Here is a 115,343-nt window from a genome sequence, read left to right on the forward strand (position 1 = left end):
GCTGACTATGTTTTTTCCGGAAAAAGGATAAAACGTGGACTTTACAGGCACTACGATGGGACAATAACAAATGCAGATATAAATGGAGCTGCAAATATCTTAAGAAAAGTATTCCCAAAGGTAACCCAATGGGATAGGGGCATAGTGGACATGCCCTGTTCTTTGGGATGCGTTAAGCATCCCAAAGGTTCATGCCGCTCTGCGGCATAACAGAAACTTCTTCCGACGCAGAGTCGGTGGAGGTAGTTCATTCCCAATGAAAACAACATGATCAGGCTCTTTGAAATGCTTGATGATAAGTATGGCACGCCTGAGGAATACTTTGAAGCCATAGGCGTCAGTGCTGATATACAGAATAGAATAAAAGAAAAGCTTTGTATTTGATATGCTTAATTGGGGAGCAGTCTATGCATCGAAAAATACATCATGCTATGGAATAGGTTGTTATGGAAAAAGTTTTAAATGAATTTGTTGAACAGACTAAAGAGATTTTAGGGGATAATCTTGTAGGTATATACCTGCATGGCTCCTACGTTATGGGATGCTTTAATCTCCAAAAGAGTGACCTCGATCTTATCATTGTTGTTAATGAAAAATGGATGATGCTTCAAAGCGTGAAGTCATGGATATGGTAGTTTCTCTAAATGAAAAAGGACCTGCCAAAGGTATAGAAATGAGCGTAGTGACTAAAGCTGTATGTAAGCCATTTGTATATCCTACGCCCTTTGAACTTCATTTTTCTGTAATGCATCTTGGATGGTACAGAGACAATCCGGAAGATTATATTCAGAAAATGAATGGTACAGACGTAGACCTGGCCGCGCATTTCACCATCATTGGAAAAAGAGGAAAATGCTTATGCGGACAGCCCATTGCAGAAGTATTTGGAGAAGTTCCCCAAAAGGATTATGTGGATGCCATATGGGATGACATCGCTGAAGCCCCTGAGGATATTGGGACCAATACCATGTACATCACATTGAATCTGGCAAGGGTACTGGCGTATAAGAAAGAGCAGCTTGTTTTGTCCAAAAAGGAAGGCGGAGAATGGGCAATAAAGAACCTTCCTCAGGAATATAAGCAGCTGATAAGTGATGCTCTGCGTGAATACTTGGATGGCATGGATGTTACTTATGATTTGAGTCTTGCAAAAGAGTACGCTAAATACATGATTGGTCAGATTTCAAATTGAAGGTTGATCGATCACATCAGATTGTATTTGTTTATGGTGATACACTTTTTATCATTAAATACAAATTCCACAATCCAGGGCATGACTAATCTTATCTTTTCAAAATCCTCATGTCCAAATGAATTGTCGTAATAGTTGATGATCGTACTGAGGGCAGTTCCGTGGCTGCCCACCACGATATTCTTACCTTTATATTTCTCAAGCACGGTATCTAAAGCAGCAATATTTCTATCCTGTACTTCCCTAAGGCATTCCCCGTCTGAGAGTTTATAATCAAAATCACTCCATTGCCTTTTGGTAAATTCTGCAAAATCCTCAATCCAACAGCTATCAACCCTTCTTTCCCTGAAAGCATCTATCGTCTCGATGGAAAGGCCTTTTTTCTCTGCAAAATCAGCAACTGTATCTACTGCACGTTTAAAGGGGCTGGACAGTACAACATCTATATTTTTATCGGACAAAAATGTAGTAACAAGCTTCCTGTCTTCCATTCCTTTTGGTGTTAATTCTCTATTGTAGTCATCGTGATTATCATAGTTTGGCTCAGCGTGTCGTACAAAATATACTCTTGTCATTTTAAAATCTCCTTGCTTTTACCATGAATATCAGCTCTGTGAGGTCTTCTCTCTGACATTCCATGTATCCATCGATTATGAAACCGCTTTTTATAAGGCCGCCAAGATATTCTTCCATGGTGTGACCATACTCGATCCAATCGGAATCATCAAAATCCTTAGAGCACCAGGGCATCTTATGGACAGCCTTGTAGTATCCGCCATTTTCATCATCAATCCAGTCGCATACATAGTTAATTGGATTTGGAGCCATAATAATTAACTCGCCGCCTTCCTTTGTGACCCTGCTAACCTCATCAAAGACAACCTTAAGGTCCGGGATATACATTAGGGAGGGCGGATTTATCACAAGATCAAAAGTATCATCAGAGAAACAGGAAAGATCACACATATTTCCTTTAACTATCTCGATTGACAAGTTTTCTGCGTTTGCTATCTCTCGGTCTTTGTCCAGCATCTTATCGGAAATGTCGATGACCGTTACATTGGCCCCGGCACATGCAAGGAGCGGAGCCTGCAAACCGCCTGCACCTGCAAGGCAAAGAACATTCTTGCCTTTAATGTTCGCCAGCCACTCCTTAGGAACTTCTTTTTCCCAGAAATGAAGCACCAGATCACCACTCCTTGCAGCGTCCAATTCTTCTCTGGTTGCACTTGCTGTCCAGTCTGCGTTGTTTGTTACCAGATTATCTATGTTCTTCTCAATTTGTTCAAATATTGTTTCCATTTTCTATTTTATTCTCCATCAATAGGGGTAATAAAAAGGCTTTTGCATATCACTTAACCATATATTTTTCTTCATTAACTATCTCAAAAGGTTCTCTCTTGAAATTGAAGCACCTTACACAATTATCCGCAGCCAACATGTTTTCAAGTCTCTTTTTGGTCAATGGAAATGTCACCATATTCAATGCTTCGGACTTATTGACCCATTTAACATGCAAGCTTTCGTCACTTGTAGCCAGTTTTCCTCCGATGTATTTGCAGGAAAAGTCTATGTTTACCACATCTTTCTGGACGTTTTTACAAATTCCAATAAATCCTGTGATCTCAGCATCTATACCGGTTTCTTCTCTGATTTCCCTGATAAGTGCAGCTTGAAGTGTTTCACCGGGTTCAACCATTCCTCCTGGATATTCCCATCCTCTCTTGGGACTTTCCAATAAAAGGATTTCATCCTTATCATTTACAACAAGACCTGCAACTGAAACAAAATGCGTGTATTCCACTTTTCGTCACTCCCAACATTTTTAGGTTTTCAAACTCATGTAAGTCCCCTTTTTTTCAGCATGTTTACATTATACTTGATGGAAACTGCAGAAAAAAGGCGCAATCTACAAGAAAAACAAAAAACGTAAAACAGTAAATCATGATGATATAATATAGACAACTTTGCTGAAAGGAGAATCTGATGAAAAAAATATTAGGACGAATTCTTCTTGTTGTTCCTGCCATAGCACTGCAGGTATTTTGGTATGTACTTCTTTTTGGCGGACTGGATACCGTTGTAGGTGGGCATCTTGGCAATGTCATACAGATCCTGTTTACTGTTTTGGCAGTCATATTTGTGCTGGTTCTGATTTCGAGGCGGGATGAGAGTTCATATAAGATACTCTGGATTGTGGTCATACTGGGCTTCCCCATTCTTGGAGCCATATTATATGCCTTCCTTGGAAACAAGAGCACAGGGAGAAGCCTTAAGAGAAAAATGGAGAAGGCTCCAAATAAAGTGACGGTACAGGAATTTGTTGATGAAAAAGATTTATCGGATGAGCTGAAGAAAGAAGACCGGAGGCTTGGGCAGTCCGTTAAGAGAATCTATGAGACAACAGGTTTTCCGCTTTTGAAAAATGATACATCCAAGTATTATCCCTTCGGCGAGGATATGTTTGCTGATATGTGCGAGGATCTTAAAAAGGCAGAAAAATATATCTTTATTGAGTATTTCATCATACAGCGCGGAGTTTTCTGGGATACACTTACTGACATTCTTGCTGACAGAGCGGCAGCAGGAGTTGATGTCAGAGTCATGTATGACGACCTTGGAAGTATTGCGACCTATTCTTTAGTAGACATACGTGATTTACAGCAAAAGGGAATCAAGTGCATACCCTTCAATCCGCTTTTCTTTGTAACAACACAGCTAAATAACCGTGATCACAGAAAAATCATGGTAATTGATGGCAGGGTCGCATACAGCGGCGGCGTCAATCTGGCAGATGAGTATGTTAACGAGAAGGAATTGTTTGGAAAATGGAAGGATATCGGTTTTAGGATTACCGGTGCCGGGGTAAAGAGCTATACCTTCATGTTTGTGGAATTCTGGAATTCATTCTCAAAAGACCTGATAAATAAAGAGGAAATCGGATCTTTTGACGCTTCAGATTCTGTGAAAGACGATAATGGATTCATTCTTCCTTATTATGATTCGCCTATGAGAGAAGAGCATACAAGTAACGTCTTTTATACAGAGGTATTATCCCTGGCTACGGAATATGTTTGGTTCTACACGCCTTATCTGATGCTGGGCGATGCGCTTTTTGATGCATTCATTAGAGCTGCTGAAAGAGGCATCGACGTCAGGATCATTATGCCTGGCATTCCTGACAAGAAGGCGGTTTATCGCTTGTCCAGAAGTTATTACAGAGACCTGTTAAAGGCTGGGGTTAAGATATACGAATACACACCGGGCTTCGTCCATGCAAAGGCTATGATAGCTGATGGCAAGGTTGCAACCATCGGTACGGTAAATCTTGATTATCGCAGCCTGTTCCTGCATTTTGAGTGTAATTCATTGTTCTACAAAGCAGATATAATTGAATCGCTGAAAAAAGACTATGAGACAAGTCTTGAAAGCTGTACCCAGAGAACTCTTGAGAACATAAATAATGGAATTTTTTACAGATTTATCGATTGTTGTCTGCGTGTGCTTGCTCCATTGCTATGATTATTGCATAATTCTATTGGAGAATTTTGGAGAAAAGTTTTGAAGGAGGGCGTAACTATGAACATTGTAAGGAAGTACAATAGTATTAGCCTAATCATCAGGATCATTATTGGATTGGTGATCGGTGCTATTTTGAATGTAAAGAGACGGATTTTTGCAAAACCCGTCTCTTTTCTTTATGCATCATCTGAATAAATCTTCACCCGTTACAATGGATTGGATATTTCCATAATATGAATTTTCTTCCACATCATAAGTCGTTACCAATGTAGAATGAATGGCAAACTTTGTTTTTGTTGCCTGCTGTAAATCTGCAATTTTCCTTCGCATAGCTTTATCAAACGCCAGGTCAGGCACATAATCTGACTCAGAATACTTCATCTCACATACGTTGATGACTTGATCTTTTCTAATGATTAAAAGATCTATCTGAGACCCCAACAATCCTTTATCAGGATCTGCCTCACATTTCCATGAATTTACATTGGTCTGAACTCCTGAAATTCCTAATGCTTTTTTTATTTGGGAAACATGTTCAAGACAGACTCTTTCAAATGCGATTCCCGTCCATGCATTTATTTGCCCGGAGTTAGTTGCGTTCTTCCAAAAAATATCATCGTATGCATTATCTCTTAAAAATCTATTATAAAAAAGTGTATAACCATCAATAAGCTGATATAACGCATTTTTACTTTCTGCACCAAATGGCACATATTTTCTTATGAAACCACAATTTTCAAGTTCCTTTAGTTTTTTAGTAAGATCTCCGGAACTTGGAATCTTAGTCTTTTTACAAATTTCTTCCCTTGTAATTCCTTTATTGACGCTGCAAAGGGCCTCAATTATTTTAATATATTGATCTGGTTTATTAAAAAGGGCCTTGTAAAGGTTGTCATATTCGTCCTGTAATGAAGCTCCTTCTTTGAAAAAGAGCTCATCTATATTTTGCGAAAGGCTCTTTCCTTTACTAAGCAGGCTCCAATAATAAGGTACGCCACCAAGAATCATGTAACATTGAATAATCTGATGTCGGTTAAAAGATATCTTTTTCGTTTTTAAATACTCTTCGCATTCTGCCAAAGTAAATGGTTTTAGCTTTATTTGTCCAGTTAGTCTATTGTGTAAACCACCTTTTGAATTAACAATGTTGTCCATCATCCAATACGTTGCAGAAGCGCATACCACCAGAATAACATCCTTTTCTGGGCGGGCAGTTACCCATCCATTCCAGAAGTGCTCAAGTGCAGAGATTAATTCACTCCCTTTAGTATCCATCCAAGATAACTCGTCAATAAATATTACCTTCTTAGTATCTTTAGATTGCTTGATAAGTTCTTTTAGGCAATCAAATGCATCATACCATGAGTTTAATGTCCTATCAGTGGAAAATCCCGCATCTTTCAACGATTTTGAAAAAGCTTCCAACTGAGTCTTTTTCCTCGTATTTTTCTTTATTGAATTATTACTGAGACCAGTATGTTGAAAAGTAAACTTATAATCAAAACTCTCTCTTATAAGAAACGTCTTTCCAATCCTTCGTCTACCGAAAACTGCAACAAATTGCGCCTCATCTGCGGTTAACAGTTGTCGCAATTGTCTTTTCTCTTCGATTCGTCCTATCATTCAGCTTAAACCTCATTTTTTCCAAAACCTAAGATTATTAAGTGCATTTGGAAATAAATCATACATAAATTGTAAAAAAGCGTGTCTCGCCTGTCAAGTTTATTTTTTCCAAATGTCATAATAATAATACGATTTGGAAATTTTACTTTCTTCCGACTATATATTCTTGATACTATACAAGGCAGTTTCCCGAGTACGACTGCCTTTTGTATTTGTAATTACCTCCACTAGATTTGAAAGCTTTTTCATACAGATGACGAGCGATATAAGGATGTCACATATAATGTGTTATCCAGTAAATTTGCGGTTATTCCTAAAGACATTGATTTAGATAATCCTTCAGAGGAACTTATAAAAGGGTGTTTTGCAGCACCAATAGAGATAGATGAACCTAGTAAACTTGTAGAGTATCAGAAGCATAAATTTGATGATGAGTATCCAGATACCATCTGGTTACTTGTAACAGTAACAATGCGTTGCAATTATAAATGTGAGTATTGTTTTCAGGGTAAGCATGATAACGGAATCAATATGAGTGGTGACGTTGTACAACAGACCATCGCTTATATAAAAAACGAGGTAGACCGTAATCCGAATCTAAAGAAACTCTGTATCACTTATTTTGGTGGCGAACCGTTAATGAATATGCAAGCTGTAAGGCAGATAAGTAGCTTTGCGTTAGAGTATACCAAAGAAAAGGGTTTAGAATATGGTGCAGCAATAGATACTAATGCTTTTTTTATGACTAGAGAGATAAGTGAAGAAATTAAAACACTGGGTATAAATCAAGCACAGATAGCGGTAGATGGCTTTGAAAATTTTTATAGTAGTACAAGAAAAGTACCTAAAACAGCTTTTCAAAGGGTAATACAAAACATTGAACATAGTGCTATTAATGTGATTATTCGTATAAATGTAACTAAGAAGAATGTAGAGGAAGTAAAAGAGTTACTTAAATATCTTTATAATTTGCCTATTGTAAAAGAAAAGAGAGCCGTTGTATCGATTAAACGGGTTATGGTTTACTCAAATGACCCATGTGCAGGAGATGGTGGCTGCCGATTGACATATTTGGAACAAGGTAGAACATGTAAGTTGATAGAGGGTCATTTTAAGCAATACCTAACAGGCTATTTAAAGTATGTAGGATTGTCCCAATCTATAGCTGATACAAGCAATACTGGGCACCACTAATTATGAATGCTATGATGGTCTCATCACAGATATATCAATTGTTCAAATTAGATATAGAAAAATAAAATATTACAGAATGGTTGAGTTGATTATGACGCGGTTCACCTGCGTCAGGTCAACTCTTTTTTTGCAAGGAGGTAAATCATATATCCCGCATCGCGGATAAGTGAACCATTTCAATGCAAGCGATAGACGGGTCGCACGAGCCCGGGGGTCGCTGCACATCCGGGGGATGTGCGCTCAGCGACGACCGAAGTGGAACGTAGAAGCGGAGCGGAGACACGAATCCCGCACCGCGGATAAGTGAACCATTTCAATGCAAGCGATAGACGGGTTGCTGCTCGTCCGGGGGACGAGCGTTTAGCAACGACCGGAGCGAAGCGGAGACACGAATCCCGCACCGCGGGTGAGGGTCTCAGCTTCGCTCGAATAAAAAAGAACCGGTTCAATCGAACCGGTTCTCTTTTTATTCAAGCGATAGACGGGGCTCGAACCCGCGGTCTCCACCTTGGCAAGGTGGCGCTTTACCAACTAAGCTACTATCGCAAACGATTTATATAATTAACAACGCAAAACATATATTACACGAAGCATATATATATTGTCAACAGGAAATTTGATATTATTAGGGAGTGATTGTTTTTTGTAAAAAGGACTTACAGTATGGCCCAGAGACTTTCTGACTATCTGAAAAATGAATATGGAGAAAAGATATACAGGCTCTCCCTGTCCTCAGGTTGCACCTGTCCAAACAGAGATGGCAGCATTATCCTTCCTGACGGCACGCCTCTTACAGGAGGCTGTACCTTTTGCTCTGAAGGCGGATCAGGGGAGTTTGCAGCAGAGGTTGCATCTGTTGATGTTCAGATTGAGGAAGCCAAAAAGCGTATCAGAAGTAAGACAGATGCCAAAAGATTTATCGCATATTTTCAGTCCTATACCAACACATACGGGGACCTTAAAAGGCTAAAGGCTTTATATAAAGAGACCATAGAAAGAGATGACGTGGTGATCCTTGCAATAGGTACAAGGCCTGACTGCATCGGCGAAGATGTCCTTTCCATGCTTAAGGAGCTTAGAGAAATTAAGCCGGTATGGATAGAGCTTGGACTTCAGACGATTCATGAAGACAGCGCAAGACATTTTCACAGGGGCTATGATTTATCAGTATTTGAAGAAGCCTACAGGACTTTGAAGGCCATCGGAATAGAGGTCATTGTTCATGTGATTTTCGGCCTCCCAGGGGAATCAAAGGAGGATATGCTTGAAACTGTCCGCTATCTCTCTAACCTTTCTCCTGAGCTTGACGGGATAAAGCTTCAGAATCTCCAGATTCTTAAAGGAACTCAGATGTATGAGGAATATAAAAAAGAGCCCTTCCATATTTTATCTTTGGAAGAGCACGTGGAGCTTTTAGCAGAGAGCATAAATATGCTCCCCGAGAAAACCGTTATCCACAGAATGACAGGAGATGGGCCAAGAGCACTCCTTGTTGAACCGCTGTGGAGCCTTGATAAGAAAAATGTATTAAATACAATAAACAGGACTGTGAAATTCTAAACTCTAAAACATCAGTGAGATATAGCCCAGAAAGCCACCGCGCTGGCTGCTGCAACGTTTAATGAATCCACATCATGGGACATGGGAATCTTTACGCAAAAGTCGCAGGCATCAATTGTCTCCTGCATCAGACCATCACCCTCAGCGCCAAGGTAAATTGCCAGTTTCTCACTGGATCTGATCTTCGGATCATCGATAGAATAGGAATTATCCCTGAGTGCCATGGCAACTGTGGAAAAGCCAAGGGATTTAAGAAGTCCCACGGTATCGCCCTCAGGTAAAAAGGTCCAGGGCATAAGGAAAATATTGCCCATGCTTACCCGGATTGCACGTCTGTATAGCGGATCTGTGCACCCATGCGAAAAAAGTACTGCATCGATATTGAGTGCAGCGGCGCTTCGTATGATCGCTCCTGCATTTGTGGGATTTGTCACATTTTCAAGAACAGCAATTTTCTTTGCGTCATTGCAGATGCTCTCTACTGAAGGGAGCTCTTTTCTTTTCATGGCACAAAGGACACCTCTTGTCAGGTGGAAGCCTGTGATACCTGTCAGTACCTCATCAGATGCGGTGTAAACAGGAACTTCAAAGGAAAGAGCAGATATCTTATCCAAAAGTAAAGCTGCTTCACCATTATCCTGACGGAGCTGCTTATCTTCTATAAGAAGCGATATAGGCTCATAGCCCGCAGCCAGAGCTCTCTCAATAACCTTTGGGCTCTCTGCTATGAAAATACCGGGCTCAGGTTCATTTATGTGATACAGCTGAACTTCAGATTGTTCTTTATAAACATAAAGTTCAGGTGCTTCATAATTGTCTATGGTGATGAGTGTTTTCATAAAATATCTCCATGTAGGAATAGTACACGAAAAGTATAACATGAGTATGATACAATAGGTTTATAGGATTTTCTAAGGGGGTATTTTTATGGGTAATACATTCTATTTTGCTTTTGAGCCCGCTCTAATGACATGGCTTCAGGGGGTTCTGGGAGAGACAGGAGCAAAAATAGTATCGCAGTTTTCAGCACTTGGCGAAGAATATGCCCTTATACTTATACTTGGCTTTTTGTATTGGTGCTATGACAAAAAGTTTGGAATTTATATTGGAACAAACGTAGCGGTGGGCATTACCCTTAATCCGCTGATTAAAAATATCTTTTTAAGAATAAGACCTTATATGGCGCATCCTGAGATTAAGTGTTTCAGGCCCGTGGAGCCGGATGCAGATCTGTATGATGTGGTGGCCCAGGGGTACTCTTTTCCAAGTGGTCATTCCATGAATTCAGCTATTGCCTACGGTACTCTCGGAAGATATACAAAGAAGAGAGTTTTTGAAGTCCTCGCCTTTGTGCTGCCGCTGCTTGTTGGTATTTCAAGAGTCTCTGTTGGTGTGCACTATCCCACAGACGTGCTTACAGGCTGGTTATGCGGCGCGTTGGTTGTTTTCGCTGTTCCTTTTATAATGGACAAATTCGGCGAAGAGAACAGATGGAAGGTCAACCTGGTTTTCTTTCTTATAGCCAGTATTGGAATATTCTATTGTAAAACAGAGGATTATTTCTCCGGGCTTGGAATCATGGGCGGCTTCTTCCTTGGAATAGAGATTGAAAAAAGATTTGTGGATTTCAAAAGTACCACAAAGCCTGTTCATTGCATTGCCAGATTGCTTGGCGGTGGGGCACTTTATTTTGTACTTAACAAGCTTTTGAAAATGCCATTTTCCACAGAATTTTTGACATCAGGAACGACAGCGGCGTACCTCGTCAGATCAGCTCGTTATTTCATTGTGCTTACATTTTTGATTGGTATTTATCCGTATGTTTTTCGTTTTGGGGCAGGCAAAAATGAATAATACTTTTTCGAAAGTACTCGATGTTTTATTAAAAATAATGTTCGTGACAGGCTTCCTGATATTTTTTTGTGCGAATGTCTTTCATTATACAGCCAGGATGGATGGCGATGTCGCAGGAGAAGCGATACTTGCAAAAGAAATATCGGACAATAATTTGAGAACGCCGGATAGCTGGTTTATCAGCACGGAGGAGAGGGTAATATATCCGGCTAACCTTGGGGCGATAATATATCATTTTTCGGGGAATCTTAACGTTTCTATGGGGCTTGCATGTTCAGTGTGCGGGCTTCTCCTCATCATTTCAATGATTGCGTTATACAGGAAGGTTGGAATGAGTAGTATTGCTGCGTGGTGTGCTGCTGTTATTCCTTTTGTCCTAACGCTCAATGTCCATGACACATTAGAAATGTATATTTTATATGCCGGCTATTATTTTCCGGTTCTTTTCGCATTTTACATTTATGGAATCTTTCATGCTGATTTTATTGAGGGAAGAATCCCTGTGTTTAATCTGATTATTTCCGTGGTACTGTCCATTGTGCTGGGAATGCAGGGAATGCGCGGACTTCTGATGGTCTTTTTGCCATATACCTGTGTAGAGATTCTTAGAACGCTTATTATCCTGATCAAAAAGAAAAAGTGCCAGTTAAAGGAATTATTCCCGCTTTTTTGGTGCTGTTTCCTGGTAGTAATATCATACGTTTCAGGTAAATTCTTATCAGAGGGAGTATCCAGTACTTCAAGAAATTTAAGAAACGGCCCTGCCAAACTTGTGAATGAGGTTATTCCCTCTATATTTGATCTTTTTGATACAAATGGAAACCTGGTGTATCTGTTGGTTGTTGTGGCAGTTTGTCTGATAGCTGTTTGCTTTTCTGTTTATGTATTTATAAAAAAGATGCCACAGAAGTCTGCATTTTTCTGGGCAAGTCATTGGATGTCATTGTTTGCAATGGTTGCAGCCATGGCTTTTACAACCTTTGATGTTTCATCAAGGTATTCTGTATTCCTGTTTTTTGCGATAGGAATGTCAGTTGGAATTACGCTTGATAATATGGAATCCCAAATGGTACTGCGAAATATTTTTCTTGCGATAATAATTTCGTGTACTGTGTTTTCATCATCAAGCGTGTATATGAACCTGATAAAGAACGACAATTCTAAAGACTCTGTGTACGTTAAAATCGTGGACTGGATGGTAGAAAATAATGTTCATAGAGGATATTCCACTATGGATTATGCAGGGATTATAACCCTGGCAGGTAATGGGAAGACCGAAGTTTGTCAGATAGATATGACGAACCTTTGCGCTATAAAATGGCTAAGCAGTGCAGACTGGTATCCGCCAAATTCTGATGCCGGAGAGAGAGTTGCTATTATCACAACGGACAATACGGATGAGAGTTTCCTTAAATACATTGATGAGAATAATCTTTCTGGCATTATTGAAACCAGTACGGATATGCAGAAATTCCATTGCTATATTCTTCAGGAGAATCCTGTGAGGTTAGATTAATATGCTTGTATACACAAAGCTTTTTGGGGCCTTCTTTATATGTTTATGTATATTATTATGTCTGGTCTCATATTTGATAAAAAATGATATTTTGAGGAATACCTTTTCAAGACTTATTCTTCTGTCCGGCAGCGTTGCTTTCTTTTTGTATTCCGGAAAAAGCTTTATCTGGTTCTATCTGTACCTGATAATTATCACCTATATTGGCGGACTGTGTATATCCAAAACAAAGAGATCCTTCTGGATATTTACCCTGCTTTTATTTGCGCCGCTTTTGGCATATAAGCTTTTAAGCTGGAGTAGCAGCAATATTATTCAGCCGCTTGGCATTTCATTTATCACATTGCAGAGCTATACATATTTTTACGCTCTTTATAAAAATGAGATGGAGTGTGAGAAGGGCATAGTTCAGGTGGCTCTTTTTGTGTCATTTTTTCCATGCCTTTCCAGCGGGCCAATAATGGATGCTGGAGTTCTTTTGCCACAGTTTAAAAAAATCAGATCCTTTGATTATGAAAGAGTTACAGATGGTATAAGACTATACGGCTGGGGACTTCTGAAAAAGCTGGTGCTGGCGGATAATTTAGCGTTATATATAAGCGGCGTAAAAGAAAATGCTCAAAGTGCTGAGCATGCAGGAACAGCACTGCTTATCACGGCGCTGTTATATTCATTTCAGCTGTATTTTGATTTTTCAGGATATTCAGACATTGTAGTTGGATGCGGCAAAGTGATGGGCTTTGATCTGACCCGTAATTTTAACCATCCATATCTGTCAAAAACAGTGGCTGAATTTTGGAACAGGTGGCATATTTCACTTAGTGGATGGCTAAAGAAATACATATACATTCCTCTTGGCGGCAGTCGTGTAAATGTGGTAAGAATCTACGTTAATACCATGATCGTGTTTTTGGTGAGCGGCTTTTGGCATGGAAACGGTGTGACATTTCTGGTATGGGGAATACTGCACGGCCTGTTTGTCTGCATTGACAGGGCACTAAAGAAAAAAGGCTATAAAGGAAACGTCTTTATCACATACATGGCAGTATCCTTTGCCTGGATATTCTTTGCGGCTCCAAGCGTAAGCTCCGCAGTTAACACGATTATCTCCTTTGCAGGAATTCCAAATGAGATAAAGCTACTTGCTCTTGGCGAAATTGGCAGTCTTAGCAGTTTGCTTTTGATTCCGGAAAACTGCAATGTTTTACTGATACTTTCAGGCCTTTTTATTTTTGGAGTAATCAGCCACATCACATATAAAAAGGATGGAAATGAGATAGTAAAGAGTCTTAATCCTATCATCAGATGGTGTTGCTACTATGCACTGATCATGGCGATTTTGCTGTTCTCGTGCACGGAACAGGTTAATTTTATTTATAATCAGTTCTGAATATGTATAGAGCTTGAAATATGACAGAGAAAATAGTTTCCAAAGGAGGAGAGTTGGGATGAAAAAGCTTTTTCTAAAGCTTTGCTTATGTCTCATTCCGGTCTTTTTGTATCTGGGTCTTTCATACTATATAGATGTATTTAATGTATTTCATTACCGGAATATCAGAATTACAGAGGCTGCGAAGAATGATAATTACATAAAGACCAGGTATGTGATAGAGAATCCCACAAGGTTTAATGCCTTTATTTTGGGATCATCAAGAGTCGGGAATCTTCCACCTGACGGACTTTTGCAGGAATTGGATGACGTTTCCTTAAGCTGGTATAACATGACCTACCCTATGGGATGCCCGAGGGATAATTTAGAGACAGTTAAGACATTTTTGGCCTCCGGCGTGGATGTAAAAATGGTTATTGTGGGAATAGATGAAATATCCATGTACAATACCTATTCATCCAATTCAGGCGAAATGATTGAGAAACAATATCAGGAGTATGCGAAAAATCCTGCAAGATTCTTCTATGACTATTTATTAGTAAGACCGCAGATGTCCGTGTTTAAGGATGTCCTGACTCAGGATGATGAGGACAGGGACAATGTCAGATTGTTTTATGAATATGGCGTAGAAAAAAGGAATCTTTCAATTGAAGAACCCACAGAAGAAAGGAAGATGGAATCATCTCTTGGATGCGGTGCATTTAATGGGGATGAGGAGTTTGAAGGTATTTGTGCTTTAAGAGACTTGGCAAGCCTTTGCGAACAAAACGGTATTGAACTTAGAGTTTTTACCTCTCCAATTTTGCAGACGACTTATACAGAGGCAGTATCAAAAGGATACTTTGATTTTCTAAGAGCTGTTTCACGGGAAATAGAATTTTACAATTTTTCCGGGCTAAATAAATACACTACAGACATGAAGTATTATTTTGATGCTTCTCACTATAAGCCCTATATCGGAATGATTATTGAGGATAGTATTTTTAGTGACGAGAAAAAGGAGTACCATGAATTTGGCGGCTATATTACAAATGAAAATATAGATTCGCTGCTTATGTATTTGGAAGATCAGATGAAATGACAGATATAAAGCAAAGAGGATAATAGTGTTATGAATAATAAGCGAAATTATCGGAGCGACATTGTAACATCATATTTATTGACATTTATTCTTGTTGTTATTGCGTATCAGGGCTTTTATCGATTTGGATTTGAGTCTGACACCATGACTCATTATCTGAATCCTCTTATAAATATAGAATCAAAGCTCGCATATACAAGATATATTTCATACCTGGTGGAAATCGGCCTTTATAAATTGGGTTTTATTCTGCCGGAGCATTACAGATTATCATACATTTTCTTTTTGTTTTTCACAGCTACAACTGCCTTTATATATCAGCAGGCTATTATAGGCAGGATCAGAGAACAGAGAGTGGAGATGGATCTTGCTTGGGAATATCTTGGAAGATTTATTCTTTCGCTGCCCCTTATCAGTACTTTATACTCGGAATATTTCATGTTTCCTGAGTGCTTTGCCTTTAGCATAGGCGTTTTGTTTTCTGCAATAGCTGTCTATATGTATTCCAGAAAAAAATATTTTGGTGCCGTAGTTTTCCTTCTGATGGCTGTGTTTACTTATCAGGTAACGGTGATGCTAAGCGCTATTTACGCCCTTTTATTTGTTGTCATCGATGAGGGCTACGCCCTTACTGCCAGAATGTTCAAACGAGGTCTTTTTACATCGCTTTGCTGCATAATGGCAGGAATTATTAATCTTATAACATCAAGAGTGGTATACCGTTTACGTATAATTACAGACCTGCCCAAGACTCTTAGGCATGAATCATTATATGAAAGACTTGCTCATATTCTGTATATACTAAAAGCATTCTTCTTTAGCGGAAACGGACTTTTGCCGGTGCGGTTTGCTAATCTTCTGGTAATAATCATAGCAATAGCGCTGATGGTCATTTGCAACATTTATGAAAAGCCGGAGATATTGACTTTCTTATTTGCAGGATTCATTATGTTTTGCCTGGCTATTGTAATTCCGCTTATTCAGGCAGATACGCCAAGAGTTATCTTTGTGCTGTACGCAGCTCTTGGATGCTTTGTTTTCCTATCATTTGCTCAGCTTGATGGAAAAGCTGTCGCGGTAATGCAGGGAGTAATATTGTGTACTGTACTGTTACAGATTTTTTCCAATCAGCAGATAGCAGTTAATCATTACATCTCAAATGCTGAGGATATCGCATGTGCAAGAGCTGTACTTAGCGCAATAGATGAGTATGAAAAGACCACAGGTACAACTATACAGGAAATAGCAGCCTGCGAGGACAGTGTATCCCTCAACTATTTCGATGATGTTTATTACACGGTGGGTCAGATAAATGAGAGAGTAATGCACAATGTCCCCTACAGTCTTCTAGAGTATGTAAATAAGCTGGATACCGGAACCACAGACCTTAGATTCAGGAAAAGCAAAATGGACGGGATTGATGTCAGGGAGGCTTATTTTGCAGGAAAAGAGTGGGACAGCTTCAATGTGTACGAGCAGCTGATTATGGATGGAAATACGGCTTATTGGTGCATATATTGATATCTTCTGATGTTTTTTAGGAGAAAGCCTGCAATAGTGAACGAAAAATAATATCTTGACTTTTTTTAATGTCATGAATAAAATTATGGATAACTGAATAGAAAAGCTGTGACGAAGACAGTACATTGTTTTGAAAGCTTCAGAGAGCCTGCGGGTGGTGCGAGCAGGTGCGAGTATGAATTTTGGAAAATCACTTCTGAGCTGCGTAACCGAACTATCTAAATCAGTAAGTTACGACGGAATCTCCCCGTTATGGAGAATCATATAAAACCGTAAATTCGGGGAGTATGCGTAAACAGGTGGTATAGCGAGTTTGACCCTCGTCCTTTTTACAGGACGGGGGTTTTTTAGTTTTGAAAGGAGTTTCAGATGTATAAGAAGGTTGACACTGATATGAATTTTGTCGCCCGCGAGAAGAAGATTGAGCAGTTCTGGAAAGATCAGGACATCTTCCAGAAGAGCGTAGATACACGCAGCCAGGGCGAGATGTATATGTTCTATGATGGACCGCCGACTGCAAACGGTAAGCCCCACATCGGACACGTACTTACACGTGCGATCAAGGATATGATTCCGAGATACCGCACAATGAAGGGTTACACTGTTCCCCGTAAGGCAGGCTGGGATACTCACGGTCTTCCTGTAGAGCTTGAGGTTGAGAAGCTCCTTGGTCTTGACGGAAAAGAGCAGATTGAAGAATACGGTATGGAGCCTTTCATCAAGAAGTGTAAGGAATCCGTATGGAAATATAAGGGAATGTGGGAGGATTTCTCCGGCACAGTTGGTTTCTGGGCTGATATGGATCACCCCTACATCACCTATGATGATAACTTTATCGAGTCTGAGTGGTGGGCTCTTAACGAGATCTGGAAAAAGGGTCTTCTTTACAAGGGCTTCAAGGTAGTTCCTTACTGCCCTCGCTGTGGCACACCTCTTTCTTCACACGAGGTTGCTCAGGGCTATAAGACTCTTAAAGAGCGCACAGCTGTTGTTCGTTTCAAGGTTAAGGATGAGGATGCATACTTCCTTGCATGGACCACAACACCCTGGACACTTCCTTCAAATATCGGCCTCTGCGTGAACCCTGATGAGAAGTACATCAAGGTTAAGGCAGCAGATGGCTACACATATTATCTTGCAGAAGCTCTTGCAGATACAGTACTCGGCAGTTTAGCGAAGGAAGAGGGCGAGAAGGCTTACGAAGTTCTTGAGACTTATGTAGGTACAGACCTTGAATATAAAGAATATGAGCCTCTTTATCAGTGCGCTGCTGATGAGACAGAGAGACAGCACAAGAAGGCATTCTTCATCTATTGCGATAACTACGTAACAATGTCAGATGGTACAGGTATCGTACATATCGCTCCTGCATTCGGTGAAGATGACGCCCGTGTTGGTAGAAAATATGATGCTCCTCTTGTACAGATGGTTGACGGCGAAGGAAAGCTTAAGCCCGAGACACCTTTTGCAGGCTACAGATGTAAGCCCACTCAGAAGGAAATGGATGAGGGCGCTATCAGTGCAGATCCCGAGGTACTTAAGGACCTTGATAAGAGAAGCCTTCTTTTCTCAGCACCTAAGATGGAGCATGATTATCCTCACTGCTGGAGATGCGGTACACCTCTTTTGTACTATGCACGTTCTTCATGGTTCATCAAGGTTACAGCAGTTAAGGATGACCTTATCAGAAATAACCAGGAGATCAACTGGATTCCTGAGTCAATCGGTAAGGGACGTTTTGGTGACTGGCTTGAGAACATTCAGGACTGGGGTATCTCCCGTGACAGATATTGGGGAACACCTCTTAATATCTGGGAGTGCGATGACTGTGGACATCAGCTTTCAGTAGGATCAAGAAAAGAGCTTGCTGAGCTTTCAGGAGATCCTTCTGCTGAGACAACAGAGCTTCACAGACCTTATATCGATAAGTTTGAGATCACATGTCCTAAGTGTGGCAAGAAGATGCACAGAGTTAAGGAAGTTATCGACTGCTGGTTCGATTCAGGAGCAATGCCTTTCGCACAGCTTCACTATCCTTTTGAGAACAAGGAGCTCTTCGAGAAGCAGTTCCCTGCTCAGTTCATCTCTGAGGCTGTAGACCAGACAAGAGGATGGTTCTACTCACTTCACGCTGAGGCTACTCTTCTTTTCAACAAGCCTGCATTCAAGAATGTTATCGTTCTTGGTCTTGTACAGGATGAGAACGGACAGAAGATGAGTAAGTCCAAGGGTAATGCGGTTGATCCTTTCGAAGCACTTGAGAAGTACGGTGCAGATGCTATCAGATGGTATTTCTATACCAACTCTGCTCCCTGGCTTCCTTCAAGATTTGCAGGTAAGACAGTTCAGGAAGGACAGAGAAAGTTCCTTGGAACACTTTGGAACACCTACGCATTCTTTGTACTTTATGCAAATATCGACGGCTTTGATGCTTCAAAATACAGTCTTGAGAAGGATAAGCTTACAGTTATGGATAAGTGGATCCTCTCCAAGATGAACACCATGATCGGTGAAGTTGATAAGAACCTTGAGAATTACAGAATACCTGAAGCTGGTAAGGCTCTTGATGCATTTGTAGATGACCTTTCCAACTGGTATGTAAGAAGATGCCGTGAGCGTTTCTGGGCTAAGGGAATGGAGCAGGATAAGATCTCTGCATACATGACTCTTTACACAGCTCTTGTAAACGTATGTAAGGCAGCAGCTCCAATGGTTCCCTTCATGACAGAGGAGATCTATCAGAACCTTGTAAGAACAGGTGATAGCACAGCTCCTGAATCAATCCATCTCTGCGATTTCCCTGCAGTAGATGAGAGCTTCATCGACAAGGATCTTGAGGAGAACATGGATGAGGTTCTTCAGATCGTAGTTCTTGGACGTGCTTGCCGTAATGCAGCTGCTATCAAGAACCGTCAGCCTATCGGACAGATGTATGTTAAGGCTGAGAAGTCTGTATCAGAGTTCTATCAGGAGATCATCGAGGATGAGCTGAATGTTAAGAAGGTAGTCTTTGCTGATGATGTAAGAGACTTCACAACCTATACCTTCAAGCCTCAGCTTAAGACAGTAGGACCTAAGTATGGTAAGGTTCTTGGCGGAATCAAAGAGCACCTTAGCTCACTTGATGGAAACAACGCTATGGATGAGCTTAAGGCTAACGGAGCACTTAAGTTCGAGGTAAACGGCACAGCTGTTGAGCTTACTGAGGAAGACCTTCTTATCGACATGGCTCAGAAGGAAGGCTTTGAGAGCACAGAGGATCATGGAATCACTGTTGTTCTTGATACAAACCTTTCAGAGGAGCTTCTCAACGAAGGCTTCATGTATGAGGTTATCAGTAAGGTTCAGACCATGCGTAAGGATTCCGGCTTCGAGGTTATGGATCACATCAAGCTGTCTGTAAATGGCAATGAGAAGATTGCTTCAATTGTTAAGGACAATGCTGATTCAATCTCAACCAAGGTTCTTGCTACAGAGATCGTATATGACAGCAATGTGGCAAATTCCAAGGAATGGGATATCAACGGCGAGACAGTAACAATCGGTGTTGAAAGAGTATAAATCATAATGCTTGACGAAGTTTTCAGTGTCTATTAGAGTAGTTTTGACACAGAAAACGAGAACAGAGCTTTATTCATAAGCGCCTTTCTCTTTTTGAGGAAGGCGCTTATTTTATATTGTGCTATGAAGTAAAATATAGATAGGCATAGGATGAAAATCCAAATCGGCTCTGTTGAACGGGAGTTATATATGAATGAATCCAAGGTAATGTCAGGATACTCGATTATTTCATTATTATTTTTGATAATAGTCGCATCCTTTCATGATATTAAATATGTGGCCGCAGCCTTTGCGGTATTAATATATGCAGTCTGCTATATAAGAAATTCTATGAAGGCTTATGATAAGAGGCTTTTAATTCCGGGAGTCGTCATAGTTGCACTTGCGGGAATACATTTTGTGAGTCTTTGGTCTAATCTTGTATTTCTTCAGAAAATTTCAGCAAAAATCCATATCACAGCCGGAGTATTAACTTCCATTGTGGCAGTAATATGCGGAGTTCTCGCCATAAATGGGGTAGTGCTTTTGCTTCATATGATACGGGACAGCTTTAAGGGCGGATTGGAAAAAATAAAAGAATCCGCCAAAGAGCTAAAGAAAAGGGACAACCGCAGGATCATTTTGATGTGCATGGTTTTCGCTATCAGTATGATCACGGTGATAGCTATCAAGAAGAATTATCACGTTGATGAGATGCTAAGCTATGGCCTTTCCAATCATACAGAGGGATTTATGATGACCCTTGATGAGGGCGTAAAATATGTTCCTTCAGATACTCAGTTTATAAAATATCTCGGAGTAAGCACTGACCATAGATTTGATTATGAGAATGTATTTATAAATCAGGAAAATGATGTTCATCCGCCTCTTTATTACAGCATTCTTCATACGATAAGCTCGCTGTTTCCGGAGAGCTTTAGCAGATGGTATGCAGGCATTATAAATATTGTTTTTGGACTGCTATCCCTTATTATGCTGGATAGTCTTTTGAGAAAATTTCTCGATGACAAAAGGGTTATGGCGGTAATACTATGTGCCTTTGTAATTTCAGCAGGAATCCTTAATGCCATTGCGTACTTCAGAATGTATATTGTGGCGATGTTTATATGTCTTCTTCTTTTAAACGAGATCGTGGATGGAGACAGAAGTAAGAGTAACGATTACCATTTTTATGGGAAACTTTCTCTTACACTGCTTTGCGGAGCGCTTACCCATTATTATGTAACAATATATGCAGCGCTTCTTTTCACCACCTTTGGAATAATATTGCTGATAAAAAGAAGATTCACAGATGTTCTTGGAATTATTTTATCCGCTTCCGCAGCGGCATTATCTGCAATAGCCATTTTCCCCGCAATGCTTACCCACATGTTTGGTGGCTATAGAGGAAAAGAAGCCTTGGAGAGTATCGCATCCTCCGGAGAAGGAATGCTTTCAAATTTTAAGCGGCTTCTTACAGTAATAAACGGAGACTTCCTTGGTAGTCTTGGCGTTGTAGTTCTTGTTTTGGGACTTTTGGCAGGAGTTATTTTTATCATCAGAAGCAGAGAGGGAAAAGAGCAGAGTTTAGAGACTACAAGCGGAGCAGCTCTTTCAGGATATGTTTTGCTGATTGTTCCAACAGTACTCTACTTTTTTGCCATACTTAAAATAGCCCAGGAAAGTAAGCCAAGCCCCAGATATTTCTATCCAATATACGGTATAAGCTTTGCTGTTTTATTTTTACTGATATATAAGACTGCAGGTGTTTTGGGTGGCAAGTTGAAATTGCAGATTTTTGCAGCCTCTGCCATAATTATTTCTATAAGCGGAATAGTGACTTCGAACTGGTCATGTTTATATTTTAATACAACGGAGCTTATAGAGTTTTCAAAAGATAATAGTGATCTTGACTGCCTTGTGGTCTATGACACTAAATGGAAAATCCCTCCGGCCTACGAGGAGATTAAGAATTTTAAAAGTGTTACATTTGTCAGAAACGATCACTTGGATACAGTTAAGGATATAGAGATCAGCACAGAAGACAGGCTTGCGCTGATAGTAGTTGGTAAGCCTGATGATAGTTATATTCAGACGGTGATTGATGCGCTTAAGGTGATAAACAGTCAGACCTTGATTGGAACAGCAAGTAATGAAGTAAAACATTCGCTGTATTACCTTGAGAATTAGAAACTGCAATATTTGGGAGGATGTGGATGAGAAAAATACTTATTACAAATGATGATGGAATAGATTCTGAGGGTATCATAAGGCTTGCTAAGGCTGCTCTTGAGTTTGGCGAAGTATGGGTGATTGCCCCTGATTCCCAGAGGAGCGCCGCTTCCCACAGTATTACCTTAAGGCACGGCATTGATATCTATCCCCATGATTTCCCTGTTGAAGGTGTAAAAGCATTTTCCTGCAGCGGAACTCCCGGAGACTGCGTCAGAGCAGGAAGCCTTAGTGTAATGGATGAAAGACCTGATGTAGTCCTTTCAGGTATAAATTTTGGTTACAATGTGGCATCTGATATCCAGTATTCTGCCACCGCAGGAGCTGCATTTGAGGCTGCTTTCCAGGGCTATCATGCAATTGCATTATCAGAAGGCTTTAATGGGTCTCACGAGGTCACAGATCACTATTTAAGGGACATGCTTATGGATGCCCTTGAGGTGGATCTCGACTATGGAGAAATCCTGAATATCAACTTCCCTGATTGTCCAATATCTGAATGTAAGGGCGTAGCTAAGGGGGTTAAGGTATCTCGCAGAGCTTTTTATATAGACAGATACAAGGTCATAGAGGAACTTGAAAATGGCGGCAAAAGATATATGGTAGATGGAATCTATCACGCTCATCCGGAGGAAGGAACAGACTACGGCGCAGTCCTTGATAACATGATCGCCTTTGGAAAAGTAAATAATATCGGAACATAAATAAATTAAAAAGCCATACCTCAGTTCAGATTTGGAACTAAGAGGTATGGCTTTAATTATTCTATATAGCTGTATTTAGCCTTTGGTAATTAAAGGAGATTCTCATCCTTAACGATCTTTACAACGCGGCTTGTACCGAGTCTGTCAGCACCAAGCTCCATGAATTTCTCAGCATCAGCGATGCTTCCGATTCCGCCTGCAGCCTTCATCTTTACGTCAGGACCGATGTGCTTTGCGAAAAGCTCGATATCAGCAAAGGTAGCACCTGCTGTTGAGAAGCCTGTGGAAGTCTTGATGTAGTCAGCCTTAGCTTCTGTAACAAGCTCGCACATCTTGATCTTCTCTTCATCTGTAAGAAGGCAGGTCTCGATGATAACCTTAAGAATGTTGTTTCCGCAAGCAGCCTTGATCTCTTTGATTTCATTGAGAACATAGTCATAGTTCTTAGCTCTGAGCTCACCGATATTGATTACCATATCGATCTCATCAGCACCGTTAGCAAGGGCATCCTTTGTCTCGAATACCTTTGTAGCTGTAGTCATGTTTCCGTTAGGGAAACCGATAACTGTGCAAAGCTGTACCTTATCGCCAACGTACTCCTTAGCACGAGCGATGTAGCAGGGAGGAATGCAGATAGATGCTGTGTTGTATTTAATAGCATCATCAGCGATCTCTTTGATCTGATCCCATGTAGCTTCCTGCTTTAAAAGTGTGTGGTCGCAGTGATTCAAAATTGTCTTAATATCCATTTTTTATTCCTTTCAATAATTGATTATATATGTGTACCGTTAATGGAAAATGTTGTTTTTATATAGCCCACTTTTTAAGGAGCTTATCCTTTACATCATCGGAAGTAAATGCCATATCTACGGAATCCTCATAGATTCTGCGGACAATATCTTCATTTAATCCAAATGCTTTATCAAGCTTTTCATACTCTTCAGTACATGTAATATTGCTAACTGTTCTGTTATCTGTATTTAATGATACAGGAATGCCGCACTCCATGAACTTAAGAATAGGGCAGTCCTCGATATGAGGATAAGCCTTTGTCTGTATATTGCTTGTAGGGCAGATCTCAGTTCCGACTTTGTTACTTCCGCAGAACTTCATGAGGTCAGGATCCTTAATCATTGCTATTCCGTGACCGATACGTTTTGCACCGAGGTCGATGGCGCCTGTGATATTTGATACAATACCTGTTTCGCCGCCATGTATTGTGTAAGGAAGTTCAATTTCCTTGGCATATTTGAAGAGGTCAGCGTACATGGAGATAGGATAGGCAGCTTCATCACCTGCTATATCGCAGGCTACAACACCGCTTCCAAGCATCTCTCTTCCGATCTTAACGACGCTCCTGTTAACCTCTTCATCAAGGCCTCTCATGGTGCAGAGGATGATGCCTGTCTCTATATCAAAGTCATTTCTTGCACGGCTAAGACCCTTTTCTACAGACTCGATAATGTCTCTAAAGGACATGCCCTTTGAAGTAGAAAAAGCTGGAGCAAAGCGCACCTCCAGGTACTTTACGTTTTCTGTGGCAGCATTTTTTGCAAGAGCATAGGATGACTCTTCTATACCCTCAGCATCCTGAAGACAGTGATTTGGAAGATCGAATCTCTTAAGGTATTCTGCAAGACTCTCACAGGAATCAGGAACCTGCATAAGATCTGCAAGTTCGTCCATCTCATAGCTTTCACCCCGCTCTGCAAGGAGCTTCTGCGATGTTAAAAGATCAAGAGAACCATCCAGATGACAATGTAATTCAATTTTTGGTACTGATTTAAAGTCCATTTTTACCTCTCTGTATTTCAGTATTAATAGTTTTCAAGAAAACTCATATTCCTGGGACCAAAGCCAAGAGGAAGAAGTTCAGAAAGCTTGTGAACCTCAGTCTCTTCAGGGTTATCTGTACCAAGAACCACATCGAAGGTCGTAGCATCAACAAATTCGTTTATTACCTGTCTGCAAACTCCGCAGGGAGCACAGATAGGAAGATGCTCTGCATTGTCAGGACCTCCCACGATGGCAATAGCTTTGAATTTTCTTTCGCCTTCACTAACAGCCTTGAATATAGCTGTTCTTTCAGCGCAGTTGCTGGGGGTGTAGGCTGCATTCTCTACATTGCAGCCGGTGTATACTTTATCATCTTCTGTCAAAAGAGCAGCCCCTACAGCGTGATGCGAGTAGGGGGTGTAGGCAAATTTTCTTGCCTCCAGCGCCTTTTCGACTAATTCATTATATGTCATATAATCATTTCCTTATTTCTTTAGAATAATTACCGTGCCAGAAGCCGGGAAAGCTTGTGGCACGGATAAAAATGTTCTATATAGATTAGCGTGATTTGATGTAAGGCTTACCGTTTGCTGCGGGAGCATTAGCTTTTCCTACAAAGAGGATAAGAGCGATGATGGTTACCACATAAGGGATCATTGAGATCAGGTTGGGTGAAACAACATTTCCCTGGCTGGCAAGAGCCTTGATTCCGTTACATACACCAAATATAAGGCATCCCTTGAGGGCACCTTCAGGTGAGAACTTACCGAAGATAACAGCAGCGATAGCAATAAAGCCCTGTCCTACGATAACTGTAGGTCTAAACTGTGATACTGTAGCCAGTGTTACGAAAGCTCCGCCAAGACCTGCAAGGAATCCTGAAAGGATAACACAGATATATCTTACAAGATATACGTTGATACCAAGGGATTCGCAGGCTTCCGGATGTTCTCCGCAGGCACGAAGGTGTGCGCCGAATCTTGTTTTGTAGAATACGAACCAGCAGATTCCTGCAACTACAAATACGAGATATGCCATTGAATAAACGTTAAGTACGTTACTTCCAAAGCTTCCTGCTGCAAACATGTTGTTGAACATCTTAGGCAGCTTAGATGCTGAATCGATAGCCGGTGTATCAGATGAGTTGTACAGGATCTTGCAGGCAAATACAGCAAGACCGGGGCCAATGAAGTTAATGGCTGTACCTGCGATAGTCTGATCTGCGTGATAGGAGATACATACTATTGCATGGATGAGTCCAAACAGTGCGCCGGCAAGTCCGCCTACAAGGAAAGCGATGATACCATTATGAGTAGTAAGAGCAGTGATAGCACCAACAACAGCACCTACTGTCATCATTCCTTCAATACCGATGTTTACAACGCCGCATCGCTCTGAGAAGCATGATCCAAGAGCTGCAAAAAGAAGCGGAGGTGTAGCTATAAGTGTTGCATTTATTAATAATCCGAGATTCTGAATAAGTATATTCATTATTTTGCCTCCTTCTTCTTAGAAAGATTTAAGAGCAATGCCTTAAATACATGAGCAATAGCTATGAAAATAACTACACAACCCATTATGATGTTGATGATTTCTGAAGGAGCATTTATAAGTGTAAGCTTTGATCCGCCGTACTTCATGGCGCCATAGAAGATACCTGAGAAGATAACTCCGATGGGGTTTGAACCGCCGATAAGAGCAACTGTGATACCTTCAAATCCGTAGCCTTCCTGGCTGGCAAACTGTGCAAGACGTCCACCCATACCCATGGTCTGAACAGCACCGCCAAGACCTGCAAGCGCACCGGAGATACCAAGTGCTGTAAGGATTGATTTATCGGAATCAATACCTGCGTACTGAGCTGCGAACTTGTTGAAACCAACGGCTTTAAGCTTGTAACCAAGAGTTGTCTTTTCAATGATTATCCATACGACAACAGCGAGAACGATAGCAATGATGATACCTGCATTTGCTGCGGAGCATCCTGTAAGAGCGATTATGCTCTTAGGGAAAAGAAGTCTTGCAGATTCATGCAGATCCTTTGTTGCTTCACCGCCGCCTACCTTGTGAAGAATTTCTGTGTTAACTGCGTAGTTTGAAAGGTAATAAGCGATCCAGTTAAACATGATGAAGGAAAGGACTTCGTGGATACCCTTTTTAACCTTCATGATTCCGCAGATAAGTGACCAGATACAACCTGCAGCAGCTGCAGCTATAAGGCAAAGCGGAATGTGGATTACAGCAGGAAGATCAAGGAGTATTCCTATTACTGTTGCTGCAAGAGATCCAACAACGAACTGACCCTCAGCACCGATGTTAAATACACCTGTACGGAATGAGAAAGCTACTGACAATCCTGTGAGGATGATAGGGCTTGCATAGGTCAGTGTCCAGAACCAGTACTTAGGCTTACTTACAACGCTTGAGAGAAGCTTTGAATATGCTTCAATAGGGCTTATGTTAGCGATTGCAAGGAAAATGGCACCGATTATAAAACCGATTATGATGGCAATGATAGTGTAAAGTACATTGCTGTGTAATATACCTTTTTTCTTATTCATGCTTTTTTCCTCCTGCCATCAAGAATCCAAGTTCCTTCTCATCTGCTTCCTTACCATCGACGCTACCGGTGATCTTACCATCAAAGATAACTTCGATTCTGTCAGAAAGACTCATAATCTCATCAAGCTCGAATGAAACAAGCAGGATAGCTCGTCCCTTATTTCTCTGCTCAACGATGTATTTGTGTACAAACTCTATAGCGCCGACATCAAGTCCTCTTGTAGGATTTACTGCTATCAGCAGCTCTTTGTCGTTTGTAACCTCTCTGGCAATGATAACCTTCTGCTGGTTACCGCCGGAGAGTGTACCTGCGGGCTTCTCTTCAGAACCGCGAGGTCTGATATCAAACTTATCCATAAGTCTGGTAGCCTGTTCGCGAATTGCTTTTCTGTTCAGGATACCTCTGCTTGAATAAGGCTCTTCTTCAAAATGCTGAAGGATCATGTTGTCCTCGATGGAGAAATCAAGAACAAGACCGTGCTTTTGTCTGTCAGCCGGGATACTGGAAATACCCATCTCGAATACTTCCTTGGGTGACTTGTTGTAAGCATCCTTTCCAAGCATTGTGATCTGTCCGGATTCAGCCTTTTTAAGGCCTGTGAGGATCTCAACAAGCTCTGTCTGACCATTACCGTCGACACCTGCAAGACCAACTATTTCGCCTTCTTTTACGTTGATTGAAAGGCCCTTAAGAATCTCAACGCCTCTGTAATCCTTGGCATGTAGGTCTTTAACTTCAAGAGCAACAGCTCCGGGCTCCTGTTCCTTTTTCTCAACGCGGAAATTAACTTCACGGCCTACCATCATGGCTGCAAGGTCATTCTCACTTACATCACCGACTTTAACGGTATCAATGTATTTACCCTGTCTGATAATAGTACAGTTATCAGAGCAGGCCTTTATCTCTTTGAGCTTGTGAGTGATCAGGATAACACTCTTACCATCAGCGGTAAGGTTCTGAATGATCTCCATAAGCTCATCAATTTCCTGAGGAGTAAGAGATGCTGTGGGCTCGTCAAGAATAAGTGTATCTGCACCTCTGTAAAGAACCTTAAGAATTTCTACTCTCTGCTGCATACCAACAGAAATATCTTCAATCTTGGCATTAGGATCGACCTTCATGCCGTAGCGCTCAGATATCTCTACAACCTTCTGGTTTGCAAGCTTCTTATCGATGACGATACCTTTTTGGGGCTCAACGCCAAGAATGATATTTTCAGTAACGGTGAAGGGCTGAACCAGCATGAAGTGCTGATGCACCATACCGATACCAAGATCGATGGCATGACGGGGGCTGGAAATTTCTGTTTCCTTTCCGTTAACATAAATTGAACCGCTTGTGGGCTTATAGAGTCCGTAAAGGACATTCATAAGCGTACTTTTTCCGGCTCCGTTTTCTCCCAGAATAGCGTGAACTTCCCCCTTGTGTACCTTCAGATTGATGTGATCGTTAGCTGTAAAATCACCGAACTTCTTGACAATATCCTTCATTTCGATGACTACAGTATTTGGGTCCATATGGCTTGCCTTTTCCAATCCTAGTACCTCCTTCTTAAATGATTATTATGTCTTCATAACCCATGCCGGACAGCATGTTTTTATATTTTGACAGCTCGTCCTGCGTAGGAACTCGCATGTCTGAATATTCTTTTCTTACTCCCATAGGTCTGTAAGCAATTATCTTTATCCTGAATTTGTGGAGCTTATAGAGGGGATAAAGAAATTCCCCTGTTTTTCTGACACTCTCTTCACAGTTGTATAAATCAGGCGCAATAACACATCTTACCTCGAAAAGCTTGCCGGTTTCCCCAAGGAACCGGGCATTTTCAAGAACCATATCGTTAGGGAAGCCGGTAACATACAGATGCTCATCAGATGAAAATGCCTTGATATCGAGCATTACGCCATCTGCAACCTCCATAAGTTCAGGATACTCTGAAAAGGGTATGGTCCCATTGCTGTCAATAAGAGTTCCGAGGCCTTCCTTTTTGGCAAGAGTAAATAATTCCCTGATAAATTCGGGCTGAAGCATACACTCACCGCCTGAAACAGTTATACCTCTGATAAAAGGAAGCTGTTTTTTCACAACTTCAAATACCGCATCCGGAGTCATACTGACAGCCTTTGGGGTGCTATCGTGGGGACATGTTTTGATGCAGGTATCACAGGATACGCATTTCAATGCATCAAATATGACCTTCCCCGAATCCATGGAAAGTGCACCTGCAGGACATTTTGATACGCATGCTCCGCAAGATATACATACCTTTCTGGTTTCAGGGTTGTGACAATATTTACAGTTGATATTGCAACCCTGGAGAAATACGGCAGTGCGGTTACCCGGGCCGTCAACACTGCTGAAAGGTATTATTTTTGTAACAAGAGCTTCCATTATTATCTGACCTTTCGCTCTAAAATGTGGCCATTTTTAGAAGCGCCAAGTCCAAGAGCGGTTGTGTCCTGAATAACGGCATGCCCATTGTCGAGCTTGATCATCTCAGAGCGCTTAACAAGATAGCCTGTTACTCTGATTACATCGCTGTCGCTTGAATAGAATGACATATAGCGAAGATCCTTGGCAAAAGCACCCTTGATGATATCCATTACGTACTCAGGGTTGCGATGTACTGTAAGATCTATCGGGAATATGTCACCTGTTCCTGAAGGGAAGTACTTGTGGAACTTAGAGAGAACGTTAAGCTGATCAATAAGTTCTTCAGGCTCTTCACCTATCGGAATACGTGTACCCGGTGTGATATTCACATCCTCGGCAAGTCCTACCTGTGCATGTAGAAGGAAATGTCCGTCTGTGGCTTCACAATAAGGGTTAGTGTGATTGTTGTTAAAATCATTTATGATCTCCATGATCTCTACGCCAAGCTGATTTGCTGCGTCATCATGGCCATATCTTCCTGTTTTGCCTTCTTTTTCAAGGAGGAGATTAACAGCATCTGCAAGACCAACAAGACCAAACATTGCAGTGAACTTATCCCTGCTGATAAATCCTTCCTGAGCAAGGAAATTATTCTCGAAGAATCCGCTTTCCTCCACCTCAAACTTGATTCTGGCATCCATGTATTTTGCCATGATGTCCATTACATAGGGAAGCTTATTGGTCTTAAAGTCTTCGATAGAAGATGCTTTCTTGGCTATATTTCCAAGTATAAGACGGCAAAGGGTGTATGATCCGCCGCCAAGTAAAAGTCCGTTGTAGCAGCTTGCGATTACGTAATTCTCTGAAAGCTCGCTTGTAAACATCTTGTGATTTGCAAAGCTTGGCTTAGCGCAGGTAAGCGCACACTCAACAGCCTCCTTGAGATATTCATCGGTACTTACTGCTGCGTCATATTTAAGTGAAAGATTGGGAACAGCGTCCTCTAAAACCTTCTCAGCTTCAAAGATATAATGTGCTGTCCTTGAAGGCTTGGGTCCAATGTCTGCATGAGCAAAGGAATCAAGAACTGTTCTGTCCACATTAAGAAGAAACATCTTTATAAGCTTGGCAGCTGTTTCTTCGGGAACTGTATCAATAAAGGGCTCGAGAAGATCATCGAGCTGACCGAGATATACGGGATAATTGGTTACGCTGGGCACATGTTTGTAAAAGATAAGCAGAGTATTAAGTGCCTCGAAAAGATCCTTGGGTGCATCAAGGTTAAGATATTTGCAGCCCTCTTTCATAAGCTTTGAATAATCAGGTGTGATATAGCGGGGGCGAAGCGGTGCATGACCTTCTGAAAGATCACATATACATTTCTCATCGCCGGGAACATTTAATAATTCATCAAGTCCCTCGGGTAAATCCAGTACTTCCAAAAGAGAATCTGCCTTGTTGGCAAGACAGGTAACTTTCTGCTCGTGAGTAAGTTCTGCACTCTTTATAATATCAAGGATTTCTCCTCTTGTTTGTTCAACGCGTTCCATGGAAATAGGTCTCATATTGCCTCCTTTATTTCCTAAAAAATACAAATTTATAGCTATTCAGGACCGGGTAATTGGATTTCAAAAATCAACCTGATTCTGAATAATTACAAATTCTCAAAAATACCGAACCAAGGCATAATCCCCCCGGTTCGGTATCCTCATAATTATTATATCACTTTACGTGCCATAGGCAACGATTCGATAGTTATTAGTCTAACTCGTAAACGTCGCCGTAAGTAGCCTCGAACTCAGACTGAGATGAAGGAACCTTGATCTCGCCGCTGATGATCTTAGCCTTAACGTCTTCTACCTTTGAGATAACATCATCTGAAAGAAGAGTTGTTGTAGGAGCGATGTCTACACCACCAACTGAAAGGTCGTAAACAACTTCGCCACCCTTGATTGTACCCTCAAGGAGAGCCTTAACTGAATCATAAACAGATACGTCAACTCTCTTCATAGCTGAAGTGATAACTGTATCAGGTGCAAGGTAGTTCTGGTCAGAGTCAACACCGATAGCATAGATGCCGTCGCCAGCTTCCTGACAAGCCTCGATAACACCAAGACCTGTGCTTCCTGCTGCGTGGAAGATAACGTCTGCGCCGTTTGTGATCATCTGTGTAGCATCTGTCTTACCAATAGCTGAATCAGCAAAGCTGTTTGCGTTCATCTGCTGGATTGTGCAATCAGGGTTAGCATCGAGAACACCTGCTGCGTAACCATAACCAAAGAGGTGCATTGTCTCAGATGACATACCAAGAACGAAACCAACGTTGTTTGACTTTGTTGTAAGACCTGCAACATAACCTACAAGGTAAGAAGCCTGCTCCTGCTTGAAGGTAAGGCATGTAACGTTGTCAAGATCAGCGTTTGAAGAATCATCAATGATTGCAAACTTAACATCAGGATTAGCTGTAGCAGCTTCTCTTGTTGCATCTGCGAGCATGTAACCTACGCAGATAATAAGGTTGTAATCTTCGTCGATGAAAGTCTCAATGTTGCTAGCGTAATCAGAGTCTGTGCTTGACTCAAGGTAGCTAACCTCAACACCGAACTCCTTCTGAGCCTGCTGAAGGCCTTCCCATGCTGACTGGTTGAATGACTGGTCGTTAACACCACCAACGTCTGTTACAAGACCGATCTTGTAGCCTGATCCGTCAAGAGCTGCATCTTCTGTAGTCTCTTCTGCAGCTTCCTCTGTCTCTTCTGTTGTCTCTTCTGCAGCAACTTCCTCAGTTGCATCTTCTGTTGTAGCTTCTTCAACTACTTCGCTTGCTGCTTCTGAAGCAGCTGTCTCAGCTGTGTTGTCTGATGATGAACCACCACAAGCAACAAGGCTGAATGTGAGTGATGCTGTAAGCATCATAGCAAGTAACTTTTTCATAATGCTTTTTCTCCCTTTCTATAAAGCTATTACTTGGTCTATTGCGTAACTTATCACGCAATCCATTTCATTATAATAGTTTTATCGCATTTTAACAAGCTGAAACTATTATTCATAAAATGTCGTCTAAAGGTGGACGAATTGTGGTACAATTATTCTATACATACTTCTATTATGAGGAGGAAGTTCATGAAGAAAAAAACGCTATCTTTTGATAAGGAACTATTTAAGCGAAGTGTCTTATATAATGTAAAGACTCTTTACAGAAAGACTATCGAAGAAGCTACGTCACAGGAAATTTTCCAGGCGTCTGCCTATGCCATCAAGGATGCGATAGTCGATCACTGGATGTCTACACAGAAGGCAGCCAACGAGCAGGATCCCAAGATCGTTTATTATATGTCCATGGAATTTCTTATGGGCCGCGCTCTTGGAAACAACCTGATCAATTTACAGGCATATAAGCCCGTTAAGGAAGCTCTTGATGAGCTGGGGGTTGATATCAATGTGATTGAGGATCAGGAACCGGATCCGGCGCTTGGTAACGGTGGTCTTGGAAGACTTGCAGCATGCTTCCTTGATTCCCTGGCATCCCTTGGATATATGGCCTATGGCTGTGGTATTCGCTATAAATATGGAATGTTTAAGCAGAAAATTAAGGATGGCTATCAGGTAGAAGTACCGGATAACTGGCTTGAAAACGGCAATCCTTTCGAGCTTAGACGTCCTGAGTATGCCAAGGAAGTAAAATTTGGCGGTTATGTTAATGCCTTTGTTGATGACAGAGGACGTACGATGTTCCGTCAGGAGGGCTATCAGTCAGTTCGCGCTATTCCCTACGACCTTCCCATTGTAGGATATGGAAACGGAGTAGTTGATACCCTTAGAATATGGGATGCAGAGCCCATCACCTGCTTTGAGCTTGATTCTTTTGATAAGGGTGATTATCAGAAGGCTGTTGAACAGGAGAATCTTGCCAGTCAGCTTTGCGAAGTACTTTACCCTAACGATAATCACATTGCAGGAAAAGAGCTCAGACTTAAGCAGCAGTATTTCTTCATCTCTGCTTCTGTTCAGACGGCTCTCAAGAGATATCTTCGTCACCACGAGGACATCAGCAGATTTTATGAAAAAGCTGTTTTCCAGCTTAATGATACACACCCCACAGTTGCGGTTGCAGAGCTTATGAGACTTCTTATGGATGAGTATTATCTGCCATGGGATACTGCGTGGGATGTAACCATGAAAACCTGCTGCTACACTAACCACACAATCATGGCAGAGGCTCTTGAGAAGTGGCCCATCGATCTTTTCCAGAGACTGCTTCCCAGAATTTATCAGATCGTTGATGAGATCAACAGAAGATTCGTTGACCAGATCATGCGTCAGTACTCTAATCTTCCCAGCATTGATGTGCAGGATAAGATTCGCAGTATGGCGATCCTTTATGACAATCAGGTTAAAATGGCGCACCTTGCCATCGTTGGCGGTCACTCTGTTAACGGCGTTGCAAGACTCCATACAGAGATCCTTAAAAAGAGAGAGCTTAAGGATTTCTATGAGATGTATCCTGAGAAGTTCAATAACAAGACAAACGGTATCACCCAGAGACGTTTCCTTATGCATGCCAATCCGCTTCTGGCAGATTGGGTAACAGCTCACGTTGGCGAAAGCTGGATTACAGATCTTTCTGTTATTGCAGGTCTTAAGGATATTGCGGGAGATAAAAAGGCTCAAAAGGAGTTCATGGATATCAAGCTTGCCAACAAGAAGCGTCTTGCAGCTTATATCAAGGAGCATAACGGTATCGATGTTGATCCCAAGTCAATCTTCGATTGCCAGGTAAAACGACTCCATGAGTACAAGAGACAGTTCCTCAACATCCTGCATGTTATTTATATGTATGATCTTTTAAAGGCTCATCCCGATATGGAGTACACACCCAAGACATACATCTTTGGTGCAAAGGCTGCAGCAGGTTATCAGACTGCAAAGCTTACCATCAAGCTTATCAATTCTGTAGCTGATGTTGTAAATAACGATCCTGCAATAAAGGGCAAGATCAAGGTTGTTTTCATAGAGGATTACAAGGTTTCAAATGCAGAGCTTATCTTTGCTGCAGCTGATATCTCAGAGCAGATTTCTACAGCAAGTAAGGAAGCATCCGGAACAGGTAATATGAAGATGATGCTAAACGGAGCCATCACTCTTGGAACTCTTGACGGCGCAAATGTTGAGATGCTTGAGGAAGTAGGAAAAGATAACATGTTTATCTTTGGAATGACTTCTGATGAAGTAATCGCCTATGAGAAGAACGGTGGATATAACCCCGGAGATATCTACAACAAAGATCCTAATGTAAAGAGAACCTTGGATCGCCTTGTGGATGGAACCTTCTCAAACGACAGAGAGCTGTTCAGACCACTGTTTAATTCTCTTCTTAATACTATTAATTCAAACAAGGCTGACCAGTACTTCATATTGAAGGATTTCGAATCCTATATAGAGGCTCAGAGGAATATCTCAGAGACCTACAGAGATACCAAGAAATGGGCTAAGATGGCAATTCTTAACACTGCATCCTGCGGAAAGTTCTCATCAGACAGAACAATACAGGAGTATGTGGATGAGATTTGGCATATCGACAAACTGGATATGAGTAAAGTCTGAAAAAATCTGATACACAAGGCTGTGCACCGATGGTTTTCGGTGTACAGCTTCCTTTTTTTATACACAAATATGCAAGATTAAAGTATAATACCTTGGAGAAAGTGAATAATAATAGAGAATAGTTACTAGAGAAAGGTGGGACGGGAATGATTAAGACTTATGACAGCGGTGCATATCTGATAAATGGAATAGAGCTTATACCTGATAATGCAGATGCAGCCGCAGCGATTGCAGCAAAGACAGGCAAAGAGACAGACAAAGCCACAGCTAAGAAGAATACCATTGCTTATGGAATCCTTGAGAAGCATAATACCTCAGGCAGCATGGACAAGCTTAAGATCAAGTTCGACAAGCTTACCAGCCATGATATTACTTATGTTGGTATTATTCAGACAGCCAGGGCTTCAGGGCTTGAGAAATTCCCGATTCCTTATGTTCTTACCAATTGCCACAACTCACTTTGTGCAGTAGGCGGAACAATAAATGAAGATGACCATATGTATGGTCTTACAGCTGCTCAGAAATACGGCGGAATCTATGTGCCTCCTCATCAGGCGGTTATTCACCAGTTTGCAAGAGAAATGCTTGCTACCTGTGGTGGCATGATTCTCGGATCAGATTCTCACACAAGATACGGTGCACTTGGCACCATGGCCATGGGTGAGGGCGGACCTGAGCTTGTTAAGCAGCTCCTTAATCAGACCTATGATATAAACATGCCCGGCGTAGTGGCAATTTATCTTAAGGGTGAGCCTATGCATGGCGTTGGCCCTCAGGACGTAGCTCTTGCCATTATCGGTAAGGTATTCGGAGATGGCTATGTTAAAAATAAAGTAATGGAGTTCGTAGGCCCCGGTGTTGCATCACTTTCAGCTGATTTCCGTATCGGAATCGACGTAATGACCACTGAGACCACATGTCTTTCTTCAATCTGGCAGACAGATGATGAGGTTAAGAACTTCTATGATACTCATGGCAGAGTCGGCGAGTACAAAGAATTAAAGCCCGGAGATGTGGCATATTATGATGGCGTTGTTGAGGTTGACTTAAGTACAATCAAGCCCATGATCGCAATGCCTTTCCATCCCAGCAATACCTACGAGATCGACGAGGTCAATGCAAACCTTTCAGATATCATCGCTGATGTTGAAAAGCGTGCAAAGGTAAGCTTTGGTGATAAGATCGAATATTCTCTTAAAGAAAAGATAAAAGACGGCAAATTCATGGTAGATCAGGGTGTAATCGCAGGCTGTGCAGGCGGTGGCTTCGAGAACATCTGCACTGCTGCAGACATTCTTGAGGGCAGATTTACAGGTAATGACAGATTTACCTTAAGCGTATATCCTGCATCAACACCTATTTTCATGGAGATCGTTAAAAACGGCGTAGCTGCCAAAATTCTTGAGACAGGCGCAATCCTTAAGACTGCATTCTGCGGTCCCTGCTTTGGTGCCGGAGATACACCTGCAAATAACGCCTTCAGTATACGTCATTCAACCAGAAACTTCCCCAACAGAGAAGGTTCCAAGGTTCAGAGCGGACAGATTGCATCAGTTGCACTTATGGATGCAAGATCAATCGCAGCAACAGCAGCTAATCAGGGCGTACTTACACCTGCAACTGCTTTTGACGGTAAGTTCAACAAGTATACATATCACTTTGATAAGGAAATATATGCAAACCGAGTATTCGATTCAAAGGGCGTTGCTGATGACAGCGTAGAGCTTCAGTTTGGTCCCAACATCAAGGATTGGCCCAAGATGACAGAGCTCACAGAGAACGTGCTTCTCAAAGTTGTTTCAGAGATTCATGATCCTGTTACCACAACAGATGAGCTTATTCCTTCAGGTGAGACCAGCTCCTACAGATCCAATCCTCAGGGACTTGCTGAGTTTACTCTTTCAAGAAAAGATCCTGAGTATGTAGGCAGAGCAAAGGCTATATATGCTGAGGAATTAAAGAGACGTGAGGATGCTTCCTTTGATGGAATGACTCCTGAGACAGCAGCTGTAATTAAGGCAGTATTGGAAAAATATCCCGATGTTTCCGCAGCAAATACCGGAATCGGATCAACAATTTTCGCTGTTAAGCCCGGTGACGGATCAGCAAGAGAGCAGGCTGCATCATGCCAGAAGGTGCTTGGCGGATGGGCTAACATTGCCAACGAGTATGCTACAAAGCGTTATCGTTCAAACCTTATCAACTGGGGTATGCTGCCGCTTCTTATAAAGGAGGGCGATCTTCCCTTCAAGAACCTTGATTATGTATTCCTTCCGGGAATCAGAAAGGCTGTAGAGGATAAGGCTGATACTATCAAGGCTGTGGCTGTTTCAGACGGAAAGCTTACAGAGTTCACAATGACTCTTGGCGATCTTACTGATAACGAGAGAGAGATTATCCTTGACGGATGTCTTATTAATTACAATCGCGCAGGAAAAAAATAATTCGCGCAGGATGTGAAATAGTATGAAGAAACAGATTGCGCTTTTCATGGCGCTAATGATGGGGGCTTCTGTCTGCGGATGCGGGCAGAAAGCACCTGTAATTGAAAATGTAGTAAAGACAGAGCAGGTTGACATTCAAAGCACACCTGCTCCAAATATTGTTTATGATGTTCCACCGGAGATTCCAGGTGCGCTTGTTGATCAGAACGGATACAGGACTGGGGCGGAGAAGGCTGTAGTATTTAAGGGTGAGGAACTCCCTGATGTTTTCTATGTCTACAATCTTGATACCAATGATCTCGAGTATACCGGTCAAATGCGGAGCGTAGGCAGTTCAGGAGATGAAAATATCAAGGTTGGATATTTTTCCGACCTTATAACTGACGGTAATTATTATATTTACACCGATATAATCGGAAGCTCCTTTAGCTTCAGAATTCAGAACGATCTGTATGATGAAATTTTTAACAGTGCATGTAAGACCTATTACATGAACAGATGCGGATCAAATCTTTCGGAGGAGTTTGCAGGCAGTGATGCCCATCTTGCCTGCCATACGGCAGAGGCTCATTTGCAGGAGAATCCGTCAAGGGCTATTGATGTTACAGGTGGATGGCACCTTAATTCCCAGGCTGACAGGGATGTGGTTCAGGGCTGTAAGATCGCACAGAATCTGCTTCTTGCTTATGAGATGAATCCTAAGGCTATTACGGATGATACCGGTATTCCCGAGAGCGGAAATAGTGTACCGGATCTTCTCGATGAGATAAGATATGAGATAGAGTGGCTTATGAAGATGCAGGATGAAAGGACAGGCGGTGTCTATGGTTCTGCGCTTACCGTAAGAGATGAGAGTAAGGATCTTATGCAGGCAGAAGTGGAGGTTACACCTATCACCATGGAAGCCACCATCTGCTTTGCCACACTTCTTGCAGATTTTAGTTACCAGTATCAGAGCTTTGACTCTGATTTTGCAACAGCCTGCCTTAAATGCGCCGACAAAGCATACAGCGTATTTGCAGGTAATGAGAACATTAAAGAAAACACAGCAGGTTTTCATGCTGCAGCGCAGCTTTACAGAGCTACAGGCTCATCAAGCTACGAGCAGGTTTTGACCTCCTATTTTGAAAGAAATGATTTTGACAGCCTTTTCAAAGAGGATGAGGAAGTGTTCCTTGGAGGAGTGACCTACATATCTACAAGCCAGAAGGTGAATGTGGATGTGTGCGACAGGATAATGAAGCTCCTTATGAAAAAGGCATCGGCAATAGCGAGTGCGTCAAAGAACAGTGCGTATCTGGTTTCAGACGAGGATCATGCCACACTTTTGGATGATATGAGAACCATAACAATTACGGACCATATCATATATAATTATGAATATACGACTATCATTGAGAATCATGCTCATTACCTTATGGGCAGGAACCCGGAAGCAGTTAACTACATAACTGATGACACCGAGAGGACTTACCTTGATACAGATGCAGGTATGGGTATTATGAATCAGCCGCTTCTCAATGCAAAATTCATATTCATGCTTAGTGTTATTAAGGAATAAGATTTATGAACACTGAAATAAACGGATTAAAAATAAATTATCGTGATGAGGGACAGGGACCACTCCTTGTGATGCTTCATGGCTGGGGCTCCAATGTGGATCTTTTTGACGGCGTTATCAAATTTGCCGCTAAGAAATACCACGTAGTGGGAATGGATATGCCGGGCTTTGGAAAAAGTGATGAGCCATCTGAGCCTTGGGAAGTAGCAGATTTTGTGGATTTTGTAATTGCTTTTGTAAAAAAGCTCTACCCTGATGAGAAGGAAGTGATTTTCCTTGGACATTCAATGGGCGGAAGAGTAATTATCAAAATGATCGGAACAAAGTCAGAGGATGAGCTTGGCTTTAAGATTCCAAAGGTAATTCTTACGGACAGCGCAGGAATTAAGCCTATTCCTTCAGGAAAACAGAGCAGTAAGACTAAGCGTTATAAATTTTATAAGAGCATTCTTGTTAATACCGGCATTGCCAAGGCTTTCCCTAACACCCTTGAGAGCCTGCAGAAAAAATTTGGCTCTGCGGATTATGCTGCAGCATCGCCTGTTATGAGAGCGAGTCTTGTAAAGGTTGTTAATGAGGATCTGCAGGAGTACATGCCTTCACTAAAAATGCCTGTTCTTCTTATCTGGGGCGACCAGGATACGGCGACACCTTTATCAGACGGACAGCAGATGGAAAAACTTATGCCGGAAGCAGGACTTGCAGTTATTCAGGGGGCAGGACATTATTCCTTCCTTGATAATCAGTACCTTTTCAACAAGATACTCGGAAGCTTTTTAAATGTGGATTTTTAAAAGGAAAATAGAATGGATACATTTATTTTTGTAGTATTTACTATCGCATATATAGCTGTAACCGTACTGGGACTTAGATATTACTCCCACATGTTGCAGCTTTCTTCCTATCAGTTTCAGGGATATTTCAGATTCCTTAGATCCAAACCGCAAAGATATGGTCTGCATGTGGGATTTTTGGTGGTGACTATCCTTGCAGGAATAGCTGATGCAAAGGCAGGGAACGTCCTTAGAATTCTTTCACTGGCATTTCTTGTCTTCATGATCCTTCAGTATCTTCCAAAGCCGGCTAAAAAGAAATTTGTGGTAACTAAGAGAGTTCAGAGACTTTTTGTAACATATGCGGTTGTTTTCCTTATTTTTGGGGTGGCAGCAGCCATACTTTATAAGGTTGGAAACAGAGCGGCAGCTTACTGCATCATCGCAGTTTACATGGGACTTCTTCCTCTGGTAACTGCTCTTTGCAATCTTATAAATAAGCCCATTGAGAAAAAAGTAAATGACTGGTTCATCCATGATGCACAGAGGATTCTTGCTGAGCATCCTGGTCTTAGGATCATAGGTATCACAGGAAGCTATGGTAAGACCAGCGTAAAGTATTATCTGTGGACGCTGCTTTCTGAGGGATTTAGAGTACTTATGACACCTGAGAGCTTCAATACTCCCATGGGTGTTGTAAGAACTATCAGAGAAAACCTTACTCCCATGCATGAGATTTTTATATGTGAGATGGGAGCAAGGCACGTACATGACATAAAGGAAATAACAGATATTGTTCATCCTGATGATGGAATACTTACTTCCATCGGACCTCAGCACCTTGAGACCTTCCATTCCATCGAGAACATAATAGATACCAAGTACGAGCTTTTTGATGCGGTTCAGGAAAAGAGCAGCAAGGGTCTGAAATTTGCAAATGGTGATAATGAGATCATAACTGCCAATATGAGGCATGAAAATGTCATTACCTATGGTGTGTCGGAGGGCTGCGATTACAGAGCTACAGATGTTAAATACAGTGCTGATGGTGCTACGTTTACAGTTACAGCGCCAAATGGGGACAGCGCCGAATTTAGCATGAAGCTTCTTGGTGAACACAATGTAACCAATGTGGTTGGTGCTATAGCCATGGCGCATACCTTGGGAATTCCCTTCTCCAAGCTTAAGATGGGAGTTCGTAGGATAACACCTGCACCTCACAGACAGGAGCTCATTAAGCACGGTAATGTATCAATAATCGACGATGCGTATAATTCAAATCCGATGGGTGCTAAAATGGCACTTAATACACTTTCAAAATTTGAGGATTATACCAGAATCCTTGTAACTCCGGGCATGGTGGAGCTTGGTGATAAGGAAGCAGAGTATAATCGCGAGTTTGGAAGACAGGCTGCAAAGGCAGCGGATTATATCATCCTGGTGGGTATAGATCACACAAGACCTATAAAGGAAGGTGCTCTGGAAGCAGGATTTTCGGAGGACAGACTATTTTCAAAGGAGACACTAAAGGAAGCCACCGATCTTATGTATGAGATCGATGCGGGGAGGCAGAAGGTCATTCTTTTGGAGAATGATCTTCCGGATAATTACACTTGAGAAAAGAGGTTGGGGAGATGCTAAGGGGTGAAAAAAGAATAGACTTCATGGATTTATGCTTTTCGTTTTGTATGTCTTTGATAACCGTATTAAATGTTAATGCTGTAGAAGACCATTTCTTTTTGACAGGCTATGTGCTTGTCAAGGATATGCTGTGTTTTGCGGCATTTTTCTTATTGTTCTTTGCATCTACTATTGTTTTAAAATATCTTGGCTCAAAATATAAGCCGAGACCCATTCAAAAGCCGGCCGGGAAAAAGGTGGTTATGTCTGCGCTTCTTATGTGGTGCGCCCATCTTCCTTATCTTCTTATTCTTGCTCCCGGAGTATTAAATTACGACACTATCAATCAGGTGAGGGATGTTTTTGATGGTGTATCCCCTGTGCCCTTTGGCTTTGTGGAGGGACAGGAGACGATCAATGCCTTTATGAATGCGCATCATCCTGTGGTTATAGCGTTTTTGTTTGCTGCATTTATTAAACTCGGCGTCATACTTGGAGATCCGGGAAAAGGACTTTTTATCTATTGCCTTTTACAGTCCCTTGTAGCCTGCTTTGTTTTTTCAGGAATTCTTACAGATCTTGAAAATAACGCAAAGGATGCAGGTAAACAATTTGTGGTAAAGGTAGTAAGGCTGTTCTTTATATTTTCACCCTTCATTTCTTATTACACAATTTGCATGCTGAAAAATACAGTGCATAGTCTTCTGTTTTTGATTCTTTTGTATGGTTATTACAAATATCTTGAAGGCGGAGAGGTATCCTCCAAAAAAGGTATTATTTTCATGATCACAACTTCTCTTCTTATGTGCTTTACCCAGAATACCGGGGCTTATGTGGTGGTTTTATCAAGCCTTTTGCATCTGGTTTTCAGAAAAAAGAACAGAATGGTTTTTCTTATGAACATATGTCTGTGCATTGTTGTTTGGTTCATTATAGTTCCTAAGGTCATTTATCCCGCAGCTAATATCTATCCCGGCGGAAAGCAGGAGATGCTTGGGACCTGTTTCCAGCAGACCGCAAGACTTGTAAGAGATAGGGAGGATGAGCTTACAGATGGCGATAAGCAGATCATCGGCAGGGTTTTGGACTATGAAAAAATAAAAAGCGATTATGCCTTTGATGCAACTGACCCTGTAAAAGCCACCTTTAATATTCATGCGACAAAGGAAGACATGAAGGCCTATTATAAGTTCTGGATAAAGAAGGGCATACAGCATCCAATAATATACTTAAGGGCAATACTTCCTATTTGCGGTAACTTTTTTGCTCCGGTATCCTCCGTACAGATTTTTGACAAAATACCAATGTCAGAGGGAATTTTTGAAAATGTAAAACAGGTAAATCCTTCTAAACTATGGATGGGACTGGATGACTGGTACTATGAACTGAGAGATATGCCGGGCATAAGCATACTTTTTCAGGTGGTGCTTTACAGCTTTTGGATTCCTGCGTATCTGCTCTATTATAATGTCATAAAGAGATGGCATAAAAATGACGGAGAAAGAAAACCGGTAAATGGAATTCTTGTACCTATTTTCATTTTTATTCTGATGCTGATAGTAAGTCCTGTTAATTACAGCAGATATGCGCTGCCTCTTATATTTTCGTCACCTGTTTGTTTGTGCATGCTTATGCCTGCAAAAAATAAATGAGGTTGAAATTTTTTCTGATGAGGCTATACTTTTAGGGAACCCTAGTTAATTTTTGAAAGGAAGTGTTTTTTTGAAACTTAAATTAGCAGTTTTATTTGGTGGTAAAAGTACAGAGCATGAGATTTCTATTATCTCCGCTATCCAGGCTATCGGATATATTAACAGAGATAAGTATGAGGTTATCCCGGTTTATATAACCAAGGATAATGATTTTTATATTGGTGAAGACATAGATAAGATCAAGGAATATACACATATTCCTGAGCTTCTTAAAAAGAGCACAAGAGTAGTATTCATCAAGGATGGTAATAAGGTAAATCTTGTTCATTATCCTATGAAGAAATTCGGTAATAATGTTATTAATTCTGTTGATATCGCATTCCCTATCGTTCACGGAACTAACGTGGAAGACGGAGTGCTTACAGGATACCTTCAGACTCTTGGTCTTCCCGTAGTTGGATGCGACGTGCTTTCATCAGCAGTTGGCATGAATAAATATGTAATGAAGACAGTTCTTAAGGACAATGGTATTTCTGTTCTTGACTGCAAGTGCTATACATGGGTTGATTACGAGGATGCTGAGGCACTGGTTAAGAAGATTGAGGATGCTTTCAAATATCCTGTTATCGTTAAGCCCATCAACCTTGGATCAAGTATCGGTATCTCCAAGGCTGGTAATACACAGGAGCTTAAGGAAGCCCTTGAGCTTGCTTTTGAGTTCTCCAAAAAGATTCTTGTTGAGCCCGCAATTGTGAAGCTTAAGGAGATTAACTGTTCAGTTCTTGGTGATTATGAGAATGCAGAGGCTTCTGAGTGCGAAGAGCCCATTAACTCAGATGAGATTCTTTCATTTGAGGATAAGTATATTGGCGGCGGCTCAGAGGGCGGCGCTAAAGGCGGTGCAAAGACCGGCGGTTCCAAGGGAATGGCATCTCTTAAGAGAAAAATTCCTGCAGAAATCACAGATGAGCAGAGAAGCGAGATCCGTAAAATGGCTGTAGATGCGTTTAAGTGTCTTGGCTGCAGCGGTGTATCCAGAATTGATTTCATGCTTGATGAGGAAACAGGTAAGATTTATCTTAACGAGATCAATACTATTCCCGGATCACTTTCATTTTATCTGTGGGAGCCTCTTGGAAAGAAATATTCCCAGCTTCTTGACGATATGATCGATATCGCAATTAAGCAGGACAGAGAGAATAACAAGATCGTATTCTCATTTGAAACAAACGTGCTTGAAGGTGTTAACCTTGGCGGCGCGAAAACAGCGAAATTGTAATATAAAACAAGGTGAATGATTACTCATCCACCTTGTTTTTTTCATAAGTTTCTTTAATTATGTTGTAGCAATAGGTTTCGATATTCTTTTTATCCTCGGGCTCTAACTGATCCATGTAGATCGGCTTTCCGTACTCAAGGATTACATGAGCTTTCTTGATGAAAGGCGCATGATCTTCGAATATCGCATTAGAGTTGTTGATGGTCATCGGTACAATGGGACAACCGGTTTTCTGAGCAATTTTAAAGCTTCCTTTGTGGAAGGGGAGCATTTCATCTGAAGCGTTCCTTGTTCCTTCAGGATAGATGGTCATTGAAATGCCATTTTTTACATTATCGATGGCTGTCAGGATGACCTGCAGGCCCTGTCTGATATCATCTCTGTCAAGGAAGAGACAGTCCATGAAGACCATCCAGGTTGACAGGATCGGAACCTTTTTGATTTCTTTCTTAGCAATATAACCTGTGATTCTGGGTACTCTTGCATAGCTAAGAACGATGTCGAAGTAGCTTCGGTGATTACCAACATAGAGAACCGGAATATCCTTTGGTACGTTCTCTTCGCCGATCACAGTAAGCTTAACTCCTGAGAGGAATGCTACGATTTTAAAAGCTCTGCTTACAATGGCAAGAGACATGGTCTTTTGAGCCATGGGATTGAACTTACCGACAATCCAGAGAATTAACTGCATTACCAGGCTTAAAATAAAAAATACAAATAAAAATAAACCTACAAAAATTAGCCTTAACATACTTACTTATTCACTCCAATTATGTATTATATATATGCTGATATTTCAGCTATACCACGTTAGTATAACACAAAGAAAGGATACTGATAAATGCTGCTTATAAAAAACGGTAGACTGATAGATCCCTGGTCCGGAACAAATGATTTCAGGGATATTCTTGTAGACGGAGAGAGAATCGTAAAGATTGGTTTTTGCGGAACCTTACATGATTTGGCTGTTGAAGCAGCATCCGTGAAAAGTGAGAATCTTGAAGAGATAGACGCTGCAGGTCTTGTTGTTGCGCCAGGTCTTGTGGATGCTCATGTTCATTTCAGAGATCCCGGTTTTACAGATAAGGAAGATATTTTGACAGGAGCAGATGCAGCAAAGGCAGGCGGCTTTACATCAGTAGTCATGATGGGCAATACGAATCCCCATATGGATAATCCTGAGACCATCAGGTATGCTCTTGAAAAAGGCGAATCCACAGGAATAAGAGTTTTTACCTGTGCCAATATTACAAAGGATATGGCAGGGTCAGAGCTTACAGATATGGAAGGTCTTTTGAGGGAAGGAATCGTTCTTTTTACAGATGACGGAAAGCCCATAACTGATCCGGATGTCATGGAAAAAGCCTGCATGGAAGCTGCAAGGCTTGGCAGGGTGCTGAGTCTTCATGAAGAGGATCCTTCATATATAACAGACAATGGAATAAATGCAGGTGATATAGCAGAGAGTCTTGGTATCAAGGGATCGCCAAGGGATGCAGAAATATCCATGGTTAAGCGCGACATTGAAATCGCCGGAAAAACAGGAGCAGAGATAACTGTCCAGCACATTAGTACAAAAGAAGCCGTCGAGCTTATAAGAGAAGCAAGAAAAACAAACCCTCGCATACACGCAGAAGCTACGCCTCATCACTTCACCCTTACAGACAGTGCGGTACTTAAACATGGCACCATGGCTAAGATGAATCCGCCCCTTAGAAAAGAAGAGGACAGGATAGCAATAATTAAAGGAATCGCAGACGGTACAATAGAGACTATTGCAACGGATCATGCTCCTCATACAGCGACGGAGAAGGCAGCAGAATTAACCCAAGCCCCCAGCGGCATAATAGGACTTGAAACCTCCCTTGGACTTGGCATAAGAGAGCTGGTACAGAAGGGATATATGAATCTTATGACACTTATTTCGAGAATGACCTGTCAGCCTGCGGAGGTTTACGGAATCAGAACCCTCATAAGAGATGAGAGCGCAGGTGAAAATGTCTATGACGAGCTTCCTGTTGGAAGGTGCTTTGAGGGCGGTCCCGCGGACTTTGTTATTTTTGGAGAAAACGAGACCTATACAGTTGGAACAAAATTTGCATCAAAAGCCTGCAACACACCTTTTATTGGTGAAGAGGTTCCCGGCAAAATTCACTATACGATATGCAGCGGCAAAGTAGTATTTACAGCGTGATGATAAACATAAGGTAGGAGAGAAAAGCTATGTCTAAAAAGAAGAAAATCGGAGCAGAGGTTATTTCGCAAAGGCTCCTTGCGGAAGGAATCATGGATTTAAGGCTTAGAACAAGTCTTGCAGAGGATGCAAAACCGGGGCAGTTTATCGGTGTGTATCCCCAAAATAAGTCCACACTTCTTCCAAGGCCCATCAGTATCTGCGGATATGACAGAGAGAATAAGGAACTGCGCATTGTGTACAGGATAGCCGGCAGCGGCACTGCGGAATTTGCTCTGTATCAGGAGGGGGATAATACTGATATCCTTGGAGTTTTAGGTAACGGTTTTCCTCTTGATAAGGCAGCAGGAAAAAGAGTAGTTATAATCGGTGGAGGCATAGGAGTTCCGCCGCTTCTTGGCCTTGCAAAGGAGCTTTCAGAGAATGCTGCTTCAAAACCAGAGTCTGTAACCATGGTTATGGGATATAGGAATGCTGATACTTTTCTTACAGATGAATTTGAGAATTATGGAAAGCTTCTGATTGCTACAGAGGATGGAAGTATCGGTACCAAAGGAAATGTAATTGATGCCTGCAAAGAAAATGGTGTAGAAGCTGATGTCATTTATGCCTGCGGCCCTATGCCCATGCTTCGCGGCGTGGCTGCTTATGCAAAAGAAATCGGTGCGAAGGCATATATAAGCCTTGAGGAGCGTATGGCCTGCGGCGTAGGTGCATGTCTTGGATGTATATGCAAGACCAAAGAGGTGGACGATCATTCACATGTTAAGAACGCCCGCATCTGTACCGATGGTCCTGTTTTTGATGCAGATGATCTTGAGCTTTGATAATCAGTTACTTGGAGAGCTGTGGACCGTTATCGCACGTCCTTTGGGCGATTACGGTCCACGTATCCGAACGGACTTAGTTAGATAAAAAACAATCGTTTTAGAGGTGGTGAGAATATATGAATACATCAGTTAATATAGCGGGAGTAACCTTTAAAAATCCTGTAATGACAGCTTCCGGTACATTCGGATCCGGAATGGAATATGCGGAATTTGTTGATCTTAACAGACTTGGGGCTGTTGTGACCAAGGGCGTTGCCAATGTGCCGTGGCCGGGAAACCCCACACCGAGAGTTGCAGAGGTTTACGGAGGAATGCTTAATGCAATCGGTCTTCAGAATCCCGGAGTGGATGTGATGATTGAAAGAGACCTTCCTTTTCTTAAGGACTTTGATACAAAGGTTATCGTTAATGTTTGCGGAAAAAGTACTCAGGACTATGTGGACGTAGTAGAAAGACTTGCTGATCAGGACAGCGTTCACATGCTTGAAATCAATGTTTCATGCCCCAATGTAAAGGAGGGTGGCATTGCCTTTGGACAGAATCCTGATGCACTTTTCGAGATTACAAAGGAGATAAAAAAGCACGCTAAACAGCCCATCATAATGAAGCTTAGTCCCAATGTCACAAGCATTGCAGAGATGGCAAGAGCAGCAGAGGCAGCAGGCAGCGATGCAATCTCTCTTATTAATACGATTACCGGAATGAAGATTGATATTTACAAAAAGACCTTTGCAATTGCCAATAAGACAGGTGGTCTTTCAGGTCCTGCAATTAAGCCTGTGGCGGTTCGTATGGTATACGAGGCATCACATGCAGTAAAGATTCCGGTTATCGGTATGGGCGGAATTGCAACAGCTGAGGATGCAATAGAATTCATGCTTGCAGGAGCAACAGGAGTTGCTGTTGGCGCAATGAACTTCCATAACCCTTATGCAACAATAGAGGTTATTGAGGGAATAGAGCGCTATATGTCAGAGCAGGGAATTGAGAATATTAATGAAATTATCGGAGCTGTAGAATAAGCTCCGATAAAATGAATTCGTATTATTCTGTAAAAGTGAAGGACACTCTCACTTTTGAGTCAGAGATTTTTTCTCCGTCAGCCTTTAGTTCATACTGGAGGTGGACGGAGATTTTTTTAGGTGTTTCTTCAATCATAAGGTGCCTTGTGATGGCTGTGAGCTTCATGATGCCGTACTGTGTCTGATAGTCGGTCTCGCAGGTCTCGCCAAGACCAAAGTGCAGTTCAGAGTTCACAGAGCCTGTTTGGGACATGGTGATCTTACCGTTACCGATAATAAGGGTGTGATGATTCCTTATATGCAGCTTGTCATCATCGGCAGGATCATAGTACTGAATCAGGGTACTGTTTCCGTCGGTGATGCAGGAAGCGGTACATTCAGTTTTTACTATTTCAGGCTTTCCATCGCCGTGATCGTGTGCGCCGATTATCTTAATTATTCCATTCATAGGCATTACCTTTATACAGGCTTTGTGATGTACAGTTCCGGTGCAATTCCTCTGCTTCTAAGCTCATTTACTGCATGCTCAGCGTAGACAAGATTCTTATTTTCAAAGATACCAAATACTGTAGGGCCGCTTCCGCTCATTCTGGCTCCCATGGCACCATTAGCAAGAAGAATCTGTCTGATATCTTCGATTACAGTGTATTTTGAAGCGGTTACTGGCTCTAAAACATTACCAAGTCTATCTGTGATGCCTGCAAGGTCGCGCTTTTCGATAGCTTCCATCATACCGTCTATATCAGGATGGTTCTCAATGGGCTTGGAATCAAGGGTTGTATAAGCCCATGCTGTTGAGACATCGATAGAAGGCTTAGCAATAACTATGTGGCAGGAAGGCATATCTCTAAGGAATGTCAGCTTTTCACCGATTCCCTCTGAGAGTGCTGTACCACCGCAGATGCAGTAAGGAATATCTGCACCAAGAGGAGTTGCCAGCTGGCATAATTCTTCCTGGCTAAGACCAAGATTCCAAAGTTCGTTAAGAGCATGGTAAGTAGCTGCTCCGTCGGTACTTCCGCCTGCAAGACCTGCAGCCATGGGAATGTGCTTTTTAAGGCTTACGGTAACACCCTTCTCTATGCCATATTTTTCTTTTAGCTGAGCAGCAACCTTCCAAATAAGATTGGTTTTATCTGTGGGGATTCTGGGGTTAGCTGTCATGATGATAATCTGTCCGTCATCGCGATTTTCAAAGGACAGTTCGTCATGTAGGTCAATGCTCTGCATGATCATCTTTACAATATGGTAGCCATCATCTCGTCTTCCCAGGACATCCAGCCCTAAGTTTATTTTTGCGTATGCTTTTCTTGTTATCATTGAATTTCCCTTCCGGATAAGAATAAGTAAAACACTTACTATTAATATAATAAAAAATGCTGATTTACACAATGAATTTGCGTAGGGCACGAAAGGATTCAGCATCCAGATCCCTAAACGCAGAACATAAAAAAGCTGCGAAGGATTTCCTTCGCAGCAGCTTTAAAACTAAATTATAAAGGCTTTGCTCCTGCCTTCTCCTTTGCCTTAGCAACGAGATTCTTCCAGAAGCCCTTCTTTTCTTCGGGAGCAGCGTTGCTTCCACGAATACCCTTAACAGAAAGTACATAGATTCCGCTTACTTCTGCCTTAACTTCCTTTTTAACAGGAACAGAATCAAAAATCTTCTCATCACATACGAGATTCATGATCTGGGGACCAACCTTAACCTTAAGGATCGGAAGCTTGGAACGACGAAGAAGCTTGGGAGTGTTCTCCATAACGGCTGCAGGAAGTCCTGCTTCGTTGATTCGCATTCTCTTTTTGTCGATGATCAGCATGGAAATACTCTGCTTTACAGCTTCCATCTGAGCCTGCTGTTCTTCCTGACGCTTCTGTGCTCTCTTGCCAAGGATTGTAAGGGCTACAAGAGCTATGATCAAAATAACTAAAATGACTATCATTACTATAGCTGCGGTACTCAAAACTAACCTCCAATTACTACAAACTGATTTAACTAGCAAATTGTATTCTATCATTCTTTTAGCGGGCAGGCAACAAAATACTTTAATCATAGTCAATTCTGTGATAGTATTAAAAAAGTTTATTTTTATAGGAAGTAATAGAGGAGTATTTTTTTATGAAAAAGATGGCAGTAGCGATGCTTGCGGCACTTCTTACCGTTTCATCTCTTACAGGATGTTCAAAAGCAGGTAATGATACTAACGCAGCATATTTAAAAGACACAGATTTATCCAAGTATGTAACACTTGGAGATTACAAGAATCTTACAGTTGAGGTTGCTTCACCTGAAGTTACTGATGATGAGGTTGCTAGCTATATCCAGTACGTACAGAATTCAATGGCAGCTACAGTAGAAGTAACTGACAGAGCTGTTCAGACAGGAGATACAGTTAATATTGATTACGCCGGCAAATATGCTGATTCAGGAGAGGCATTTGATGGCGGTACAGCTCAGGGATATAATCTTACCATCGGTTCTCACACATTTATCGATGGCTTTGAAGATGGTCTTATCGGAGCAGAGCTTGGTCAGACCCTGGATCTTAACCTTAAGTTCCCTGATTCATACAGCAATGCAGACCTTGCAGGCAAGGATGTTATTTTTACAGTAACAGTTAACAAGATTCTCATTAAGCCCGATTTTGACGATGCTTATGTAGCAACTCTTGGAATCGAAGGCGTATCTACAGTTGATGAGCTTAGCAATTACATAAAAGGAAAACTCATGGAGGATAAGCAGACATCCTATGATACATCTGTTCAGAATGAGGCACTTGAGGCAGCTACAAACGGATGCATGTTTGAGAATCCGCCTCAGGCTATGCTTGACAGATTTGCAGGTCTTTACGCAGATCAGATGGAGCAGGTAGCTCAGTACTATTCTGCTAGCTACGGACAGTCAATGACAGCTGATTCAGTACTTCAGGTGCTTATGTCACAGGAAGGATATTCAGGAGAGGCTGAGGATTATAAAGCAGAGCAGGCACTTAAGCTTGCAAAGCAGTACATCATGCTTGGTGCTATAGCAGCACAGGAAGGCATTGAGGTTACAGAGGATGAGCTTAATGAGAAGCTTACATCCGATATGGAAACAGCAAATGCCAGCGCTGCTGATTCTGATAAGGTAGACAGTCTTGATGCATACAAAGAGACTGTTGATGTAGAGAATATCAGAGAGAGCCTTCTTAGTAAGAAGGTTATTGAGTTCCTTGCTACAAATGCAAATGTTGTTGAGCCTTCTGATGATGCAGAGGCAACAGAAGAGACTGCAGCAGAGGAGAACACTGAGGAAGCATCAGATGCTTCTGAGGACGGAGAATAATTTTCGAACAACTAATGTTTAAATATGGAGGCATATTATGGAACTAACAGATATCAGAGAGCTTTTTAGAGAGCCGGATAAGTACGCAGACAAAGAAGTAACCGTAGGCGGATGGATTCGTAACATTCGTGATTCTAAGACAATTGGATTTATTGTTTTGAATGACGGTACATATTTTTCACCTCTTCAGGTGGTATATTCTGATGAGCTTAATAATTTTGCAGAGGTTAGTAAGCTTAATGTTGGTGCCGCAATCATTGCTACAGGTAAGATTGTAATGACTCCAGATGCAAAGCAGCCCTTCGAGATGCAGGCTACAGGAATAGAGATTGAGGGACCTTCAACTCCCGATTATCCCCTTCAGCCTAAGCGTCATTCACTTGAGTACCTTAGAACACTTCCTCATCTTCGTGCAAGAACAAACACATTTGAGGCTGTTTTCAGAGTAAGATCACTGGCTGCATATGCTATTCACTCATTCTTCCAGGAGAGAGGCTTTGTATATGTTCACACTCCTCTTATTACAGGAAGTGACTGTGAAGGTGCCGGAGAGATGTTCCAGGTAACAACTCTTGATCTTAACAACGTTCCCAAGAATGAGGAAGGCGAAGTAGATTACACCAAGGATTTCTTTGGCAAGCCTGTTAACCTTACTGTTTCAGGTCAGCTCAACGTTGAGACCTATGCTTTTGCATTTAAGAATGTTTATACATTCGGACCTACATTCCGTGCTGAGAATTCAAACACAACCCGTCATGCAGCTGAGTTCTGGATGATCGAGCCTGAGATGTGCTTTGCAGATCTTAAGGATGACTGTGATTGTGCCGAGGCAATGCTTAAGTATGTTATTAACTATGTACTTGAGAATGCACCTGCTGAGATGGAGTTCTTCAACTCATTCGTAGATAAGGGACTTATTGATCGTCTTAAGAATGTTGCAAACAGCGAGTTTGGTCGTATCACATATACAGAGGCAATTGAGATTCTCAAAGAGCATAACGATGAGTTTGATTATAAGGTAGAGTGGGGCTCAGATCTTCAGACAGAGCACGAGAGATTCCTTACAGAGAAGGTATTTAAAAAGCCTGTATTTGTAACTGACTATCCGAAGGAAATCAAAGCCTTCTACATGAAGCTGAATGAGGATGGTAAGACTGTTGCAGCAGCTGACTGCCTTGTACCCGGTATCGGTGAGATTGTTGGCGGAAGCCAGAGAGAGGATGATCTTGAGACTCTTGAGAAGAGAATGGATGAGCTTGGACTTAAGAAGGAAGATTATCAGTTCTATCTTGATCTTCGTCGCTATGGCTCAGTTCGTCACGCAGGCTTCGGTCTTGGTTTTGAGCGCTGCGTAATGTACCTGACAGGTATGGGCAACATCCGCGATGTTGAGTCCTTCCCTCGTACAGTTGGTAACTGCGAGTTATAATTTTTTAGCATCTTATGACTGTTGCTTCCTTGACAGGAGGCAACAGTTTTTTCTTTTTGTTTTCATGTGAATTTTTTTTGAAATATGTATAAGGATAAAAGCTGACAGCTTAATCATGTTATAATTAGATATAAAATTTTGTTGGAGATTTTGCGGATATCTATCTGCATGAATGATGGGGAAATATGCGAAGATTTAAATTCAAATCTTTTAATAAATATATATGTACAGTACTTGCTGCGGCGATGCTTTTTAATTCCGGGTCACCGGCCTTTGCAACAACCAGTGAGGAGTTAAAAAAGCAGCAGAAGGAGCTTGAAAAAGAACAGAAGGAGCTCGAAAAAAAACAGGATGCTCTGGAATCAGAGAAGAGGTCCAGTCAGAGCGGACTTAATAGTGCAAATCAGAATATTAGTGCAATAGAGGGTGAGCAGGCAGAGATTCAGGCTGAGCTGGATGCTGCAAATGAAGAGCTTGTGGGACTCCTTACAAGTATCGATCTGATTCAGGCAGACATCACAGATACTGAAGAGAAAATTGTTCAGACCCAGGCAGAGTATGACGAGGCCAAGGCTCTAGAAGAAGAGCTCTACGAAGCTATGAAAAAGCGCATACGCTACATGTATGAAAAGGGCGAGCTTAGCTATGCAGAGCTTCTTTTGCAGGCCCAGAGCTTTGATGATCTTCTTAATAAAGCAGAGTATGTAGAGTCTTTGTATGAATATGACAGGACAAAGCTCGGCGAATATGTGGCAGCTAAAAACGCCGCAGAGGAATATGGCGATCAGCTGGCAGAAGCAAAGTCAGAGCTTGAGACCTCCAAGTATGAGCTGGAGGAAGAGCAGAAATACACTGAGACGGTTATTGCCAATTATAAGAAAAAATTTGCCAACTTTGATGTGCAGCTGGCTAAGGCAAAGCAGGATGCGGCAGTATATTCTGCACAGCTTCAGAAGCAAACCTCGGAGATAAAGGAATTGCAGGCAAAGATCGACTCCAAGGAAGCCGAAGTTAAAAAGACCAAGAAAGCCGCAGATGAAGCGGCATCTAAAGAGGCTGAGGAGGCAGCAAAGAAGAAGGCTGCTGAAGAAGCCAGCAAAAAGGCAGCGGAAGAGGCTCTTGCGCAGGCAAATACTGATGAGGATGATGAAGATGACGATGATGCAGATACAGATTCTGCATCAGCAGGCAATGCATCGGATAGCAGCTCGTCAAAGAGCGCAGAGGCTGCAGCACCTACAGGCTCAGCTACAGGGCAGAGTATAGCTAATTATGCATGTAAGTTTGTAGGTAATCCGTACGTTGCAGGCGGCACCAGTCTTACCAATGGTGCGGATTGCTCCGGTTTTGTTTATGCAGTATATCAGGCCTTTGGAATCAGTGTGCCCAGATCATCCTATGCTCAGGCAGCATACGGAAAGGCAGTGTCCTATGAGAATGCTCAGCCCGGAGATGTTATCTACTACGGCGGACATGTGGCGATATATCTTGGCGGCGGACGTATAGTTCATGCTAGTACCGCCCGTACCGGAATAAAATACGAAAACGCAACCTATAGAACAATTCTTACCATCAGAAGATTTATATAAGAGGATAGAGATTTGGAATGGAGTAAATTGCTTTGTGAAGACAGAGTCAGATCTATCAAAAAGAGAGAAGGCTCAAATGATCTTCGCAGTGAGTTTGAAAAGGATTATCACAGAATAATCGGAAGTGCGTCTTTCAGGCGCCTTCAGGATAAGACACAGGTTTTTCCGCTTGATCAGTCTGATTTTGTAAGGACCAGACTGACTCATTCTTTGGAGGTTTCCTCCTTTTGTAAGTCCCTTGGACAAAATATAGCAAGAAAGATTTTGGCAGAGATTAAGGATGAGAGTTTTCTGCCCTCATATCAGCAGGATATCTGCGATATTTTGCAGTGTGCAGGACTCCTTCATGATATAGGTAATCCGCCCTTTGGACATTTTGGCGAAACTGTTATCAGAGAGTGGTTCAAGAACAAGCTTCCTGATCAGGAGTTTTCAGGTAAGCCTATAACAGAGATTTTGAATCCTCAGATGCTGGGAGATTTTTATAACTTTGAAGGTAATACCCAGGCGCTTCGCGTGGTATCAAAACTTCACTATCTTGTGGACGAGCATGGTATGAACCTGACAAAGGCTCTGCTTGCAACTATCATCAAGTACCCTGTATCATCCCTTGAGGTGGACAAGAAGAGTCCCGACATCTGCTGTCATAAGATGGGATATTATTATGCGGACAGAGAGCTTTTTAATGATATTCAGGAATCCTGCGGATTAAAAGGAAGAAGACATCCTCTTACATTTATTCTTGAAGCGGCAGATGATATTGCTTACAGAACTGCCGACATAGAGGATGCGTATAAGAAGGGACTCATTAGCTTTGACTTGCTGGTACGTGAGCTTGAGAGCAGATGCTTTGAGGATCAATCCGATAAAATCTACAGACAGCTCCTTGATTCACTTAAATACAGATATGGAAAAGGTATCGAGCTTGGCGTAAGTGATCCGGGTGAATATGCCGTTTCGAACTGGGTTGTTGCTGTTCAGGGTAAACTCATTTATCTTGCTACGGAGGGCTTTGCTGCAAACTACAAGAGTATTATGGATGGTTCCTTTGGAAGTGAACTTCTTGAAGGAAGCGGTAAAGTCTATGGAAGTAAGACGCAAGAAGAGGCTGGTAACAGCAATGACGGCGGAGATAATTCGGGAGATAGACCGGATAATAAAGAGCATGTTGCCGAAGGTAAGCATATCGTTGATGCTCTTGGAGAAATAGCAATTAAGTATGCCTTCAATTCAGAACCAATTTTGAAGATAGAGGTAAGTGCAGATCAGATACTGACGTATCTTTTGGACAGACTGGTTCCTGCGGCAATTCATTTTGACACAGATTCAAAGCTAAGGCCTATTGATTCCAGAATGATTTCTTTTATCTCTAACAACTATAAGAAGATTTATCAGATTTACTCTGAAGGAAAATCTGAGGAAGAAAAGCTTTATCTAAGGCTTCTTCTGGTTACGGATTATGTATGTGGTATGACAGACAGCTACGCGAAGAGGCTTTATCAGGAGCTTAACGGATTGATTTAAATGGCTTTAATGACTTGGCGGATGATTTAGTTAATGTATATTTTATAATGGTTTTACTTGCAATTTTTAAGGTCAACATATATGTTAGTTTAGTGGTGTGATGAAAATATTGTGAGTGCGAGGTGGATTTTACTTTGCATGAGCATGATTCATCAGAAAAAAGATCAGAAAGTGAGAAAATATGGCAAGAGAAATGGTTGTAGTTCTTGACTTTGGCGGACAGTATAAGCAGCTGATAGCCAGACGTGTTCGTGAGTGCAACGTTTACTGCGAGATCCATCCCTATAACATCGGGCTTGATAAGCTTAAAGAGATGAATCCCAAGGGCATCATTTTAACAGGTGGCCCCAACAGTGTGTACGGCGATCAGGCAGTATTGTGTGAGAAGGAGCTTTATGAGCTGGGCATTCCGGTTCTTGGAATCTGCTACGGCGCACAGCTTACTGCATTTTTGAACGGAGGCGAAGTTAAGACAGCGCCTTTAAGTGAGTACGGTAAGACAGAGACTTATCTTGATCCTGCATCTGAATTGTTCGCAGGCCTTACGGAGAACGAGGACGGCGTTCCTGTAAGAGAGGATAGCGAAGGTCATAAAGTAGTTACAACCTGGATGAGCCATACAGACTATATAGCAAAGGCTCCCGAGAGCTTCAGGATTACAGCTCATACACCTAATTGCCCGGTAGCAGCTATGGAGAATGCTGACAGAAAGATTTATGCTGTTCAGTTCCATCCGGAAGTTATGCATACTGAGTGCGGAACTATTATGCTCAGGAATTTTGTAATGAATGTATGTAAGTGTGCAGGCGACTGGAAGATGGCAGACTTCGTTGAGAGAAGTATCGCCGAGATCAGAGAGAAGGTTGGAAACGGCCGCGCTCTTTGCGCTCTTTCAGGCGGCGTTGATTCATCAGTTGCAGCCGTACTTATGAGTAAGGCTATCGGTAAGCAGCTTACCTGCGTATTTGTAGATCACGGTCTTCTTAGAAAGAATGAAGGCGACGAGGTTGAGGCAGTATTTGGACCAAACGGCGCATACGACCTTAACTTTATAAGAGTAAATGCTCAGGACAGATTCTATGAGGCACTTAAGGGTGTTGAAGAGCCTGAGAAGAAGAGAAAGATCATCGGTGAGATGTTCATCCGTGTATTTGAGGAAGAGGCCAAGAAAATCGGAGCCGTTGATTTCCTTGTACAGGGTACTATCTACCCCGATGTTGTAGAGAGCGGAATCGGCGAAGGTGCAGTTATCAAGTCTCACCACAATGTAGGCGGTCTTCCGGATTATGTTGATTTTAAAGAGATCATCGAGCCACTTCGCATGCTGTTTAAGGATGAGGTAAGAGCATCAGGACTTGAGCTTGGTATTCCTGAGCATCTCGTTTTCAGACAGCCATTCCCCGGACCGGGACTTGGAATCCGTATCATCGGTGAAGTTACAGCTGAGAAGGTTCGTATCGTACAGGATGCAGATGCCATCTACCGCGAGGAGATTGGCAAGGCAGCTGCTGCTTACAAGGAAGAGAACGGCAAGAATCCCGAATGGCTTCCTGCTCAGTATTTTGCAGCACTGACAAATATGCGATCCGTTGGTGTTATGGGTGATTTCAGAACCTATGATTATGCAGTAGCGCTCCGCGCAGTAAATACATCTGACTTCATGACAGCAGATGCTACTAACGTTCCATGGGAGATTCTGCAGACGGTAATGAACAGAATCATTAACGAGGTTAAGGGAGTCAACAGAGTAATGTACGATCTCACCTCCAAGCCTCCGGGAACAATCGAAATGGAGTAACGGATAATCGCCTGCAAGGCCTGTGTTTATCAGGTTTTGCAGGCTTTTTGTTTTGCCTTTGACGCCGTTTTGTCGTAGATTTGCTCTTTACAATCTATTGATCATTTTGTATAGTAGTCGATGGATTTAGGAAAGTTTTCTTTTCAATAATTCTTTTGAATGGTTGCTTTAATCATAAAGTGGCTAAGATATTCCAAACATATGGATTTATATACCTTTTTGTAAGCGGTGGGGTGGAGCTGGTATATAAGACAAAAATACTTATATGGTTTATATACCTATTTGCAAGGTTGTGGAGTAGAGCTGGTATATAAGATAGAAATATACTGATTTCTTATATACTTTTTTCTGCGCTCAATGAATTATTTGAGGTAGGAAGTTAGGAAAAGCAGATAGAAAAGTATATAAGTTATATCTAATTATTTAATTTATATACCTGGCATCGAAGAGTTGTGAGAAATAGGTATATAAATATTGCTTAAGGAGTTCTCTTATATATGTTGTGTAAAAAGGATGAAACCGGCAAGTGGGCTTCTTGAAATTGGAATATAGATACCGTTTGTAATAAGGATTATTGTGAGGAATGAATTAGTATTAGAAATAGGAGATATCAAAACAAAATGGAGGAAGTAAATAATAAAACAGAACAGAGAACTGGATATGACAGTGAATGGATAAGCAAAGTCAGTAGAAGGAAAGCAGTGCTGGAAAAGCTGATTATGGATAGAGAAGCATCAATAAATAGTTCACCGGAAGGCCATTTAAGAGTGCAGGATAGAAACAGCTATGCCTTGTATTATTGGATAAAAAAGACGGGGGATACAAACGGAGAGCTCATACCTAAGAAAAATAGAGATATTGCTAGGAAGCTGGCTCAAAAAGACTATGATAAAAAGCTGGCTAGAGTGATAAAAAAAGAACTCAAGGAGATAACTAAGTATCTTGAGTGTATTAAGGAAAATGATATCAGTTCAATATATGAAGGTTTAAGTGATAAGAGAAAACTGCTTGTAAAGCCGCTTATAACATCGGATGAGGAATATATAAAACGATGGAAAGAAAAACCATATGACCCTATGGGATTTGATGAAGGTTCGGCAGAATACTATTCAGATAGCGGGATAAGAGTCAGATCAAAGTCAGAAATAATTATCGCAAATATGCTGGAGAAATATGGAGTGCCATATAAATACGAATGTCCACTCAAATTAGGGAAAAGAGGTATAGTGAGCCCTGATTTCACATGCCTTAATATTAGGACACGAAAAGAGTATATCTGGGAACACTTTGGGATGATGGACGATGAGAATTATGCTAACAAGAATGTTGCTAAAATCAATTCTTATGAAGAAAGTGGTTATCAATTAGGAAAAAATATGATTATGACTTTTGAAGCTTCTCAACAGCCCATAAATTCTAATATAATAAAGAATATGATTACATCCTGGCTTTTATGAGTAGGGCGGAATAAGGAGTTTGTTGGGTTACTATGGGGAAAGTAATATTCTTAGATATTGATGGGGTTCTTAATTCCAATTTCTGGAATGCTGATCATCAAAGAGAAATAAGTGACGGAAAATACATAGATACTGAAAAGGTTAGGCTGTTGTCGAAGCTTGTGAAAAAAGCTGAGGCAGAGATTATTCTGCATTCTGGATGGAGATTCTGGTTTGACACAGATTTAAAACCTCTTCGTTCAGAGGCAGGTTATCTTGCAGAGCTTTTGAAAAAAGAGGAAATGCAATCTTTTGGACTGCAGAGGATGATGGAAAGCTAATTGGTGAGCTGTATGTGTTTCTGAATCTTGATGATAAGGACTTTGCAGATGGCACTAAAACAGCTTACTTATGTGCATTCCGTGTGCAGGAGAATTATCGCAGACAGGGCATAGGAACAGCACTGATCGAGAAGGCGGTAAAAGAGCTGGCAGATAGAGGCTTCACCGGAGTAACCATAGGCGTAGACGAAACAGAAGAACTTAATATAAAGCTTTATAGGCGTCTTGGCTTCAATACTAAGATTAAGGATTGCAATGTGGATCCCTGTGCAATGAACAAGGATATGGAACCTGATTCCTGCGACATATTTTGGCTATTGTATAAGGATATTTCAGGAGTAGAGAATTTGGATAAAGTAACCTTAAACATCATGACCAGAGAACTGTGTCATGAGCTATATAAAAACTGGGAAAACGATGATTCCATATATATGGATATGTCGCTGTTTAAACCGTATAATTATAGGGAGGAAGCGGTTGACAGATACTATGATTCCAAACAGGAACCATCCCGCAGATTGTTTGCAGTAATGCTTGGAGACAGGCCTATAGGCGAGGTCCAGCTTAAGCAGATTGATCAGGACAAAAAAGAATGCACTCTTAGCATTCACATGCAAAATGATGCTGTTAAAGGAAAGGGATATGGGACGCAGGCCGAACGCCTGGCTATCCAGTATGCATTTGAAGAGCTTGGCATGATTGCTGTAAACGCAGATACTGTTGTAAAGAATGTTAGAAGTCAGCATATACTTGATAAACTGGGATTTGAGTTTATCAAAGAGGAAGGCGATTTCAAATATTATAGATTGGAGAAATGATTATGAGTACACACATTGAGCCATTTGAGGCAATGGATTCCAGTATAGAGGGATTGAAAATAATAAATGTAAAAAGCGCTACGGATGACCGCGGAACTGTTCGCGAACTGTTTCGCAGCAGCATTCATTCAGAAGTTCTTCCCAGAACAGTGACAGGATGGAAGCAGATTAACCTTACAAGAACAAAGAAGGGGGCTGTTCGCGGACTTCACGGCGAAGCTATGAATAAGCTTGTTACGGTGGCGTATGGTTCTGTCTTTGGCGTTTATGTGGACACAAGACCTGGCAGTAAAACCTTTGGTGCAGTTCAGACTGTTTATATCACTCCCGGGGTTCAGGTATTTGTTCCACAGGGCGTATGTAACGGATTCCAGGCCCTGGAAGATAGTGAATACCTGTACTTTTTTGATAATGAATGGGCGCCGGGAATGCCTGGAACCGCACTTTGCCCGTTAGCTCCTGAGCTTGGTATTAATTGGCCTATTGAAATTGATACAAATGATCTAAATCAGATCTCGGAGAAGGATTCAAAGGCTCCGACACTTACAGAACTTCGCAGTAAGCTTGGTATGGATTAAATTATTGCGAATACATAATTTTCTGGCGAATCGTTGGGAATTATGTAGTTTACAGGTATGCTTTCAGAAAGAACAGTGCTATAATTGCAATGTTGCTGTCGATAATTAGTAAATTATTTTGGAGGATATCGATATGGTTATGTTTTTAAAGCTTCGAAATTTCTAATAGGCATGAAACCTTAATAAATAGTTTCGTGCCTTGTAATCAGGAACAATAAACTATTTAATTTAAGGAGATTACAAATGGAATTTCAAGACGATATAATAAAAGAGTATTTACGAAACGTTTATTTTATTACAGGTACACCTTGCGGAGGAAAAACCACTGTTTCAAGAGCACTGGGAAAGAAATATGGCATACCGGTGTATGACATCGATGAGCGTTTTCCTGAGCATCAGGCTATTTCAGACAAAGAGCATCAGCCCAACATGAACAAAGTTTTCAGAGATGCAGATGAGTTCTTCGGAAGAAGTGTTGAGGAGTACAAAAAATGGCTTCTTGATAACACCAGAGAGCAGCTGGATTTTGTGATTTTGGATCTTATGAGACTATCTCAAAATGGACGTATTATCTGCGATTGTCATCTGACATTGGAGCAGGCGGAAAAATTGACTGATCCATCAAGGATTGTGTTTATGATTCGCGAACCTGTCAATCTGATTGATGAGTATTGCAACAGGCCGGACCATCAGGATTTCAAGGAATTTATAGAAAGTGCTACAAATCCGGAAGCAGCCAAGGCTAACTGTAATGAGACTTTATGTAATCTTAACAGGAAGGTTTACGATTCCATTAAGAAGAGTGAATTCAATTGGATAGAGCGGGATAATAGCAGATCTGTAGATGATACGGTAAAGCTTGTTGAAAACTGCTTTGGATGGAATTTGTAATAAGATTTTGTAATTAAGAGTGAAAGGAGTTATGCAGAAATACATGACTCCTTTTATTTGACTAGTGAAGCCTATGAGGACGGGCCCGGTAAAAACGGTATGAAAATGTATATCTGAAATCACAAATAATAAAAAGGGGAAAACATGCAGGAAACAACAGAGAAAGTACAAACGGACGATTACAGCGAGCAGCACAAAAAAGCATGGGAGTTTGATGCCTATAACTTCTGGGTCAGAACAGCGGGAACGCCTGCTGAGAGAGCAGCTAAGGATAAAGCGGATCCAAGAAAAATGCTAAAGCAGCATGCGGGTTATTTTGATTCTTTTGAGGGAGTAAAAGTAGCAAATATCTGCGGCTCCTGCGGAAAGAAGGCCATACCGCTGGCGCTTCTTGGATCCGAAGTTACCATATTCGATATTTCCGAGGATAACAAAAAATATGCCATGGAAACCGCAGATGCGGCAGGAGTATCAATAAATTGTGAGGTGTGTGACATCCTTAAGATTGATATGGAAAAGTATGCAGGGTACTTCGATGTGGTATTTATGGAAGGCGGTATTCTCCACTATTTTCATGACATTGGCGAATTCATGAACATCATGTATTGCCTTCTTAAGCCTTATGGAAAACTGATTTGCAGCGATTTTCATCCCTTCACCAAGATAGCTGATATTTTGAAATTCGGTCAGCCCACTCCCGGGTATTTTTATTCGGAGGTATTTGAAGGCGAGATGGCCCATGCCAGGTTCTATGATGAGGAGATTCGCAGGCAGATTCCTAAATGTAAGTACAGGAAGTATACGATTAGCGAAATTATAAACGGCATCATAGATGCAGGATTCACACTGGTGTGTTTCGATGAGCATCCTGCATGGGAGGACGACAAGCTTCCCGGCGAGTTTACTGCCATAGCCAGAAAGGTATGAAAATGGATTATTGCAGAATTTCAAGCGACAAAATAAACGAACTATGGGAATTGCAGAAGGCCTACAAGAACGAAATAGGCGAGGATGCGCCTTCTGAGCAGGATATGAAGGCTTTGGGAAAAGCTATCGAAAGAGAAGTAATAGAATTTTACGGAGCTTTTGACGGTGATAAACTGGCCGGGTGCTGCTCTGTTACAAAGGGCTTTTCGACCTTCAACTATGCAGTCAGCGGTGTCTTTGAGGACTTCTACATTACACCCAAATACAGGCACAGTGGAATTGCAAGAGAATTAGTAAGCTATGCATACGCTGAGAGTAAGGTTGGTTCGTTGACAGTAGGCTGCGCAGATTGTGATGTTAAAATGTATGAAGCCATCGGCTTTTCGATTTCCCTCGGCAATATGCTTGCCTACGAATAAATGAGGCGATGCTTGCTAAGACAAATGGAATCTTGAAGCTCCCAAAGGACCCGGGGATGTTTGTTGCCTCAAAATAAGAATAAGGTTAAAATATCGCTATGCAAACAAAAAAGATATTAGACCTGAGGATGACAACATGAAAAAACAGATCGGCGTAATTGGAGATATACACAGTAACTATACTGCTTTCAAAACAGCAGTTCAGTATATGACGGAAAGAGGAATAACAGAGTTTATCCTGCTTGGAGACTATGTCTCAGATACCACGGATACTGCCGAAACTATGCAGTATATTTACGAGCTTATAAAAAAATACAAGGTGACAGCAATAAGAGGAAATCGTGAGGATTACCTTTTGGGTCAAAGGAGGGTTCTTCGCGGCGAGTCGGATGCACCCTTATGGCTATACAATTCTGCCAGCGGGAATCTTCTTTACACCTATGAGCTTTTGACAAATGAGGATTTGGATTTCTTTGAGTCGCTTCCAATCAGCTATAGATACAAATGTGAGGGATACCCTGACATAATCTGCTGTCACGGATCTCCGGTTAACAATCGTGAGCTTCTTTTATTTCACGACGATACTGCGAAAAAGTGGCTTGAAAAGATAGATGCAGACTATATCGTTGGTGGGCACACTCACGTTCAGGGCGAATGCCACCATAATGGGAAGCACTATTTCAACACCGGATCTACAGGTATTGCCATAAGTGCACCGGGGTTGGCGCAGTGTCTTATTTTGCATGGTTTTGATGAAAATGAACCGGAAGGTCCTTCCTGGGAAGCAGAGTTTTTGAACCTGCCCTATGATGTGGATTATGTAATAGATGCCCTTTATGAAAAAGGACTTATGGAAAAAGGAAAATGGTTTGTAGTCAATAATGAGCACATATTAAAAACAGGGAAGGATGTAACCCCTGAACTTATTAATAAGGCCATGATTCTTCAGGAAAAAGAAACAGGAAACCCTGTAGACTGGCCGTATATCGAAGAAGAATACTTTACAAAGGCTGCAAAGATTCTTGGAATTCCGGACTACAGGGTTCCCCGTAAGGATGCTATGTGAAGCATTTTAATTTAATGTAATATCAACGTTTTGCTGCGTCGCAAATAAGGTCTACACTTGTTTCGATTCCAAGGGATGAGCTTTTTACGCAAAGGTCATAATAAGCCGCATTACCGAATTCGGTATGAGTGTAGTACTTGCAGTATTTTTTTCTTGCCTTATCTACTGAGTGAAGGTGTTCAAGAACTTTGTCCTCAGACATATCGGGCATTTTTTTCTGCATACGCTCAAGTCTGAAGCGCTCGGATGCAGCTATGAAAACGTGGAGAGTTTTGTCAAACTCCTTAAGGATTATATTTGCATTACGTCCCACAATTACGCAGTTGCCCTTTTCGGCAACTTTTTTTATTGCTTCTCTTTGTGCTACGAAAAGTCTTTCATCAAGAGGCTTGTTGTAGAAATCAAAAAGACTCTGTCCAAAGCCCCATTCTCGGGGAACACGCTCGTCATAGTAGCGAACCTCTTCAGGTGAAAGTGAACCGCTCTCCATGGCTGCCTTTAATATCATATCCTTGTCACAGTAGTAGTAGCCAAGTCTGTCGGCAACTGCCTGACCTATTGTGCTTCCACCTGCTCCAAATTGTCTGCTGATTGTAATTATATTTTTCATGAATCAATCTTAAAGAACCTTGTTCAGGAAATCGATGGTTCTTTCCTCCTTTGGATTTAATAAAACTTCCTGCGGAGTGCCTTCTTCTACGATGAAGCCTCCATCCATGAATATGACTCTGTCAGCGACTTCTCTGGCAAAGCCCATCTCGTGAGTAACGATAACCATGGTCATTCCATCTGCTGCCAGATCCTTCATAACCTGCAGAACTTCACCGACCATCTCGGGATCAAGCGCTGATGTGGGCTCGTCGAAAAGCATAATATCGGGCTGCATGCAAAGTGCTCTTGCAATTGCAACACGCTGCTTCTGACCGCCGGAGAGCTGGCTTGGATAGCTCTCGGATTTATCTTCAAGTCCAACCTTTTTAAGCATGTTTTTAGCTCTTGTTACTGCTTCCTCCTTTGAGCATTTTTTCAGCTGCACGGGAGCAAGTGTAAGGTTATCCATTATATTCAGATTGTTAAAAAGATTAAAGTGCTGGAATACCATTCCGATGTTTTCACGGACATGGTTGATATTTACCTGTTTCTGAGTGATGTCATTTCCATCTATCACAATTGTGCCGGAAGTGACTTTTTCAAGCTTATTGAGACAGCGAAGGAAGGTGGACTTACCTGAACCGGAGGGACCGATTACACATACCACTTCACCCTTTGTGATCTCTGTTGAAATGTCCTTAAGGACCTCAAGACTACCAAAGCTTTTCTTTAAATGCTCTACTTTAATTTTGATTTCGCCTTTATCTGCCAACGCTAAGCCTCCTTTCAACTACCTTTGCACTTCGTGAAAGGATAGTGATAACAATCAGATACATAATTCCAACGATAGCCCATGTCTGGAAGGACATGAAGGTGTTAGCCTGAACATTTTTAGCGGTGTTAACAAGCTCCGGAAATCCGATTACTGACAGGATAGATGTATCCTTCAGTGTGATAATAAACTGATTGATGAATGTAGGAATCATAGTGCGGATAGCCTGAGGCAGTACGACCTTTCTCATGGCCATGCCGTAGGTAAGACCAAGGGAGCGGGCAGCTTCCATCTGACCCTTATCTACAGACTGAATACCTGCGCGGACAATCTCTGCCATATAAGCACCACAGTTAAGGGCAAGACAGATGGTACCAGCCTGAAGTGCAGTGAGACTTATGGAAAAACCGCCGATTATTGTATTAAAGAAATACGGTACTCCAAAATAGACAAAGAACGCCAGAACGATCATAGGCACGCCGCGAATTACGTCGACGAAAATCTGGGATATTACATTAGATACTCTGTTTTTCAGAACACCCATGATTCCGAAGATCATACCGATTATACATGCAAAGAACAAACCTAAAAGAGCAAGCAGGAGAGTTCTTCCGAGGGCTACAAGTAGCATCCCTCCGTAAACTGAAATTATTTTAACCATAGAATAAATTCCTCATAGAACCGGGCAGGAAAGACCTGCCCGGCGGATTTGTTGAAACAGCAAACCTTTTATTCACCAAGATATTTAGCAATGATCTCGTCGTAGGTACCGTTTGACTTGATGTTTGCAAGACCCTTGTTGAACATATCAACAAGCTCCTGGTTGTCTGCATTGAAAATAGCAAAACCATATGATGCAGGATCGTTGCCTGTGCCATCAACAAGCTTCATGGAGATGCCTGTATCCTTGATATTTGCAGCCATGATCGGTGTGTCATCAAATGTAGCAGCAACCTGTCCGCCTACAACTGCCTGATACATGGTGGGTGAATCCTCAAAGTAAGTAACTGTGAAGCCATACTGATCAGCAAGGCTCTCTGCGTATGTAGCACTCATGGTACCTGTCTTTACAGCAACTGATTTTCCATCAAGGTCATCAAAGCCTGTGATGTCTGAAGATGCTTCAACTGCCATACTCTGGTTTGCATCATAATAACCATCTGAGAAGATCCAGCCTGATTCTTTTCTCTCGTCTGTGATTGATGCGCCTGCGATCATACCATCGGCCTGTCCTGCCTGACATGCAGCGATTGATGCGTCCCATCCAAGAACCTGTACTTCATATTCAAAGCCCTGGTCCTTAGCAACTGCATCGAGGATATCCATATCGATTCCTACGAAGTTGCCGTTGTCATCAGTGTACTCAAAGGGTTTGAAAGCTGTATCTGTTGCGATTTTCCAAACCTTGCCTGAAGCGTCAGAAGTTGTAGTTTCTGCAGTTTCAGTAGCTTCTGTTGTCTCAGCGGCTTCAGTCTGTGCTGCTCCATCAGATGATTCTGTTCCGGTACCACCGCAGCCGGTTGCAGCTACCATTAAACAACTCATTACCAGTGCCAACATTCTTTTTTTCATAACTATATACTCCTTCCTTTTCTGCATTCATTTACGAATGCTGTTACTATTTTCATGCTTTCCTCATTATTATAATAGGAAAACTCCGGGTGCCATTGCACCCCTATTGCAAATCTGTGGTTATTCACAGCGATTGCCTCAATAAGTCCGTCTTCTGAAACGGCCATTTTAGTGACTTCCGGGGACAGCTCCCTTATAGCCTGATGGTGGTAGCTGTTTACCTCGTGGATTCCACTGCCAATGATTTTTGCTAAAAGCGTGTTGTCAAAAACTTCTACGTCATGGGCTTTTCTATCATAGGGCGGCGTCATGTGATGTTCTACGCTGCACTGATATTCTGTGGGAAGATCCTGGTACAAAGTACCTCCAAGATGTGCATTTAAAAGCTGAATACCGCGGCAGATACCAAGGAGCGGTTTATCATCCCGAAGACATTTATCAATAAGATAACACTCCATCCTATCTCTTATGATGCAGGGCTTTCCGCAGGTCTTTTTTGCTATCTCGCCGTATACATCGGGAGACACATCATGACCGCCTGTAAAAAGCAGACCATTACAAAGACTATATGCTTCATCAAGCTCATCTTCATCAGATGTAAGCGGCAGCATTATGGGCAGACCGCCCGCCTCTTCGATAGCTTTCATATAGCCGGGAAGCATCCAGTAGCTCTCTTTATCATCATCATAAAGCGGAATCAAACCGATAACAGGTCTCAAGATACCCCTCCTCCCCAATAAAGACTGTAAGGTCTATAAATCCAAAAAAGGCGCCCACTAATTCTAGCAGACGCCTATGTCTTTATTAGTGAATAATATACCGAATTCCTGAATAATTTGCAAGGTTTTTTAAAGTGCAAATATGTTTTCTACTATTTGCTTTGCAGAGCGGTAGATAATCAAATATAATGAAGTTCTGGGTTAATTTTTCTTGTAGGGGATAAAGAGAAAAGTTAAGGGGTAATACAAATGAATAACAAATCTTTTGATTCGAAAAGAATCGCTGAGGGTTACTTGAAGAGGCCATGGCTCCATAAAAGCGTAATGGACAGATTGCTGGAGGATTTAGAACTCTCTGAAGGCTATCTTTTCAGAAACGGTCTGGATGTTGGCTGCGGAGCGGGACTTTCCACAAAAGCTCTTAAGCTTATCTGCGAAAAGGTAACCGGAACGGATATCGCTGATTCTATGGTAGAGGTGTGTAAAGAGATCTACAGCGATAAGGCTTTTTCATTCTATGTGGCTAAGGCAGAGGAGACCAAAGTGCCGGATGAAAAATACGACATCGTCACGGCAGCAGGCTGCATAAACTGGGTTGATGAAAAGCGGTTCATGGAGAATATGAAAGAGGTAGTTTCTGATAAAGCACTGATAGTTATCTATGATTTTGGTATCACTGATAAAATGGCAGGAAACAGCGCTTATACAGCATGGTACCAGAATGAGTATCTTAAGAAGTTTCCCAAACCACCAAGAAAAGAGAATAAATGGAGCCAGCAGGATCTGATTGACGGATTCAGAATGGAAAAGCAGACAGAGTATGAGATGGAGTATGGTTTTACTCTTGAAGACTTTGTAAACTTTATGCTTATCCAGTCCAATGTTAATGCCAGAATTGAAGGCGGAGAAATATCGGAAGACGAGGCCAGAAGCTGGATGACGGAGTCACTAAGACCTGTTTTTGAAGACCTTGAAAGGAAGCTGATTTTCTACGGCTACAGTTGGTATATAAGGAAAGAGTGATGATATGCATTTTGTAGATGCAAAAGGAATACTCATAACAAGCGACGGGCGCTGTGGGATGAACATTTACAGAGGATGTACCCACGGCTGTATTTATTGTGACAGCAGAAGTAAGTGCTATCAGTTCACACATCCCTTTGAGGATATCGAGGTTAAGCAGAATGCGCCGCAGCTTTTGGAGGCTGCCCTTAAATCGAAGAGAAAAAAGTGCATGATAGGAACAGGTTCAATGTCTGATCCATATATGCACTGCGAGGAAGAGCTGGGATTAACAAGGAAGTGTCTGGAGATAATCAATCAGTATGGATTTGGCCTTGCTATTCAGACAAAGTCCGACAGGATTTTAAGAGACATCGATCTTCTTGATGAGATAAACAGGAAAACAAAGTGCGTTATTCAGATTACACTTACTACCTTTGATGATGAGCTTTGCAGCATTTTGGAGCCTAACGTATGTAACACCAAAAGAAGGATAGAGGTTCTGTCTAAGATGCAAAAAAGAGGGATTCCTACTGTGGTGTGGCTGTCACCGATTCTTCCTTTTATAAATGACACGGAAGAAAACGTGGGACAGATACTTGATGCCTGCGCACAGACAGGGGTTAAGGGCATCATCAATTTTGGTATGGGACTTACTCTGAGAGAGGGCGACAGAGAGTATTATTATGCTGCTCTGGATAAGCATTTTCCGGGGCTCAGGCAAAAATACATTACTACCTATGGTAATGCCTATGAGGTTCCAAGTCCCAATTCAAGGGCACTGTTTGCGCTTATGCGAAGAGTTTGCAAAGCTAACAATATGATGTATAAGCCGGATGATTGCTTTTCATATATGAATGAGTTTCCGGAAAAATTTAAACAGATGAGTCTGTTTGATTTCACCTAAGATAAACCACAGAAAGAAATAGTAAAAAATAAGACAGCGAGGTTCGTTTTAATTTTGTATTTTTTATGGATGACAGAGAAGGAAGATTTTAATAGAAAGGATATTGGGGTAAATAGAAGTGAAAAAGATAGTAATTAAGATAGCAAAAATCATTTTAGGTGTATTGTTGGTGCTGATAATAGTGGGCACCATCGGAATGGCAAAGCTTGTTACAGACGGCGTGTTTTATCAGAATAAGGGCAACGATACCCAGGGAAATTCGATTAAACAGATGGCGACATATGGTTTTGATCTGGATGGTTTTAATGCAGCACATAAAGGCGTGGAGATTTCTGCAACAGCAGAGGATGGAAATGTTGTTCCGGGAACATATTTTGATATGGGCAGTGACAAGTGCGTAATACTTGTTCACGGCGCAGGCGGAGACAGGGTAAGTACCTATCCTCTTGCACAGCAGTACTTAGAGAGAGGCTATGATGTAATTGCTTTTGATGACAGAGGTCACGGACTTAATCCTGATGAAAAGGTGACTTTTGGAGTTCATGAAGCACTTGATGTAAAGGCTCTTGTAAAGTATGCAAGAAATGATCTTGGAAACAGTGAAGTCATCGTGCATGGTCAGTCCATGGGGGCTCAGGTTACAGCGGTTTATGCATCAAATGTAACACCCGGCGCGGAAGATGCGGCAGATGCGGTTATCTGTGACAGCCCTGTTCCCGGTATGGAGTATATGATCAAAAGTGTCATTGCAGATGATGATCCGGTAGAGATGGAGTCATTTGTGACATCATATTTTATAGAAACCGGAAAACTTTACTCAAAGCTTTTCTATCATGTTAACTGGGATGATGGCGATACAATCAAGGTTGTAGCAAATGATCAGCTCCCTACACTGATTTTTGTATCAGAAAAGGATACAGTCTGCCTTCCTGAGATGGTTGAAAAAGTATACGAAAATGTAGGAAGCCAGGTAAAGAGTATTGCATACGTAAACAGCGCTCACATTGAAGGAGTAATTGATGATCCTGCAGGCTACATGGAATATGTCGATAACTTCCTTGCTAATGCCGGATTATAAAGGGCATAAAGCGAAATTTAAGAAATAAAAAGTAATTTGGAGTTTAGTAATGAAAGAAAGAGAATCAATTGGAAGCAGATTGGGATTTATTCTGCTTTCAGCAGGGTGCGCAATAGGAATTGGTAATGTGTGGCGATTCCCATACATGGTTGGAGAAAACGGCGGCGGTCTGTTTGTACTTGTCTATGTATTGTTTTTACTTATTCTTGGAGTGCCGATAATGACCATGGAGTACGCCATAGGTAGATCAAGTCGTCTCAGCGTACTTTCAGCATTTAAAAAGCTTGAGCCTAAAGGTAGTAAGTGGCATATTTACGGATACTTTGCCATCGCAGGAAACTATATTCTTCTTATGTTTTATTCCGTAGTATCCGGATGGATACTCAGATATTTTGTGCTGGCTTTGATGGGAGCTTTCCAGCGTCAGAGTCCTGAAAAAATAGAAGAGCTTTATGGCACAATGATGAGCAGCCCAAGAATCCTGATATTTTTCATGGGTGTCACAATGCTGATAACTGTGTTCATCACTTCCATGGGTCTTGAAAAGGGAGTTGAAAAGATCACGAAGATAATGATGATCATGCTGATCATTATAATGATCGGACTTGGTATCTATTCACTGATGCTTCCCGGATCAATCGAAGGCGTTAAGTTTTATCTTATGCCCAACATGGAAAATGTCAGAAAAGTAGGTATCGGAAACGTACTCTACGGCGCTTTGAACCAGAGCTTTTTCACACTTAGCCTTGGAATGGGCGGTATGGAGATTTTTGGCAGCTATATAAAAAAGGATCGAAGCCTTGTGGGCGAAGCTATGCTGGTGGCAGGTCTTGATACCTTTGTTGCAATAGTTGCAGGTCTTATCACTATTCCCGCCTGCTTTGCATACGGAGTAGCACCGGATAAGGGACCAAGCCTTATTTTCATAACCCTTCCCAATGTGTTTGCATCAATGAGGGGCGGCAGAATAATCGGAAGTCTCTTCTTCCTTTTCATGTACTTTGCAGCTCTTTCCACTATGGTTGGCGTATTTGAAAATGATGTAAGTTTCTCAATAGACCTTTTTGGATATGACAGAAAAAGGGCAGCAGCCTTTGCAGGCCTTGTTATCACTTTGGGATCAATTCCCTGTGCCCTTGGCTTTAACTTATGGAGCGATTTTCAGCCTCTTAAAGCAGGCAATTGCATAATGGATCTTGAGGACTTTTTTGTAAGTAATCTGGTGCTGCCTATAGGATCACTTATATGCTGCCTGTTCTGTACAAGCAAGTACGGCTGGGGATTTGATAATTATATTGAAGAGGTCAACAGCGGTGTTGGTATCAAAATGAGTCTTGCCCTTAAGTGGTACTTTAAGCTGGTACTTCCCGTGATTTTGGTATTCCTTACTGTTTTCGGACTTTGGAGCTATTTTGCATAATACATAACAAATCATTTAGAATATATAGAACTTATTAACCTTGGTTTTTTGGAAGGAAAAATAATGAGCATTTTGAACGTTGAGCATCTCACACATGGTTTTGGCGACAGAGCTATTTTTGATGATGTATCATTCAGACTTCTTAAGGGCGAGCATATAGGCCTTGTGGGAGCAAACGGTGAAGGTAAGTCCACATTCATGAATATAATTACAGGCAAACTTATGCCTGATGCCGGTAATATTGAGTGGGCCAAAAATGTTAAGGCGGGCTATCTTGATCAGCACGCAGTACTTAAGGAAGGAATGACAATAAGAGACGTGCTGGCATCTGCTTATGAGCCCCTTTATGAGATGGAGCGCAGGATGAATGAGATCTGCGATGCCATGGGCGAAGCGGACGAGAGGCAGCTTGAAGCATTGATGGAAGAGCTTGGTACCATTCAGGATCTTTTGACCAATCATGATTTTTATCTTATAGATTCAAAAATTGATGAGGTATCAAGAGCTCTTGGCTTTCTTGAGCTTGGTCTTGACAGGGACGTAACAGAGCTCTCAGGAGGACAGCGTACAAAGATACTTCTTGCAAAGCTCCTTCTTGAAAAGCCCGATATCCTTCTTTTGGACGAGCCTACCAACTACCTGGATGCCGAGCATATCGTCTGGCTTACAAGATATCTTCAGGAATATGAGAATGCCTTTATTCTGATCTCCCATGATATACCTTTCCTTAACAGCGTGGTAAACATCATTTATCACATGGATGGTACAACCCACAGCCTTGAGCGATATGTGGGTGACTACGATAAGTTCATGGAAGTCTATGAGATGAAAAAGGCACAAAGAGAGGCTGCCTATAACAGACAGCAGCAGGAAATTGCGGATCTTAAGGACTTTGTCGCAAGGAATAAGGCACGAGTTGCCACAAGAAACATGGCTATGGCAAGACAGAAAAAGCTTGATAACATGGAGCTTATCGAGAAGGTACAGGAAAAACCAAAGCCGGAATTCTATTTTAAGACAGCCAGAACTCCCGGCAAGGTTCTTTTCGAGACTAAGGATCTGGTCATCGGATATGATGAGCCCTTATCAAGTCCTCTTAACCTGATGATAGAGAGAAATACTTTCGTGGTACTGACAGGAGCAAACGGCATCGGTAAAACCACACTTTTAAAGAGCCTTCTTGGTCTTATTCCTTCTCTGTCAGGATGGGTACAGCGCGGGGAGCATGTGGAGATAGGATATTTTGAGCAGGAAATGTCTCCTGATACCACGACCACATGCCTTGAAGAGATATGGAATGAGTTCCCTTCCTTTACACAGTATGAGGTTCGCTCCGCTCTTGCCAAGTGCGGACTTACTACCAAGCACATAGAGAGTAAGTGCAAGGTTTTATCAGGTGGCGAGCAGGCAAAGGTCAGACTCTGTAAGCTAATGAACAGAGAGTCCAACATACTTGTACTGGATGAGCCGACAAACCATCTTGATGTTGATGCGAAGGAGGAACTTCACAGAGCGCTTAAGGAATACAAGGGTACAGTTCTTATGGTATGCCATGAGCCTGATTTTTATGAGGATCTTGCTACGCAGATTATCGACTGCACCAAGTGGACCACCAAGCTTTAATCTGACTTACAGCCTCGGTAATTGATTTTTTATAAATCCTTTACCGGGGCTTATATATTGTATAAAATTAAATAAAAAAGTAAGGAGCACAGATACTAATGGCAAAAGAAGTATGGCAGCCCGGAAATATGCTTTATCCCATTCCCGCAGTTATGGTGAGCTGTGGCAGAGAAGGTGAAACGCCAAACATCATAACAGTTGCATGGGCAGGAAATATATGCAGCTCTCCGGCGATGCTTTCCATATCCGTAAGAAAAGAAAGATATTCCTACGATATCATAAAAGAGACAGGGGAGTTTGTTGTAAACCTGACAAATACTGAGCTTACAAGGGCAACTGACTGGTGCGGTGTAAGATCAGGAAGAGACTATGACAAATTCAAGGAGATGCACCTTACTCCTCAGAAGTCCCAGAAGATAAGTGCCCCGGGAATAGAAGAGAGCCCTGTAAATATTGAATGTAAGGTAAAACAGGTACTTGAACTTGGAAGTCACGACATGTTTATTGCAGAAGTTGTTGCTGTAACAGTTGATGAAAAATATATGGATGAGAAGGGACGCTTTGATCTTGAGGCAGCAGATCTTGTGGCTTATTCTCATGGTGAATATTTTAAGCTTGGCAAAAAGCTTGGAAAGTTTGGCTACAGCGTAGCTAAGAAGCCGGTTAATAAGTCATCAAAAAAGGCCGGAAATAAGCAGGGTAATAAAAAGAGTCACAAAAAGAAAAAGTAACCTCGGCAAAAATAGTATAAGGACAAAATTCAGGAGGTAAGGGTTATGGCAGTGGAATTTATGCGCACAGGACAGCAGGGAATTCTTGTGTGGGATACAGATACAGGCTATAAGTTTGGTATAGATCTGTTTCTTTCCGATATGGATGGAAGACAGGTGAAAAATATAGTGAATGTAGAGAATCTGTCAGATGTAAGTCTGATATTTGGTACTCATGATCATGTTGACCACATCGACAGAGAGGCATGGAAAAAGATAGGAAAACTTTATCCTTCCATTAAGTTTGTAGCACCTATAGCCTTTAAAGATGATCTGCCTGGAGACCTCGATATCAGCGCCGACAGATTTATTTTTGTTGATGAAAATATCAGTGCAGATGAGGGACCTGTGCATATCGAGGCGATTCCTGCAGCTCACGAATTCCTTGATACCGGGGAGGATGGAACACACCCTTATCTTATCTATATTGTTACCTTTAATGGGAAAAAGATCTGCCATCTGGGAGATACCTGTCTCTATGAAGGCATTTACGGAAAGCTCAGAGAAAAGGGGCCCTTTGATGCAATGTTTGTGCCCATAAACGGAAGGGATGCAAGAAGACTTAAGGAAGACTGCATCGGAAATATGACCTATCAGGAGGCAGCAGACCTTGTGGGTACACTTAAGCCCGGCCTTGCAGTTCCCGGTCACTATGACATGTTCCTCTTTAACAGTGCTGACCCGAAAGAATTCAAAGATTATATAGATATTAAATATCCAGGTCAAAAAACAGAGATTTTTGAAGTTGGGAAAGCTGTACAAATGCAGTAAACAGCCGCATTTTTCCTAAAAAATTATTTTATTATTTAGAGAATTAATAGATTTGTTTGATAGAGTATTAGTATGATGTACTGTTTGTTTTTATGAGGTTTTTAATGACAGCACAGAGTACGAAATACTATGGATACGATAAAGCTACATACGAAGATTGCAGGCAGCTGATCGATGATACCAACTGGAATCATATTATTATTCTCAGTCTATGGTTCATCATCGTTAACTTGTTTTGCGTCATTTTTTCACTGCTTGATCTTTTTAGTGTAAACCAGGTTGATATTGAGTTTTATATCACCTATGGTGCTATTTCTATATGCACTTTTGCTTTTTCAAGATGGTTTCAGAAAAAGTATCCTCATAAGTTTGTAAAACTACAGCTCCTTTTAGGCATCCTTTTGTGGATGGTATACAGTATTCAGCTTTCTGTCAGTCAGCCGTACATGGCAGCCACCATGTTTATGATCATGCTGGTGGTAATTTCATTTTCTTTTATAACAAATATGCTTAATATGCTGATGATAATAGCTGTGCTGGTTTCAGTTTTTGTCTATTCATCATACCTGGTTAAGCCTGCATCAATAGTAATGCAGGATATTTACAACGCAGTAACCTTCACTGGACTTGCCGTTATCCTGCACTTTGCATTCCAGAGAACAAGGATGCAGCAGTTTGTAACCTATCAGAAGAATACCCAGATTCAAAGAGAACTTGAGATACAGTCTAGCTTTGATGCCTTGACATCTCTTCTTAACAGAGGCAGGTTTTTCTCCCTTGCAGGTAATGTACTTAATAATCCCCATGATGAATACATGGCTGTTTGTCTTCTTGACCTTGATGAATTCAAGCAGATAAATGATAAGCTTGGACATCAGATGGGTGATAAAGCCATACAGGTGGCGGGAACAACTATTATAGAAACCCTGAACATAGATATGTCTGAAAAATGGAGATTCCAGGAAAAGGTTCTTGAGGAAAAGCAGAGCTTTCCCGGAAGGCTTGGCGGCGATGAATTCATAGTTATGATCCGCGGAGCATCAGACAGAGAAGAGGTTACAAAACTGCTTCAGAGTATGCTGGATTCTCTTAATCATGTGGAAATAGGCGAGCTTCACGGCATACATGCATCCTTTGGTGTAGCAGAAATTTTGCCGGAAGACCGCGATATAGATAAGGCTTATAAGAGGGCAGACGAAGCCCTTTATGAGTCAAAACGTGCAGGTAAAAATCAGATCAGATTCAGTAATGTAGAAGGACAGGGAGGCGGACTATGATTTCAATGGAATCTAAGGTTTTTGATCTTCTGGTTCTTTGTATGTTTGCTGCATTTCTGATCGCAATCGTTTCAACATACAATGCATTTGTTGAAAAGAAGCGTTCCCTGCAGCTAATGGAGATACTGGTAGGAATACTGGAAGCAGATGATCCGAACCTTGACGGACATTCACTACATGTACATAACCTTTGTATGGCCATATATGAGTTTTTGCCCTACAGCTACAGATTAAAGGTGAGACAGCGGGATCTTCACTATGCATCACTCCTTCTTGATATCGGTAAGCTTGCGATTCCAAGGGAAATCGTGGGACACTCAGGCAAGCTCGGGCAGTCCCAGTGGGAAATTATGAAAAAGCATCCCGACTTTGGAGTTGATATACTTGATGATATAGAGGGTTTTCCCAAGGTAAAGGAGTATATTCTTTATCATCATGAGCGCATAGACGGCAAGGGTTATCATCAGCTTACAGGAGATCAGATACCCCTTGGAGCTAAGATCATAGCAGTTGCGGATACATATTCTGCAATAACAATGAATCGTTCCTACAGAGCAACACTTCCCTATGCGGCAGCAGTTTCAGAGCTTAAGCTGGCAGCGGGAAAACAGCTTGATGAATACCTTGTTAAGGTTTTTTGCAACATCCCTATGAATAAGATTGATGAATGTTTGGAAGATGTCAGAAGAAAGATGGATAGATTTTCTTATGAAGGAAAGGACTGAAAATGAGATCACATCTAAAGAGGTTTACATCCGTCATACTGATCTTAATAATGACTTTGTCGCTGGTGTCCTGCGGCATGCAAAAGAAACCGGAACAAATCCTGACAGTTGATCCTGACACAGCGACTCACATAACGCTGGCACTCAGATCAGGAATATATGTTGATGCCATAGAATCCTGTCTGATTCCCTTTGAGGAGGAAAACAGAATTATCTGTGACATTGTTGAGCTGGGTGAGGAGGAACTCCACTCCGGTTTGATAAATGATGCGACAAATGATACCGGTGCCTACGATCTGTGCATGGTAGATGGTTCCTGGATGGCAGAGTTCACTTCAAAGGGCGTTTTGATGAACCTTAGTGAAAACGGATACGAGCTTGATTCCGACATCATCGAGGCAACCAAAGAAATTTGCTATCATGACGGTGACGTTTACCTGGCACCATATTATGGAAACGTAACAGTTCTTTTGTATAACAAGAGGGTGGTTCAGAAAGCGGGCTATGATGGAAGCCAGCTGACATCTCTTAAGACCATTAAGGAAGTATGCGACAAGGCTAAGCAGTATGGAAATCTGGGATTTATGTATAGAGGCGACTCAGAGAACAACTACGTGGTAGACTTCCTTCCAATCCTTTTATCTTATGGTGGATGGGTTGTTGATGAAAACAATAATCCTACGGTAAATACCAAGCAATTTAAAGAAGCCCTCAGATTCTATATGCAACTTATTGAAAGCGGAAAAGCAGAGAGCAGGGATAATCTCATTATGGCCATAGCAAACGGTGCTGCGGCTATGGCTATAGGATGGCCCGGATGGTATACTCCTACCGCAAGATCGTCGTCCGATTACATTGCTCTTACAGGAAAAACAACGGATAGTGCGGTGGCATACAATGCCAATGTATACGGTATCTGGACCATTGGAATTCCGGAAAATGCTCCAAATAAAGAACTGTCAATGGAGCTTCTTAAGTATCTTATGGATCCTGCTGTTCAGATGCAAACCATAGATAGCGGCGGTGTTCCATGCAGGTATTCCTGCCTTACCGATCAGAAGGTATTAAAGGAAAATCCTCCCTTCGAAGCGGTATTTCAAGCTCTTGAAAATGGCGTATACAGACCTGTTATGGAAGAGTGGCCGGACTTTTATAAGATCCTTGGAGCTGAAATGGAAAATATCATCAAAGGAAAAAAGACCATAGATGAAGGGCTCCAGGATGCGCAAAACAGCCTTGAAGCCCTAATGAACTGATTTGATCATATTCTTTTGCAGATGGATTTGTAAGATTTACAATCTTGCTTTTATACCGAGTTTTTCGTGCATTTTCTTTTTATTCTTATACATGCGCTTGTCGGCGAGCAGATAAACAGCATGGGAGTCTCCTTCGGGGATTTCCGTGCTGTATGCATATCCGGTGGCAACGCTTCTTCTGAATTCGGGATACAGTACGTTCTTAACTTCCAATGCATCCTTAAGTCTTGTAATCATGGTATCAACATCGTAGATGTTGTTTTTTGTCAGAATGGCCGCAAATTCGTCTCCGCCTATACGGGCTATGAAGGCCTTCTCGGCAAAGCAATGCTGTAAAATGTCAGCGAACTCCTTCAGATATTTATCGCCTGCAGCATGTCCGTCATTGTCGTTTATTTCTTTCAGACCGTTCAGGTCAAGACTTACGATGCAGTAGGTTTCATTTCCCTTATCAAGATCATTCATATATTTCTCAAATCTTGATCTGTTTGGAAGATCTGTCAGGCCATCTGCATAAGCAAGGTGAGTCAGAGATTCATACTCTTTTCTTCTTGCGTAGGATTCTGATATATAAATGAAATAGTTGATAAGTGTCGCAAATACAAAGGTAAGGCAGCCCAGAGGAATTACTATCTTGATAACAGTATTTCCATAGATTACCGCTGCCATCTCAAGAACATGCAAAACCATGCTGAAAAGGAATGATATTGCAAGTATTGCAAGACCAAGAAGCTGGATCTTATCAGAGGGTTCAAGCTTTTTCTGTGCGATATCTCTTCCTATGGTCACGCACAGGAAAATGAAGCATATCATGGATATGCCTTGGAAATATGAGAAAGTCCTGTTTATATGAGCAATTCCAGTTAAGTGCATGAGCATAAAGAACAGGCAGATCATAGTGCTGGTTGCAGCTGTGACCATGAAGATCCAGTCCTTATAGTGCTGCTGGGTACAGCCGATTATCATATAGATCAGGGGTACCAGCATGTAAAGCGCGAAAAACTCTAATTCCGTCGAGTGTCCACGCGTAGAAACGATAAGATCCGCAACCCTGAAATAACACAGAATCCATACGCCTACATCCACAAACAACAAAGACGAAAAGAGCTGAGATAAGATCCCGGGAAGCCTTCTGTAAAATATCAGCGTTATCACACCAAAGGAAAGACCAAAGATTATCAGGAAAACTCCTGTTCCCAGTCCCAAGAGATTACTGAATATGTAATGTATCATTATGGACAAAAAGTCGCCGTATTTGGGTATGTCAAAATAGCTGTAGGATGCATTCTCGTTGATGGAGAATTCCAAAGTCAGCGTAAAGGGCCCATTAATCTTGGGCAAACTTACGGTATTGTAGCTTATTCCAATGAATTTTCCATTGGGTATATAATCAGCATATTTTTCCTGAACCATTACATTGTTACAGGTCACGCGCCATGAGCAATATTTTGACATGAACTGTATGGTAGGGAAGGTAATGTCATCAGAAATATCAACAACCTTGGTCATCTTAAGGACATCACCCTTTTCAATGGGGCTGCCCGGCCTTTTTATAAATTCTCTCAAATTGACGTTTTCATAAATATCAGATCCAAGTTCGATATCCCATCCATCATTAAGTTTATAAATCTTCCTGGAGCTGTGGGGCATGAAGGTGCCATAGCATATCACCACCAGAATGATGAAGGTAAGAAAGGCTATCATCAGAAAGTGCATACGTTTTTTCATGTGCCTTCTTCACCTCCCTTCTGACTGATTTTTCCGGAGATGATATCATCAAGGAATTTTGAGAGCTTATCTTCATGATGCTGCTCTTTAATTCTGTACATACGGGTGTCAGCCATAATGAATACAGAGTTGGCATCGGTAAGTTTGGGTTCATTACTGTATGCAAAACCACAGGATGCGGAGAGCCTTATTTTCTTATCTGCGTCGTTGAAAACAGCCATAAGAGTTTCCAGTTTTTCTATCATTTTTTCACAGATGCCGGATTCCGGATTCTCTATTGCGACAAGGAATTCATCGCCGCCGGTTCTGCCAATAAGAGAAGCACCATCAAAAGCCTGCTTTAGGATATCTGAAAAGCAGCGGATCATTCTGTCGCCTTCAAGATGTCCAAGGGTGTCGTTTACGGGTTTAAGGTTATCCATATCTATGCTGATAAGGGCATAGTTTCCCTTAACTGTAGCCATGTACTGCATACATTTTGCACGGTTCATGAGTCCTGTGAGAGGGTCTGTATAGGCAAGGCCTTCCAGATGTTCTTTTACATAGGCAGCATTTATATGCTCTATTCCATGGTAGAAATAGAACACGAAAAGGCTCATAACAAATCCGAGAGCACCCAGGTTCATGAAAGTAATGCCTGTGTAGGCAACGCCGCCACCGCCAAATTCATTGAAGAAGTTATATTTTGCGATATCGATGACGCAGCAGAAAATGAAAATCACAAGTCCAATGATAAGGATTGAATCCGAGGTCATGCCGGTGTAATCCGGGGAATTCTTCCTTGACTGGTATCTCCTGTATATATTCATGACAAGTCTTGGAAGAAAAATGGCCGCTTCAAGCAAAGCCATAATATGAAGTGCGGTTACGAAATAATTTATATGCACCAGGTTAGTAAGCTGAAGTATAAGTGTTAATGCAGGAAACAGAATATTAATGGACAGAAATACCTTTGCAAGATTGGTATTCAGCTCAGGGTGCGTGGACACAAGGAATACGATGATAGAAAAAGGTATCGAATACAGTGTCACATATTCCATTATGCAGAAATAAAAATCATTATCGCCTATGAAATTGAAAAGGTCATTATAGCAAAGGATATAGGCGCCAAGATTGAAGGATATAACCGAACTGAAAATCAGAGAAAGGTCCTGGCCGTGATACATATACAGATAGGAGGACAGAGTCAGCAGCATAAAGCCAAACAGGCACAGAAAGATTCCTATGAACAGATCAAGACGTTTGCTCTGTAAATAGCTGCGCTCCAATTCAAAAAGATTTCCGTAATAAACCGGCGAAATGCCTGAGAATGCGTTGTTTTCGGTAACGTCAAAGGTTATGGTTATTGTTTTTCCAATGGCACTTTCGGGAATGGAGATGAAGTTGTAGTGTTTTGGAAGCATAAGATTTTTGTCTGCAAAATCCTTGCCGTACTCATATACCTGCTCATCATCTATCCATACTGTTACTGTGGACAGAATGCTTCTGAACATAATTGCGGCTGCAGGGGCAGTCATGTTAGGAATGGTGCTTGTTATAGTAACAACATCACCTTTAGAAGTATTGCCAAGATTAAAATTCTTAAGATTTACATTTTCATAGTGATTATCGCCATGACTAACAGACCAGCCATCATTTAGCTGGGTATTAAAGTACGTATTTGGTGTGGACAGATATGAGCTGCCAAAAATTATCAGTGTTATTGGGAGGAGTATTAAAATAATAGGCAGCAGCCACACATTTATGCGTAAATAATCACGTAATCTCATGGCGTACTCTCCTGACAATAAGTATAACAACTTTACAGTAGCTATTTATTAAAAAAGGGTTATGTTTTTATGAAAAAAGGAGGTCATTAGAAATGACCTCCGCTTCCTCCGTGCGATGTTCCTGAGGATCCTGTGTGGGTAGATGAACCACCGTTGTCCTTCTGGATTTTTGTTTTTGAAAGGGTCTTGTGGGTGAATCTGTCATACTGACTCGTTAAGTGAAGACCTCCATCAGAATAATTGGATGCTCCCTTGGCCGGGGTCACAGTCTTTAGCTGACCTATAAAGCCCAAAAGCACAATCAGAGCAAAAACAAGTGCGATTGCGAGACAAATGAAAAACTTACCGGGGGTAAATATTCCGGATTCGTAGTCAGATTGAAGCTCGTCTTCGCAGAGAGATATGAATTTATAATAAGCATCGTAATAGCGATTTTCCGACAGATAAGATTTGATCTCATCAAATATATAGTCCTGATCGGAATCGGTATATACGTCGATGGCTGTACCCGTAGTCTCAAAACGCCAGCTTCTGTCCTCCATTGACAGAAGGAATATAATTCCGTTGTGGCTATCGCCCATTCCATAGCCGTTGTAATCGTAGAAGTCATCGGCGTATTCCATGGGAGATCTGTCTCCGGTGGAAGGCACTGTAAGAAGTACTATAGCGGAATTGTATTGCTCCTGAAGAGGATATATTCTGTCCGCCAGAGCCTGTTCCTCTTCATCAGTGAGGAGATCTGCGTAGTCTACAACAGGATAAAGTGAACCATCGGTAGCATAGATAGGCTCTACCAGTCCGCTTGCATCAGCTTTGGCCACAGCAGGAATGAATAATGATATGACCATAGCTGCAAACAGCACGGGCAGCGTCTGCAATATTATATTTTTCTTATGTTTACGAATATATTTCATCATTATACGTCCTACTAATTATTTGCTAAAAAACATGAACCATATTGCTATGTTAAGCAGAGTAGCACCGGCCGATGTGCAAAGGAAAAGAATCAAAGCCTTTATTTTGCTTACAGGCAGGTCGCCGACAAATTTACCGTTTTGTCCATTCATGGCAAAAAGGAAATTCTTGCCATTCCAGGTAGTATTAAGAAGCCATACGGGATATAGGGCATACTTATGGGATATGGACACAACATCATTTGTTTTTGCCTTAACTGTGGATGTGGTATAACCGGAAACAGTGTCCTTTATATCACTTTCTACAGAATCAGCCATGCGCTTAACTATATGGGCTTCAGTATCCTTGGCATCCACGTCATATCTGTTGGCCAAAAAGCCCGCAAGATAGCCGCTGTTGAAATCTACAGCCTGACTAAAGTCAAAGGGCTCTATGGATTCCATCAGGTCATCCGGCATTTCTTTTGAAGCATCATGGGGCACGTTTTTAAAGCTCTCATTACCTTCTCTGTGAACATCGAAGAATGAGGTTTCGGTATATTCGTAATCTCCGTCACTCCAGGTACGGACATTGGTTGCGGTAAAATTGTAATTACCTTTGATCTTGCCATTGTAGATCCAATAAGGAATATAGATTCCTCTGACCTTATCGATATGGTTTTGCTCAAAAAAGGCAGACGGTAATAAAAGCTTATTCTTAACATATCCGGAATAGGCTTTCATGGCATCTTCTTTGGTGGTCTTAAAAGGAATAACATAGTTAGGCCTAAGATCGCCGGCAAATTTCTCTTTTACTACAACATTATTACTGCAAAAAGGACAGGTTAAGGAACCTTCGGTTTCGGAAGCAATGATCTCACCTCCGCAGGACTGGCAAGAGTAAACAACCATTCCATTAAGCTCTTCGGAACGCCACTCGTTGCTATCAGCCTTGGCATCCTTGTCCTGTTCTTCCTGCCTTGGGGCCTTATAGTCTCCTACCTTAATCTGCGTGTCGCAGTAAGGACAGGAGAGCATCTGGCTTTTTGCATCAAATTCCATTGCCCCGCCACAGGCGGGGCATTCATATTCGGTTAATCCCATAGATAATTCCTTAAATAGTCAGAGTACTAAATTACTGGGGTCTGGGTGATCCGCAGTTTGAGCAGAACTTGCCGCTGTTAACAGTACCGCAGGAGCAGGTCCAGTCAGTTGAAGGCCTGGGTGATCCACAGTTGCTGCAGAAGTTACCTGTGTTAACTGTTCCGCAAGAGCAGGTCCAGCCTGTAGCGGGAGCTGCCTGAGGAGCTGCCGCAGGAGCAGCCTGCTGACCCATTGCAAAGAGGTTGGCTGCATTTGCGCCGCCTGCCTGCTGTGCCATGTTCATGCCTGCAAATGCCATCATGGGACCTGTAGCTGTGTTCTTAGCTGCATCCTGCATAGCCTGTGCCTGAGCACCAACAAGAGTAGCAGCTGCCATGTTGGGATTTGTATAAACTGCATTTTTCTGCAGTTCCTTGATCATCTTCTCATCTTCTTCAGATGCATTTACTGAGTTGATACCGAAGGTAGAAATCTTGATACCATAGGTCTCTCCCCACTTTGAGGAAAGAACTTCGTTGAGGGCATCAGCGATCTCTGTGGTGTGTCCCGGAAGTGCGCTGTAGCGAACTCCTGTCTCGGAGATCTTTGCAAATGCAGGCTGAAGAGCTGTAAGGAGCTCACTCTTAAGCTGAGAATCAAGGTTATCACGCTTGTATTCTCCCTGGAAGTTGCCGCAAAGATTTGTATAGAAGAGGATAGGATCAACTATCTTGTAGCTGTACTCACCGTGGCAACGGATAGCGATATCAACATCAAGACCGATGTTCCTGTCAACAACGCGGAAAGGAACAGGATTAGCTGTGCCGTACTTGTTGCCGATGATATCCTTTGTATTTATATAGTAGATTCTCTGATCGTTAGCTACATCGCCGCCAAAGCCAACGCGTTTTCCGAACTTTTTGAAGGTCTCAGCAATGTTCGAAGAGAGACTTCCATAGAAAAGAGAAGGCTCAGTGCTTGTGTCGTAAACGAACTCACCGGGCTCTGCGCAGACTTCAGTAACCTTGCCCTGATCTACGATGATCATGCACTGTCCGTCAGCAACAGCAATGATGGAGCCGTTTGAAATGATATTATCGTTCCCTTTATTGGAGCTTGTCTTTCCCGTGCGACGTTGACCCTTAACAGCAAGAGTGTCTGCGGGAAGTGCATCACAATAAAAATAGTCTCTCCAGGAATCTGCAAGTACACCTGCTGCAGCGCCTATACCAGCTTGTAAAATACCCATATAACATATCCTCCTTAAATGTATCTTTTCTTTGAAAAAACTTTACAAAGATTATAGCATATTTATGAAAAAATAATTCGGAATTTCGTTATCCGATCAAGCGGAATAGGGATGATTATTTTGCAAAATAGTGTGATAATGGGAATTGATATAAAAGTGAATACGAAATAGTGGTTATTTTGGAAGGGGAGTTTATACTTTTTTTATAAATTGGACACAATTTTTTCGAATGTACACAATTGATTTATATATGTGTTATAAATATAATAGAACAGAACGACTCTGAAAGTAAGGGGATAATATATGGATAATAACTTAAACAACAATAACAATCCCGGTGGCGATAACGGCCCCAGAAAACAAAATATATTGCTGCTGGTAGTGGCTGCACTGGTCACAATGCTATTTATGACATATTTCATGCGTGCTATGACATCCACCAGCAATAAAGAGATATCTTACTCAGAATTTATCACTATGATAAAGGAAGAGCAGATTGAGAGTGTTGTAATTGAAAATGACAGGATCAACATTATTCCTAAGGTAGGAAAGAACGAGCTGAAGTTCAATCCTTTCTACGGATCTGCAACGGTTCTTACATATTACACAGGTAAAGCCGAGGATGATGCTACTCTGACAAAGAGACTGTTAAATGCAGGTATTGAGGTAAGCAGCGAGGTTCCGGATTCATCGGGAGCAATACTTTCCTTTGTAATGTATTACATCCTTCCGATTCTTCTTATGTGGCTCATCATTTCCTTCGTGTTCAGACGTATGTCCAAGGGCGGCGGACCGCTTGGCATCGGCAAGAACAATGCAAAGGTATACATGCAGCGTGAGACGGGAGTTACCTTTAAGGACGTTGCAGGCGAGGATGAGGCAAAAGAATCCCTGGTTGAGGTAGTAGATTTCCTCCACAACCCCGGACGATATGTAAAAATCGGTGCCAAGCTTCCTAAGGGAGCTCTTCTTGTAGGACCTCCCGGAACAGGTAAAACGCTTCTTGCAAAAGCAGTTGCAGGTGAAGCCCATGTTCCTTTCTATTCACTTGCAGGTTCTGATTTCATAGAGCTTTACGTAGGTGTCGGAGCAAGCCGTGTTCGTGAGCTTTTTGCTGAAGCAAGTAAAAATGCTCCCTGCATTATTTTCATCGACGAGATAGATGCTATCGGTAGAAGCCGTGACAATAAGTATGGCGGTAACGAAGAGCGTGAGCAGACTCTTAACCAGCTGCTTTCCGAAATGGATGGTTTTGATTCATCCAAGGGTGTTCTGGTTCTTGGTGCTACCAACAGACCGGAGATACTTGATAAGGCCCTGCTTCGTCCCGGACGTTTCGACAGACGAATCATTGTTGATAAGCCTGATCTCAAGGGACGTGAAGAGATTCTTAAGGTTCATTCCAAGGATGTAAAAATGGATGAGACCGTTGATCTTAAGGGAATCGCCCTTGCGACAAGCGGCGCTGTTGGTTCAGATCTTGCCAACATGATAAATGAAGCTGCTATCAATGCAGTTAAGGCTCATAGAGAATATGTATGCCAGCAGGATCTTATGGAAGCAGTAGAGCAGGTCCTTGTAGGTAAAGAGAAGAAGGATCGTATCCTCAGCAAAGAGGAAAGAAAGATCGTATCCTATCACGAGGTTGGACATGCACTTATCAGTGCGGTTCAGAAAAACACAGAGCCCGTGCAGAAGATTACTATCGTACCCAGAACAATGGGTGCTCTTGGATATGTTATGCAGGTTCCTGAAGATGAGAAATATCTTCAGACTAAGGACGAGCTTATTGATGATATCATTGTTACTCTCGGCGGCCGAGCTGCAGAGGAGGTTATTTTCAACACTGTTACAACCGGTGCTGAAAATGATATTGAGAAGGCTACATCCATGGCCCGCAGTATGATCACTATGTTTGGTATGAGCGAGAGATTCGGACTTATGCAGCTTGAATCCGTTCAGAACAGATACCTTGACGGTAACAGAGTCCTTAATTGCAGCCAGCAGACAGAATACCTGGTTGATGAAGAGGTTAAGGAGCTCCTTGCAGGATGCTATGAGAAGGCTAAGCAGATAATCCGTGATCACCTTGATTCCATGGATAAGATTGCTCAGTTCCTTATAGAGAAGGAGACCATCACAGGTAAGGAATTCATGAAGATCTATCGCGAGGTTGAGAATATTCCCGAACCTACAGATGAAGAGGCTGAGGCTGCAAAGCGTGGCAGAATCTATGCTACAAGACCTGAGTCAGCAGCAGTTGGCGAGAATATTCCTACCAAGGAAGAGAGGGCAGCAATGGAAGCCGGGGCACAGCCTGTAGCACCGACTTTTGAAGCATCTGTCGGAGATACGCAGGTTCAGGATCATACTGATGATGCAGAGGATGAAGATGAACCTCTGATTGACTGGACACCTGATGCTCCTCAGACAGCTTTCAGGAATCCATACGAAGAGAACCCTTCCGCACCTGCACAGAATGATGCAGCACCCAGCGGCGGACGTTTTTCACATGTACCTGACAATTTTGATAATAAGTAAACTTTTTATAGGGCTGTCGCATTGCGGCAGCCTTAATGCTATTATTTTTATATGGAAGAAAAATTCAACGTACAGGAAGAACTTAAAAAACTGCCCAACCAGCCGGGCGTTTATATAATGCGTGATGAGAATGATACCATCATGTATGTCGGGAAGGCTATTAACCTCCACAATCGTGTGAGGTCTTATTTTCGTAAAATTGTGGGCCGCGGGCCTCAGATAGATCGCATGGTATCGCAGATTGCAAGGTTTGAGTACATAGTTACTGACTCTGAGCTTGAGGCACTGGTGCTTGAGAATAACCTCATTAAGGAAAACAGCCCCAGATACAACACGATGCTAAAAGATGATAAGACCTATCCCTACATCAAGGTCACTGTGTCCGAGGATTTTCCAAGGATTCTTTTTTCCAGAATAATGAAAAAGGATAAATCAAGATATTACGGACCCTTCACCAGCGCTGCGGCAGTTAAAGATACCATCGAGCTGATAAATAAGATATATGGCCTTAGGACCTGCAACAGGGTTCTTCCAAGGGATATAGGTGTGGACAGACCCTGTCTTAATTATCATATGGAGAGGTGTTCAGCCCCCTGCGACGGGAAAATATCCAAGGAAGAATACGGACAGAGAATAGCCGGTGCCTTGAATTTCCTTGATGGAAACTATGCGCCTATCATGAAAGATCTGTCAGATAAGATGGAGGCGGCTTCTGAGGAACTAAACTTTGAGCGAGCCGCATATTACAGGGATCTTCTTGCCAGTGTAAGGCAGGTGGCACAGAAGCAGAAGATGACGGATGCAGCTATGGAGGATAAGGATATTCTTGCAATTGCAGCAGATGAAAATGACGCTGTGGTGCAGGTGTTCTTTGTCCGTGATGGAAGACTTATTGGCCGCGAGCATTTTTACATGACCCATATTTCAGGAAATCCCAGAGATGAGATTCTTCTTAACTTTGTAAAGCAGTTCTACGCAGGAACGCCCTTTATTCCAAGAGAGCTTATGCTTCCAGAGCCCATAGAGGATATGGAGATAATTGAGAAATGGCTTACTGACCGCAAGGGCAGCAGGGTTTATATCAGTGTTCCGGAGCGTGGTCAGAAGGAAAAGCTCATGGAGCTTGCAGCTCAGAACGCAGAGCTTGTTTTATCCAAGGACAAGGAGAGATTAAAGCGCGAAGAAGGCAGAACCATTGGAGCCGTAAAGGAGATTGAGAGTATCCTTGGCATCAAGGGACTTACCAGAATGGAGGCCTATGATATTTCCAATATCAGCGGCTTTGCCAATGTTGGCTCTATGGTTGTATATGAAAAGGGAAAACCCAAGAGAAGTGATTATCGAAAGTTCAGGATCAAGTCAGTTACAGGTCCCGACGATTATGCCTGCATGAAGGAAGTTCTTACACGAAGACTTATGCACGGCCTTGAAGAGAGACATGAGCTTGAGCTTAGAGAAATCGATGCACAGTACGGAAGCTTTACGAAATTCCCGGATCTTATTTTGATGGACGGCGGACGAGGCCAGGTGAATATCTGTCTCAAGGTTCTTGATGAGCTTGGAATAAACATTCCCGTGTGCGGTATGGTAAAGGATGACAATCACAGGACAAGAGGCCTTTATTATAACAATACGGAGCTTCCGATAGACAGGCATTCAGAGGGCTTTAAGCTTATAACCAGGATTCAGGATGAAGCCCACAGATTTGCTATAGAGTATCACAGATCCTTAAGATCCAAGGCGCAGGTAAAGAGCTCCCTTGATGATATTCCGGGCGTAGGACCTGCAAGGCGCAAGGCTCTCATGAGACACTTTAAGTCAATTGACGAGATCAGAAATGCGGATGTGGAGGAGCTTAAATCCATTCCGGAGATACCGGAAAACGCCGCAAACGACATATATAATTACTTTCACAAACAGGGATAATATGGTAAACTGTCTTTGTTTAACAAGGGGGTAACACATGGCAACAGTAAAGCTTAAAACAGTAGTTAAGAAAATGGAGCTTGAGAATCTCACAAAAGAGATTGATATCTCCAGAATCAGAATTCATCAGCCGGATATTAACAGACCTGCTCTTCAGCTTGCAGGATACTTTGAGCATTTTGAGGCAACAAGACTGCAGGTTATCGGTTTCGTTGAATACACATATATGGAATCCATTCCGGATGCAGACAAGGAGAGGGTATATAGAGAGTTTCTTTCATTTGATATACCGGCAGTAGTTTTCTGCAGAAGTCTTATCCCGGATCCGTTATTTGTGAAAATAGCCATAGAGGAGCAGGTACCGATAATGGTAACCCAGAAGTCTACCTCATCATTTATGGCAGAGATTATCAGATGGCTTAATGTAGAGCTTGCGCCCTGCATTTCAATTCATGGCGTTCTTGTAGATGTTTATGGTGTCGGTCTTCTTATTACAGGTGAGAGCGGAATCGGTAAATCCGAGGCAGCTCTTGAGCTTATAAAGAGAGGACACAGACTTGTATCCGATGACGTTGTTGAGATCCGCAAGGTCAGTGATGTAACACTTATCGGTACAGCACCCGATATCACAAGGCATTTCATTGAGCTTAGAGGTATCGGTATTGTTGATGTTAAGACACTTTTTGGTGTATCAAGTGTCCGCGATACTCAGAACATCGATCTTGTGATCAAACTTGAAGAATGGGATAAGGATAAGGAATACGACAGACTCGGTCTTGAAGAGGAATACACAGAGTATCTTGGCAACAAGATAGTTTGCCACAGAATCCCGATCCGTCCGGGCCGTAACCTGGCGATCATTTGCGAGTCGGCAGCAGTTAACCACAGACAGAAGATGATGGGTTACAATGCCGCTCAGGAGCTCTACAACAGAGTTCAGAATTCACTTGCCCGTGGGCAGGAAGACGAAGACTAAAGAACAGAGGAAAACATAATGGAAAATAACGCATCAAGTCTTGTAGAAAAATATGTATTTGGAGTAGATATAGGCGGAACAACCGTTAAGATCGGTCTTCTTGATATGGATGGCCATAAGGTAGAAGTATGGGAGATCCCCACCAGAACTGAGAACAACGGTGAGAAGGTTCTTCCCGATATTGCCGAAGCTATCCGTAAGAAGATGGAAGACAGAGGCATCAAGGATTCACAGGTAGTAGGTGTTGGCGCAGGTGCTCCGGGCCCCTTCAGTGATGATGGAACAATTTTTAAGGCAGTTAACCTTGGATGGAGCGAGTTCAACATGAAGGATGAGCTTCATAACCTTGTAAAGATGCCCGTTAAATGCGGTAATGATGCTAACGTTGCAGCTCTTGGTGAGTACTGGATGGGCGGTGGGCAGGGCTACAAGGATATGCTCATGGTTACTCTTGGAACCGGCGTAGGCGGCGGAATCATTCACAACGGCAAGATCTTCAATGGTGCTACAGGTGCCGGCGGTGAGATCGGTCATATCCATATCGAGGATAATGAGCCTTTGCAGTGCGGCTGCGGCAATCACGGATGTCTTGAGCAGTACGCAAGTGCTACAGGTGCAGTTCTTCTCATGAACAGAGTTCTTGAAGAGAGCGATGAGGAATGTGTTCTCAGAGGCAAGGATTTTGTATGTAAGGACATTTTCGATGCAGCTAAAAATGGTGACAAGCTTGCAAACGTAGCAATCACACGCTATGGTGATTACCTTGGAAAAGGTCTTGCAATGATAGCTTCAACCATCAACCCTGAGATCATCGTATTTGGCGGCGGCGTATCCAAGGCAGGAGATATCCTCTTTGATCTGGTTCGTCCTTCCTTTGAGAAGTATGTTTTCCATGGTGCAAAGAGAACTAAGTTCGCTCTTGCTAAGCTTGGAAATGACGCAGGAATATTTGGAGCAGCAAAGCTGGTTTTGGATTCAATTAAGTAAAATGAGATCAGGATTATCAGAGGAATTATTCCGAATTATTTCGGATAAAAGCATAATAGAAAATGAAGATTTGAGCAGGCACACCACCTTTAGGATCGGTGGGCCTGCCGATTATTTTGTGCGAATAAATAGCGCAGCAGAGCTTTCTTCACTACTCAAGCTTTTTTCAGAGCTTGAGATGGAGTTCTTTAAGGATTTCTATGTGATTGGAAACGGAAGCAATCTCCTTGTTTCAGACAAGGGTTTTAGAGGTGTTATTGTCACTCTTGGCGGCGAGTTTTCGGATGTCCGTCTTTTGGATGACACCCACATTTTTGCAGGAGCAGCGGCTTTTAATTCAGCTGTAGCAAACCTTGCAAGGGATAACAGCCTTACAGGCTTTGAGTTTGCCCATGGAATCCCCGGCACAATAGGCGGTGCGCTTATTATGAACGCAGGTGCCTACGGCGGAGAGATGAAGCAGGTTGTTAAGAAAATCCGTGTGATGGAGTCTGATGGAAGTGAAGTTGAGTTTTCATGTGAAGAGGCTGAGTTTGGCTATCGCACAAGTATGTTTAAAAACAGACCCTGTGTTATCCTTGGCGCTCAGATAGAGCTGTCAAAGGGAGATAAGGGTGATATAGAGAACACCATGAATGACCTTATGAGCAGAAGAAGGGAGAAGCAGCCCTTAGAGTTTCCAAGTGCAGGTTCTACCTTCAAAAGACCTGAGGGTAATTTTGCAGGCAAGCTTATTGAGGAAGCCGGTCTTCGGGGCTACAAGGTGGGCGATGCTCAGGTTTCTGAGAAGCATTGCGGATTTGTGGTGAACAAAGGTAAAGCGACGTCTGAGGATGTCGATAAACTTATCAGAGATGTACAGGAAAAAGTATTTGAGAATTCCGGAGTGAAGCTTGATCCGGAGGTTATCAGACTGGGAGAATTTTAAGGATGAGGATTGTAATCGTAACCGGAATGAGCGGTGGAGGCAAATCGACAGCAATTCATATGCTTGAGGATGATGGTTTTTACTGCGTAGATAATCTTCCGCCGAGTCTTTTTGAAAAGTTCATAGAGCTTATATCGGTTCCAGACAGTGAGATAACCAAGGTTGCTCTTGGCTTCGATGTCAGAGCCGGACAGCGTTTCGAGGATGCCCCCAGGATTATCGAGGAGGCCAGAAAAAGAGGACTGAATGTGGAGATTCTTTTCCTGGAATGCTCGGATGCCGTTCTTGTTAAGAGATACAAGGAATCAAGAAGACGTCATCCCTTATCTCCCGATGGACGAATCGAGGATGGTATAACCAAAGAAAGAGAGCTTTTGTCCAGAATTCGCTCTCTGGCAGATTATATCATTGATACCTCACAGCTTCTTACCAGAGAATTCAAGATGGAGATGGATAAGATTTTTGTGGCAAATGAAAAGCACAACAATCTTATGGTGACTATTCTTTCATTTGGATTTAAGCATGGTATACCGTCTGATGCGGATCTTGTTTTTGATGTGAGATTCTTACCGAATCCATTTTATATAGAAGAATTAAAGCATCTTACCGGCAATGATAAAGAAGTTCAGGATTATGTAAAGAGCTTTCCTGAGTGCGGACAGTTCCTTGATAAACTGACGGACATGCTGGAATTTCTGGTGCCAGGTTACATAAACGAGGGCAAATACCAGCTGGTGGTGGCAATCGGTTGTACCGGTGGTCAGCACAGATCGGTAACAATAGCCAATGAGATTTATGAAAAGCTTAAGGACAGAAATGAGTTTGGCATTAAGAAATATCACAGAGACCTTAAGCATGCAAGGTAATATATATGTCATTTTCCGGCGATGTGAAAAATGAACTTGAAAAACAGGTTGCTCCCGGACGCCATTGTCAGCTGGCAGAGATCGCTGCAATACTAATTAATGTCGGGTATGTTGAACGAAAAGCCGATGATGAATACAGGGTTTTTCTGGCTGATGATTCCGAGAGGGCTATTAGAAAGTTCTTTACATTATTAAAAAAAGCATTTAATATAGACACTGGTACGCTTCAAGATGGGAGTAAGGAAATCATTGGTGGCAAGGTTTACAGGCTTGTACTCAGTGGTTCTGAGAAACCAAAAGCGCTACTTAAGGGAATACACTATTTTAATGATGATGGTAGTCTTAGAGATGAGAATTCAGGCGTAAATCATCAGCTGATAATGAAGGCATGCTGTAAAAGATCTTTTTTACGTGATTCCTTTTTATGCATCGGTTCTATAAGTGATCCGAGCAAATCCTATCATCTGGAGTTTTCCTGTGGGAGCCTGAAGCTTGCAGAGGAGCTCAGGACGATGATAGAGAGCTTCGACATAGAGGCGAAGATTATACAGCGTAAGAAATATCACGTTGTATATATCAAGGAGAGCACATCGATTGTGGATCTTCTTAATGTTATGGAAGCACCTGTCAGTCTGATGAATATGGAGAATGAGCGTATCGTGAAAGAGATGCGAGGCGCCATTAACAGAAGAGTTAACTGCGAGACGGCTAATATTACCAAGACAGTTAATGCAGCTTCGAGACAGACGACAGATATTTTATATCTCCGGGATCATTACGGTTTCGAGAATCTTCCGGAGAGTTTAAGGGATATGGCAGAGGCCAGGCTTCAGTATCCCGATGCAACATTATTGGAACTTGGGAAGTACCTTGATCCACCTGTTGGAAAATCAGGAGTAAATCACAGGTTGAGAAAGCTTAGCGAATTGGCAGAGAAGCTAAGAGGTTAATTTACTAAGTTTGAGGAGGAAAATTATGATATCAAAATCTATCGAAATCAAGCTTCCGGGTGGCCTTGAAGCTCGTCCGGTTGCAGAACTGGTTCAGCTTGCAAGCCGTTATGACAGTACTGTTCATATCGAAGCTCAGTCTAAGAAGGTCAATGCCAAGAGTATTATGGGTATGATGACTCTTAGTCTTAATAGCGGCGAAGAGGTTACTGTAATAGCTGATGGACAGGATGAAGAGGACGCCGTTAAGGGAATGGAGAGCTTTCTTCTTGGAGAGCTTCAGCTTTCATAACTGATTTTGGATTTTTATAATGGAATTAACCCATCTGATTTCTTATAATGAGATTAGATGGGTTTATTTTTTTAGCATAAACACTTAATGAGGTGCGGTATGAAAAAGAAAAAAATGCTGTTCATTTACAACCCTAAAGCCGGCAAGGAGCGAATCAGAAGTAACCTGATTGATATCATTGATATTTTCGCAAGGGGAGACTATGACATCACTGTATATCCCACCAAGGAGCGTGGAGATGGAACTGCTGCGGTGATGGAATATGATGACAGCTACGACATCATAACCTGCAGTGGCGGAGACGGTACCCTTGATGAAATTGTTAGCGGAATGTGGAAGTCAAAAAGAAAGACTCCTATAGGCTATGTTCCCGCAGGTTCTACCAATGATTTTGCTGTAAGTCTCGGCATTCCGTCGCAGATGCATGAAGCGGCCCAGACCATTATAAGCGGTAAAGAATATGCTTGCGATATAGGAATCATGAATGAAGAGACCTTCGTATATATAGCGGCTTTTGGTCTTTTTACCGATGTATCATACCAGACAAGGCAGGATATTAAGAACATTTTAGGCCACATGGCATATATTCTTGAAGGTGCCAAAAGGCTTTCCGAGATACGTTCTTATCATATGAAAGTAACCACCGATGAAGGTGTTATTGAGGATGATTTTGTATTTGGAATGGTCACGAATTCCAGATCAGTGGGAGGATTTAAGGATATAACCGGTAAAAATGTCACCATGGACGACGGAGTTTTCGAGGTCACTTTGGTAAAGCTTCCTGACAATATGCTGGACATGAGTAATCTTTTGGCAGCATTTATTAACAGGGACATTAATACCGAGCTTATGTATTGCTTTAAGACGAAGCATATTGAGTTTGATTCAAAGGAGAGTATTTCCTGGACAAGGGATGGAGAGTTTGGCGGTAACCATACTCATGTAGATATAAGGAACGAGAACAAGGTTATCAATATTATGATTCCTTAACACATACGTTCATTTTTTGTTCATAAAACGTTTAAAGACTATTTACTTCAAATCATATCTTAGACATTTATTTTCGCTATACTAAAGATGTCAGATGAAGAAAGGCAATACCAATTATAATAACTTTTTCATAATAAGCCAAGGAAACACGAGTTTCCTTGGCTTCCTCCCTTTTATAGGGCTTTTTATTATACTGTCTCCGGTTCCGGATAGTCTACTCCAAATGTTTCAACAGTAACCTTTTCCATAACCTGGTCCTCTAAAGGACGATCATTCCAGTCTGTTTCTGTTTCAGCAATCTTATTAACGACATCCATTCCTTCGATGACTTTACCAAAAGCAGCGTAAGCGCCATCAAGATGAGGAGCGTTTTTATGCATGATAAAGAACTGTGAACCTGCTGAATCGGGAATCTGTGTACGTGCCATTGAAAGCACACCCTCTGTGTGAAGCAGATCGTTCTTGAAACCGTTCTGAGAGAACTCACCCTTTATTTCATAGCCGGGGCCACCCATTCCTGTGCCTTCGGGATCTCCGCCCTGAAGCATGAAGCCCTTGATTACGCGGTGGAAAATAACACCGTCATAGAAATTGTGATTGATAAGTGAAATGAAGTTGTTTACAGTGTTAGGTGCGATCTCGGGATAAAGCTCAGCCTTTATAACATCGCCGCCCTTCATTGTAATTGTAACGATAGGATTTTTGTTTTCAGACATATTTTTCTCCTTAATATGAATCCGATTTGTAAATCGTAAATGATTTTGGGTTTTCGTGGAACAAACCCGGGATTAATTATACAATAATTAATAGAATAAAAATACAAATAAAAAGGCGTGAAAATGCTTAAAGAAATCATTTTTTGCATAAAGAATAAAGAGGATGAGGCCTTTGTGGCAAATGTATTTGATACCTCTTCATATATAAAAACAGAAGGAATTGAAAGCCGGGTCATATTCCCGGAGGAGACAGTTTGCAGTAAGGATAGGCTTCTTACTTCGCTTCTCGATGGAGCTTTTGAAGATAATACAGGAGATAAGCTTTTTCTTACCGATTCATCGGAGCTTGCAGGGTATCTTCTCTCAAGCGGGGGATATGTAGTTGGCATAAGCTATGAAGGCAATGCTGATGAGCGGTTTGAAGGTCTTAAATATGTTTTTACGGAAATAGAAGAAGTGGGGATGGATTCCTTTATAAAGGCCTATCAGCGCTACGCCCATCTTCCATGGGATATCCTCACAACAGACAGATGCCTTATCAGAGAAACTACGGTTGAGGATGTGGATGTTTTTTATGAGCTGTATGCAGATCCCGAGATGACCAGATACATGGAAGGGTTGTTTGCAGATCCCGAAGATGAGAAAAAATATCAAAGAGATTACATAGAAAAGGTTTATGGTCTCATGGGCTTTGGCACCTGGACTATCGTGCTTAAGGAGACGGGGGAGATAATCGGAAGAGCCGGTTACAGCGTAAGGAATGGCTTTGATGACATAGAGCTGGGCTTTCTTATAGGCACTGCATACCAGAGAAAGGGTTATGCTTATGAAGTTTGCAAGGCGATTCTGGATTACGGAAGGGATATCCTTCAGTTTGAGAGAGTTCTGGCCTTTGTAAAAGCAGAGAATACAGTTTCTATTCATCTTTGTCAGAAGCTTGGAATGTCAAAAGAGGGCGAAGCTGATATCGAAGAGAATATCTACGGCGATGAATATCACGACGGAGCGCGCATACCTGCGCAGGAAATGCACTTTGGAAAGTATGTAAAGATGGCGATAGAATTCTAAAAAATTAAGATTTTTTGAGGATTATTTCTGAGTTTGTCCACAAGAAGTTATATCTTGTCTATATCTTGCAGTTGATATTTAGGTTTATTTCAGTTACGATACTTATGATAGAGAGGGATTAATTATTACGTAGTACCTGAGACATTAGGAGGTATGGATGGATTCAAAAGAAATCTTTTCGTTAATTGCAGGCCTTATCGGAGGACTTGCGCTATTTCTGTATGGAATGAATGTAATGAGCGGTGGTCTTACCAAGACTGCCGGCGGTAAGCTGGAGGTGGTTCTTAGTAAAGTAACCAGCCACCCGATCGTAGCTTATCTGTTCGGTGTTGGAGTAACTGCTCTTGTACAGTCATCATCTGCGTCAACCGTTATGGTTGTCGGTCTTGTTAATTCAGGAATCATGACCCTAAAGGAAGCGGTAAATATTATCCTTGGTGCTAACCTTGGTACCACTTTTACTGCGTGGCTGCTTTCATTAAATGCTATAAGCAGTGACAATTTCCTGATCAATTTGTTAAAGCCCACATCATTTACGCCGTTTCTGGCGCTTATCGGTATTGTCCTTTATATGTTCTCCAAGAATGATAAAAAGAACAACATCGGTCTTATACTTATTGGTTTTTCAGTATTGATGTTTGGAATGAGCATGATGTCTGAGGCGGTATACCCTCTCCGCAGCAGTGAAGCCTTCCAGACAATCATTATGACCTTCAGTAACCCGCTTATCGGTTTCTTTGTAGGCGTGCTCTTTACGATGGTAATTCAGAGTTCTGCCGGAACCATCGGTGTAATGCAGGCTTTGGCTGCGTCGGTAAGTATCACCTACAGCGTGGCACTTCCCGTAGTAGTAGGTGCCGAGGTTGGAACCTGTATCACAGCTATTCTTTCATCACTTGGTGCAAATAAAAACGGTAAGAGAACAGCTCTTATGCATTTGTATTTCAACGTGATAAAAGCTGTTTCATTTATGATCTTATTCTACACAATACATTCATTTGTGAATTTTGCATTCATGAGTAGTCAGGCTGGAATGGTGGGTATAGCTTCTATCCACACACTTATTAACCTTGTGGCTACGCCTCTTATGCTTCCTTTCTCCGGACTCCTTGTTAAGATGGCATACAGGACTATTCCGATTGATGAGAAAGAGCGAGAAGAACAGCAGGATATGCAGAATATCACCAAGCTGGACGAGCGTTTCCTTACAAACCCGCCCTTTGCTCTTGAACAGTCAAGACAGGTTGCTATGGATATGGCGAACTTCTCAAGGGAAGGACTTGAAAAAGCTACATCCCTCATTGATGAGTACAATCCCGAGGTTGCTGATGAAGTCAGACGTATCGAGGAAAAGGTTGACAGATATGAGGATCAGCTGGGTACCTACCTTATGCAGATCAACAACCACCATCTTGCAGAGAAGGATTCAAGAACCCTTTCAATCATCCTTCACTGCATCACGGATTTTGAGCGTATAAGTGATCATGCTTTGAACATTGCACAGACAGCCCGCGTGATGAATGAGAAAAATGAGAAATTCTCAAGCAAGGCAAAGGAAGAGCTGAAGACCTTCTCGAATGCAGTAAGAGAGATAGTTGATCTCTCATTCCAGTCCTTTGCAAATCAGGATCTTAAACTTGCACAGTCTGTAGAACCTCTTGAAGAAGTCATTGACGGAATCAACATGGAGGTTAAGAGACGCCATGTCAGAAGACTTCGTAAGGGCAAGTGTACAATAGACATGGGCTTTATTCTGTCAGACCTTGGTACCGATTTTGAGCGTATCGCCGATCACTGCAGTAACATCGCAGTATGCATCCTTGAAGTGAGTGAGGGAATGTTTGATACTCACGAGTATCTTGAGCATCTTAAGGCGGAGAAAAACAAGGAATTCGAGATTGCAGTTGATCTTTATGAGAGAAAGTACAGACTTCCCGCAGTTAAGAAGGGCTTTGATGATGAGGATGATATCAATCCTTCCTTCATTGAAGATCATGAGACCATCGTTAACATCATGAGAGCTGAAGATCAGGATATAATTGACGAAGCTGTTTCTTCTGCCGAGAAGAAGAAAGAGAAGTTTGTAGATAAGGCAAAGGATGCAGTAAAAGAAAAAGTTAAAGACAAGTCAAAAGTAAAAATCAAAGATAAGAGTAAGAAGAAAAAAGATAAGTAATACTTAGTGTTTTAAATGAAAGGAATTTTATGAGTACCAGAGTTATTGAGTTAAAAAGAAGCGTATTTGAGAGTAACGATGAGAGAGCAGAGCTCCTTAGAGGCGAGCTTAAGGATAAAGGAATTTTCCTCCTGAATCTCATGTCATCTCCCGGATCAGGAAAAACAACAACACTTAAGGCTACTATCGCTGCCCTTAAGGACAAGTACAAGATTGGCGTTATGGAAGCAGATATCGATTCAGATGTAGATGCACAGAAGATCGCTGAGACAGGTGTTAAGGCTATTCAGCTCCACACAGGCGGTATGTGTCACCTTGATGCTGACATGACAAGACAGGGTCTTGACGCACTTGTAGAAGGTGATGTTGATCTTGCTATCCTTGAGAACGTAGGAAACCTTGTTTGCCCTGCTGAGTTTGATACAGGTGCTTCCAAGAATGCAATGATCCTCTCAGTTCCCGAAGGACATGACAAGCCCCTTAAGTATCCTCTTATGTTCAGCATCTGCGATGTTGTACTTATCAATAAGATTGATGTTGCTCCTTATTTTGATTTTGATCTTGAGAAGTGCAAGGAGTACATCCACATGAGAAATCCCAAGGCTGAGATCATTCCTATCTGTGCTAAGACAGGTGAGGGCGTTGACAAGTTTGCCGAGTGGCTCAGCAATCAGGTTGAAGATTGGAAGAAATAATGCTTCAGGGAAAAATTCATTCAATAGAGACCTTCGGTTCCGTAGACGGACCGGGGGTCCGTTTTATCATATTTTTAAAAGGCTGTAATCTGAGATGTAAGTATTGCCATAATGCCGACACCTGGAATCCTGAGTCAAATGACCTTAGGACTGCTGATGAACTTCTTGATAAGGCAGAGAGGTACAAGAGCTACTGGGGAGATGAGGGCGGCATAACCGTAAGCGGCGGAGAGCCACTGCTTCAGATGGATTTCCTTAGGGAGCTTTTTTCCAAGGCAAAAGAGCGAGGAATAAATACCTGCATCGATACGGCAGCAGAGCCCTTTACAAGGGAGGAGCCTTTCTTTTCAGAGTTTAAGGCTCTTATGGAAGATACAGACCTTTTGCTGGTGGATATTAAGCATATCGATAATGATGAGCATATTAAGCTCACAGGTAAGCCAAATGAGAATATCAAGGATTGCCTCAGATATTTGTCAGATATAGGTAAGCCTGTATGGATCAGACATGTGCTCGTTCCGGGAATTACGGATAATGATGAATATCTAAAGAAAACCAGAGAATTCATCGATACTCTCAGCAATGTAAAAAGGATAGATGTTCTTCCATATCATTCCCTTGGGCAGTTCAAGTGGGAAGAGCTTGGAATTCCCTATCAGCTGGTGGGAGTAGATGCGCCTTCTGCAGAGAGAATTGAAAACGCAAAGAGAATCCTCGGCGCAAATTAAAGAATAATAAAACAAACTATAAAAACTAACAAGAAAAATATAAATAATGTTAAAAAATTGCCAAAGTTGACAAAAGTTATCAGCTTTGGCTTTTTTTCGCGGTTTAAGGTTGAAATGTTACTCAGTATATGTAAAAATACCATTCGGGTGTCAAATTTTAGGATATACATATTGTGGTTTCTGTATTACAATATACTATATATAGTGGTTTAATAAATTTGACATACATAATCTACTTAATGTTGCACAGGCAACTGCACATAGATTCTGAGGGTGGTATCGTTTTTTCGCTAGAGAGGAGAAGATATTATGAGAGAACAGTGGAGAGGATTTAAAGGAAATAAGTGGACCGACGAAGTTAACTTAAGAGACTTTATCCAGAACAATTATACTATGTACGAGGGAGACGAGAGTTTCCTTGCAGACGCAACAGATGCCACAGACAAGCTTTGGGGCAGATTACAGGAGCTTCAGAAGGAAGAGCGTGCTAACGGCGGCGTACTTGAGTGTGAGACAGAGGTTGTATCAGGTCTTACTGCTTATGGCCCCGGATACATAGATGAATCAATGAAGGACCTTGAGACAGTTGTTGGTCTTCAGACAGACAAGCCTCTTAAGAGAGCATTCATGCCTTACGGCGGAATCAAGATGGCTGAGCAGGCTGCTGAGACATACGGTTTTAAGGTAAATGAGAAGTATCACAAGATTTTTACAGAGTATCATAAGACACACAACCAGGCTGTTTTTGATGCTTATACACCTGAGATGATGGCAGCTCGTCACAGCCACATCGTTACAGGACTTCCGGATACATACGGACGCGGACGTATCGTTGGCGACTACAGAAGAGTAGCCCTTTACGGTATTGATTTCCTTATAGAGCAGAAGAAGGAAGACTTCTCACTTTGCGGTTGCGGTGTTATGACTGATGAAGTTATCCGTCAGCGTGAAGAGATTGCAGAGCAGATCCGTGCTCTTCGCGGAATGAAGGAGATGGCTTCTGTTTACGGATTTGATATTTCTCAGCCTGCAACAAATGCAAGAGAGGCTGTTCAGTGGTTATACTTCGGATATCTTGCAGCTATCAAGACACAGAACGGTGCTGCAATGTCTGTTGGACGTGTTTCCACATTCCTTGATATTTATATTGAGAGAGACCTTAAGGAGGGTACACTTACAGAGTCTGAGGCACAGGAGCTTATCGATCACCTCGTTATGAAGTGCCGTATGGTTAAGTTTGCACGTATCCCCAGCTACAACCAGCTCTTCTCAGGAGATCCCGTATGGGCAACACTTGAGGTCGGCGGACTTGGAATGGACGGTCGTCACATGGTTACCAAGAACGACTACAGATTCCTTCATACTCTTGAGAACATGGGACCTTCACCTGAGCCTAACCTTACAGTACTGTATTCTTCAAGACTTCCTAAGAACTTCAAGAAGTATGCAGCTAAGATCTCTGTTACAACATCTTCTATCCAGTATGAGAATGATGATGTTATGAGACCTGTATGGGGCGATGATTACAGCATTTGCTGCTGCGTATCAGCTACACAGACAGGTAAGGAGATGCAGTTCTTCGGAGCAAGAGCAAACCTTGCTAAGTGTCTTCTTTACGCTATCAACGGCGGTAAGGATGAGAAGTTCCTTGATAAGCAGGGCAACCACATGCAGGTAGGTCCTGAGTATGCGCCCATTACTTCAGAGTATCTTGACTATGACGAAGTAATGGCAAAATATGACAAGATGATGGATTGGCTTGCAAGCCTTTATGTAAATATCCTTAACCTCATCCAGTACATGCACGATAAGTACTACTATGAGGCAGCTGAGATGGCTCTTATCGATACAGATGTACGTCGTACATTCGCTACAGGTATCGCAGGCTTCTCACATGTTGTAGATTCACTTTGCGCTATCAAGTATGCAAAGGTTAAGACTGTTCGTGATGAGTCAGGTCTTGTTGTTGATTACAAAATCGAGGGAGACTTCCCTAAGTATGGTAACGATGATGAGAGAGCAGATGAGATCGCAGTATGGCTCCTTAAGACCTTCCTTAAGAAGGTTAAGAAGAACCACACCTACAGAGATTCTGAGCCCACAACATCAATCCTTACTATTACTTCAAACGTAGTTTATGGTAAGGCTACAGGAGCTCTTCCGGATGGAAGACCTGCATTTGCTCCTTTTGCACCCGGTGCTAACCCGGCTTACGGCGCTGAGCAGAATGGACTTCTTGCTTCACTTAACTCAGTTGCTAAGCTTCCTTACGAGTATGCTCTTGATGGTATATCCAATACACAGACCATCAATCCCGGAGCACTTGGACATGATGATGAAGAGAGAGCAGACAGACTTGTAAACGTAATGGATGGCTACTTTGATCAGGGCGCTCACCACCTTAACGTTAACGTATTTGGTGTTGAGAAGCTTAAGGACGCTATGGAGCATCCTGAAAAGCCTGAGTACGCTAACTTTACAATCCGTGTATCAGGTTACGCTGTTAAGTTCATCGATCTTACAAGAGAGCAGCAGCTTGATGTTATTAACAGAACTTGCCATGAGACAATGTAATTAACACATTACAGAAGTGTAGAAAAAGGAAACGGAAGCGCGAGCGCTTCCGTTTTTTATTAAAGCCTTCTCCCTTTAGGGAGAAGGTGGCACGAAGTGCCGGATGAGGGTGTCGCCGAAGGCGACCGATAAGTGTTACTAAAACGAAAAAGGATTTTTATGATAGATAAGAAAGAACTAACACAGTATTCTCAAAAACTAAGGAAAGAGATGACTAAAGAGGAACGGCACCTTTGGTATGATTTCTTAAAAGGCTTGGATATATCGATTAGAAGACAGAAAGTAGTTGGGAATTATATCCTGGACTTTTATTGTCCAAAGAAAAAAGTAGCTATTGAATTAGATGGATCACAGCACTTTGAAAAAGAAGGCAGGGATAAAGACATCATAAGGGATAATTTCTTAAAAGAACGAGGAATTACTGTGCTAAGATACTCAAATTATGATATTAACATGAATTTTGAGGCTGTTTGTGAAGATATAGCCAGGAAGTTGGGGGGTTGAGTAGAGTGGAGCTTTATTAGAGAACCCTCATCCGTCGCCTACGGCGACACCTTCCCCCTAAAAGGGGGAAGGCTTTGTCCAGGTGATCAGTTTTAACTAGCTATTCTCTGGAAGGGGGAAGGCTTTGTCCAGGTGATCAGTTTTAACTAGCTATCCTTTGGAAGGGGAAGGTTTACTGAGGTGATCATTTCGTATCTTCGGTGCATTGTAAGGGAAAGACTAAAAAACGGAAGCGCGAGCGCTTCCGTTTTTTATACTGCTAAATGCAGCAGCTGAGTTGCAATTGTAAAGTATGCAAGAAGTGAAACTGCATCGACGATTGTGGTAATCATGGGTGATGCCATAACTGCGGGGTCAAAGCCAAGCTTGTCGGCACACATAGGAAGCAGACAGCCGATACTCTTTGCAATTATAACTACAAGGAAAAGAGTAAGGCATACAACAGCTGCAACCGGAAGTGCTAACTTGTCGATTATTAGGAGCTTTACAAAATTGGCAAGTGAAAGTGTGAGACCGCAGAGAACGGCAACTCTTACTTCCTTCCACCAGACCTTGAATATCTCTGAAAACTCGATCTCTCCAAGGGACAGGCTTCGGATAATTGAAACGCTGGCCTGGGATCCTGCATTACCGCCGGTGTCCATCAGCATGGGAATGTAAGCTGTAAGAACCACATAAGCTGACAGGGCATCAGAGAATTTGGTGATTATGGCGCCTGTAAAGGTTGCACTTATCATCAAGAATAAAAGCCAGGGCATTCTGTTTTTGTAGACATCAAGGATTCCGATACGTGAGTAGGGCTTATCGGAAGGGATGATAGCTGCCATCTTCTCGATATCCTCGGTAGCCTCTTCTTCGATGATATCTACTACGTCATCGATGGTGATGATACCGATCATACGGTTTTCGTTATCAACAACAGGCATGGCCGTGAAGTCGTACTTCTGGAACATGTGGGCCGTTTCTTCCTGGTCCGTCATGGTATTGATACTGATGACATTGGTGTTCATTATGTCACCGATCTTTTCATCGGCATCACGGATAAGCAGGTACCTCAGAGCAACCGTTCCGACCAGTATTCTTTGGTTCGTTACTACGTAGCAGATATTGACTGTCTCGGAATCAAGACCTATCTTCTTTATTCTCTCAATGGCCTGAGCCACGGTCATGTACTCTTTCAGGTCCACGTACTCCACTGTCATCAGGGAGCCGGCAGAGTCTTCAGGGTATCTTAGAAGATGATTGATATCAGCTCTGGTATCAGGCCTTGCATTGGCAAGAATCTTCTTTACGATACTGGCAGGCATCTCCTCCAAAAGGTCGGTAGCATCATCGGCCATCAGGTTATCGATGATGTTGCCTGCTTCCTTATCGGACAGGGACTGAATAATGTACTGCTGGTCATCTATTTCCAAATTTGCGAAAACATCAGCTGCAATATCCTTTGGGAGGATTCGGAACATCTTAAGAGAATCCTCGTTCTCCATGTCATCCATGATGGCAGCCACGTCGGCTGTATTCATGTCCTGGAGGGTCTGCCGCAGCTTGGTATACTGCTTGTTTTCCAATAATTCTTTTATAAGATCAAAAATGGTGTTGTCTTCCATAGAATTCTCCAATATAAGAAGGTATTGATACCTAGAAGTTTAGCACACTTTTGAAAAAATATTTCAAAATTTTATAATTTCTTAATCTTTTTAATAGTAATGTTCGTTGAGGGCGAAATTGACGAATGCTAAAATTAAATAGGATAATGCATTATTTATGGACGTAATTACGTTTAGAGGCTTCTTATGGAGAAAATTAAGAAATGGCAAAACTGGCTGCTTGTAGCAGTCTGTATTGTTATTAATCTCATAGGAAGAAATATAGCGGCTTTTTTTGGCATGCCTTTTTGGCTTGATGCCATAGGGACGCTGATTTCAGCGATAGTGCTTGGCCCGATAGGCGGTTCAGTCTGCGGGCTTTTAACCAATGCGATAATTTCTGTGTTTGACAAAGAACCCTTTGCTTATGCCATAGTTTCTGTGGGCATAGGTGCATCTGTGGGTTACTTTTTCCCTAAGACGAAAAATTACAGCATGTTTGAGGTTGTGGCAACTTCGGTATCTGCCGGTTTGGCAGCGGTTATTTTGTCGACTCCTTTTAACATGATTTTCTATGAAGGTCGTACAGGCAACGTTTGGGGCGATGCTCTTATAGACATGCTCTCCCAGGATGTAAAAGTGCCGGTAATATGCACTGTTCTTGGTGAAGCCTTTGTTGATATACCTGATAAAGCCTTAAGTGTATTTATAGGCGTATTTTTCATTAAGGCATATAAGAGAATAACAGACAGAAGAAAGGGCGGTGCAAATGCAAGGCTCCTATTGCTGGCCCTTGCCATTTTGATGATACCCTGCAAGGCAAAGGCGGCGGATTTTGCATCGGAATATGCGCCTTACATTTATACCACAGATGATGGTCTTGATACTGTGGAAATTAATGCTGCCGCGCAGACGGATGACGGCTTTATGTGGGTAGGCACCTATGCGGGGCTTTACAGATTCAACGGTGCAAGATTTGAAGAAGTAATTCTGGATGAACGGATAAGTAATGTCAGGAGGCTGGAGGTAGACAGCAAGGGTAGACTCTGGATAGGAACAAATGACCAGGGTATTGCATGTTATGATCCCGATACCGACGAAGTGGCCTTTTACTCAACGAAAGAGGGACTTGCTGCAAACTCTGTTCGCGCTATATGCGAAGACAAAGAAGGCAATATCTATGTGGGTACAGCAGTAGAACTTTGCAAAATATCCAAGGATGGCAAAGTCAGTGATTTTACGAATGCCAAGCTCAATGGTGTCAGGAGCCTTAGTTGCAATGATAATGGGGTTATTGCAGGCGTAACTACAGGCGGAACATTGTTTTTTATAAGGGATGGAGAAATAGTATACAAAACGATCTATCCCGGCTTTGATGTTTACTATACTGAGGTTGCTGCGGGAAGGGGGAATACCTTTCTTGTAGGAACCAGTGACAATTATGCTGTTCTTGCCACCTTTAAAAATGATGAGGCAGAGTTCGGAAAAAAATTCACCATAAGTAATGGCGCATATTTCAATAAGCTTAAGTATTCGGAAAAGGATAACGGTTATTTTTATTGCTGTGAAAACGGCATTGGTTTTATTACAAACGAAGGAAGAGAGACAGATCTTTCTTTGGAGGAATTTGTAAGCTCGGCATCAGATGTAGTTATTGACTATCAGGGGGACATCTGGTTTGCTTCAGCTAAGCAGGGTATTGTGAGATATGCATGGAATCCTTTCCAGGATATGTTTACCAAGGCCAAGGTTCCGGCGGAAGTTGTTAACTGCGTGCATATAAAAAAGGGACTGATGTATGTTGGAACCAATTCAGGCCTTATCACCATCGATCTGAAGACCTATTATGCGGTTCCCATTGATCATCCTGAGCTTTTTGAGGACGTCAGGATCAGAGATATCCTTGAAGACGAAAAGGGCAATCTGTGGATTAGCACCTACGGAAAAAGCGGGCTTATTGAGCTTCGCGATGATGGCACGGTTAAGCTGTTTAATGAGAACACAGAAAACACAGAAGGTGGAAGATTCAGGACATCATTGGAACTGTCGGATGGAACAATAGTTGCTGCCACTACCACGGGGCTTAATTACATAAGAAATAACCGTGTTGAAAAGACCATGGGAGAGGAACAGGGTATTCAGGCTCAGATTCTCAGTATGGTTGAGATTGCTGACAAGGATATTCTGGCAGGAACCGATGGCGATGGAATATATATCATAAGGGATGGCGAGATAATAAATCATTACAAAGAGGAATCCGGACTTGATTCCCTTGTTGTCATGAAGATAATTCCCTGCGGAGAAGGCGAATATATCTACGTTACAAGTAATTCCCTTTATTATTACAAGGACAATGAAGTAAAAAAACTAAATAAATTCCCATACAGAAACAATTATGATGTGCATTTTACAGATGCCGGTGATGCCTGGGTTACATCCAGTGCCGGTATTTTCGTGGTGAATAAAGAGGACCTTTTAGAGAACGAAGAATACAACTATACACTGCTTAATAAGAGTAAGGGCTTGTATTCATCACTGACAGCCAATTCCAGAAACGCGGTCTACGGCGATTATCTCTATTTGTGCTGCTCAGACGGAGTGCGCAGAATTCCTGTAAAAATGGAAAATCTCTTTGATGATAATTACAAGATCACTATTGGAAAGGTACTGGCAGGAAGCGAAGAGATTAAGGAGAATGCAATTGGAGAATATATAATTCCCGCTATATCCGGAAGAATACAGTTTGATGTTGCGGTTCTTAACTATACCCTTTCAAATCCTTTGCTTCACATTTATCTTGATGGAATACAGGATGATGGAATCACCTGCTCTCAGAAGGATATACAGTCTCTAAGCTACATGAATCTTCCTTACGGTGATTATGGTCTTCATGTTGATGTCCTTGATACCACAGGAAGTGAGGTAATACGTGAGGAAGTCTTCAAGGTCAGGAAGGACTCACAGCTTTTTGAAAGACCATATTTCAAGATATATCTTTTCTCTGTTTGTGTGCTGTTTGTTATTTTTATCGTATGGCTTGTTGGAAATATCCGCGTAGGAATAAACAGCATTGAGAGATGGCAAAAGGAAGCCAAGATCGATCCCATGACGGGTTTCTTTAACAAGGGATATTCACAGCAGGAGCTTGAAAAAATAGTTGCTAAAAAGCGCGGAATCCTCATGATGATCGACCTTGATAATTTCAAGCTTGTAAATGACCTGCATGGACATGATATGGGCGATAAGGTTTTAACCAAGTTTGCAGAGCTGGTACGTTCATGCATACGAGAAGATGATTTTGCTGGAAGAATCGGCGGCGATGAGTTTGTGGTTTTTATTCATGGTGCATCGGATGAAGGTGCTGTTGCCGAGAAAGCCAGGTATTTAAACGAAGAAATTGTGCTTACAGGCAGGGAACTTATGGGAGAGGATTTCAATATTCCTATAAGTGTTTCCATTGGTGCGGTCCTCATTCCAGATGAGGGTACTGAGTATACAGAGCTTTTCAGAAAAGCGGATAAGGCTCTTTACAGCGTGAAGCAAAACGGAAAGCATGGATATATGGTCTACAAGAAAGCCGGCGTAAGTGCCATGGAGGGTGAAGAAATCACAGCTGCCGGCCTTGCGGGTCTTAGAATGATCCTTGGCGAAAGAGGCGAGCAAAAAGGTGCTTATCTTGTGGATTTTGAAAAGCTTCAGATGGTCTACAGACTGTTTGTGCGCATGTCCAAAAGGACCTTTGTAAATGTGTGGATAGTGCAGTTCGCAATCCTTAGAAAGGACGGAGGCTCTGTGGAAGAGTCCATAATGGAAAAATTCATAGAGGTACTGTCCCTTAACCTTAGAAGTAATGATGTGGTTGCGGCAAATGGCAAAAACAAAGTCATTATTATAATGACGGATACAAGTTCAAGGGATGGCATGACACCTGTTGAGCGTATCGTCAATAAGTGGGATCAGATCCAGGGACACGATGATTATGTGCTCAGTTATGAAACAGAGGATATGTAAATACGCAAAAATTCCTTCCTATGTTTTATAAAAACTTGTATGACAAAATGAAAAGGTATAAAATATTTCAGTGATTTTATTTAGAAGGAGTTTTTGAGATTATGCAGTCACGTACAAATACATGTGGTGAACTCAGACTTTCAGATGCCGGCAAGCACGTTAAGCTTGTTGGTTGGATGGAGAATCTTCGCGAAGTAGGCGCGGAGCTGGGATTCATCGTTCTTAGAGATTTTTATGGCACAACACAGATCGTCATCGAGAGCGAAGATATGATGAAGATCGCTAAGGGTATCAACAAGGAATCTACTATTTCCGTAGAAGGCGAGGTTAGGGAGAGAAGCTCCAAGAATCCCAAGCAGGCTACAGGTGAGATAGAGGTTGTTCCCGAGAAGATCGAGGTTCTTGGTCGTTGCCGTTACAACGAGCTTCCTTTTGAGATCAACAGAAGCCGTGAAGCTGACGAGTCAGCAAGACTTAAATATCGTTATCTTGACCTTAGAAATCCTGAGGTTAAAAAGAATATCATTCTTCGTAGCAACGTTATCGCTGCTCTTAGAAGCTCAATGATCGAGCATGATTTCATGGAGATAACAACACCTATCCTTACGGTATCTTCTCCCGAAGGCGCAAGAGACTACCTTGTACCTGCAAGAAAGCACCCCGGCAAGTTCTATGCACTTCCCCAGGCGCCTCAGCAGTTCAAGCAGCTCCTTATGACTTCAGGAATTGATCGTTATTTCCAGATCGCACCCTGCTTCCGTGATGAGGATGCAAGAGGAGACAGATGTCCCGGTGAGTTCTATCAGCTTGATATGGAGATGGCTTTTGCAACTCAGGAAGATGTATTCGAGATCTGTGAGGATGTTCTTCCTCCTATCTTTGCAAAATACGGTACATACGACAGAGCATCAGGTGCTCCTTTTGCACGTATCCCTTATCGTGAAGCCATGGAGAAATACGGCTCAGATAAGCCCGACCTTCGTATCGACCTGACTGTTCAGGATGCTACAGAGGTTCTTAAGGATTGCGGATTTGGTCCTTTTGCAAGCACTGTTTCTGCTGAGGCAGCAGAGGCAAGTGAAGGTGCACTTAAGGCAGGAGATGCTACAGATGTAAGAATCAAGGCTGTTGTAATCTCTGACTTTAAGGAGAGCCGCAAATTTATCGATAAGACAATCGGCGAAGTAGAGGTTCAGGCAGGCGTTAAGCCTTACTGGTTCAGAATAGATGAGAACGGCGATGTTGTTGGTGGTATCGCCAAGTTCGTTCAGGAGAATAAGGATGCTGTTATTTCAGCTCTTGGCCTTAAGGCAGGAGATCTTGTAGTTCTCAGCTCAGGCAAGCTCCTTCAGGCTCAGAAAACAGCAGGTGTTGTTGTTAAGACCTTTGGCGCAGCTGTTCCCGGACATATGGACAAAGAGCAGTACTCATTCTGCTGGATAGTTGACTTCCCTATGTATGAGATCGGTGAGGAGTCAGGCGAGCTTGAGTTCTGTCACAATCCTTTCTCAATGCCTACAGGTGGAATGGAAACACTTCTCAAGGCAGAGCGCGGCGAGATTGATCCTCTTGATATCATGGCTGATCAGTATGACCTTGTATGTAACGGTATTGAGCTTTCATCAGGTGCTGTCAGAAACCACGATCCTGAGATCATGATCAAGGCATTTGAGCTTGTTCGTCTCGGTGAAGAAGATGTTAAGGCTAAATTCCCTGCTATGTACAATGCATTCTGCTATGGCGCACCGCCGCACGCCGGAATTGCTCCCGGTGTAGACCGTATGATAATGCTTCTTTCAGGCGAGCCTACCATCAGAGAGGTAATACCTTTCCCTATGAACAAGAACGCTCAGGACGTAATGATGGGTGCTCCCGGAGAGGTTACAGAGAAGCAGCTTGAAGAGCTTCATATCAAGACAGTTGTCGAAGAATAATATATAATTCAGACTACTTTAGAGGTCCCGATTTTGGGACCTCTTTTTATACCCTTTTTCAAAAGTAAAATGTTTGTAAAATCGACCATAAAGAATTGTTTTTTCTGACTAATACTTGTATTATTGAAATATATGTTGCGGTATTTCGCACTTTTATTAAAAATGTATTGCACTTTTGGGAAAACGCCCAAATTGTCTATAAGAAAAGGTCTCAATGATTAAGAAAACAACCGATTTATCCAAACTTTTCACACAGTTCGCTATGGTGGGACAGCTGGGATTGTCACTTGTGACACCGCTTCTCATCTGTATTTTCGCATGCTATATGCTGACAACAAGGCTTGGAGCACCCGGGTGGATTTATATCATCGGCTTCTTTTTCGGACTTGGGGGATCTATGACGACGGCATATAAGGTCTATCTTGATATCACAAAGAAAAACGAACCCAAGAAACGCCCGGAGAATGAAGTGTCATTCAATAAACATGTATAAGAAAGAGAGAAAAAAGTTTTGTTATGGTAGTTCAGGACGCAGTTAAGAAGGAGACTACTTTTATTGCTGTGGGGACAGCGGTAGTGAGCCTGCTTGTTATTGTAGTATTTTTTATTTTGCATCAATTGGTGCCTGGTTACGCACCTTTTGACTATACGGTCTTCTTAGGGGCGATCGGTGGCACGATCGTGGCTGTTGGCAACTTCTTCTGGATGGGGCTTACAGTGCAGAAGATCACGGGGATGAGCGAAGAGGAGACAGACAGAGCGCGAAGCACAATGGCGGTCAGCCTGCGTTATCGCACGATGCTGCAGCTTTTGTGGGTGGTATTGTCTATCTTCGTACCGGCCATCAATCTGGTTACCGGTGTGACACCTCTTTTCGTTCCCAGTATTTTAATAAAAATTCGCGGGATTCTATCTGCGAGGAAAGGAAGGTGAAAATAAAGTATGAACTTTGAAGTAGCCGGCAGTAAGATCTTTTACACCATTCACACCGGCATACCGGTTCTCGGCGATTTTACCATCAATGAGACGCTGGTTGTCAGCTGGATCGTAATGGCGATCATAACGCTGCTGTGTATCTTCCTGACGAGAAACCTTCAGGTCGAGAATATTTCAAAGCGCCAGGCGATTGCAGAGATGATTGTTGAAGCAGCGCACAATCTGGTTCGGAGCAATACGGGCGGCACCAAGTTTGACTGGCTGATTCCGTTAGTATCCACGATATTTGCCACAAGTATCGTATCGAACCTCATTTGCCTTGTGGGTCTACGAAGCCCCACAGCCGATCTTTCCACAGAAGCGGCATGGGCCATTGTCGTGTTTATTATCATCACTGCATGCAAGATCAAAGCGGGAGGATTCCTTGGTTATCTGAAGGGATTCACAACGCCTATAGCTGTAATGACACCGTTCAATATTTTGTCTGAGTTGGCAACACCTGTAAGTATGGCTTGCCGTCACTTTGGTAATATCCTTTCAGGTATAGTTATTGACGGACTTATCTATGCAGCTCTGGCAATTGCTTCATCCGCAATATTCGGACTAATACCCGGTGTAGTGGGTGATGTACTTTCAAATATTCCGATTCTGAGCGTCGGTCTCCCGGCAATCCTGGGCGTATATTTTGACTGGTTTACAGGATGTATGCAGGCGTTTATTTTCTCAATGCTGACGATAATGTATATCGCCAATGCAGCAGAGGGATAATTAAAAATCAAATCAAATAAATGGCCCCAAGCCTTCTCCCTGGGGAGAAGGTGGCACGAAGTGCCGGATGAGGGGTATATAAAAAACTAGGAGGATTTAAACATGAGTGATTTTCAGATTTTAGCAAAAGGTATTGCACTTGCAGGATGCGGTATTGGTGCAGGATGTGCACTGATCGCCGGTATCGGACCTGGTATTGGTGAAGGAAATGCCGTTTCTAAGGCTCTTGAAGCTATCGGTCGCCAGCCTGAGTGTAAGGGTGACGTAACAAGTACCATGCTTCTTGGTTGTGCTATCGCAGAGACAACCGGTATCTATGGTTTCGTTACTGGCCTTCTGCTTATCTTCGTAGCACCGGGCACATTCATGAACTATCTGAACTAATTACAGATCAGTAGTTACAGCCCCGAAGTAGAAAGTATGGAGGAACACGAATGGGCACACAGGACTTAGTTACAATCGTTCCGTGGAATTTCATAGCTCAGATCTGCAACCTCTTCATTCAGATGTGGCTTATCAAAAAATTCCTTTTCAAGCCTATAAATGAGGTTCTTGAAAAGAGAAGACAGCTCACAGAGAACGAGCTTAAGCAGGCAAGAGAAGCCAAAGAGAAGGCTGACACAATGAAGAGGGAATATGAGACCAGCTTATCCTCAGCTCAGGCAGAAGCAGCAGAGATAGTTGCAAATGCCACAAAAGAAGCTCAGGGCAAGGCTGACAGCATCGTAAAAGAAGCTGAGCAGCAGGCTAAAGGTATCATGGAAAGAGCAGAAGCTGATATCGAACAGGAAAAGAAGAAAGCCATCAATGAGGCTAAGGACACCATCGGCGGACTTGCAATGGATATTGCAGGCAAAGTCGTGGAGAAGGAAATCAACGAGAACGATCATAAGAAACTTATTGATGAATTCATTAACAATGTAGGGGAGGCGTCATGACCAAGGCTGGAGATTTATACGGACAGAGTCTGTATGATCTGGCGCTTTCGGAAAACCTTACGGATGATATCTTAAGTCAGATGGAATCGGTCAAAGAGATTTTCAAGGAGAATCCGGACTATGTAACTCTTTTATCAGAGCCTTCAGTTCCGAGAAAAGAGAGAATAAAGCTTGTAGATGAAGCTTTTGACGGACAGCTCCAGCCGTATCTGCTGAACTTTATAAAGATCCTTATTGAAAAAGGTCTTTTGAGACAGTTTTCGGCTTGTGTAAAGAGATTCAGAAGC

General features: G+C 42.1%; 100 protein-coding genes, 1 tRNA gene, 1 pseudogene and 1 other annotated feature (1 of these 103 running past the window's edge). Of the genes and pseudogenes, 71 read left to right on the plus strand and 31 right to left on the minus strand.

Translation table 11 applies throughout. The annotated features are described in order from the left end of the window. From G603_RS22695 to G603_RS19485, 3 genes and pseudogenes are all read left to right on the plus strand, one after another. Positions 1–210: pseudogene (locus tag G603_RS22695) on the plus strand (RNA-guided endonuclease InsQ/TnpB family protein); the annotation flags it as partial. Positions 211–446: 236 nt separating this feature from the next. Next, positions 447–635, plus strand: coding sequence for a nucleotidyltransferase domain-containing protein (locus tag G603_RS22770; protein WP_155832630.1), 189 nt, complete (start codon positions 447–449; stop codon positions 633–635). Then, on the plus strand, positions 629–1,192 hold the full coding sequence (locus G603_RS19485; protein WP_242834845.1) for a DUF4111 domain-containing protein: 564 nt from the start codon (positions 629–631) through the stop codon (positions 1,190–1,192). The genes G603_RS22770 and G603_RS19485 overlap by 7 nt, the downstream gene beginning before the upstream one ends. Before the next feature lie 11 nt (positions 1,193–1,203). Here G603_RS19485 and G603_RS0106300 read toward each other — a convergent pair whose 3' ends face one another. The 3 genes from G603_RS0106300 to G603_RS0106310 are packed head-to-tail and all read right to left on the minus strand — an operon-like array spanning position 1,204 to position 2,996. Continuing rightward, positions 1,204–1,767, minus strand: a complete 564-nt coding sequence (locus tag G603_RS0106300; protein ID WP_026496355.1) for a histidine phosphatase family protein — start codon at positions 1,765–1,767, stop codon at positions 1,204–1,206. A gap of 1 nt (position 1,768) precedes the next feature. Then, positions 1,769–2,494: a class I SAM-dependent methyltransferase gene (locus tag G603_RS19490; protein ID WP_051207555.1), complete on the minus strand. Its 726-nt coding sequence runs from the start codon at positions 2,492–2,494 to the stop codon at positions 1,769–1,771. A 49-nt stretch (positions 2,495–2,543) separates the two neighbouring features. After that, entirely contained in the window at positions 2,544–2,996 is a 453-nt protein-coding gene (locus G603_RS0106310) for an NUDIX hydrolase (RefSeq protein WP_026669669.1), read from the minus strand. Between the two features lie 182 nt (positions 2,997–3,178). Here G603_RS0106310 and cls point away from each other — a divergent pair, with 182 nt between their 5' ends. Beyond that, positions 3,179–4,714, plus strand: coding sequence for a cardiolipin synthase (cls, locus tag G603_RS0106315; RefSeq protein ID WP_026669670.1), 1,536 nt, complete (start codon positions 3,179–3,181; stop codon positions 4,712–4,714). A 183-nt stretch (positions 4,715–4,897) separates the two neighbouring features. Here cls and G603_RS0106325 read toward each other — a convergent pair whose 3' ends face one another. After that, positions 4,898–6,337 (minus strand): AAA family ATPase, encoded by a 1,440-nt coding sequence (locus G603_RS0106325; protein WP_026669671.1) that lies wholly within the window; start codon positions 6,335–6,337, stop codon positions 4,898–4,900. A gap of 285 nt (positions 6,338–6,622) precedes the next feature. On the opposite strand from G603_RS0106325, the gene G603_RS0106330 reads away from it, so the two are divergent. Then, complete coding sequence (locus G603_RS0106330; RefSeq protein ID WP_026669672.1) at positions 6,623–7,531, plus strand: radical SAM protein; 909 nt, start codon at positions 6,623–6,625, stop codon at positions 7,529–7,531. A 473-nt stretch (positions 7,532–8,004) separates the two neighbouring features. Here the strand turns inward: G603_RS0106330 and G603_RS0106340 are convergent. After that, a tRNA-Gly gene (locus G603_RS0106340) sits at positions 8,005–8,077 on the minus strand. Positions 8,078–8,194: 117 nt separating this feature from the next. Between G603_RS0106340 and G603_RS0106345 the strand changes: the two genes are divergently transcribed. Further along, positions 8,195–9,091, plus strand: a complete 897-nt coding sequence (locus tag G603_RS0106345; protein ID WP_026669673.1) for a TIGR01212 family radical SAM protein — start codon at positions 8,195–8,197, stop codon at positions 9,089–9,091. An 11-nt stretch (positions 9,092–9,102) separates the two neighbouring features. Here the strand turns inward: G603_RS0106345 and G603_RS0106350 are convergent, their stop codons facing one another. Further along, a complete protein-coding gene (locus G603_RS0106350; protein ID WP_026669674.1) occupies positions 9,103–9,930 on the minus strand; it encodes a TrmH family RNA methyltransferase in 828 nt (275 codons plus the stop codon). Between the two features lie 88 nt (positions 9,931–10,018). Here G603_RS0106350 and G603_RS0106355 point away from each other — a divergent pair, with 88 nt between their 5' ends. The 8 genes from G603_RS0106355 to surE all read left to right on the plus strand — a co-directional run bounded on the left by G603_RS0106355 (position 10,019) and on the right by surE (position 22,929). Then, positions 10,019–10,945, plus strand: a complete 927-nt coding sequence (locus G603_RS0106355) for a phosphatase PAP2 family protein (RefSeq protein WP_026669675.1) — start codon at positions 10,019–10,021, stop codon at positions 10,943–10,945. Then, positions 10,938–12,461 (plus strand): hypothetical protein, encoded by a 1,524-nt coding sequence (locus G603_RS0106360; protein WP_026669676.1) that lies wholly within the window; start codon positions 10,938–10,940, stop codon positions 12,459–12,461. Before G603_RS0106355 ends, G603_RS0106360 begins: the two co-directional genes overlap by 8 nt. A gap of 91 nt (positions 12,462–12,552) precedes the next feature. Further along, the gene (locus G603_RS19500) at positions 12,553–13,851 is read left to right on the plus strand and encodes an MBOAT family O-acyltransferase (protein WP_196808047.1); all 1,299 of its coding nucleotides are present in this window, start codon (positions 12,553–12,555) and stop codon (positions 13,849–13,851) included. Positions 13,852–13,909: 58 nt separating this feature from the next. Further along, complete coding sequence (locus G603_RS0106370; RefSeq protein WP_026669677.1) at positions 13,910–14,932, plus strand: hypothetical protein; 1,023 nt, start codon at positions 13,910–13,912, stop codon at positions 14,930–14,932. A 30-nt stretch (positions 14,933–14,962) separates the two neighbouring features. Then, positions 14,963–16,453 carry a glucosyltransferase domain-containing protein gene (locus G603_RS0106375; RefSeq protein ID WP_026669678.1) on the plus strand — a complete coding sequence of 497 codons (1,491 nt, stop codon included), beginning with the start codon at positions 14,963–14,965 and terminating at the stop codon, positions 16,451–16,453. Between the two features lie 99 nt (positions 16,454–16,552). Then, positions 16,553–16,784 (plus strand) — a binding site (T-box leader). A gap of 38 nt (positions 16,785–16,822) precedes the next feature. Further along, the gene (gene ileS, locus G603_RS0106380) at positions 16,823–20,014 is read left to right on the plus strand and encodes an isoleucine--tRNA ligase (protein WP_026669679.1); all 3,192 of its coding nucleotides are present in this window, start codon (positions 16,823–16,825) and stop codon (positions 20,012–20,014) included. Positions 20,015–20,203: 189 nt separating this feature from the next. Further along, positions 20,204–22,183, plus strand: coding sequence for a hypothetical protein (locus G603_RS0106385; RefSeq protein WP_026669680.1), 1,980 nt, complete (start codon positions 20,204–20,206; stop codon positions 22,181–22,183). Between the two features lie 26 nt (positions 22,184–22,209). Then, positions 22,210–22,929 carry a 5'/3'-nucleotidase SurE gene (surE, locus tag G603_RS0106390; protein WP_026669681.1) on the plus strand — a complete coding sequence of 240 codons (720 nt, stop codon included), beginning with the start codon at positions 22,210–22,212 and terminating at the stop codon, positions 22,927–22,929. An 89-nt stretch (positions 22,930–23,018) separates the two neighbouring features. On the opposite strand, the gene deoC is transcribed toward surE, so the two are convergent. The 9 genes from deoC to G603_RS0106435 form a co-directional block, all read right to left on the minus strand. Then, a complete protein-coding gene (deoC, locus tag G603_RS0106395; protein ID WP_026496346.1) occupies positions 23,019–23,678 on the minus strand; it encodes a deoxyribose-phosphate aldolase in 660 nt (219 codons plus the stop codon). 58 nt (positions 23,679–23,736) lie between these two features. Continuing rightward, positions 23,737–24,723, minus strand: a complete 987-nt coding sequence (gene add / locus G603_RS0106400) for an adenosine deaminase (protein WP_026669682.1) — start codon at positions 24,721–24,723, stop codon at positions 23,737–23,739. 23 nt (positions 24,724–24,746) lie between these two features. Beyond that, on the minus strand, positions 24,747–25,178 hold the full coding sequence (locus G603_RS0106405) for a cytidine deaminase (RefSeq protein ID WP_026524363.1): 432 nt from the start codon (positions 25,176–25,178) through the stop codon (positions 24,747–24,749). Positions 25,179–25,263: 85 nt separating this feature from the next. Further along, on the minus strand, positions 25,264–26,196 hold the full coding sequence (locus tag G603_RS0106410) for an ABC transporter permease (RefSeq protein ID WP_026524364.1): 933 nt from the start codon (positions 26,194–26,196) through the stop codon (positions 25,264–25,266). Beyond that, entirely contained in the window at positions 26,196–27,266 is a 1,071-nt protein-coding gene (locus G603_RS0106415) for an ABC transporter permease (RefSeq protein WP_026524365.1), read from the minus strand. The genes G603_RS0106410 and G603_RS0106415 overlap by 1 nt, the downstream gene beginning before the upstream one ends. Continuing rightward, a complete protein-coding gene (locus G603_RS0106420; RefSeq protein WP_035792377.1) occupies positions 27,259–28,785 on the minus strand; it encodes an ABC transporter ATP-binding protein in 1,527 nt (508 codons plus the stop codon). Before G603_RS0106420 ends, G603_RS0106415 begins: the two co-directional genes overlap by 8 nt. Positions 28,786–28,819: 34 nt before the next feature. Then, positions 28,820–29,659 (minus strand): YjjW family glycine radical enzyme activase, encoded by an 840-nt coding sequence (locus G603_RS0106425; RefSeq protein WP_026669684.1) that lies wholly within the window; start codon positions 29,657–29,659, stop codon positions 28,820–28,822. A 2-nt stretch (positions 29,660–29,661) separates the two neighbouring features. Beyond that, entirely contained in the window at positions 29,662–31,206 is a 1,545-nt protein-coding gene (locus G603_RS0106430) for a YjjI family glycine radical enzyme (protein WP_035792340.1), read from the minus strand. 193 nt (positions 31,207–31,399) lie between these two features. Next, the gene (locus G603_RS0106435) at positions 31,400–32,575 is read right to left on the minus strand and encodes a BMP family lipoprotein (RefSeq protein ID WP_330367554.1); all 1,176 of its coding nucleotides are present in this window, start codon (positions 32,573–32,575) and stop codon (positions 31,400–31,402) included. A 189-nt stretch (positions 32,576–32,764) separates the two neighbouring features. Between G603_RS0106435 and G603_RS0106440 the strand changes: the two genes are divergently transcribed. The 7 genes from G603_RS0106440 (at position 32,765) to G603_RS0106470 (ending at position 44,574) form a co-directional block, all read left to right on the plus strand. After that, on the plus strand, positions 32,765–35,245 hold the full coding sequence (locus tag G603_RS0106440; RefSeq protein ID WP_026669687.1) for a glycogen/starch/alpha-glucan phosphorylase: 2,481 nt from the start codon (positions 32,765–32,767) through the stop codon (positions 35,243–35,245). 146 nt (positions 35,246–35,391) lie between these two features. After that, positions 35,392–37,689: a hydratase gene (locus G603_RS0106445; protein WP_026669688.1), complete on the plus strand. Its 2,298-nt coding sequence runs from the start codon at positions 35,392–35,394 to the stop codon at positions 37,687–37,689. Positions 37,690–37,711: 22 nt separating this feature from the next. Then, a complete protein-coding gene (locus G603_RS0106450) occupies positions 37,712–39,250 on the plus strand; it encodes a glycoside hydrolase family 9 protein (protein WP_026669689.1) in 1,539 nt (512 codons plus the stop codon). 5 nt (positions 39,251–39,255) lie between these two features. Further along, the gene (locus tag G603_RS0106455; RefSeq protein WP_026524373.1) at positions 39,256–40,044 is read left to right on the plus strand and encodes an alpha/beta fold hydrolase; all 789 of its coding nucleotides are present in this window, start codon (positions 39,256–39,258) and stop codon (positions 40,042–40,044) included. 12 nt (positions 40,045–40,056) lie between these two features. Then, a complete protein-coding gene (locus G603_RS0106460) occupies positions 40,057–41,640 on the plus strand; it encodes a UDP-N-acetylmuramoyl-tripeptide--D-alanyl-D-alanine ligase (RefSeq protein WP_026669690.1) in 1,584 nt (527 codons plus the stop codon). A 17-nt stretch (positions 41,641–41,657) separates the two neighbouring features. Next, entirely contained in the window at positions 41,658–43,295 is a 1,638-nt protein-coding gene (locus tag G603_RS0106465) for a DUF6020 family protein (RefSeq protein WP_026669691.1), read from the plus strand. 70 nt (positions 43,296–43,365) lie between these two features. Then, the gene (locus G603_RS0106470; RefSeq protein ID WP_026669692.1) at positions 43,366–44,574 is read left to right on the plus strand and encodes a D-alanine--D-alanine ligase family protein; all 1,209 of its coding nucleotides are present in this window, start codon (positions 43,366–43,368) and stop codon (positions 44,572–44,574) included. Between the two features lie 19 nt (positions 44,575–44,593). On the opposite strand, the gene G603_RS0106475 is transcribed toward G603_RS0106470, so the two are convergent. Continuing rightward, the gene (locus G603_RS0106475; RefSeq protein ID WP_026669693.1) at positions 44,594–45,325 is read right to left on the minus strand and encodes a lysophospholipid acyltransferase family protein; all 732 of its coding nucleotides are present in this window, start codon (positions 45,323–45,325) and stop codon (positions 44,594–44,596) included. 90 nt (positions 45,326–45,415) lie between these two features. Between G603_RS0106475 and G603_RS0106480 the strand changes: the two genes are divergently transcribed. From G603_RS0106480 to G603_RS0106490, 3 genes are all read left to right on the plus strand, one after another. Then, on the plus strand, positions 45,416–46,768 hold the full coding sequence (locus G603_RS0106480) for a dihydroorotase (protein ID WP_026669694.1): 1,353 nt from the start codon (positions 45,416–45,418) through the stop codon (positions 46,766–46,768). A 29-nt stretch (positions 46,769–46,797) separates the two neighbouring features. Then, positions 46,798–47,595, plus strand: a complete 798-nt coding sequence (locus G603_RS0106485; RefSeq protein ID WP_026524379.1) for a dihydroorotate dehydrogenase electron transfer subunit — start codon at positions 46,798–46,800, stop codon at positions 47,593–47,595. Between the two features lie 119 nt (positions 47,596–47,714). Beyond that, positions 47,715–48,620, plus strand: coding sequence for a dihydroorotate dehydrogenase (locus tag G603_RS0106490; protein WP_026669695.1), 906 nt, complete (start codon positions 47,715–47,717; stop codon positions 48,618–48,620). Positions 48,621–48,642: 22 nt separating this feature from the next. Here the strand turns inward: G603_RS0106490 and G603_RS0106495 are convergent, their stop codons facing one another. The 3 genes from G603_RS0106495 to G603_RS0106505 all read right to left on the minus strand — a co-directional run bounded on the left by G603_RS0106495 (position 48,643) and on the right by G603_RS0106505 (position 50,584). Further along, positions 48,643–49,068: a DUF1934 domain-containing protein gene (locus G603_RS0106495; protein ID WP_026524381.1), complete on the minus strand. Its 426-nt coding sequence runs from the start codon at positions 49,066–49,068 to the stop codon at positions 48,643–48,645. An 11-nt stretch (positions 49,069–49,079) separates the two neighbouring features. Then, positions 49,080–49,940: a 4-(cytidine 5'-diphospho)-2-C-methyl-D-erythritol kinase gene (gene ispE, locus G603_RS0106500; RefSeq protein WP_035792343.1), complete on the minus strand. Its 861-nt coding sequence runs from the start codon at positions 49,938–49,940 to the stop codon at positions 49,080–49,082. 173 nt (positions 49,941–50,113) lie between these two features. Continuing rightward, complete coding sequence (locus G603_RS0106505) at positions 50,114–50,584, minus strand: hypothetical protein (RefSeq protein ID WP_026524383.1); 471 nt, start codon at positions 50,582–50,584, stop codon at positions 50,114–50,116. A gap of 155 nt (positions 50,585–50,739) precedes the next feature. Between G603_RS0106505 and tig the strand changes: the two genes are divergently transcribed. The 13 genes from tig to G603_RS19515 all read left to right on the plus strand — a co-directional run bounded on the left by tig (position 50,740) and on the right by G603_RS19515 (position 64,761). Continuing rightward, on the plus strand, positions 50,740–51,945 hold the full coding sequence (gene tig / locus G603_RS0106510; RefSeq protein ID WP_026669696.1) for a trigger factor: 1,206 nt from the start codon (positions 50,740–50,742) through the stop codon (positions 51,943–51,945). A gap of 37 nt (positions 51,946–51,982) precedes the next feature. Continuing rightward, positions 51,983–53,374: an asparagine--tRNA ligase gene (gene asnS, locus G603_RS0106515; RefSeq protein ID WP_026524385.1), complete on the plus strand. Its 1,392-nt coding sequence runs from the start codon at positions 51,983–51,985 to the stop codon at positions 53,372–53,374. 185 nt (positions 53,375–53,559) lie between these two features. Beyond that, entirely contained in the window at positions 53,560–54,963 is a 1,404-nt protein-coding gene (locus G603_RS0106520; RefSeq protein ID WP_026669697.1) for a C40 family peptidase, read from the plus strand. Positions 54,964–54,975: 12 nt separating this feature from the next. Continuing rightward, positions 54,976–56,487, plus strand: a complete 1,512-nt coding sequence (gene dgt, locus G603_RS0106525; RefSeq protein ID WP_026669698.1) for a dGTP triphosphohydrolase — start codon at positions 54,976–54,978, stop codon at positions 56,485–56,487. A gap of 181 nt (positions 56,488–56,668) precedes the next feature. After that, positions 56,669–58,285: a glutamine-hydrolyzing GMP synthase gene (gene guaA / locus G603_RS0106530; protein ID WP_026669699.1), complete on the plus strand. Its 1,617-nt coding sequence runs from the start codon at positions 56,669–56,671 to the stop codon at positions 58,283–58,285. 620 nt (positions 58,286–58,905) lie between these two features. Beyond that, positions 58,906–59,742, plus strand: a complete 837-nt coding sequence (locus G603_RS19505) for a hypothetical protein (protein WP_051207559.1) — start codon at positions 58,906–58,908, stop codon at positions 59,740–59,742. A gap of 32 nt (positions 59,743–59,774) precedes the next feature. Further along, positions 59,775–60,062 (plus strand): HAD domain-containing protein, encoded by a 288-nt coding sequence (locus G603_RS19510; protein WP_051207562.1) that lies wholly within the window; start codon positions 59,775–59,777, stop codon positions 60,060–60,062. Continuing rightward, entirely contained in the window at positions 60,062–60,880 is an 819-nt protein-coding gene (locus G603_RS21385; RefSeq protein ID WP_242834850.1) for a GNAT family N-acetyltransferase, read from the plus strand. The genes G603_RS19510 and G603_RS21385 overlap by 1 nt, the downstream gene beginning before the upstream one ends. Before the next feature lie 2 nt (positions 60,881–60,882). Then, positions 60,883–61,458: a dTDP-4-dehydrorhamnose 3,5-epimerase family protein gene (locus G603_RS0106550; protein WP_026669700.1), complete on the plus strand. Its 576-nt coding sequence runs from the start codon at positions 60,883–60,885 to the stop codon at positions 61,456–61,458. A gap of 243 nt (positions 61,459–61,701) precedes the next feature. Continuing rightward, complete coding sequence (locus G603_RS0106555; protein WP_026669701.1) at positions 61,702–62,349, plus strand: AAA family ATPase; 648 nt, start codon at positions 61,702–61,704, stop codon at positions 62,347–62,349. A 144-nt stretch (positions 62,350–62,493) separates the two neighbouring features. Continuing rightward, a complete protein-coding gene (locus G603_RS0106560; RefSeq protein ID WP_026669702.1) occupies positions 62,494–63,276 on the plus strand; it encodes a class I SAM-dependent methyltransferase in 783 nt (260 codons plus the stop codon). 2 nt (positions 63,277–63,278) lie between these two features. Next, the gene (locus G603_RS0106565) at positions 63,279–63,695 is read left to right on the plus strand and encodes a GNAT family N-acetyltransferase (RefSeq protein WP_026669703.1); all 417 of its coding nucleotides are present in this window, start codon (positions 63,279–63,281) and stop codon (positions 63,693–63,695) included. A 136-nt stretch (positions 63,696–63,831) separates the two neighbouring features. After that, entirely contained in the window at positions 63,832–64,761 is a 930-nt protein-coding gene (locus G603_RS19515; protein WP_051207564.1) for a metallophosphoesterase family protein, read from the plus strand. 22 nt (positions 64,762–64,783) lie between these two features. On the opposite strand, the gene G603_RS0106575 is transcribed toward G603_RS19515, so the two are convergent. From G603_RS0106575 to G603_RS0106595, 5 genes are all read right to left on the minus strand, one after another. Next, positions 64,784–65,371, minus strand: a complete 588-nt coding sequence (locus G603_RS0106575) for an AAA family ATPase (RefSeq protein WP_026669704.1) — start codon at positions 65,369–65,371, stop codon at positions 64,784–64,786. Between the two features lie 9 nt (positions 65,372–65,380). Continuing rightward, complete coding sequence (locus G603_RS0106580; protein ID WP_026669705.1) at positions 65,381–66,124, minus strand: amino acid ABC transporter ATP-binding protein; 744 nt, start codon at positions 66,122–66,124, stop codon at positions 65,381–65,383. Beyond that, positions 66,114–66,785: an amino acid ABC transporter permease gene (locus G603_RS0106585; RefSeq protein ID WP_026524395.1), complete on the minus strand. Its 672-nt coding sequence runs from the start codon at positions 66,783–66,785 to the stop codon at positions 66,114–66,116. The genes G603_RS0106580 and G603_RS0106585 overlap by 11 nt, the downstream gene beginning before the upstream one ends. Positions 66,786–66,853: 68 nt before the next feature. Continuing rightward, a complete protein-coding gene (locus G603_RS0106590; protein WP_026669706.1) occupies positions 66,854–67,696 on the minus strand; it encodes a transporter substrate-binding domain-containing protein in 843 nt (280 codons plus the stop codon). Positions 67,697–67,698: 2 nt separating this feature from the next. Continuing rightward, a complete protein-coding gene (locus G603_RS0106595; RefSeq protein ID WP_242834846.1) occupies positions 67,699–68,415 on the minus strand; it encodes a gamma-glutamyl-gamma-aminobutyrate hydrolase family protein in 717 nt (238 codons plus the stop codon). Positions 68,416–68,664: 249 nt separating this feature from the next. Here G603_RS0106595 and G603_RS0106600 point away from each other — a divergent pair, with 249 nt between their 5' ends. The 11 genes from G603_RS0106600 to G603_RS0106645 all read left to right on the plus strand — a co-directional run bounded on the left by G603_RS0106600 (position 68,665) and on the right by G603_RS0106645 (position 79,244). Next, positions 68,665–69,438: a class I SAM-dependent methyltransferase gene (locus G603_RS0106600; protein ID WP_026669708.1), complete on the plus strand. Its 774-nt coding sequence runs from the start codon at positions 68,665–68,667 to the stop codon at positions 69,436–69,438. A gap of 4 nt (positions 69,439–69,442) precedes the next feature. Continuing rightward, entirely contained in the window at positions 69,443–70,324 is an 882-nt protein-coding gene (locus tag G603_RS0106605; protein ID WP_026669709.1) for an SPL family radical SAM protein, read from the plus strand. A gap of 118 nt (positions 70,325–70,442) precedes the next feature. Beyond that, positions 70,443–71,402 (plus strand): alpha/beta hydrolase, encoded by a 960-nt coding sequence (locus G603_RS0106610; RefSeq protein ID WP_026669710.1) that lies wholly within the window; start codon positions 70,443–70,445, stop codon positions 71,400–71,402. A gap of 49 nt (positions 71,403–71,451) precedes the next feature. Next, a complete protein-coding gene (locus G603_RS0106615; protein ID WP_026669711.1) occupies positions 71,452–72,822 on the plus strand; it encodes a sodium-dependent transporter in 1,371 nt (456 codons plus the stop codon). Between the two features lie 63 nt (positions 72,823–72,885). Further along, positions 72,886–74,445, plus strand: coding sequence for an ABC-F family ATP-binding cassette domain-containing protein (locus G603_RS0106620; RefSeq protein WP_026669712.1), 1,560 nt, complete (start codon positions 72,886–72,888; stop codon positions 74,443–74,445). A gap of 98 nt (positions 74,446–74,543) precedes the next feature. Next, positions 74,544–75,176: a flavin reductase family protein gene (locus G603_RS0106625; RefSeq protein ID WP_026669713.1), complete on the plus strand. Its 633-nt coding sequence runs from the start codon at positions 74,544–74,546 to the stop codon at positions 75,174–75,176. 45 nt (positions 75,177–75,221) lie between these two features. Then, positions 75,222–75,986: an MBL fold metallo-hydrolase gene (locus G603_RS19520; protein WP_051207566.1), complete on the plus strand. Its 765-nt coding sequence runs from the start codon at positions 75,222–75,224 to the stop codon at positions 75,984–75,986. 104 nt (positions 75,987–76,090) lie between these two features. After that, entirely contained in the window at positions 76,091–77,263 is a 1,173-nt protein-coding gene (locus G603_RS0106635) for a GGDEF domain-containing protein (protein ID WP_026669714.1), read from the plus strand. Then, complete coding sequence (locus tag G603_RS19525; RefSeq protein WP_051207568.1) at positions 77,260–77,988, plus strand: HD-GYP domain-containing protein; 729 nt, start codon at positions 77,260–77,262, stop codon at positions 77,986–77,988. Before G603_RS0106635 ends, G603_RS19525 begins: the two co-directional genes overlap by 4 nt. Then, positions 77,972–78,100 (plus strand): hypothetical protein, encoded by a 129-nt coding sequence (locus tag G603_RS23005; RefSeq protein WP_255345633.1) that lies wholly within the window; start codon positions 77,972–77,974, stop codon positions 78,098–78,100. The genes G603_RS19525 and G603_RS23005 overlap by 17 nt, the downstream gene beginning before the upstream one ends. Beyond that, positions 78,066–79,244 carry an extracellular solute-binding protein gene (locus G603_RS0106645; RefSeq protein WP_242834847.1) on the plus strand — a complete coding sequence of 393 codons (1,179 nt, stop codon included), beginning with the start codon at positions 78,066–78,068 and terminating at the stop codon, positions 79,242–79,244. Before G603_RS23005 ends, G603_RS0106645 begins: the two co-directional genes overlap by 35 nt. Positions 79,245–79,280: 36 nt before the next feature. Here the strand turns inward: G603_RS0106645 and G603_RS0106650 are convergent, their stop codons facing one another. From G603_RS0106650 to G603_RS0106670, 5 genes are all read right to left on the minus strand, one after another. Next, positions 79,281–80,972, minus strand: coding sequence for a GGDEF domain-containing protein (locus tag G603_RS0106650; protein ID WP_026669716.1), 1,692 nt, complete (start codon positions 80,970–80,972; stop codon positions 79,281–79,283). Further along, positions 80,969–82,741, minus strand: a complete 1,773-nt coding sequence (locus tag G603_RS0106655) for a GGDEF domain-containing protein (RefSeq protein ID WP_026669717.1) — start codon at positions 82,739–82,741, stop codon at positions 80,969–80,971. The genes G603_RS0106650 and G603_RS0106655 overlap by 4 nt, the downstream gene beginning before the upstream one ends. 86 nt (positions 82,742–82,827) lie before the next feature. Continuing rightward, complete coding sequence (locus G603_RS19530) at positions 82,828–83,658, minus strand: TPM domain-containing protein (RefSeq protein WP_051197854.1); 831 nt, start codon at positions 83,656–83,658, stop codon at positions 82,828–82,830. A 15-nt stretch (positions 83,659–83,673) separates the two neighbouring features. Beyond that, entirely contained in the window at positions 83,674–84,738 is a 1,065-nt protein-coding gene (locus G603_RS0106665; protein ID WP_026669718.1) for a hypothetical protein, read from the minus strand. 31 nt (positions 84,739–84,769) lie between these two features. Next, positions 84,770–85,966: an SPFH domain-containing protein gene (locus G603_RS0106670; RefSeq protein ID WP_026669719.1), complete on the minus strand. Its 1,197-nt coding sequence runs from the start codon at positions 85,964–85,966 to the stop codon at positions 84,770–84,772. A 303-nt stretch (positions 85,967–86,269) separates the two neighbouring features. On the opposite strand from G603_RS0106670, the gene ftsH reads away from it, so the two are divergent. From ftsH to G603_RS0106715, 9 genes are all read left to right on the plus strand, one after another. Then, on the plus strand, positions 86,270–88,507 hold the full coding sequence (gene ftsH / locus G603_RS19535; protein WP_081669849.1) for an ATP-dependent zinc metalloprotease FtsH: 2,238 nt from the start codon (positions 86,270–86,272) through the stop codon (positions 88,505–88,507). 51 nt (positions 88,508–88,558) lie between these two features. After that, positions 88,559–90,433 carry an excinuclease ABC subunit UvrC gene (uvrC, locus tag G603_RS0106680; RefSeq protein WP_026669720.1) on the plus strand — a complete coding sequence of 625 codons (1,875 nt, stop codon included), beginning with the start codon at positions 88,559–88,561 and terminating at the stop codon, positions 90,431–90,433. A 37-nt stretch (positions 90,434–90,470) separates the two neighbouring features. After that, positions 90,471–91,409: an HPr(Ser) kinase/phosphatase gene (hprK, locus tag G603_RS0106685; RefSeq protein WP_026524412.1), complete on the plus strand. Its 939-nt coding sequence runs from the start codon at positions 90,471–90,473 to the stop codon at positions 91,407–91,409. Positions 91,410–91,427: 18 nt separating this feature from the next. Further along, positions 91,428–92,396 (plus strand): ROK family glucokinase, encoded by a 969-nt coding sequence (locus tag G603_RS0106690; RefSeq protein WP_026669721.1) that lies wholly within the window; start codon positions 91,428–91,430, stop codon positions 92,394–92,396. Between the two features lies 1 nt (position 92,397). Then, entirely contained in the window at positions 92,398–93,324 is a 927-nt protein-coding gene (murB, locus tag G603_RS0106695) for a UDP-N-acetylmuramate dehydrogenase (protein WP_026669722.1), read from the plus strand. 2 nt (positions 93,325–93,326) lie between these two features. Then, the gene (rapZ, locus tag G603_RS0106700; protein ID WP_026669723.1) at positions 93,327–94,190 is read left to right on the plus strand and encodes an RNase adapter RapZ; all 864 of its coding nucleotides are present in this window, start codon (positions 93,327–93,329) and stop codon (positions 94,188–94,190) included. A gap of 5 nt (positions 94,191–94,195) precedes the next feature. Further along, positions 94,196–95,140 (plus strand): DNA-binding protein WhiA, encoded by a 945-nt coding sequence (gene whiA, locus G603_RS0106705; protein WP_026669724.1) that lies wholly within the window; start codon positions 94,196–94,198, stop codon positions 95,138–95,140. Positions 95,141–95,165: 25 nt separating this feature from the next. Further along, on the plus strand, positions 95,166–95,432 hold the full coding sequence (locus G603_RS0106710) for an HPr family phosphocarrier protein (protein ID WP_026496285.1): 267 nt from the start codon (positions 95,166–95,168) through the stop codon (positions 95,430–95,432). Positions 95,433–95,531: 99 nt separating this feature from the next. Next, positions 95,532–96,422, plus strand: a complete 891-nt coding sequence (locus G603_RS0106715) for a diacylglycerol/lipid kinase family protein (RefSeq protein WP_026524417.1) — start codon at positions 95,532–95,534, stop codon at positions 96,420–96,422. Positions 96,423–96,610: 188 nt separating this feature from the next. Here the strand turns inward: G603_RS0106715 and G603_RS0106720 are convergent, their stop codons facing one another. Beyond that, the gene (locus G603_RS0106720) at positions 96,611–97,138 is read right to left on the minus strand and encodes a peptidylprolyl isomerase (RefSeq protein WP_035792350.1); all 528 of its coding nucleotides are present in this window, start codon (positions 97,136–97,138) and stop codon (positions 96,611–96,613) included. Between the two features lie 123 nt (positions 97,139–97,261). Here G603_RS0106720 and G603_RS21390 point away from each other — a divergent pair, with 123 nt between their 5' ends. From G603_RS21390 to G603_RS0106750, 6 genes are all read left to right on the plus strand, one after another. Further along, positions 97,262–98,206 carry a GNAT family N-acetyltransferase gene (locus G603_RS21390; RefSeq protein WP_051207570.1) on the plus strand — a complete coding sequence of 315 codons (945 nt, stop codon included), beginning with the start codon at positions 97,262–97,264 and terminating at the stop codon, positions 98,204–98,206. Between the two features lie 157 nt (positions 98,207–98,363). Then, positions 98,364–100,382 carry a Na/Pi cotransporter family protein gene (locus G603_RS19545; protein ID WP_081669850.1) on the plus strand — a complete coding sequence of 673 codons (2,019 nt, stop codon included), beginning with the start codon at positions 98,364–98,366 and terminating at the stop codon, positions 100,380–100,382. A 29-nt stretch (positions 100,383–100,411) separates the two neighbouring features. Beyond that, on the plus strand, positions 100,412–101,077 hold the full coding sequence (gene hypB, locus G603_RS0106735; protein WP_026669726.1) for a hydrogenase nickel incorporation protein HypB: 666 nt from the start codon (positions 100,412–100,414) through the stop codon (positions 101,075–101,077). Beyond that, positions 101,077–101,805 carry a pyruvate formate-lyase-activating protein gene (pflA, locus tag G603_RS0106740; RefSeq protein ID WP_081669851.1) on the plus strand — a complete coding sequence of 243 codons (729 nt, stop codon included), beginning with the start codon at positions 101,077–101,079 and terminating at the stop codon, positions 101,803–101,805. Before hypB ends, pflA begins: the two co-directional genes overlap by 1 nt. 309 nt (positions 101,806–102,114) lie before the next feature. Next, entirely contained in the window at positions 102,115–104,379 is a 2,265-nt protein-coding gene (pflB, locus tag G603_RS0106745) for a formate C-acetyltransferase (RefSeq protein WP_026524420.1), read from the plus strand. A gap of 159 nt (positions 104,380–104,538) precedes the next feature. Continuing rightward, on the plus strand, positions 104,539–104,883 hold the full coding sequence (locus tag G603_RS0106750) for an endonuclease domain-containing protein (RefSeq protein WP_026669728.1): 345 nt from the start codon (positions 104,539–104,541) through the stop codon (positions 104,881–104,883). 251 nt (positions 104,884–105,134) lie between these two features. On the opposite strand, the gene mgtE is transcribed toward G603_RS0106750, so the two are convergent. Further along, on the minus strand, positions 105,135–106,490 hold the full coding sequence (gene mgtE / locus G603_RS0106755) for a magnesium transporter (RefSeq protein WP_026669729.1): 1,356 nt from the start codon (positions 106,488–106,490) through the stop codon (positions 105,135–105,137). A 186-nt stretch (positions 106,491–106,676) separates the two neighbouring features. On the opposite strand from mgtE, the gene G603_RS0106760 reads away from it, so the two are divergent. From G603_RS0106760 to atpH, 8 genes are all read left to right on the plus strand, one after another. After that, positions 106,677–110,480 (plus strand): ligand-binding sensor domain-containing diguanylate cyclase, encoded by a 3,804-nt coding sequence (locus G603_RS0106760; RefSeq protein ID WP_026669730.1) that lies wholly within the window; start codon positions 106,677–106,679, stop codon positions 110,478–110,480. A gap of 101 nt (positions 110,481–110,581) precedes the next feature. Next, positions 110,582–112,414: an aspartate--tRNA ligase gene (gene aspS, locus G603_RS0106765; protein WP_051207572.1), complete on the plus strand. Its 1,833-nt coding sequence runs from the start codon at positions 110,582–110,584 to the stop codon at positions 112,412–112,414. Between the two features lie 214 nt (positions 112,415–112,628). Next, positions 112,629–112,907, plus strand: coding sequence for an AtpZ/AtpI family protein (locus G603_RS0106770; protein ID WP_026669732.1), 279 nt, complete (start codon positions 112,629–112,631; stop codon positions 112,905–112,907). Positions 112,908–112,930: 23 nt separating this feature from the next. Continuing rightward, entirely contained in the window at positions 112,931–113,347 is a 417-nt protein-coding gene (locus tag G603_RS0106775; RefSeq protein ID WP_026669733.1) for an ATP synthase subunit I, read from the plus strand. A gap of 9 nt (positions 113,348–113,356) precedes the next feature. Further along, a complete protein-coding gene (locus tag G603_RS0106780) occupies positions 113,357–114,118 on the plus strand; it encodes a F0F1 ATP synthase subunit A (RefSeq protein WP_026669734.1) in 762 nt (253 codons plus the stop codon). 102 nt (positions 114,119–114,220) lie between these two features. Beyond that, positions 114,221–114,502 (plus strand): ATP synthase F0 subunit C, encoded by a 282-nt coding sequence (atpE, locus tag G603_RS0106785; protein ID WP_026495813.1) that lies wholly within the window; start codon positions 114,221–114,223, stop codon positions 114,500–114,502. A 50-nt stretch (positions 114,503–114,552) separates the two neighbouring features. Beyond that, a complete protein-coding gene (gene atpF / locus G603_RS0106790) occupies positions 114,553–115,056 on the plus strand; it encodes a F0F1 ATP synthase subunit B (RefSeq protein WP_026669735.1) in 504 nt (167 codons plus the stop codon). Further along, positions 115,053–115,343 carry the 5' portion of an ATP synthase F1 subunit delta gene (gene atpH / locus G603_RS0106795; protein ID WP_026524427.1) on the plus strand. The gene runs 249 nt beyond the window's last position, so only the first 291 of its 540 coding nucleotides appear in the window; its start codon is at positions 115,053–115,055; its stop codon lies off the right edge, out of view. Before atpF ends, atpH begins: the two co-directional genes overlap by 4 nt.

Origin of the sequence: Butyrivibrio sp. AE3006, from assembly GCF_000424165.1 — a bacterium.
In the GTDB taxonomy this organism is placed as follows: Bacteria; Bacillota; Clostridia; order Lachnospirales; family Lachnospiraceae; genus Butyrivibrio.

What these genes read in the sequence shown, in the direction of transcription:
- G603_RS22770 (WP_155832630.1), top strand. Translation starts at nt 447, where the DNA reads ATGGAAAAAGTTTTAAATGAATTTGTTGAACAGACTAAAGAGATTTTA.
- G603_RS19485 (WP_242834845.1), top strand. Translation starts at nt 629, where the DNA reads ATGGTAGTTTCTCTAAATGAAAAAGGACCTGCCAAAGGTATAGAAATG.
- G603_RS0106300 (WP_026496355.1), bottom strand. Translation starts at nt 1,767, where the DNA reads ATGACAAGAGTATATTTTGTACGACACGCTGAGCCAAACTATGATAAT.
- G603_RS19490 (WP_051207555.1), bottom strand. Translation starts at nt 2,494, where the DNA reads ATGGAAACAATATTTGAACAAATTGAGAAGAACATAGATAATCTGGTA.
- cls (WP_026669670.1), top strand. Translation starts at nt 3,179, where the DNA reads ATGAAAAAAATATTAGGACGAATTCTTCTTGTTGTTCCTGCCATAGCA.
- G603_RS0106325 (WP_026669671.1), bottom strand. Translation starts at nt 6,337, where the DNA reads ATGATAGGACGAATCGAAGAGAAAAGACAATTGCGACAACTGTTAACC.
- G603_RS0106345 (WP_026669673.1), top strand. Translation starts at nt 8,195, where the DNA reads ATGGCCCAGAGACTTTCTGACTATCTGAAAAATGAATATGGAGAAAAG.
- G603_RS0106350 (WP_026669674.1), bottom strand. Translation starts at nt 9,930, where the DNA reads ATGAAAACACTCATCACCATAGACAATTATGAAGCACCTGAACTTTAT.
- G603_RS0106355 (WP_026669675.1), top strand. Translation starts at nt 10,019, where the DNA reads ATGGGTAATACATTCTATTTTGCTTTTGAGCCCGCTCTAATGACATGG.
- G603_RS0106360 (WP_026669676.1), top strand. Translation starts at nt 10,938, where the DNA reads ATGAATAATACTTTTTCGAAAGTACTCGATGTTTTATTAAAAATAATG.
- G603_RS0106370 (WP_026669677.1), top strand. Translation starts at nt 13,910, where the DNA reads ATGAAAAAGCTTTTTCTAAAGCTTTGCTTATGTCTCATTCCGGTCTTT.
- G603_RS0106375 (WP_026669678.1), top strand. Translation starts at nt 14,963, where the DNA reads ATGAATAATAAGCGAAATTATCGGAGCGACATTGTAACATCATATTTA.
- ileS (WP_026669679.1), top strand. Translation starts at nt 16,823, where the DNA reads ATGTATAAGAAGGTTGACACTGATATGAATTTTGTCGCCCGCGAGAAG.
- G603_RS0106385 (WP_026669680.1), top strand. Translation starts at nt 20,204, where the DNA reads ATGAATGAATCCAAGGTAATGTCAGGATACTCGATTATTTCATTATTA.
- surE (WP_026669681.1), top strand. Translation starts at nt 22,210, where the DNA reads ATGAGAAAAATACTTATTACAAATGATGATGGAATAGATTCTGAGGGT.
- deoC (WP_026496346.1), bottom strand. Translation starts at nt 23,678, where the DNA reads ATGGATATTAAGACAATTTTGAATCACTGCGACCACACACTTTTAAAG.
- add (WP_026669682.1), bottom strand. Translation starts at nt 24,723, where the DNA reads ATGGACTTTAAATCAGTACCAAAAATTGAATTACATTGTCATCTGGAT.
- G603_RS0106405 (WP_026524363.1), bottom strand. Translation starts at nt 25,178, where the DNA reads ATGACATATAATGAATTAGTCGAAAAGGCGCTGGAGGCAAGAAAATTT.
- G603_RS0106410 (WP_026524364.1), bottom strand. Translation starts at nt 26,196, where the DNA reads ATGAATATACTTATTCAGAATCTCGGATTATTAATAAATGCAACACTT.
- G603_RS0106415 (WP_026524365.1), bottom strand. Translation starts at nt 27,266, where the DNA reads ATGAATAAGAAAAAAGGTATATTACACAGCAATGTACTTTACACTATC.
- G603_RS0106420 (WP_035792377.1), bottom strand. Translation starts at nt 28,785, where the DNA reads ATGGACCCAAATACTGTAGTCATCGAAATGAAGGATATTGTCAAGAAG.
- G603_RS0106425 (WP_026669684.1), bottom strand. Translation starts at nt 29,659, where the DNA reads ATGGAAGCTCTTGTTACAAAAATAATACCTTTCAGCAGTGTTGACGGC.
- G603_RS0106430 (WP_035792340.1), bottom strand. Translation starts at nt 31,206, where the DNA reads ATGAGACCTATTTCCATGGAACGCGTTGAACAAACAAGAGGAGAAATC.
- G603_RS0106435 (WP_330367554.1), bottom strand. Translation starts at nt 32,575, where the DNA reads ATGAAAAAGTTACTTGCTATGATGCTTACAGCATCACTCACATTCAGC.
- G603_RS0106440 (WP_026669687.1), top strand. Translation starts at nt 32,765, where the DNA reads ATGAAGAAAAAAACGCTATCTTTTGATAAGGAACTATTTAAGCGAAGT.
- G603_RS0106445 (WP_026669688.1), top strand. Translation starts at nt 35,392, where the DNA reads ATGATTAAGACTTATGACAGCGGTGCATATCTGATAAATGGAATAGAG.
- G603_RS0106450 (WP_026669689.1), top strand. Translation starts at nt 37,712, where the DNA reads ATGAAGAAACAGATTGCGCTTTTCATGGCGCTAATGATGGGGGCTTCT.
- G603_RS0106455 (WP_026524373.1), top strand. Translation starts at nt 39,256, where the DNA reads ATGAACACTGAAATAAACGGATTAAAAATAAATTATCGTGATGAGGGA.
- G603_RS0106460 (WP_026669690.1), top strand. Translation starts at nt 40,057, where the DNA reads ATGGATACATTTATTTTTGTAGTATTTACTATCGCATATATAGCTGTA.
- G603_RS0106465 (WP_026669691.1), top strand. Translation starts at nt 41,658, where the DNA reads ATGCTAAGGGGTGAAAAAAGAATAGACTTCATGGATTTATGCTTTTCG.
- G603_RS0106475 (WP_026669693.1), bottom strand. Translation starts at nt 45,325, where the DNA reads ATGTTAAGGCTAATTTTTGTAGGTTTATTTTTATTTGTATTTTTTATT.
- G603_RS0106480 (WP_026669694.1), top strand. Translation starts at nt 45,416, where the DNA reads ATGCTGCTTATAAAAAACGGTAGACTGATAGATCCCTGGTCCGGAACA.
- G603_RS0106485 (WP_026524379.1), top strand. Translation starts at nt 46,798, where the DNA reads ATGTCTAAAAAGAAGAAAATCGGAGCAGAGGTTATTTCGCAAAGGCTC.
- G603_RS0106490 (WP_026669695.1), top strand. Translation starts at nt 47,715, where the DNA reads ATGAATACATCAGTTAATATAGCGGGAGTAACCTTTAAAAATCCTGTA.
- G603_RS0106495 (WP_026524381.1), bottom strand. Translation starts at nt 49,068, where the DNA reads ATGAATGGAATAATTAAGATAATCGGCGCACACGATCACGGCGATGGA.
- ispE (WP_035792343.1), bottom strand. Translation starts at nt 49,940, where the DNA reads ATGATAACAAGAAAAGCATACGCAAAAATAAACTTAGGGCTGGATGTC.
- tig (WP_026669696.1), top strand. Translation starts at nt 50,740, where the DNA reads ATGAAAAAGATGGCAGTAGCGATGCTTGCGGCACTTCTTACCGTTTCA.
- asnS (WP_026524385.1), top strand. Translation starts at nt 51,983, where the DNA reads ATGGAACTAACAGATATCAGAGAGCTTTTTAGAGAGCCGGATAAGTAC.
- G603_RS0106520 (WP_026669697.1), top strand. Translation starts at nt 53,560, where the DNA reads ATGCGAAGATTTAAATTCAAATCTTTTAATAAATATATATGTACAGTA.
- guaA (WP_026669699.1), top strand. Translation starts at nt 56,669, where the DNA reads ATGGCAAGAGAAATGGTTGTAGTTCTTGACTTTGGCGGACAGTATAAG.
- G603_RS19505 (WP_051207559.1), top strand. Translation starts at nt 58,906, where the DNA reads ATGGAGGAAGTAAATAATAAAACAGAACAGAGAACTGGATATGACAGT.
- G603_RS19510 (WP_051207562.1), top strand. Translation starts at nt 59,775, where the DNA reads ATGGGGAAAGTAATATTCTTAGATATTGATGGGGTTCTTAATTCCAAT.
- G603_RS0106550 (WP_026669700.1), top strand. Translation starts at nt 60,883, where the DNA reads ATGAGTACACACATTGAGCCATTTGAGGCAATGGATTCCAGTATAGAG.
- G603_RS0106555 (WP_026669701.1), top strand. Translation starts at nt 61,702, where the DNA reads ATGGAATTTCAAGACGATATAATAAAAGAGTATTTACGAAACGTTTAT.
- G603_RS0106560 (WP_026669702.1), top strand. Translation starts at nt 62,494, where the DNA reads ATGCAGGAAACAACAGAGAAAGTACAAACGGACGATTACAGCGAGCAG.
- G603_RS0106565 (WP_026669703.1), top strand. Translation starts at nt 63,279, where the DNA reads ATGGATTATTGCAGAATTTCAAGCGACAAAATAAACGAACTATGGGAA.
- G603_RS19515 (WP_051207564.1), top strand. Translation starts at nt 63,832, where the DNA reads ATGAAAAAACAGATCGGCGTAATTGGAGATATACACAGTAACTATACT.
- G603_RS0106575 (WP_026669704.1), bottom strand. Translation starts at nt 65,371, where the DNA reads ATGAAAAATATAATTACAATCAGCAGACAATTTGGAGCAGGTGGAAGC.
- G603_RS0106585 (WP_026524395.1), bottom strand. Translation starts at nt 66,785, where the DNA reads ATGGTTAAAATAATTTCAGTTTACGGAGGGATGCTACTTGTAGCCCTC.
- G603_RS0106590 (WP_026669706.1), bottom strand. Translation starts at nt 67,696, where the DNA reads ATGAAAAAAAGAATGTTGGCACTGGTAATGAGTTGTTTAATGGTAGCT.
- G603_RS0106600 (WP_026669708.1), top strand. Translation starts at nt 68,665, where the DNA reads ATGAATAACAAATCTTTTGATTCGAAAAGAATCGCTGAGGGTTACTTG.
- G603_RS0106605 (WP_026669709.1), top strand. Translation starts at nt 69,443, where the DNA reads ATGCATTTTGTAGATGCAAAAGGAATACTCATAACAAGCGACGGGCGC.
- G603_RS0106615 (WP_026669711.1), top strand. Translation starts at nt 71,452, where the DNA reads ATGAAAGAAAGAGAATCAATTGGAAGCAGATTGGGATTTATTCTGCTT.
- G603_RS0106620 (WP_026669712.1), top strand. Translation starts at nt 72,886, where the DNA reads ATGAGCATTTTGAACGTTGAGCATCTCACACATGGTTTTGGCGACAGA.
- G603_RS0106625 (WP_026669713.1), top strand. Translation starts at nt 74,544, where the DNA reads ATGGCAAAAGAAGTATGGCAGCCCGGAAATATGCTTTATCCCATTCCC.
- G603_RS19520 (WP_051207566.1), top strand. Translation starts at nt 75,222, where the DNA reads ATGGCAGTGGAATTTATGCGCACAGGACAGCAGGGAATTCTTGTGTGG.
- G603_RS0106635 (WP_026669714.1), top strand. Translation starts at nt 76,091, where the DNA reads ATGACAGCACAGAGTACGAAATACTATGGATACGATAAAGCTACATAC.
- G603_RS19525 (WP_051207568.1), top strand. Translation starts at nt 77,260, where the DNA reads ATGATTTCAATGGAATCTAAGGTTTTTGATCTTCTGGTTCTTTGTATG.
- G603_RS23005 (WP_255345633.1), top strand. Translation starts at nt 77,972, where the DNA reads ATGAAGGAAAGGACTGAAAATGAGATCACATCTAAAGAGGTTTACATC.
- G603_RS0106645 (WP_242834847.1), top strand. Translation starts at nt 78,066, where the DNA reads ATGCAAAAGAAACCGGAACAAATCCTGACAGTTGATCCTGACACAGCG.
- G603_RS0106650 (WP_026669716.1), bottom strand. Translation starts at nt 80,972, where the DNA reads ATGAAAAAACGTATGCACTTTCTGATGATAGCCTTTCTTACCTTCATC.
- G603_RS0106655 (WP_026669717.1), bottom strand. Translation starts at nt 82,741, where the DNA reads ATGAGATTACGTGATTATTTACGCATAAATGTGTGGCTGCTGCCTATT.
- G603_RS19530 (WP_051197854.1), bottom strand. Translation starts at nt 83,658, where the DNA reads ATGATGAAATATATTCGTAAACATAAGAAAAATATAATATTGCAGACG.
- G603_RS0106665 (WP_026669718.1), bottom strand. Translation starts at nt 84,738, where the DNA reads ATGGGATTAACCGAATATGAATGCCCCGCCTGTGGCGGGGCAATGGAA.
- G603_RS0106670 (WP_026669719.1), bottom strand. Translation starts at nt 85,966, where the DNA reads ATGGGTATTTTACAAGCTGGTATAGGCGCTGCAGCAGGTGTACTTGCA.
- ftsH (WP_081669849.1), top strand. Translation starts at nt 86,270, where the DNA reads ATGGATAATAACTTAAACAACAATAACAATCCCGGTGGCGATAACGGC.
- uvrC (WP_026669720.1), top strand. Translation starts at nt 88,559, where the DNA reads ATGGAAGAAAAATTCAACGTACAGGAAGAACTTAAAAAACTGCCCAAC.
- hprK (WP_026524412.1), top strand. Translation starts at nt 90,471, where the DNA reads ATGGCAACAGTAAAGCTTAAAACAGTAGTTAAGAAAATGGAGCTTGAG.
- G603_RS0106690 (WP_026669721.1), top strand. Translation starts at nt 91,428, where the DNA reads ATGGAAAATAACGCATCAAGTCTTGTAGAAAAATATGTATTTGGAGTA.
- murB (WP_026669722.1), top strand. Translation starts at nt 92,398, where the DNA reads ATGAGATCAGGATTATCAGAGGAATTATTCCGAATTATTTCGGATAAA.
- rapZ (WP_026669723.1), top strand. Translation starts at nt 93,327, where the DNA reads ATGAGGATTGTAATCGTAACCGGAATGAGCGGTGGAGGCAAATCGACA.
- whiA (WP_026669724.1), top strand. Translation starts at nt 94,196, where the DNA reads ATGTCATTTTCCGGCGATGTGAAAAATGAACTTGAAAAACAGGTTGCT.
- G603_RS0106710 (WP_026496285.1), top strand. Translation starts at nt 95,166, where the DNA reads ATGATATCAAAATCTATCGAAATCAAGCTTCCGGGTGGCCTTGAAGCT.
- G603_RS0106715 (WP_026524417.1), top strand. Translation starts at nt 95,532, where the DNA reads ATGAAAAAGAAAAAAATGCTGTTCATTTACAACCCTAAAGCCGGCAAG.
- G603_RS0106720 (WP_035792350.1), bottom strand. Translation starts at nt 97,138, where the DNA reads ATGTCTGAAAACAAAAATCCTATCGTTACAATTACAATGAAGGGCGGC.
- G603_RS21390 (WP_051207570.1), top strand. Translation starts at nt 97,262, where the DNA reads ATGCTTAAAGAAATCATTTTTTGCATAAAGAATAAAGAGGATGAGGCC.
- G603_RS19545 (WP_081669850.1), top strand. Translation starts at nt 98,364, where the DNA reads ATGGATTCAAAAGAAATCTTTTCGTTAATTGCAGGCCTTATCGGAGGA.
- hypB (WP_026669726.1), top strand. Translation starts at nt 100,412, where the DNA reads ATGAGTACCAGAGTTATTGAGTTAAAAAGAAGCGTATTTGAGAGTAAC.
- pflA (WP_081669851.1), top strand. Translation starts at nt 101,077, where the DNA reads ATGCTTCAGGGAAAAATTCATTCAATAGAGACCTTCGGTTCCGTAGAC.
- pflB (WP_026524420.1), top strand. Translation starts at nt 102,115, where the DNA reads ATGAGAGAACAGTGGAGAGGATTTAAAGGAAATAAGTGGACCGACGAA.
- G603_RS0106750 (WP_026669728.1), top strand. Translation starts at nt 104,539, where the DNA reads ATGATAGATAAGAAAGAACTAACACAGTATTCTCAAAAACTAAGGAAA.
- mgtE (WP_026669729.1), bottom strand. Translation starts at nt 106,490, where the DNA reads ATGGAAGACAACACCATTTTTGATCTTATAAAAGAATTATTGGAAAAC.
- G603_RS0106760 (WP_026669730.1), top strand. Translation starts at nt 106,677, where the DNA reads ATGGAGAAAATTAAGAAATGGCAAAACTGGCTGCTTGTAGCAGTCTGT.
- aspS (WP_051207572.1), top strand. Translation starts at nt 110,582, where the DNA reads ATGCAGTCACGTACAAATACATGTGGTGAACTCAGACTTTCAGATGCC.
- G603_RS0106770 (WP_026669732.1), top strand. Translation starts at nt 112,629, where the DNA reads ATGATTAAGAAAACAACCGATTTATCCAAACTTTTCACACAGTTCGCT.
- G603_RS0106775 (WP_026669733.1), top strand. Translation starts at nt 112,931, where the DNA reads ATGGTAGTTCAGGACGCAGTTAAGAAGGAGACTACTTTTATTGCTGTG.
- G603_RS0106780 (WP_026669734.1), top strand. Translation starts at nt 113,357, where the DNA reads ATGAACTTTGAAGTAGCCGGCAGTAAGATCTTTTACACCATTCACACC.
- atpE (WP_026495813.1), top strand. Translation starts at nt 114,221, where the DNA reads ATGAGTGATTTTCAGATTTTAGCAAAAGGTATTGCACTTGCAGGATGC.
- atpF (WP_026669735.1), top strand. Translation starts at nt 114,553, where the DNA reads ATGGGCACACAGGACTTAGTTACAATCGTTCCGTGGAATTTCATAGCT.